Raw genomic sequence first — 115,343 nt, 5'->3', positions numbered from 1 at the left:
TTGAAAAACGCTGGATATTTAGAATAATCAAACTTCCTTAAATCAACAAAGTCAAAAGATTGTTCTAGAGATAAATGTTCTTCTTCTGTTAGCCCTAAATCAAAAACTACAGTTTTAGTATTATTTTCAAAAGTTTTAATACTATTTAGAAGCTGGCATAAACTTTTATAGTGCGAGCTATCAGAACCTGTGACTAGAACTAAATCTTGTTTGTTATCAAAAGACTTTAATTTAAGTTCTAAAATAGCTGTGGAAATAAAGTTTGAAACTTTTTGCATAGATCTTAAATCATTTTCTTTTTAACCCTAAATCTAATCCTTTTTGAATCATAAAATCATATGAAGGCTGATGTTCATTAGGTATCTCTCCTTCTAAAATTGCCTCTTTTATAGCCTCTTTTATTTGACCAATTTCTCTACATGGCTCTAAATTAAAGGCAGTCATAATTTCTTCTCCAGTAATTGGTGGCTGAAAATTTCTTATTCGGTCTCTTTCTTCTACTTCTTTAATTTTCTTTCGAACAAGCTCAAAATTCTTATGATATTTCTTGAATTTTCTAGGATTTTTAGTGGTGATATCTGCTTCACAAAGAGTCATTAAATCGTTAATTTCTTCACCAGCATCAAACACCAAACGTCTAACTGCAGAATCTGTAACATCTGAAGCTAAAACTATTGGCCTAGAACTTAATAACACCATTTTTTGAACAAATTTCATTTTTGCATTTAAGGGCATTTTTAATCTCTTAAAAATTTTATAAACCATTTTAGATCCTACAAACTCATGGCCATGAAATGTCCAACCCACTTTTTTACTAAAACGCTTTGTAGGCGCTTTTCCAACATCATGCAACAAAGCAGCCCACCTTAACCATACATCTTCTGTATTTTTAGCAATATTATCTACTACTTCTAATGTGTGATAAAAATTGTCTTTATGTTTTTGGCCTTCTACTTCTTCTACTCCTTTTAACGCAATTAGCTCAGGTAGAATCTGAGGTAGCAATTTTGTTTTTTCTAATAACAGAAAACCTATAGAAGGTTTTTTAGCAGCTAAAATTTTATTCAATTCAACTACAATTCTTTCTTTTGTAATTATTTTTAAACGATGTGCATTTTTAGAAATTGCAGCCAAAGAAGATGCTTCAATCTCAAAATTTAATTGAGTTGCAAATCGAATTGCACGCATCATTCTAAGTGGGTCATCAGAATAGGTAATATCTGGGTTTAATGGAGTTCTTATAATTTTATCCTCTAAATCCTGCATTCCATTAAAAGGATCTAATAAATCACCAAAATTGGCGTCATTTAAACTTAAAGCTAATGCATTAATTGTAAAATCTCTTCTATTTTGATCATCTACTAACGTTCCAGAAGAAACTTGCGGATTTCTACTATTTTCTGTGTATGATTCTTTTCTAGCACCAACAAACTCGATTTCTATATCTTTATAACGTAACATGGCTGTACCATATGTTTTAAAAACTTGAACCTTTGGTTTATTAGGCAACAACTTAGAAACTTGTAAAGCCAAATCAATTCCACTACCAACAGCAACAACATCAATATCTTTAGCTGTGCCTCTATCTAAAAAGAAATCACGCACATAACCTCCAATCACATAGGCATCTATTTCTAGATTTTTTGCAGCTTGTGAAATAAAAGTAAAAATTTCTGAGGTTAAGGCTTCTTTGTAATTCATGTGTTTTTGAAAAAATGCAAATTTATTGTTTTCAGATGTTTTAAGCGCCAATTGGCAAAAGAATTTGTGATAACATTCGTACTTTTGTACGCACTCAATTTTAAATTTAGAAAATTTTAATGGTTGTTGTTAGAATTCTTGGTGGACTAGGAAACCAAATGTTTCAATATGCGTATGCAAAATCCTTGGCTGAAAAAGGATATGAAGTACAAATTGACATTTCTAAATTTAAAAGCTATAAACTTCATGGAGGCTATCATTTAGATAAGTTTAATATTGATTTAGAGACTTCAAATAATTCTACAGCATTTTTATCTAAAATTGGTTTAAAGAAAACCATAAAAGAGCCTAATTTGTTATTTCATAAAGATCTTTTGAAGGTTAATAACAATGCCTTTATAAAGGGATATTTTCAGACAGAGCAATATTTTGGTGATATTAGAGAAATTCTAATAGATCAATTTAAAATTAAAAAAGAATTAGCTAAATCTACTTTAGCCATTAAAAATCAAATAAAATTATTAAAAAACACTTGCTCTCTGCATGTGAGAAGAGGAGATTATATTTCCGATAAAAAAGCTAACAAAGTTCATGGTACTTGTGATTTAGATTATTATAGCAACGCTATTGAGCACATTTCAAAACAAAATTCAAATGTTCATTTTTTTGTTTTTTCCGATGATATTGCTTGGGTAAAACACAACTTAAACATAACTAATGCCACTTATATTGATCATAATGTAATTCCACATGAGGATATGCATTTAATGACTTTGTGCGATCATAACATTACAGCCAACAGCAGTTTTTCTTGGTGGGGTGCTTGGCTAAACCAAAATCTCGATAAAATTGTGATAGCTCCTAAAAATTGGTTTGTGGATAAAGAAAATGAAGTTGCTTGCAAATCATGGATAACATTATGATATCTTACAAATTCTATTATATAAATCTAGATAAAAGTACTGAAAGACGTGCTTTTATGGAAGAACAGTTTAACAAATTAAATATACCAATAACAAGGATTTCAGCTACTTATGGGAAAGATTTAGATCCTAAAATATTAAAAGAAGAAAAAAGAAAACATAATATTTTAGCACACTACCCTTTACCCAATGATGGTGAAATTGGTATTTGCTTAACTCATTTTAAATTATGGGAGTTTTTATCAAAACAACCTGAAGATTTTTCGATTGTTTTAGAAGATGATGCGTTAATTCAGAATAATTTTATTGAAGATTTAGAACAACTTTTATCGCAAATTACAATTAACGATTTTATTGATATTTCAGGAAAAAAAGGGTTTTATTCTTTAGAAAGATACACTTTATTAACTAAGTTTTTAATGCCTCCTGTTTTAATGATAGGTCAAGTCATAGGTAAAAATGCAGCAAAGAAACTAACTGATAATTTAAATGATTATTATGCACCTATTGATGTGATGAAGCAAGATGTCTACAAACATAAAGTTCCATTATTTTCTACCAACAAACAATATGTAAAAAGTATTGATAAACAAATGGGGGGCAGTACTATTCAGCAAAACAACATGATTGCTTGGAAAAAAGTGATTCGAGAAATTTTTAGGCCTTTTTGGCAAGTTATTTCTTTAGTTACGTATAAATTCCAAAGATGTGTTAGAAATTATATATTTTATAATTCTAATAAATAACAATTAGTTGACTTTTCTATTTAATAGCCATAATTTAATATATTTTGCATAAACACCATAAGCTTGGGCCTTGGCAAAAATATAACCTGGATAATAATCTAAGAAACCTAATCTTATAACATAATGTATAAAAAATCTGGCTATTGGTTTTATTACAATGTGATAAACATTAGCTTTTCTGCCCTCTTTAAAAAATTGCTTGGCTCTTAATGCACCATAATAATTCATTTTAGAAATATAATGGTCATAACTTTTATATGAGAAGTGTTCTATTCTATTTTTGAAAAATCCTAATTTTCCTTCTGTCTGAATTGTTTCATGAACTACACCAAAATAATTGCAATATTGCTTTAAAAATAAACGAACAACTTTATCTCTTTGACATCCACCATATTTAATATTCTTTCCTGCAAAATAAAAGCTTCTTCTAACATAAAAACCAACATTTCCTTTTGGTTTTTTTACAGCCTCTAAAATTTCCTTTTTTACTTGTGGAGTTACTCTTTCATCTGCATCTAAAATATAGATCCAAGGATGCTTTGCCTGTTCAATTGCAAAGTTTTTTTGAGAAGAAAAATCATCAAACTTACGTTTGATGATTTTTACTTTATGTTTTTCTGCCAACAAAACAGTATCATCTGTACTATAAGAATCAATTACTATAATTTCATCAGCAAAACTAACTGTCTTAATAGCTGCTTCAATATGAATTTCTTCATTTAAAGTCGGAATTATAGCAGTGATTTTAGTCATATAAAATAATCTTTAAACAGCTACATCATACTCACGTAAAGCATCGTTTAAAGATGTTTTTTTGTTGGTACTTTCTTTTCTTTTTCCAATAATTAATGCACAAGGCACATTGTATTCACCAGCTGCAAATTTTTTAGTATAACTTCCAGGAATTACCACAGATCTTGCAGGCACTACACCTCTCATTTCCAATGGCTCATCACCTGTTACATCTATAATTTTAGTACTCATTGTTAACACAACATTTGCACCTAAAACCGCTTCTTTTTCTACTCTTACACCTTCTACTACTATACATCTAGACCCTATAAAAGCACCATCTTCTATAATAACTGGAGCAGCTTGTAATGGTTCTAAAACACCGCCAATACCAACACCACCAGATAAATGTACATTTTTACCAATTTGAGCACAAGAACCAACAGTAGCCCAAGTATCAACCATGGTACCTTCATCTACATACGCACCAATATTTACATAACTTGGCATTAAAATAGTTCCAGCAGAAATATAGGCTCCATGTCTTGCAACAGCATTTGGTACAACTCTTATACCTCTGTCAGCAAAGTTTTTCTTTAAAGGAATTTTATCATGATATTCAAAAATACCAGCTTCTAAAGTTTCCATTTTTTGAATAGGGAAATACAAAACAACTGCTTTTTTAACCCACTCGTTTACTTGCCAACCATTCTCTATAGGTTCAGCAACTCTTAATTCACCTTTATCCAATAAATCAACTACTTCTCTTATTGTGTTAATCGTTTTTTCTTCTTTTAATAAATCACGATTTTCCCAAGCTGACTCTATAATTTCTCTAATTTCTTCCATTTTAATATATTGATTTCTGCAAATATAAATCGATTGTTAAAATACAGAGCGAATATACATTTTTTAAACATATTAGTTATGATTGTTTAAAATATTGAATGCATTTTATTAAACTCTACAATATTATAAACTGTATTTTATTCTTTGTTAGAATTTAAGGTTTATTTTTGCACAAAATAATTTTAATTTGGGAAGAATTTTAGCCTTAGATTTTGGAAAAGTACGAACAGGAATTGCTGTAACTGATGAGTTACAAATTATTGCCTCTGGTTTAAAAACAGTTGCCACAAATGAATTGCTGCCTTTTCTAAAAAACTACCTTAAACAAGAAAAAGTAGAACTTATCTTATTGGGTAAACCTAAACAAATGGATAATTCTGATAGTGAAAGTGAAGTTTTAATTAAACCTTTTCTAGAAAAACTCGAAAAAACGTTTCCTAAAATTCCTTTAAAAAGAGTTGATGAACGATTTACTTCTAAAATGGCTTTTCAAACTATGATAGACAGTGGTTTAAAGAAAAAGCAACGTAGAAACAAGGCTTTAGTAGACGAAATAAGTGCCACAATTATCTTACAATCTTATTTATACAACCAATAATATTAAGAAGATTTTTTGAATTCAAAATTCGTAATTCGTAATTCTAAATTGTACTTTTGCAATCTTTAAAATTAAAAAAATGATTTTACCTATAGTTGCTTATGGAGATCCTGTTTTAAGAAAAATGGGAGTAGAAATAGATAAAGACTACCCTAATTTAAAGGAGCTAATTGCAAACATGAAAGAAACCATGTACAATGCTTCTGGAGTTGGGTTAGCTGCACCACAAATTGGTAAAGCAATTCGTCTTTTTGTTATTGATGCCTCACCTTTTGCAGAAGATGACGATTTAGATGATGAAGAAAGAGCAACTTTAAAAGATTTTAATAGAGTATATATTAATCCAAAAATCATCGATGAAGAAGGTGAAGAATGGACATTTAATGAAGGTTGCTTAAGTATACCAGATGTTAGAGAAGATGTTACTCGTAAATCTAAGGTAACCTTAGAATATCAAGATGAAGACTTTAATACACATACTGAGGTTTTAGACGGCTTAGCTGCTAGGGTTTTTCAGCATGAATACGATCATATAGAGGGTGTGTTATTTACAGACAAAGTGTCTTCACTTAAAAAGAGATTAATTAAAAGAAAATTAGAAAATATATCTAAAGGAAAAATAAGAGCAGATTATAGAATGCGTTTTCCTAATTTAAAGAAGAAAAAATAAAGTCTATTCTAGACAAAAAAATATTAATATGGAATTTAGTAAAATTATTTCAGTAGCTGGTAAACCAGGCTTATTTCAAGTAATATCACAATCTAAAAACGCTATTATTGTTCAAGGTTTAAATGACAATAAAAGAGTGGCAATTAACGCAACACAAAACGTAAGTTTATTAGAAAATATAGCCATCTATACTTACGAAGAAGATTTACCATTGTTAGAAGTATTTAAAGCAATGTCTGAAAAAACTAATGGTGAAAAAGCAATTTCTCATAAAGAAAGTGGCGCAAAACTAACTAGCTTTTTTGCAGAAGTTTTACCTAATTATGATGATGAAAGAGTGTACACTTCTAACATTAAAAAAGTAATTCAGTGGTACAATCTTTTAGTTGATGCAGGCATGGACTTCACTGCTGTTTCTGAAGAAAATACTGCAGAAGAAACTGAGTAGTTTCATCATAATAATTATCAGTTTATAGATCTAATAAAGTTTATAATGAATTCTAGGAAAGAACAACTTGCTGCATTTAATCGTCTGTTAGATATTATGGATGATTTGCGTGAGAAATGTCCTTGGGATAAAAAACAAACTTTAGAAAGCCTTAGACATTTAACCATTGAGGAAACTTACGAATTAGCAGATGCAATTCTTGACAATGATTTACAAGAAATCAAAAAAGAATTGGGTGATGTTTTGTTACATATCATTTTTTATGCAAAAATTGGAAGTGAAAAAAATGCTTTTGATATTGCAGATGTTGCCAATAGTATTTCTGATAAATTAATTGATAGGCATCCTCATATTTATGGTGATGTTAAAGTTGAAAATGAAGAAGATGTAAAACGAAATTGGGAACAACTAAAATTAAAGGAAGGTAATAAGTCTGTTCTGGAAGGTGTTCCTAAAAGTTTACCTGCGGTTGTAAAAGCCAATCGTATTCAAGATAAAGTAGCTGGAGTTGGTTTTGACTGGGAAAAACCAGAGCAAGTTTGGGAAAAAGTACAAGAAGAACTTTCAGAATTGAATGATGAAATAAAAGCTGGCAACACAAAAAACATAGAAAAAGAGTTTGGTGATGTTTTGTTTTCAATGATTAACTATGCTCGTTTTATAAATGTGAATCCAGAAAACGCATTAGAAAAAACCAATAAAAAATTTATTAATCGATTTCAGTTTTTAGAAAAGGCAGCTAAAAAAGAAGGTAAAAACCTATCTGATATGTCTTTAACTGAGATGGACGTTTATTGGGAAGCTTCAAAAAAACACTTTTCTTAGCATCCTAATTTCAAATAATTATTTGGCTATTTTGCTTATCTTTAGCAAGATAAAACATCTAATTATTATGAAATTAGCCAAAACTACCTTATTCATTAGTCTTCTTTTTATTTTTTCACTTACCACATCTTGTATTGTTAGCAATAGCAAAGAGAATACTTTTGTAGAAAAAACATTCAATCAAGAAGATTATGACAATGTAAGAGGTGCTATTTTAGATTATGTAGAAGCTCTTTATTTGGTAGATTCTACCAGAATTATAAAAAGTGTAGATCCTAAATTAAGAAAAGTTGGTTATTACTTTAATCCTGAGAAAAAAGAATACATAGATAATTTAGAAATGACACATCAACAATTGGTAAGATTGGCTGCAAGATGGAACTCAGATTTTGATCAAGCTGATGAAAACTCACCTAAAGAAATAGAAATTTTTGATGTTAATTCAAAAACTGCGTCAGCAAAATTAACTGCAGTTTGGGGTATTGATTTATTTCATTTAGCTAAAGTTGATAATACTTGGAAAATTGTAAATGTAATTTGGCAAAGCCAGCCAGAACTTGAATACTAAATTGTTATTCTTGTTCTAGACCATATTCTCCAGAAAGAGACCTTATAGATCTTTTACTAGGAATCAATTTTGATAGAAAGACTATAAAATCCATCACAAAATTATTTTGAGAATATTTAAAAAAGCGTTCTTGACTTCTTTTAGATCTTTTATAATTTTCAGAAAATCGGTTTCTCCAAAGCACTTCATAGTCTTTTAACTTTGTTAAATCATTAGATTCTAATGCTAAAATTATGGCCTTACTTGCCATTATTGCAGACTCAAAAATAAATTTATAACCCTCACCAACTATAGGGTTTACCTGAGATACACTATCGCCTACACATACTAAATTATTCAGCACAAATTCTTCTATAACAGGTGTAATTGGTATGCTCCCTCCTTCTACTTTATCATTATCTTTTTCTACCAACTTTTTAATCATTGGTATTTCTAATATTTGATGTAATCTATTCTTTAAATCCTTTACAATAGCTTCATCAAAAGTGCCAAAGCCAATAATGGCTCTATTATTTTTTAAGGGAAAAATCCAACCATAACCTCCTTGATAAATTTCTCCTATCAGCAAAAAGATTTCTTTAGTATTTCCTTTATATTTTACATTATACTCAACACCTGTAGCCAATTGCGTTTTCTTTGGTAGCAAACCAACTTTTTTACTCAATACACCATTTGTACCAGAAGCATCTACAAAAATAGTAGCTGAATATTCTTTTTTGTTCTGATCTATTACTGAAGTAAAGTGATGGTTATCATCAGTAAAAATCGATTTAATATTAGTATTTAATTGAATGGTTACAAATTTACTATCAATAGTTTCTAGCAATTCTTCATGTACCTTTTTCTTATCTAAGGTATATAAATCTGCCTTTAATGAACTCTTTACTGAATTAGAATGAAAGGTAATTTTATTAATTTTTTGAGCAACTACCTTGTTCGATAAATTAAATTCATCAAGGTTAATGAAACTAGCAAGGGTATTGAATGAAAATTCTAAAAGCTGTTTTTTTCGATCTAAAACAAGTACTTGCTTTTTAGATTTACTTAATTCTCTAGCTAACATCAATCCTGCAGTACCTGCACCAACAATAATTACATCAAAATTTTTCATAGCATTTAAAAGTGCTGCAAATTAAATTTAAATGCATAATAAACAAAATTAGCAGGCGCTTTTTATTACCAAAAATATACTCAGTTTTAGGTATTTCATCAAACATTAAATTCTACTAGTTTTGAGTATTAACTAAAAATAAATTTTTATGAAAAAGAGGAATCGATTTTTACTACTGTTGTTAACAGTATTTACAATCAGCTTTTATAGCTGTGAAGAACTATTTGGAATTGAAGAAGAGGAAGATGCAATAATCAACTCTACTGTTTGTGATGGTTATGTAGGACCTAGCAATATAGACCAGCAATATGATTACCAATGTCAAGCAGCTTATGCTTACAAGTGTAATGGTCAAGATGATGCTTTGAGAAAGCAATGTGCTTATTACAAAGAGTTACAGAGGCAATTAGATTTACCTGATTGTGATTATTGTGATTAAAAAAAGCCTCCAAATTGGAGGCTTTTTTTATACTAATTTCTTAGCGTTTTTAACTTTTTGCTTTGTAAGTGCAATATCTAAGACCTGCTTCATTTCTGTAACATAATGAAATGTTAAGCCTTTTAAATAGCTTTCTTTGATCTCTAAAATATCTTTTCTATTGTCTTCACATAGAATAATTTCTTTGATATTTGCTCTTTTTGCTGCTAGTATTTTTTCTTTAATTCCGCCAACTGGTAATACTTTACCTCTTAAAGTTATTTCACCAGTCATTGCAAGCTTATTTTTTACTTTTCTTTGGGTATAGGTAGAAACTAAAGAAGTTAACATTGTAATACCTGCACTTGGCCCATCTTTAGGAGTTGCTCCTTCAGGCACGTGAATATGTACATTGTATTTTTCTATGATTTCTGGTTTTATACCAAATTCTTCTGCATTAGATTTAATGTATTGCAAGGCTATAGTTGCAGACTCTTTCATTACTGTACCTAAATTTCCAGTAATAGAAAGCGTTCCTTTTCCTTTAGACAGAATAGATTCAATAAAAAGAATATCTCCACCAACAGAAGTCCAAGCTAAACCAGTAACTACACCAGCAACATCGTTATTTTCGTACTTACCTCTGTTTCTTGGTGTTCCTAAAATTTCTTCAACTTTTTCAGTAGATAAATTAACATCATACTCTTCTTCTAAAGCAATAGACTTTGCTGCAAAACGTACAACCTTAGCCACTTGTTTTTCTAAACCACGTACACCAGATTCTCGAGTATAACCCTCTACAATTTGCTCAATTTGCTTTTTACCTAATTTTAAATCTTTGGTTGTTAACCCATGTTCCTTTAATTGTTTAGGTAATAAATGTCTTTTAGCAATTTCTACTTTTTCTTCGATGGTATAACCAGTAACATTTATAATTTCCATTCTATCACGTAAGGCCCAAGGAATTTGTCCTAAATTATTGGCTGTTGCAATAAAAAGTACTTTAGACAAATCGTAACCCACTTCTAAATAATTGTCATAGAAAGCTGTATTTTGCTCAGGATCTAAAACCTCTAACATTGCAGAAGATGGATCTCCTTGATGACTTTGCCCCAATTTATCAATTTCATCTAATACAAAAACTGGGTTAGATGTACCTGCCTTTTTAAGATTTTGAATTAATCTTCCTGGCATTGCACCTATATATGTTTTTCTATGTCCTCTAATTTCGGCTTCATCTCTTAAACCTCCTAAAGACATTCTTACATACTTACGCCCTAAAGATTCTGCAACAGATTTACCTAAAGATGTTTTACCAACTCCTGGAGGCCCATATAAACAGATTATTGGAGATTTCATATCGTTTCTAAGCTTTAAAACTGCTAAATACTCTATAATTCTCTCTTTTACTTTCTCTAGTCCAAAGTGATCTCTATCTAAAACTTTGGTTGCATGCTTAAGGTCAAATTTATCTTCAGAGAAAACTCCCCAAGGTAATTCTAACATTAACTCTAAGTAGCTTCTTTGCACTCCATATTCTGCTGCTTGAGGATTCATTCTTTTTAAACGTGCTATTTCTTTATCGAAGGTTTGAGCTACTTCTTTGCTCCACTTTTTCTTTTTAGCTTGTTTGCGCATTTCTTCTAATTCTTGATCATTAGAAACGCCTCCCAATTCTTCTTGAATTGTTTTTAATTGCTGATTTAAATAGTATTCACGCTGTTGTTGGTCTAAATCTTCTCTTGTTTTAGACTGAATATCATTACGTAATTGTAATTTCTGAAGTTCTTTATTTAAGTTTTTAAGTGTTAATAATGCGCGCTCTTTTAAGTTATCTTTTTCTAGAATAACTTGTTTTTGCATTACACTTAAATCCATATTAGAAGCAATAAAATTGACTAAAAATGAATTCGATTTAATGTTTTTTATTGCAAAAGAAGCTTCACTAGGCAACATTGGGTTTTCCTTAATTACCTCTAAAGCCTGTTCTTTTATAGAATCTATAATTGCATCAAACTCTTTTTTATCTTCAATTTCTCTATCTTCTAAAGCCTCTTTAACAGTAGCTTTTAAATAAGGCTCAGTTTGTACTAACTCGTCTATTTCAAAACGTTTTTTACCTTGAATGATTACTGTTGTATTACCATCAGGCATTTTTAAAACTCTTAAAATCTGAGCTACAACTCCTGTTGTATGAATATCTTTTAATGTTGGCACTTCCTCTTCTTCATTACGTTGTGCAACAACACCAATTATTTTATCACCTTTGTTGGCTTCTTTTATCAATTGAATAGATTTATCTCTACCTGCTGTAATAGGTATTACAACTCCTGGAAATAAAACTGTATTTCTTAAAGGTAAAATTGGCAAAACTTCTGGCACGCTTTCTTTATTGATGATTTCTTCATCTTCAGGCGTCATTAAAGGAATCAACTCAGAATCTTCATTCATAATATTCTGAAAAGACAAACTGTCTAATTTTATTACTTTTGATTTGCTCATATGCTTTATATATGTCATTCTGACATTATTGAAAATACTTATCAAACATCAGAATTCTATTTTAAAAATTAAAATATTCATTATCAATTATTTACATAAAACAGATTGATAATTCATCTAAATAAAACAATTAATATGCCATTTCATAATTATTACTAAAGTTGACTTATATTTATATCGTTTGTAAATAATAGTGAATGTCATCAATTACAGTAAAAAATATTGAATATAAAGGTTGGAAAGAGGCCATAGAAATTTCAAATTCTGATATTCAGCTAATTGTAGTTCCTGAAGTTGGTAGAATTTTACACTATAGCCTAATAGATGGCGAAAATATATTCTATGAAAATTCAGATTTTAAAGGTAATTTATTTAAAAATGGAACCTTTTATAATAACAAAACTGAAGCTCCAAACGTGGGTGGAAATAGAGTTTTACCTTGTTCTGAAGATTATTTTCATGAAATTTCTGGGTATAGACACATCCCTGATCCTTTTATAAACGCGAGTTCTTATTCTATTTCTTATTTGACTAATGGTATTGTTTTAAAAAGTCCTGTTAGTGATTATATTGGGATTCAAATAGAAAGAAAAATCACTGTAAATGATACTGGAAGTAAAGTTTCAATACGTCAAAAACTTACCAAAGTAAAATCCGCAAAAAATACGCTACTATCAAAAATACCTTTAACCATTTGGAGTTTATCTAAAATTAAAACACCGAACACTGCTTATGTAAAATTAGCAAATAAAAGTATTTTTAAAAATGGTTATACCATTTCTAAATGGCCAGATGCAAAAAATCATGCAGCTAAAAACATTTCTGTAGAAAATGGAATTTTAAAGTTAAAATCATCAAATAAGTTACCTCAGAAAATTGGAGCAGATGCAAAACATTGGATTGCTGGTTATGTAGAAAATCATTTATTTATAGAAAGTTTTACGTTTGATGAAACTTCAAAATACCCAGATTTTGGAACATCAATTACCATTTTTGGAAATGATTTATTTAGTGAATTAGAAGTTTTGAGCCCTGAGAAACATTTGGAATTAGGAGAGTGCATTGAATATCAACTACAGTGGAATCTTCACAAAATGCCTACAAACAAAGAGGCTGAAGAATATTTACATCAATTGCCTTAATCAAAATTTAATTTTTTTTAAAAAGAAGTACATTTATTTTGAGAAACTGTCACAAGTTAAAAACAGTTTAGTCTTTAGTATAGAAGTTTTTAATTGGAAGCTAATCAACCACATATAACCAACCTATTAGAACGCTGCAAATCATCAGATAAAAATGCGCAGCTGAAGATTTACAATGCCTATTACAAAGCAATGTACAATTCAGCCCACAGAATTTTAAAAGATAGTTTTGAAGCTGAAGATATTATGCAAGAAGCCTTTTTAACGGCTTTTACAAAATTGCATTCGTATAAAGGTGAAGTTGCATTTGGTGCTTGGTTAAAACGAATTGTAATTAATAAGAGTTTAACTCAATTAAAAAAGAATAGTAGGTATCAAGAAGTAAAATTAGAAGTGATACCAAATAGTGAAATTGAAGATGAAGCCATAGATTATAGAGGATTAAATCCTAAAATGGTGTTAGATACACTTCAAAACTTAAAAGAAAATTACAGAGTTGTGCTCACTCTTAATTTAATTGAAGGATTTGATTATGAAGAAATTGCTCAAATTCTAAATTACACTAATGAAAATGTAAGAACTACAGTTTCTAGAGCAAAAAAGAAATTAAAGCAAGTGTTACTTGCAGAAAATATACAAGCGCAAGCATATGGAAGATAAATTTGAACATTTTTTTTCTGAAAATAATTTTGATTTTCAAGAACCACATTCAGGACACTTAGAACGTTTTGAGCGTAAATTGAATCAACCTAAAAAAGTGAATAGAACTTCTTGGAAATGGTTATCTGTTGCAGCATCTGTAGTATTGGTGCTTGGTTTTTGGTTAGGTAATAATCATCAGAAAAATAAAATTGATATTGCTAAAGCAAATCCAAGTGTAGAAGAAATACAGAACTATTTTATAGCTACAATAAATGATGAGCTAAAAACAATAGAAAGTAATAGAAGTTTAGAAACAGAAACAATTATTGAAGAAGCTTTGAATGATTTAGAAGATTTGGAGGAAAGCTACATTATACTAACTACAAAGCTTTCTCTAGCAACTGATAGAAAGAAAATTATTAAAGCGATGATTAAAAACTACGAGGAGCGTTTGAAAATTTTAGACAATTTATTATTAGAAATTGATCAGATAAAAAATCCAAAAATTATTGAAGACGAAATCTATATTTAAAAGTAAAATCAACATAAAAACCCATAAAACATGTTAAAAAAAATTACAATTGCCCTATTTATTGCTGCCTTTAGTTTTACGACAAACGCACAAAACTGGTGGGGAAACAGTAAAAAAGTGAAAGGAAATGGAAATGTAATTACTGTAGACAGAACTACATCTAATTATGATGGAATTGCTATTGGAGGCTCATTTGATGTAATTTTAGTGAAAGGAAAAGAAGGCAACATTAGTATTGAAGGAGAAGAAAACTTAATACCCTATATACAAACAGAAGTAAAAAGAGGTACACTACAAATTAAATTTGATAAAAACATTAATGTTAGAACAACAAGAAGATTAACTGTTACTGTAACTTATGATGATATAGAAATGGTTTCTTTAGGTGGTTCAGGTAATATTAAGAGCAAAGGAACTATTAAAACCAATGAATTTAAAGTTTCTATAGGTGGCTCAGGTAATATTTCTTTAGATATTGAAGCAGATGAAATAAGTTCTAATATAGGTGGCTCAGGTAATATTAAATTATCTGGTTATGCAAATGAATTAAATTGCTCTATTGCAGGTTCTGGAAGCATAAAAGCCTATGATTTAAAAGTTGATGTTTTAAATGCCTCTATAGCAGGTTCTGGAAGTATAACTACTACAGTTGCCAATAAAATAAAAGCAAATGTAGTTGGTTCAGGAAGTATTTATTACAAAGGTAATCCTTCTGATATTAGTAAAAAATCTGTAGGTTCTGGAAGTGTAATTAACAAAAATTAATTATTTGAAATCAAATAAAAAAGCAGTCATGAAAATGACTGCTTTTTTTATATATAGAATTAATACTATTTAATAATTTCTGTATTTCTTAGTTTCTTCAAAAACGTTCTCTAAAATTCTCTGTTCTACAGCATCAAAAGTTAAATTTCTACGCTTCATAACAACATCTGCTACTTCAAAAACTTTGTTGGTTTTGTATTCTGTAAATCCAGATGCTCCACCCCAACTAAAACTTGGCACAAAATTTCTTGGAAAACCACTTCCAAAAATATTAGAAGAAACACCAATTACTGTACCTGTATTAAACATGGTATTTATTCCGCATTTCGAATGATCTCCCATCATTAAACCACAAAATTGTAAGCCAGTTTTGGCAAATCTACCTGTTTCATAATCCCATAATTTTACTTCTGCATAATTATTTTTAAGATTAGAATTGTTTGTATCTGCACCTAAATTACACCATTCACCTAAAACCGAATTTCCTAAAAACCCATCATGACCTTTATTTGAATATCCCATTAAAACTGAGTTATTCACTTCACCACCAACTTTACAATAAGGGCCAAGTGTTGTTGCTCCGTAAATCTTAGCCGATAATTTTAAAACCGAATTTTCGCACATAGCTAAAGCACCTCTCACTACACAACCCTCCATTATTTCAGCATTTTTACCAATGTAAATTGGGCCATTTGTAGCATTTAACGTAGCAAAAGTCAATTTTGCACCTTCTTCTATAAAAATGTTTTCTTTGTTGATATATTGAACACCTTCAGGAATTGGTTGAGATGTTCTATCTTTTGTTACAAGCTCAAAATCTTGGGCTATTGCTTTATCATTTAGCGAGAAGATATCCCAAGTATTCTTAATTTGTAAAACATCTTCATTAAAATCAATTTGCTTATAATCATTAAAATCAACCTCTTCTTGTTTGTCTGAAGTATGAAACGCAATTACATCATCTCCTTTAAAAATAGCTTCGTTTTTACCAAGATTCTGAATTTGATTTACCAAACTTTCTGTTGGACAAAAAGAGGCGTTAATCAAAATATTTTCCTCTAACTCAACCATTGGGTATTTTTCTTCTAAATACTCTTCTGTAATGGTGGTAGTTGTTAAGCCTAAGTATTTTTCCCATTTTTCTCTAATGGTTAAAATACCAATTCTTAAATCTGCCACTGGTTTTGTAAAGGTAAATGGCAGTAAAGCATTTCTTACACTACCATCGAATAAGATGTAATTCATTTTTTTGGTTTTAAAGCATCACAAATTTACTTTAATTAAGGCATATAAAAAACCGATTGTAAAAATACAATCGGTTCATTTTGTAAATTAAGTAATTTTATTGCTTGATAAATTTTTGAGTACCAATTTTATTATCTGAAGAAATTGTTAGAAAATAGATTCCTTTAGATAAATCACTTATGTTTAATTTTGTATCATCAATATTTATTTGCTGTGATTTAACTAATCTACCAGAAACGTCAAAAACCATAACATCTGCTTCAATTATATCACTTGAAAGCTGAACGTTAACGAAATCAATAGCTGGATTAGGGTAGGTTTCAAAACTCAATAATTCCTCTTGTTTTGAGCTTAAGACCCCAATTGTAGTAAAACCTCTAGTTCCTCCATGGTAACCATAACTAGTTGATGTACCATGTGCATATATTATAGGTATTGAACCTTCTTGAGGACTAAAAACAAAATCATCAGAATCTCCTGTATCATTATCCCTAGTTGCTACAATAGTTCTCACATTTCCATCTACGGTATTAGATTCTAAGCTCCAATCTTGACTGGTATCTGCAGGTGGATTAACTCTTGAACTTGATTTAGCATCAATAATGGTTGTACCATCAGTTCTCAAAACATCAGCTCCTGAACTCATGTTTAATGCTCCAAAACCAATCGCAAACCAAGCATTTGATGGTCCTTTTAATGTTAAAGTAGTTTTATTGGTATTCCCATCAATTCTAATATTAAAAGATAAATTTGTTAATAATGTCTGTTCTCCACTAGAGAAAACTTGAGACATCATGCTTGATGCAGAAATTAAAAAAATAAGAAGTAATGATTTTTTCATAATTAGTTTGGATTTAAGATTTGAATAATGGTTTTATTTTGAGTGACTTGCGCATAATCTAAGGCTGTTTTACCTCTATTATCTTTTAAATCAAATTTAGCATTATAATTCACTAACAACTTTACGATATCTGTGTAATTGAATATAACAGAAAAATGCAACGCAGTAGAACCGTTTTGGTCTGTTATATTAGGGTTTGCACCATTCTCTAGTAATAATTTAATTAATTCAACATTTTTCTTAACTGTTGCAGCCATTAAAGGTGTACCATAACCGCTTTTAGAGTCAATATCATCAACATAATTAATCAAATGTTTAGCTACTTCATTGTTACTATAATAACAAGCTAAAGTTAGAGGTGAATAACCTTCTTTACTAACCTTATTAACAATTTCAGGATCATTTTTCATTACTGCCTTAAGCTCCTCTAAACTACCCTTTCTTGCAATGTTAAAAATTGATTTTTCTTGTGAGGATATATTAGTACTTAAAATAAAGAAAAAAAATATTGGAACTATATTTTTAAGAATCGATATATATTTAAACTTCATTTAATATTACTTTATAGTTTATCAAAAAGACAATTATGTATTTTTGATAAAGTTAAATTATTAATTTTAAATTTCTTACAAATCAAAAGAATTAAATTGGTTTTAAATAATTAACATTGATAAAAAGGAAAATTTACCCCTAAAAAGGAAAAAATAGACTTAAAATTTAACCACAAATCTCAATTTTATAAAATACAAAAGAGTTGTACTTTTGATTTATGGCAGAACTAAAAAAAGATTTTAAGCAAATTGGCGAATCTCAAATAACCATAACTGAATTGATGTTACCATCACATTCTAACTTTAGTGGTAAAATTCATGGGGGTCATATTTTAAATTTAATGGATCAAATTGCATTTGCTTGCGCATCAAAACATTCAGGTAATTATTGTGTAACAGCTTCTGTTAATAAAGTAGACTTTTTGAACCCTATTGAGGTTGGTGAATTATTAACTATGAAAGCTTCTATAAACTTTACAGGCAGAACTTCTATGGTAGTTGGTGTACGCGTAATTTCTGAAAATATTAGAACAGGAGAAACTAAGCATTGCAACTCTTCTTACTTTACAATGGTTGCTAAAGATGATGAAGGAAAAAGTGTACCTGTACCTGGCATAATTTTAACTACAAAAAAGGAAATAAGACGTTTTGCTAGGAGTATTATTAGACAACAAGAAGGCAGAAATAGAACCTCTAGATTCAATACAAAAACATTTAAAATAGACGATTATTTACCTTTGTTTGAAAACAGTAATTCAAAAATTGAATTAAAAAACAAATAAAAAAAGCTTAGAAATTAATCTAAGCTTTTTATAAAATCAAATAATTACAGATTTAGAAATCTTGATTTACATCCCAAGCTTCTAAAGTTTCTTTTAATGTTTTAATAAACATACCACCAAGTGCACCGTTTACAACTCTGTGATCGTAAGAATGAGAGACAAACATTTTTTGTCTAATTCCAATAAAATCACCTTCTGGAGTTTCGATAACTGCAGGTACTTTACGAATTGCACCTAAAGCTAAAATAGCAACTTGTGGCTGATTAATAATTGGTGTACCCATTACAGAACCAAAACTACCTACATTAGTAACTGTGTAAGTTCCTCCTTGAATTTCATCTGGCTTTAAAGCGTTATTTCTTGCTCTATTTGCTAAATCATTTACAGATTTGGTCATGCCCACCAAATTCAATTGATCTGCGTTTTTAATTACCGGTACAATTAAATTTCCATCAGGTAAAGCAGCAGCCATACCTAAATTTATATTTTTCTTTTTGATAATCTTATCACCATCAACAGCAATGTTTATCAAAGGATATTTTTTTATTGTAGAAGCAACAGCTTGCATTAAAATTGGTGTAAACGTTAACTTTTCACCTTCTCTTTTAAAATAAGCATCTTTTACCTTACTTCTCCACTTAACAATATTGGTAACATCAATTTCTATAAAAGATTGCACATGTGCAGAAGTTTGAACAGAATCTACCATATGTTTAGAAATAAGTTTACCCATTCTAGACATTTCGATAATTTCATCTTCTCCATTTACAGAAACTGGTGCAGCTTTAGTAACAGGCTTATCAGAAGGATTTGAAGCAACCTTTGGCTTAGCTACTTCTTGCTTTTGTGGAGCATTGTCTTTATTTTCTATATAAGATAAAATATCATCTTTAGTAACTCTACCATCCTTACCTGTTCCTGAAATATTCTCTAACTCATCCATAGAAATACCTTCTGTTTGAGCAATATTTCTTACCAATGGAGAGTAAAATTTTCCAGAATCTGAAGTTTTAGCAATTGGTGCAGCTACAATTTCTGTAGCTTTTTCTATAGTTTTTTCAACTTCAGCAACTTCTTGAGGCTTTATCTCTTCTTTATTTGGTGCAGATGCAGAAGTATTGGCACTAGCATTGTTATTTGTATCTCCTCCTTCTGTTTCTATAACTGCAATAGTTTCACCTACTGCAACAACCTCATCTTTCTCAAATAAAATTTCAACTAAAGTTCCTTCAACTTCAGAAGGCACTTCAGAATCTACTTTATCTGTAGCAATTTCAACAACAGCTTCATCCAATTCAATAGTATCTCCCACCTCTTTTAACCAAGAAGTAATTGTTGCTTCTGCAACACTTTCTCCCATTTTTGGTAACTTTAATTCAAATCTTGCCATTCCTGTTTATTTTTTGGATTGCAAAAATACGAAAAAAGGAACAGAAATTCACAAAAATTCGGATTGAAAATAATTTACAATAATCAGTTTTTATTAAATTATTAACAAAATAACGTTAAATCATTAAACTATCTTTAGTGTAAGCGTATAAAACAGCCTATTAATTACAGAATAATCAATGAAACTAAATCCAATCTTTAGGATTTGCTAAAACTTTTAGTAGTTTTTCTTCTGGTGAATTTTCTTCTGGATGATGATTGTATTTCCATTGTACAACAGGTGGCAAACTCATTAAAATACTTTCTATTCGTCCATTTGTTTTTAAACCGAATAAAGTTCCTCGATCATGAACAAGATTAAATTCTACATACCTACCTCTTCTCACCTCCTGCCAATCTTTGTGTTCTTGAGTATATGTTAAGTTTTTTCTTTTTTCTACTATTGGAACATAACTATCCAAAAAACTATCACCTATTTCTGTAACAAAATTATATCTGTCTTCGATTGTAAATTGTTCTGTATGCTTTAAATAATCAAAAAACAAACCTCCAATACCTCTAGCTTCATTTCTATGCGTATTCCAAAAATATTCATCACATGTTTTCTTAAACTTCAGATAAAATTCAGAATGATGTTTGTCACAAGCATTTTTACATACATTATGAAAATGGGCAGCATCTTCATCAAATAGATAATAAGGAGTTAAATCTTGACCACCACCAAACCATTGGGTAACAATACCTCCAGTTGAATTATACATTTCAAAATAACGCCAATTTGCATGCACAGTTGGCACAAAAGGATTTTTAGGATGCAAAACCAAACTTAAACCGCAAGCAAAAAAATTACCTTCTTTGACTTTAAATTGATTTCTTAGCACTTCTGGTAATTCGCCATGCACTGCAGAAATGTTTACACCCCCTTTTTCAAAAACAGCTCCATTTTCTATAACTCTGGTTCTTCCTCCTCCACCTTCTTTGCGATCCCAAAGGTCTTCTTTAAACTTTGCAGAACCATCCACCTCTTCTAACTTAGAGGTAATTGAATCTTGTAAATTCTCTATATAAGCATAAAACTTATCTTTCATAAACCAAGTTATTTTTTTCGTGCATTAATTGCACCGTTTTTTTCGAAGCTGCTGTTACAGAAAGTGGTAAAACAATGATTATACCAACAATTGGTATTAATAAAAATAGCATAAACACTATTCCATTACCTATAGCAAAACCTTTATTTCTGCTTACAAATTGTACACTTTCTTTATAGTTTAAATGGCGTTCTAAGGTATAATCCATATTTCCAAAACCAGCATAGTAAGCCTGAATTATAAAAAGTAAAATGGTTGAAAAAATATTAACAACAGGAATAAATTTTAGAACCAAAATAGGAACTGTTATAATTAATTCTTTGAATAGGTTTCTAATGTTTATTCGAATTCCCCTTAGTAACTGTTCTGTATTTGAAGTTTTTCTATGCAAATGGGAAGCATCCCCATAAAAATGTATCTCAATTTTTTCTGAAACAGGACTCATAAATGGCGCAGACAAAGCCATTATAATGTGTTTGTATAAAATTAAACCTATGATTAAAACAATTAAGCCACCAATAAAATTACTGATAGAAGAAAAAACTTCTTTTCCCCAATCCCAAATCCAGACTTTGGAAATATGAACACCAACATTATCTGACAAAACATAAGCCTCTACACCAATTAGGATCGCTGTGCAAAAGCTAATCAACATAGGAATTATAAAATATTTCCAAAGTTTTAAATCTGACATCAGTTTAAAAACTCCTGCATATTCTTTAATTCCTAATATGATGTTTTGAATCATTATTCTTAACCTGCTTTGTATTCTTTTACAGCATCTACAAATGCTTTTGCATTTTCAACAGGAATGTTTGGTAAAATTCCATGTCCTAAATTTACAATGTATTTGTCTTTCCCAAATTCATTAATCATTTGGGTTACCATTTTTTTAATTTCTGATGGTGAAGAAAATAATCTTGAAGGGTCAAAATTACCTTGTAATGTAATTTGACCTCCAGATAAATACCTTGCATTTCTTGCAGAACATGTCCAATCTACACCTAAAGCTGAAGCTCCTGATTTAGCCATATCACTTAAAGCAAACCAACAACCTTTACCAAAAGCAATTACTGGTGCATCATCTTTTAAGGCATCAATAATTTGTTGCATGTATTGCCAAGAAAATTCTTGATAGTCTACAGGTGATAACATACCACCCCAAGAATCAAATACTTGCAAAGCATTTACACCTGCTTTAACTTTTTCTTTTAAATAAGCAATAGTAGTATCTGTAATTTTTTGTAATAAAGTATGTGCCACAATTGGGTTTGTAAAACACAATTCTTTGGCTTTATCAAAGTTTTTAGAACCTTGACCTTGTACACAATAACACAAAATTGTCCAAGGTGAGCCTGCAAAACCAATTAACGGAATTTCATCATTCAGTTTTTCTTTGGTTGCTTTAATGGCATCCATTACATAACCCAAAGAATCTTGAATATCAGGAATAATTACTGAATCTAAATCTTTTTGTGAACGAATTGGATTTGGTAAATAAGGCCCAAAATTTGGCTTCATTTCCACTTCTATATTCATAGCTTGCGGAATTACCAAAATATCTGAGAATAAAATGGCAGCATCCATACCATATCTTCTGATAGGTTGTACTGTTATTTCTGAGGCTAATTCTGGAGTTTGGCATCTTGTAAAGAAATCGTATTTCTTTTTGATTTCCATAAACTCAGGCAAATATCTTCCTGCTTGTCTCATCATCCAAACTGGAGGTCTATCTACAGTTTCACCTTTTAACGCTCTTAAAAATAAATCGTTCTTAATCATACTTACATTTTTGAAACTGCTAACATTGCTTTGTCAGTAGCATTCGCTATTATTTTAATATCCTTATCTGAGATTGCTGAATTTAAAAACCAAGCTTCAAATTGACTTGGAGGTAAAAAGACTCCGTTTTTAATCATTTCCCAAAAGAAAACTGCAAACTCCTGGGTGTCTGAAGTTTGAGCTTCTTTAAAATTAGTGACTTTACTTTTTGTGAAGAAAGGGTTCATCATTGAACCAAATCTATTCACAACTAAATCTACATTATACTTTTTAGCAGATTCTAAAAGAATAACCTCTAAAATAGCACCTATTTCTTCGAATTTATCATAAGGATTTTGCTTTTTCAATTCGGTTAATGTTGATATTCCACCAGCCATTGCTATCGGGTTTCCAGACAAAGTACCTGCTTGATACATGCCTCCTAAAGGTGCAACATTTTCCATAATTTCGTTTCTTGCACCATAAGCCCCCACAGGAAATCCACCACCAATTACTTTACCTAAACAGGTGATATCTGCAGTTACTCCTAATTTTTCTTGAGCTCCTCCAAAAGTAGATCTAAAACCAGTCATTACTTCATCAGCAATTAAAACAGCTCCGTTTTTATTGGCTAATTCTTTTAAATCTTTTAAGAAATCGTTTTGCGGAATTACAACTCCCATATTACCACCAATAGGCTCTATGATTACACCCGCAATATTATCATCATTCTCAAAGTGCTTTTTTACACTCTCTAAATTATTATATTCTGCAATTAACGTGTTTTTTACAGCTCCTTCAGGCACACCTTTTGAACCAGGTAAACTTAATGTTGCTAAACCAGAACCAGCAGCTACCAATAACGCATCTTGATGCCCATGATAACAACCAGAAAATTTGATAATTTTATCTTTACCTGTATATGCTCTTGCTAAACGAATTCCGCTTAAAACAGCTTCCGTACCAGAATTCACAAAACGAACTTTATCCATTTCTGGAAACGCATCACAAACTATTTTTGCTAATTTAATTTCCGCTTCTGTAGATGCCCCAAAAGAATATCCTTTTTTTAAGGCTTTTTTAGCCGCTTTTTCTACAGCTTTGTGTCTGTGACCTAAAATCATTGGTCCGTAAGAAACTACTAAATCTACATATTCATTTCCATCAACATCTACAATCTTACTTCCTTTTGCTTTTTTTATAAACAAAGGATTTCCACCAACTGAAGAAAACGCTCTTACAGGTGAATTTACTGCACCTACAAGATGTTTTAATCCTTTTTGATATAACTCTTCTGATTTACTAAATTTCATCTTTAAGCTTTTAACTTTTTAATAATAATCTTGCTGCCTCTTTTGCAAAATAGGTGATGATAATATCTGCACCTGCTCTTTTCATAGACAACAAACTTTCCATCATTACTTTTTCTCCATCAATCCAACCTTTTTCTGCAGCAGCTTTAACCATTGCATATTCTCCACTTACATTATAACATGCAATAGGTCTATCAAAATTATTTTTTAAATCTCTAATGATATCCAAATAAGATAAAGCTGGTTTTACCATTAAAATATCAGCACCTTCTTGATCATCGAAAGTGGCTTCTCTTAAACCTTCATCTCTATTAGAAGGATCCATTTGATAGGTTCTTCTATCACCAAAAGTTGGTGCAGAATCTGCAGCATCTCTAAATGGCCCATAAAATGCTGATGCATATTTTACTGAATAGGCCATAATTGGCAAGTTTGAATACCCAGAATTATCTAAAGATTGTCGAATCATATCTATAGTACCATCCATCATACCTGAAGGTGCAACCATATTTACCCCCGCTTTTGCATGTGATATAACTTGCTTGGCAATATTTACCAAAGTTGCATCATTATCTACATCATTGTCATGAATAATTCCACAATGACCATGAGAAGTATACTCACAAAAACATACATCTGTAATTACGTACAAACTTGGATAATTGGTTTTGATAAAACGAATTGCTTGTTGCATAATTCCATTATCATTCCATGTCTCTGTACCTTCATCATCTTTTTCTGATGGAATACCAAATAATAAAACTGCTGGTATATTTAAAGAAACTACCTCATCTAACTCTTTAGAAATAGTATCTAAAGAATAACGTTTTATACCTGGCATAGAAACAATTTCTGTTTCTATATTTTCACCTTCTTCTATAAATAATGGATAAATAAAATCATCTACAGAAAGTTTGGTTTCTTTAACTAACCTTCTAATACCCTCTGTTTTTCTTAATCTTCTTGTTCTAAACATTTTCTTAGTTTGATGTAAAATGACTGTTCACCAATTCTAAAACCGAATCTACGCTAGGTAAATTAGCTACTTGAACATTTTCGAAATGTTTTCTTGCTTCTTTTGCAGTGGTTTCACCAATACAAAATGCAATCTTATCTGCACTGTTTTTAGTTAAGTAACTCTCTATGCCTGAAGGACTATAAAATAATACTCCAGTTATTGAATCATCTAATTTTTCTGGACTTAACATTGTTTTGTAAGCTTCAACTTCGTTTACAACAATATCATGAGATTGTAAATAAGCAGGCAAAATATCTAAACGAACATCACTACAGAAATAAGTTACTTTCTTATTTTCTAACTCATTAGATAAATATTCTGCAAGTACTTTTGCATTTTTAGCAGCTTTAGTAACCTTACCAATTCTGTTTTCTATTAATTTTTTAGTTCGTCTACCAACACAATAAATGTTTTTAAACTTCATTTCATCTTTGGTAAATGAATTTAAAAGCGCTTCTACTCCATTCTGACTTGTAATAACAACGTTTTCGATTTCGTTTTTCATCACCTTAGGAGAAATTCTATTAAATCGAATTTTTATAAAATCGCTATCTTCTATACCTATTGCAGAAGACAAAACTTCTTTTTGCAATTCTGATAATTTTTTGGTTGAGTAAACAGAAGCTATTCTTTCACCTACTTCTTCATCTTCTGCCATTAACTCTTTACCACCTCTATTGATTACATAATCTGCGCAATCTTTGGCCAAATACCTATGGCTACCCAATTTAGCAGTTTTTGTTACTGTAATTTTCTTAGAACCATCTCTTTTTAATAAAATTCCTTTAAAATTGATTTCTTGAGTTTTCTCATCAACATAAGCTAAAGCACCAATTGGAGCTGTACATCCACCCTCTAACAACCTAAGAAATTCACGTTCTATACCCACACAAACTTTGGTTTCATAATGGTTTAATTGTTCACAGGCATCAATTACAAATTGATCTTTTTCTAAACAAGCAACCATAATTGCACCTTGTGCAGGTGCAGGAATCATCCATGTTAAAGGTATTGCTCCTTTTTCTCTTAAACCTAACCTTTCTAAACCAGCAGCAGCAAAAATAGCTCCATTCCAAGTTTCGCTATTTTCTAACTTGCTTAAACGAGTATTTACGTTTCCTCTTAAATCTTCTACTTTATGAGTTGGATACCTATTTAACCACATTGCTTTTCTTCGTAAACTACCAGTAGCAATAATTCCTCCTGGTTGACCGAAAAACTCTTCTGTATCTTTTAAAACTAGCAAATCTGAATAATTAGCTCTCTTTAAAACTGCACCTTGCATAATACCTTCTGGCAATGCAGTTGGTACATCTTTTAATGAATGAACAGCAATATCTATATCTTCATTTAATAAGGCAATGTCTAAATTTTTAGTGAAAATTCCTGTAATACCTAACTCGTACAAAGGCTTATCTAAAATAATATCTCCTGTAGATTTTATAGGAACAATTTCGGTTACGTAACCTAATTCTTCTAATTGTTTGCGTACTTTATTTGCTTGCCAAAGAGCCAATTGACTTTCGCGAGTTCCTATTCTAATCGTTTTTTGCATTAAGTAGTTTTTAAGATTGAAAAACCTTATTGATGACCTCTAAACTTTGTGCAACAGATGTTTCTTCATCTTTTAAATGTTTCACAAATTGAGTTGTTATTTTTTGTATGAATCGTGAAGTTACTATTTCTGCTTGACTTTCATCAAAATCTGCTATTTTTTTCCTTTGAAAGTTAATTTCATCGTTTTTAATAGTTTCTAATGATTGTTTTAAAGCTGCAATGGCTGGCGTAAATCTTCTATGATTTAACCAATCATTAAATTCAGATTTATGTTTTTCTATAATTGCCTCTGCTTTTGGTATTTCTTGTTTTCGAGCTGCCAAAGTTTCATCTGTAATTTTAGATAGTTCATCTACATTTACCAAAGAAATATTGTCGAAATCAGTAACATCTTTCGCTACATTTTCTGGCATTGATAAATCTAAAATTAATAATTCTTTATCCCCTGAAATATGTTGCTTTGTAATAGTTGGTTTATCTGCACCAGTAGAAACAATCAACACATCTGCATTATTCACTTCTTCTGTTAAATTTTCTATAACCGATTTTCTTATAGAATGATGTTCTTTTACAAACTCAGCGGCTTTTTCTTCTGTTCTATTCACCAAACAAACAGATTTGTTTTGTGTATACTCTGCTAAATTTTTACAAGTATGTTTACCCATTTTTCCCAATCCAAAAACTAATATATTTTTCGAATTGTAATCTGGTAAATTTTTAATGATATACTGCACAGCTGCATAAGAAACAGATGTAGTTCCAGAACTTAAACGAGTATCGTTCTTTACTTTTTTACTTGCCTGAAGCACACTATTTACCAATCTTTCTAAGTATGCATTAGTAGTTTTATGCAATTTGGCCATTTTAAAAGCTTGCCTTAATTGCCCTACAATTTCATAATCTCCTAAAATTTGACTTTCTAAACCTGTACCTATTCTAAATAAGTGATGCACTGCATCTTGATTTTTATAAACATTAGAAATAGAAGCAAATTCTTCTACTGTACCTTCAGAGAAGTGACACAATAATTGAATTAATTGGTAAGGATGTTCTGCGAAACCAGAAATTTCGGTTCTGTTACAGGTAGATAAAATGAAAACACCTTCAAAGTTTTTAGCCTTAGCTAATTCTAATAACGCAGCCTGATTATCTTTAGATAAAGAGAACTTACCACGAGTATTTGCATCTGCTTTTTTGTAACTGACGCCAATATTATAAAAATGTGTTTTCGCTGTTTCTAACATAAACCTTAAAAGTGGTACAAAAGTAAAAAGAGTTCTTAAAAAAAAATATCGCTAAAAGTACTTTAAATAACGTTCTATGTTTTTTAGATGCCAAATGATATAAAAACATTCAAAATTCCTTATTTTTGTTGACAGTAAAGGATTTGCGGTAATTTTATATAGAACCATTCTAAATAAAAGCAGATTGAAATAAATATTGGATTATGTTTAAAAATGTCGGAGAAAGTACTTTAGACGAAATTAACCTAGAAAAAGGTTTTTATGTTCTTCATTTTCAGAACGAAAGCAAAGAAGTAGAGAGCTTTGAACGCGAAATAGATAGCACTTTTATTCAAATTCATTTTTGTTTACGAGGTAAATCTAAATTCTTATTCAATAACAGTTCTTATTCGTTTGATGTTTTAGACAACAGATCAATATTACTTTACAATCCTCAAAGGACTTTACCAATCAACTTAGAGATACAGCCAAAAACAACGCTTATTTCTTTATTAATATCTATAGAAAAATTTCACTCCTTGTTTTCTAAGGAATCTGGTTACATTCCTTTTTTGAGTGATGAAAATAGCAACAAAAAATATTATGATGATGCAGAAATAAAACCAACTGTTGCTATAGTATTGCAGCAAATCATCAACTCTAACATCAATAGCTCTATAAGAGACTTGTATGTAAAAGGTAAAGTTTACGAATTACTAAGTTTACATTTTCAAAAAGATGAAACTGCAGAAGGTGAATACTGTCCTTTTTTAGTAGACGAGCAGAATGTTTTAAAAATTAGACAAGCCAAAGAGATTATTATTTCTAGAATGGCAGAACCACCTAGTTTGCAAGAATTAGCTAATGAAATAGGCTTAAATATAAAAAAACTAAAAGAAGGGTTTAAACAAATTTATGGTGATACCGTTTACAGTTTTCTATTCGATTATAAAATGGAGCATTCTAGACGACTTTTAGAAACCAACCAATACAATGTTAATGAAGTGGGCACACAAGTTGGTTACAGCACTGCTAGCCATTTTATAGCTGCTTTTAAAAAGAAGTTTGGCACCACACCAAAGAAATATGTAATGAGTTTAAATCAATAGCACCTAATTATAGTGAAACAGTTAACGCATAATGATGTAGAAAACCAACAGCAAAAGTTTCCAATAACTATTGTTTGTGATGCTATTCGAACTCCAGAAAATATAGGCATGTGTTTTCGAATTTCTGAAAGTTTTGGAGTAGAAAAAATCTATTTTCATGAGAACTCCCCTTCTATAGAAAACAGAAAAGTAATTAATACTGCCAGAAATACCATCAACCAAATTGAATACCAAACTTATTCTGAGTTTGACCAACTCATTCAAGAATTAAAACAAAAAGGAAACACCATTATAGGCATAGAAATTACTGATAAAAGTATCGATATTCAAGATTTTGATTTTAAAAAATATGAAAAAATCGTACTACTTTTGGGTAGTGAAAGAAATGGAATTGAGAATATAAATTTGGTAGATGAAACTATTGCTATACCTATGTATGGTAGAAATTCATCTATGAATGTAATTCACAGTTTAGCCATTACACTTTACGAAATAACAAATCAACTAAAAATAAAGAACAATTATTAGTTGTCATTATAAAATAAGTTCTGCAAATGAAATCAGAACAGCATAAAAAATGAACTAAATTCAGCAAACATGAAAGGAGTTTTATTAGTAAATTTGGGATCACCAGCAAGCACATCAACCAAAGATGTTAGAAACTATTTGGAAGAGTTTTTAATGGATGAGAGAGTAATAGATGCCCCAAAATGGTTAAGAACCATATTGGTAAAGGGTATTATTTTAAATACAAGACCAAAAAAATCTGCAAAAGCATATAAAAAGATATGGTGGGATGAAGGTTCTCCATTAATTGTTTTATCGGAAAGACTATTGGATAAAGTTCAAGAAAAAACTGAACTGCCTGTAGCTTTAGCAATGCGTTATGGAACGCCATCTATAAAAATGGGGCTTCAAGAATTACATGATAAAGACGTTACAGATGTTTTAATTGTTCCTTTATATCCACAGCATGCTATGGCTACTACTGATACAATTTTAGTATTAGCAGAAGAATTAAGACAGGAGTTTTTTCCTCAAATGAAATTTAGTCATATACCTGCTTTTTACCATAAAAAAGACTATATAAAAGTGTTGGGAGACAGTATAAAAAATCATTTAGAGGGCAAAGAATGGGATAAAATCTTGTTTTCTTATCATGGAATTCCTGAAAGACATGTACGTAAATCAGATATTACAAAAAGCCATTGCAACCCTTCAGATAGCAAAAATTTTACATGTTGTAAAACAGAATCTCCAGCACACGAATTTTGTTATAAACATCAATGTTATGAAACCACATGGCAAGTTGTTGAATATTTGGGCTTAGAACCACATCAATATTTTGTTTCATTTCAATCAAGATTAGCAGGAGATCCATGGTTACAGCCTTACACAGACAAAATGTTAGAAAAATACCCAGAAGAAGGTGTTAAAAAACTAGCAGTTGTAACTCCGGCTTTTGTATCAGACTGTTTAGAAACTCTAGAAGAAATTGCTATGGAAGGTAAAGAAGACTTTTTAGAGGCAGGTGGAGAAGCTTTTTATGCAATACCTTGTATAAATGATAATGATGATTGGGTTAATGTTTTAGTAAATTGGATTGAAGCTTAAAATTAAAAGTCATTCCTTATATTGCATTTCACTTAAATGTCATTTAAAACTGATTTTATGACTTTAAGTATTAAAAATCTAAAATATATTTAGAACATGGATTTTCTATACATAAAAGCTTTACACATTATTTTTGTAGTAACCTGGTTTGCAGGTTTATTCTACATTGTACGTTTATTTATTTATCATACAGAAGCAGAAACCAAATTAGAACCTGCAAAAACAATTTTGCAAACTCAGTATAAATTAATGAGTAAAAGGCTTTGGTATATTATAACCTGGCCTTCTGCTATTTTAGCAAGTATTTTTGCTTTTTGGATGTTGTATACAAATCCATATTATTTATCTGAACCTTGGATGCATGTGAAACTTACGTTTGTTTTAGGCTTGTATTTCTACCATGGTTTTTGCCAAAATATTTACAATAAACTTCAAAAAGATATTATAACATATTCTGCGTTTAGATTACGTATTTTTAATGAAATTGCCACTTTAATATTATTTGCAGTCGTTTTTCTTGTTACTATAAAAAGTGCTATTAATTGGATTTGGGGTGTAGTTGGAATTATATTATTTGGTGTACTTTTAATGCTAAGCATTCGTATTTACAAAAAAATTAAAGAAAAAAAGTCTTGGGATAAAGCAGAAAAAGAAGTCTTAGAACAAGAAAATACTACCTCAGAAAGTGGAGAACAATTATAAGGAGCAACTAGTAGCAATGCAAAAAGAGCACGATGAATTACTTGCCATAAACAAGCATTTATCTGAACAAAATAAGGAACTGAAACAGTTTTCTCATTTAGCTTCGCATGACATGCAACAACCCTTAAATAACATTATCTCCTACTTAAGCTTGTTAGACAGCAGTAAAGACAAGTTAGATGATATTGGCAAATTAAGCCTAAAAGTAATTAGCAAGTCTACTGCCAAAATGAAAAGCTATATTACTTCTCTGTTAGATTTGTCTTTAATTGGTACTTCTAAGAAATCTGAAAAGGTTTTTCTAAAAGAGGTTTTAACTGATGTTAAAGATGCCATATACCAACAAATTGTAACTTCAAATGCTGACTTATCCTTTAATTTAATAGATCATGAAATTGAAGGAATTAAAAATGATTTTTATTTGCTCTTTTTAAACATCATAGAAAACGCAGTAAAGTATCATAAGGAAGGTAGCTTACCGAAAATTATAGTTACATCAGAAATTAAAGACAACAATTATTTGTACACCATTGCTGATAATGGAATTGGAATTGCAAAGGACCAATTTGACACTATTTTTGAAATTTTTAAAACACTACACCCAGATGAAGAATTTGATGGTGTAGGTATTGGTTTGGCGCAAGCAAAAAAAATAACCAAACTTTACAATGGTAAAATTTGGTTAGATTCTGCACCCAATAAAGGCACTACATTTTATATAAGTTTTCCTAAAGGATAGTTTACTGCCAGAAATTAGTCATTAAATTGGCAATCCTTTTCTTCGTTAATGGTTTGTTTAAAAACATATCAATTTCGTCATTAGATTCTATTTTTTCTTTTTCTTCATCTATTAACGAGGTTGATAAAACCACAATTTTAGGTCTTTTTTCTTTAAAATTTTTAGTTCCTGTATACAGCTCTATAAAACGAAAACCATCCATCACTGGCATATTTAAATCTAAAAAAATTAGATCAGGCTCAATGCTGTTTTTAGGATTTGTTAAAACATCTAATGCACCTTTGCCATTTTTAGCTTTAACAACTGTATCTGTAAGATTAATTTGTTTTATAATAATTTCATGAAATCTATTAGTTGATTCATCATCATCTATCAATAATATACAATTCAGCTTTTTCAAAACTTTCTATTTTTTAAAATACAACTTAAATGTACTTCCCTCTCCTAAAATAGAATCCACTTCAATTTTACCTCCTGATTTCTCCAGCACTTTTCTTATAATATACAAGGCCAAACCACTACCTTTTACATCAGCATTTGCTCTTCTAAATAAACCAAAAACTTGGTCTTTGTGTTCATCTAAATCGATACCTATACCATTGTCTGAAATACAAATACAATAAAAACTATCGTTATCTATACATGATTGAATATGAATTTCTGGCGTTCTATCAGTATGCCTATATTTTATAGCATTTTCAATAACGTTTTGAAGCATACTAATTAAATGTGCTTTAGAAAAATCTATTGTTTTACATTTATTAAAATCGTAGGTAATTTTAGCCCCACTATTTTCTATGGATGAGCTTAAAACTACTAAAATTTCTTTTGTAGACTCTTCTAAATTAATAGTTGTTATATTCTCCAATACCAAAGTTCTGGCTTTTGTAACAGACACTAAGTTTTTAAGAGTTCTTTCTGCATTATCAACATTTTGATCTATCCAATTTATTGCTTCTTTAGATATTGAATCTGTTATAGTATCATCCTCTTTTAAAAGAGATACATAAGAACTAATGTTTGAAATTGGTGCCTTTAAATCGTGACTAGTAACATAAGTAAGTTCTTCTAAATCTTTAACTACTCTATTTAACTGAGTCACATCTCTAAGTGAAGAATAACTATTAATGATTTCACCATTTTCATCTCTCATAGCGCTTGCATTTAACACAACATCTAATGGGTTACCATCTTTACATTTCATTCTTAAACTAAATTCTTTTACAAAACCATATTTTTTAAAACTTTTAAAAGTCTCTTTCGCCTTATCAATAAATTCTTCCGATATAAAATTGAAAACTTTATGACCAATTATATCTTGTTTCTTATATCCAAATTTTACGAGAAAAGTATTGTTACATTCAATAATATTTGCAGTTTTTGCACTAACAGAAAGAAACATATCAGGAGCATAATTGTATAAATTATGAAATTTATCTAGTGCTTTTTCTAACTCTATGGTTCGCTCTTTTACCTTAACTTCAAGTTTTTGGTTCGAATTTTTTAATTGTTTTTCAGACTTTTTTAATGAAGTGATATCTATATGACAACCAGTCATTCTTTGAGGATTACCATCCTCATCCCAATCAATTACATTACCAATACAATTTACCCAAATAATAGATCCATCTTTATGAAAATATCGAATATCATTATTATAAGGCATTTTACCTCTAGATTCGATATGTTTATTAAGACTTTTTAAGGCTATTGGAAAATCTTCAGGATGCATTACACTTGTTACCCATTCATATGTATTGGGAGCCTCATTTTCTTCATATCCAAACATTTTTTTGAAAGTGGGACTCATAAAAAATATTTCGTTTTTTAGATCCCAATCCCAATAACCTGCCATAGATGCCTCAACTACTGTATTATACGTTAAGTTAGCTTCTTTTAATTCCTCTTCACTTTGTTTAATATTGGTAATATCCATTGCAATACCAATATGTCTAACTTTATCGGTATTCGGTACTCTATCATAAATAGTATCTCTGGCCAATAACCAAACATAATGACCTTTTTTATGTTTCATTCTATATTCTAGCTCATGAACCACCCCTTCTTTTGAATTATTAATTTGATCCAAATACGGATTTAACTTAGGTAAGTCTTCAGGATGAAAAACAGAACTTAAGAAATTTTCTCCCATTTCTTGAACCTCTTTTGGAGAATAACCTATAATTCTCTCTAAAACACCATTAGCATATTCGTTTGCAGAAGTATGCTGATTATATATATAAAGTGCCACAGGTATTACACTGTTTACGTTATTCAAAAATTTTACATTTTCGGTCAATCTATTTTCTAACACTTTTTGACTTGTAATGTCTATAAATGAAATAACACAACCTTCAATTTGTTTAAGTACATTAAAATAAGGTGTTTTTCTTTTGATGTACCACTTATTATTTATTTCAATTTCTTTTTCTAATATAACTCCATCAATAATTACTTTCTGAATTCTATCTTGTAATTGTTCATTATCATCCTCGCCTAAAAATGAATTATAATTTTCTATTGGTTTACCGATATCATTTTCTGTAATGCTAAAAAACTCCTTAATAGTTGGAGAAAATCTTCTAATTTTAAAATCTAGGTCCAAAAATATAGTACCTAATTTTGTACTGTTCATCAAATTATCAAGATCTGTATTCAGTCTTTCTACCTTGTCTAATCTGCTTTGATATTTACCATTTACAATTTCAAATCTTTTATTGACCTCTTGTAATTCTTCATTTTTGTTAAACAGTTCTTCTTTAAATAATTTTAGATCTTCATTAGTTAACTGCAGTTGTGCTCTTGTATCAGCAAGTTCTTTTTCTAGACTCTCAATTTTGCTTCCTAAAATAATTTTTTCGTCTGCCACTGTTTCATTTTCTGTCTTCATAATAGTAAAGTTACTGAGGTTAAGATAATTAAAAATGTTGATACATTCTGCAATTTAATAAATTCATTATTTTACATGGAGTTAAAATCATATAGCATGGTTAAAATCGCTTGGTAAATTATCAAAGAAAAGCTTTAACGCTTCTAAACCTCCTGCAGATGTACCTATACCTACAATAAAAGAATCTTTATTTACAATACTTTTACCCTCTTTTTTGACCTTTGGTTTCTTCGCTATCCATGAGTTGTTGATTAATTATGCTAAAGATAATTTTTTAAAAATAGTTTCGAAAATATTTGAAAAATAAAATATTTTTTCTAAATTGTAACGAATTAAGACAATAAACGACCAAAAAAGACACTCAACCTTCCTCCAACAAATAAATGTTTTTTTAAATTTGCAGAAATCTTAATTAGAAAGAGCTGGATGTAACCAGCTCTTTTTTTATTGCTTAAAAAAAGAACCAACGTTTTAAAAAACGTTAGCTCTTATGTGATAGCCTTCCCCACAAAGGTTATGATTCAAAATTAAAAGACAATTTCATTATATTCAAAATAATTTAATAACTATTTTCGACAACTCTTTCACTATTTTCGACATAAAGTTAATCTAATTGAAGAACATTTAAAGCACAAGAATTTTTTTTAGATTATACAAATTAGCGCTACTTTTAAATATATTCATACAGTAAACAGCTTTCTTATTTTGTATCTAAAATACTTTTCCATAAAAAAAAGAACCAACATAAACGTCAGTTCTTTTATTTGATAGCCTTCCCCACAAAGGTTATGATTCAAATTTATTAGACATCTTTAACATATGTTAATAAATCATTTAACAATTGAAGACTTAAAAACAACCATTTCAGACACATAGAAATTAAAACATAATTTAAATTACTAACTTTCTAGTAATAGAACCAACTATGTATCAGTTTAAATTTATACTCAAATCACTTGATAACTGATTGTATAATTATTTTATATTCATATAGTTCCGAATTAATAATTGATCTTTTTCCAATAAAAATTACTATTTTAGATTTATAAACCTTCTGTTTAGCCTTAAAAATTTATGAAAACTAAAATTTTAGTCGTTGATGATTCTATAGATTCTAGGATCTATGTTTTTAGTATCTTATCTGATTATGAAGTTTTAGAAGCAAAAAGTGGCGAAGAAGCTTTAGATACCATTTCTAAGGTTAATATTGATTTGCTAATTACTGATTACAACATGCCAGAAATGGATGGTTTTGAGTTAGTTTCTAAAATTAAGCAGAAGAAATACGAGTTTCCTATTATCATAATAACATCACTTACTTCTTTAGATAAGAAGAAAAAAATGCTAAGGTTGGGTATAGATAATTATGTTTACAAGCCTTTTTTCAAAGAAGAACTAGTTAACATTATTTCAAGGGCAATTGTATATCACAAAACAGTACTTTCTTCTAAAAGTAAATTAGACTTAGACACTAATGATCAATTTGAAGATTTTAAAACCAAAACAGAACGAATTCTTTTTGAAAACGTAGATAATTTTAATTTTTCCATAGAATCATTGGCAGAAGAATTTGAAATTTCTACAAAAACATTAACTAGAAGAACCAAGGCTATTTTTGGGCAAACCCCAAATCAGTTAATGATTGAGTGCAGGTTAAATGTGGCTCAAGAAATCATATCACAAAATCCGAGAATTAGTTTAAAAGAAACTGCCAAAAAAGTCGGACTCAAAAATACAACCTACCTAAAAAGTAGATTAAAAGAAAAATTTAAATAGAAAAATCTAAAAACTAAAAAATCCCGTAATTTCTTACGGGATTTTTTTTTGCGGAGAAAGAGGGATTCGAACCCCCGGACCTGTTACAGTCAACAGTTTTCAAGACTGCCGCATTCGACCACTCTGCCATTTCTCCAAGTGTCTCATCAGGTATTTCCTGAATGCGGATGCAAATATAGAAAGCTTTTTTATTTTGTGAAACAAAAATTCCAATAATTTTTATTTTTTTTGAATATGGCTATTTTATTTTTTTAACACACTAAATAACAGAACTTTAAAAATATTCCAGAAAATTAGAAATCGTATTTACAATAAGAAGAATAGTGATTAGTTCTAGTCTTTATTATATTTGTTGCTTAATCTTAATTAATACTGATGTCTTTTAATTCTTTTGGTAATTTATTAAAGCTAACTACGTTTGGAGAATCTCATGGAACAGCTATTGGAGGTGTAATTGATGGTTTTCCAGCAGGTGTAGAAATCGATCTAGATGCAATTCAAAAAGATTTGGACAGACGTAAGCCTGGACAATCAAAAATAGTTACACAAAGAAAAGAGCCAGATACTGTAGAGTTTTTATCTGGTATTTTTGAAGGTAAATCAACTGGTACTTCTATTGGTTTTATTATTAAAAATACAAATCAAAAAAGCAAAGACTACAATCACAATACTAACGTTTACAGACCCTCCCATGCTGATTATACTTATGATCAGAAATATGGATTACGCGATTTTAGAGGTGGAGGAAGAAGTTCTGCACGTGAAACTGCAAATTGGGTTGTTGCTGGAGCTTTGGCTAAACAACTAATTTCATCAATTAAAATTAATGCATTTACATCATCAGTAGGAGACATCTTTATGGAAAAACCATATCAAGATGTTGATTTTTCGAAAACAGAACAAAATATTGTTCGTTGTCCTGATGAAGAAAGTGCAGAGAAGATGATTACAAAAATTAAAGAAATACGCAAGGCTGGTGATACTATTGGTGGCACAATTACTTGCGTTGCTCAAAATATGCCAATTGGTTTAGGAGAGCCTATTTTTAATAAGCTTCATGCAGAACTAGGTAAAGCAATGTTGTCTATTAATGCTGTTAAAGGTTTTGAGTTTGGAAGTGGATTTTGTGGAGCAAAAATGAGAGGTTCTGAACATAATGACATTTTTAATGCAGATGGTTCTACACAATCTAATTTATCTGGTGGTGTACAAGGTGGAATTTCTAATGGTATGGATGTGTATTTTAGGGTTGCTTTTAAACCAGTAGCGACTATTATGAGTGCTCAACAAACTATTAATTCTGAAAATGAAGTTACAGAAATTACAGGAAAAGGAAGACACGATCCTTGTGTTGTACCAAGAGCTGTACCTATCGTAGAAGCATTGACAGCTTTAGTTTTAGCAGATTTTTACTTACTTAACAAAACTCGTAAAATCTAAATTCTCTCAATTTTAAGTATCTTCCCCTAAAAATCTTATCTTTTTGAGAAACAGTAGATTATATTTTATTGATATTGTTAGAGCATTTGCTATTTTAATGATGCTTCAAGGTCATTTTATTGATGCTTTAATTGATCCTGTTTTTAGAAATCCTGAATTTACTACTTATAAAATTTGGTCTTATTTTAGAGGAATAACAGCACCCACTTTTTTTACAATTTCTGGTCTAATATTTACCTACCTTCTTCTTAGAGCGAAAGAAAAAAATGAAGATAAAAAAAGGATGCGTAAAGGAATTACAAGAGGACTTTTTTTAATAGGTGTAGGTTATTTGCTAAGAATCCCTTTTTTAGCTTGGCTCACAGGGCACTTTAATACCTATTTTTTGGTGATTGATGTTCTACAAATTATTGGACTTAGCCTTATTTTAATTATATCTATTTATTTCTTTTCACTAAAGAAAACCTATCTTTTTTCAGCAGTAACCCTAGTTTTAGCAATAAGTATTTTTGTGTGCGAACCCTTATACAGAGGTATTTCAGTTGACAGCCTTCCTATATTTTTAAACAATTATATTTCTAAGACAAATGGTTCTGTTTTTACCATAATTCCATGGTTTGGTTATGTCGCATTTGGCGCATTTGTTGCAACTATTTATTATAAAAATGTACACAAGCAATATTTCAAGGAAATAATGATTTCGATTTTTACGATTGTAGGAATTATTTTGATTAGCTACTCATCTGCCATTTTAGTTTATTTATCAAAATTATTTGATATTCAATTATTTATGGATTCAGCAAGCTATAATTATTTGTTTACAAGATTAGGTAATGTTTTGCTTTACTTTGCCTTTTTCTATGCATTCGAAAACTTTTTAAAAATTCCGATTCTTTTAAAAATTGGCCAAAAAACGCTATCCATTTATGTTATTCACTTTATCATAATTTATGGTAGTTTTACTGGACTTGGTTTTAAACATATATTTGGAAAAAGTTTAAACCCAACAGAAGCAATTTTTGGTGCAGCTCTTTTTTTAGTGATTGTTTGTTTTATCTCTTTTTATTATGCAAAAACAAATGCTTTTTTGTATGTACAGCTTAGAAAATTGATTGATAAAAGAAAAAGAAAAAACGAATAATGGCATCAAAATTTAAACTTCTTGTAATAATTTCTGTACTAAGTTTTGGTCAATTATCGGCTCAAAAACTTTATCTTACAGATAGTTTTAAAGTTAAAAAAAGAACATTTACCTATCATAAATTAAAATTAGAAAAGAATCTAAAGCTAGATTTATACAGACCAAAAAAACTCAAAACTATAAGACCACTAATTATTTATGTTCATGGAGGTGGATTTTCTGGAGGAAAAAGGAATGATGACGTTTCTAAAACATTCTCTACTGAATTTGCAAAATTTGGCTACAATGTTGCATCAATTTCTTACAGATTAACCATGAAAGGAATTGGTTTTGGGTGCAGTACAAAAGCCGATTTAAAAATAAAAGCTTTTGATGAAGCTTCTAAAGATCTTAGTTATGCCATTCAATATTTATTAAAAAAACAAAAACGTTTTAAAATAGATACAAACAAAATTATATTAGTTGGTTCAAGTGCTGGTGCAGAAGCCATTTTACATTTTGCCTATGCTTACAACAACACTATTTTAAATGATGATGTAAAAATTGTAGGTTTAGTATCTATGGCAGGTGCCTTAACTACCTTAAAAAACATTAATTCAAAAACTGCTATTCCTACTCAATTATTTCACGGCACTAAAGATGAGCTTGTACCTTACAACATAGCTCCTCATCATTATTGTAAGACTACAGATGAAGGTTATTTGGAATTATTTGGCTCAAGAGCGATTGCAGATCATTTAAAGAAAATAGATAAATCGTACTATTTATATACTGTAAAAAATGGAGACCATAGTTGGAACTCCAGACCCATTTTTGAGGCAAAAGAACATATTTTAGACTTTTTATATTTTGATGTTTTACAGAACAAACAAAGAAAAACAGAAGTTAATACATCTATCTAAAACGTATAGCATAAGAAACTCCTAAAGTAGGATATAGAAAGTAATCTCCTTTCGAAAATGGTTTTTCCTCTCTAAACATACTAGCATTGAATCCCCATAAATTTTTCTTGTTTTTGGTGGAAAAATAATAGCCTAAAACTAAGGCTTGAGAATCTAATTGAAAAATTTCATCACCAGAGAAACCTGGTGCAAATCGATCTAATGCAGGTGATGCTCCAAAGCCTGCCTCTACTGTCAAATAATTATCTGCATCACTTGTGTATTTTCTATAAATTAATCGACCAGATTTACTTGTTCCTGGTTCTCCAGGCGTAACATAAGTTCTAAATGCCCAGTAACTATTACCTGTATACCAACCAACAGAACCAGTATAAATAATAGTTTCTGTAGAGAACTTTAACCATCTAAAACCTAATGAAGCTTCGAAACTTTTTGGTAAGGATTTAAACAATTCAAAACCATAACGTTGTGTAGGATTTAAAGGACTATTAGAAAAAGCTCCACTAACATAAGCATACAAACCTTTGGCAATTCTCGGATATAAGTCTATTTCTAATTGATAATTATCTGTTTCGAATCTATTAGAATAATTTATTCTTGCATTGATACTTCCAAATTTTGTTTGTCTTGCATAAGAAAATGAGCTGTAATACATATTTGCTCTACCATTATCACCGTCAAAATCGTAATAATCTGTGGAAACACTAATACCAATTGTATTAAAGCTTAAAGAGGTTTCCAAAGAATTTTTATAATTTAAAACTTCTTGGTTATCAGGATTCAGTTTTATAGCCTCTGTAATTGTTATTAAAGCTTCATCTTTATTACCTCTATTAAACTCAGATTTGGCTTTTAATTGCATTAACTCTGCATCTCCAGGAAATACTTCTAAGGCTTTGTTTGAAAGCTCTAATGCCTTATAATATTTTTCTGCATATTGTTCGTTTTTAATATAAGCTATCCAATCTGTTTTTCTTTCTTTATCTCTATCTAACACATATTTAAACTCTTTTCTTGCTTTGGCATAGCTACCATCCCAAGAATAAGTACTTGCCAAGAAAGCACGAATACCCAAATAGTTTGGATACTTCGTTAAAATAAATTTTAAAGAATCTTGTGCTTGCTTTCTTTTACCATTAAAAGCTAGTTCTCTGGCTGTTTTAAAGGCAGTATCAGGATTACCATTAAATACTTTTTTCTGCGCCACTAATTTATCCGTAGAAAAAATCATTACACTAAACAGCACTATTAAGGGTATTATTTTTTTTATCATTTTAATGATTCTTTAAATTTGATATATGCATCATTCTTAGGTTGCTTCTTTAAAATACTGTCCATTACTATTTCAGCATCTTTAATATTTCCCATTGTTTTATAAGCTCTAGCCAATTTAAAGGCAATATCATCGTTCAAAATTTTATTTTCTTTTGCCTTTTTTGCTATTACTTTGGCTTTGTCGTTTTGAGAAGACCACCAATACATATCTAATAATGCTAAATAGGCATCATCATAATAAGGCGCTCTATCTAAAGCATTTAACAATTCTTCTTCTGCTTCTGTATATTTACCATCCCAAGCAAATGTTCTTCCTTTTAAAATTCTTACATCGATATAATTTGAGTTTTTTCTAAGAATATAATTACAAATTAAACGCGCCAAATCTCTTTCTTCATTAAAGGCTTTTTCTCTAGCTAGCATAAACATTTCATTTAATTTAAGATTAGCCGTTAATTGTTCTACTTTCTTTAACTCTTCAGGCTTAAACTTATACACTTCTTTAATAACATCGTTTTTATTAAAAGGATAAATTTTATCATTCTGTGTAACATAAGCATTTAGACTTTTAAACTCGTTCAATTGCTTTTTTATTTCAGCTTCAATGGTATTGTCTTCTAATTTATAAGTGTTAAAATTGTCTTTTATTTTAAACAAGTTTCCACTAGAATACATATAATCTTTGTAAACAAAATCATTTAAACTGCCTTTGTAACGCATTAAGGGTATTTTATGAATGTTTCTAAAGGTTTGTGCAGTATCTATCCCTGTGCCAATCCATGGTGCTTTTTGAGGTATGGTAATATTATAGTTCTTTGATAAGAAAGCCAACAAACTTGGTGTAACATCTAAATGTGAGGATACTGAATTCATTTTTGAAGTTTGTTTTAACATTGGGCTATAGATGAACAATGGCACATTAAACCTACATAATTGATCTTTCTGTGCAATTGGAATTAACCTATGATCTCCACTAATAACGAATATAGTATTGTTGTAATCTGCTCTTTTCTTGTAAGATTCTATAAACATTTCTATACTTTTATCAGCATATAAAATACTAGCAAAAATTTCTTTGTTGGCTGTTATTTGTTTATCAGTTACCTCTAAATCTGTATCTGAATTAATTATACTATCAACTTTTTTTAAGTAGGTTTCTTTAACAGGAAAATCGAATGGCTCATGTATGGTTTGCGTTGTAATTAAATCTAACCTTGGGCCTTTAGTATTTTTTAATTCGACCAATGTTCTTTTAAAAATTTCATAATCTGAATATCCCCAGCTAAAACCTGTATCTCCATTTGTAGATTTAGGATAAGAGCTGTCGTATTTATTTTCATCGATGACATTATCTAAACCATTATAATCTAAAAAGTTTATTTTTTTGTCAAAACTAGATTGGTCTCCAGAGAAAAAAGAAGTTGTATATCCATTTTTCTTTAAAACACTAAATAATGATAAATGTGTTGGTGTATCTTCTATTTCTAGAAAACCTTTATTGCCAAAAGGTACAGAAGCCATGAGCGAAGGCAAAGCCCCAAATGTTCTACCTGTGTTACTTAAAAAGTTAGGCCAGAATAAAGATTTCGGAATTAACGAATTTAAATAAGGTGTAAAACCACTATAGTATTTATCCCCAACAAACTCGGAACCTAAACCTTCTACAAGTATAACTACAACATTAGGTTTTTCTTCTTTAATGGTAAAAAACGGACCTAAAACATCCTTTATTTCTGATGACTCTCTTAAAAACGGATATTCATTACTACCATCTAATTTTACAGCTTGCACATCCTTTTTTCCAATTTCATAATTGATAACATCTGTAACAAAATAGTACATCTTATTTTGATACTTAGCATTAGAAAAATCACTGATCGTTAATTTTATTGCAACAACAATTATCGTTGTTATAATAAATATTCTTCCATAATGCTTGTAATAAGGAGATTTTTTAAGAAAAACACTGCTCACTATAAACAACAATGGAAAAATAATAAATGGTAGAAAATAAAATACAGAAGTGCTTTCTGATGAAGTTACAGTTAAATAAATATCATCTAAAGAATAGCCTAATAAATCTGCACCCAAATTTAAAAGCGTGGTAAGGCTATACTTGGTTAAAGAAAACTCTATAAGAGTTAAAATCACAAACACCACCTTAATAAATACTGCCCCATATTTATATTTCTTACTGGCTAACAAATGATAAAAAGGTAAGAAAATAAGAAAGATGAATAATACTGTGTATAAATGATTTAATAGTTTAAAAACAATGAGTTCAAATAAATTTGGTAATTCTTTACCACTGAAATACGTAGATGTAATTTCGAAAACACTTATCATCCAAAAGGTGAGCATTAATGCAAAACACAGTAGAATATAAGCTCTATTTTTTTCTCTTATTGTTTTAATTTTCATAGTGATTGTTTAAAATATCATTATTTACTAGAAAGACCTTTTCTAACCATTACACCCCATTTTTTATTTTTATTAAAATAATAATCTATGTTTCCTTTTATAGCTGCATACAATACTAAAGGATGCAATATAAAAGGCTCTAAAAATATGGTAAGCACCAGTTTTAAACCAATACCTTTCTTCTTATATTGATGGTAAGTAAACTCTTCTGTAAAGACAGCTATGAAAGAAAATAGAAGCGAAAATAGATAAGCTAATAAAAAAAGCCCCACCACAAAACTCCAATTTAAAGGTTGATAAACCACCAAAAACAAAAAATATAGCATACCCAAAACTTCTACAATTGGCGCTATTCTTTCAAATATAAACCAGTAAGGAAAACTTAAAAGACCTAACAATCTATATTTATAATTCAAACCTATATTTCTATGCGTTTTTAAAGTTTCTATGGTTCCTCTTGTCCATCTATTTCTTTGAGATATTAAGATTTTTCGATCATTAGGAGCTTCTGTCCAACACAAAGGATCTGGAATGTAAGCTACTTTATATTTCAGATTTTGCTCTTCCATATACTTCCTCATTCGTACAATGATCTCCATATCTTCACCTACAGTAGTAATATCATAACCACCCACTTTTATAGCTATTTCCCTATCAAACATGCCAAACGCACCAGAAATAACAAGTAAACCATTAAGTTTTGCCCAAGCCATTCTACCCAATAAAAAAGATCTTAAATATTCTAAAATCTGAACTCTTTCTAGCCATTTATCAGGAAAATTGACCTCTATTAATTTTCCGTTTTCTATTTTACAGGAGTTTGCAATACGAATTACACCTCCAGAAGCAATTACTTTTCTATCTGTATATTCTAAAAATGGTTTTACCATTCTTTGCAGTGAATCTGCCATTAATAAACAATCTACATCTATGCACGCTAAGTATTTGCTGTTGCTAATATTAATTCCAAAATTTAGTGCATCAGACTTACCCCCATTTTCTTTATCAACAATAATTAATTTTTCGAATGCAGGATTTTTTGATTTAAATACCCCAGCTCTTAATGGTTTTGTGGGTATTTTCTGATTGATTAAATATTCTACCTTTTCTAAATCATAAGCCTTAATTAGTCTTTCTAAACTATCATCACTGCTACCATCGTTAATAATAATAACATCATAATTTACATAATGCGTAGACAATAACGATCGTACATTTTCTACAATATTTAAACTTTCGTTGTACGCAGGTGCAATTATGGAAATGGATGGAGCTATTGAGGAGTTTAAGAGATCTTTATGGTAAACAAAGCTGTTTTTCTTTAAATAATCTACTGTTTCTTTAGATGAAAATATAGCCAAAAGTATATAAGAGCCTATAATTAGCAGCGTAAACACTAAAAAGAAGTAGTGAAAAAAAAGTAAGGTATTTCTTAAAACTTCATTAAAATCCATAACTATAATCTAAATACTCTATTATTCTATTATAAGATTCATCTTCAGAGCTTTTATCTAATTTATTATACAACTCTTTATCATGCTTCTTTAAAATTGTTAATGCCTTGCTCTTAATTTCAAAATCTGAATCTTTTATATGTTCTAAAACGAATAAACTATCGTTTTTAGTGGCTACCTTTTCTAAAAACTCAAAGAGCGCTTTTTGCTCTTTAATAGTTAAGCTTTCAAATTTTTCTACCAATATTTCTTTGGCTTCTGTAATTTCGAAATAAGTAACAACTTCTATAGTTTTTAGCCTAATATCTAAATTTTCATGATGCAATAATTCTAACAAAAGCTTTTTAGTTTCTAATCGATTAAAAATCTTTACAATATTTAAAATGAAAAGAATTACATAATCATTTTCTGACTTTAGCCATTTCTTTACATCTAATAAGTGCTGATTATCAAATTTTTCGATTTCAATTAATAATTCTATTTGATCCCATTCAGACAGTGGTAATTCTAGCGTATCTAAAAATTGTAAACCCTCAAACTCAAATAATTCTAAAAAGTAAAGATGTGCCTCTCTCCTCACTTCTTCTTTTTTATGATTTACAAACTTTTTAATTATTGGTGCAAATTTTTTAACCTCAAACTGTCTTAAATCGCGAATACCTAAAGCAATAATATTCCACTTTTTGCTTTTTATTTTTTGTTTTGCAAAATAAATTAGACCAATTTCTTCATATAAATTATGCATAATATCTATAACATTTCCAGACACCTGCTGACTTAACTTTAAAAAAGTACTAGTAATAATTCTTCTTTTTCTGCGATTTTTTACCCCTTTCTTAAATTCTGAAATTATTTTTTTTTGCGTTTTTAAAAAATTTTCTGATGATTGATCTAGATGTAAATATTCAATTAATAAACCCTCAATATAGTTGGTGTATTTTTGGCTTCTAGACTCAACAACTCTAATATTACGTCTTAAAATTTTTAGATAAATAATTAAAACTATAACTGCCACAATTAGTACTACTACTAATGTCCAAATTATATTTTCTATTAAAGGAAATCTCATCAAATCTTCATTAACATACGCTTAACTCTAATCGTTAATTCATTAGGGCTTAATGGTTTACTCATAAAATCATTAGCACCTAAATTAAAGGCATTTAAAACCATTTCTTCCTGTCCAGAAGAAGAAAACACCAAAATAGGCGTCTTGCTTTCAAGCTTATTTCTTACATGGCTAATGATCTCTAAACCACTATAATAATCCATCATAACGTCTGTTAAAATTAAATCTGGATTTTCAGTTTCTATAAATTCTATGGCTTCTTTACCATCCTTAGCTATAAAGAGTATATAACCTTCTTTTTCTAATCGAAATTTTAAAAGGAGAGATAAAACAGAATTGTCTTCTGCTAGAACTATTTTACTATTTTGACTCATATTTTTTGTAGGGGTATGTAGGTTATCACAATTAAATTGCATCCTTAAAAAACCAAGATAATCAAATAAAAAGATAAATAGCAGTTTTTATCTATCTTTGCTCTAAAATTAGACTTCTAAAAGAGCCCCTAAATAAAATACATTATGCAAATTGAAAACATATTAACCAGCGAAGTTGTAGACTTAACTTCTTTAAAAAGTTTTTTTTCTTCGGATAAAGATTCTTTAATACAGCTAGTTACAGTTTATTTATCTGACACTAAACCAAGATTAGCTTTGCTAAAAAAAAGTATGGATAATGTAAATTATGAAGAAGTACGTAGTATATGCCATTTCCTAAAATCATCTTTAGGTTTAATGGGTGTAAGTTGTTTAGAAGAAATTACATCATTAGAAAAAAGAGCTCAGAATTTAGATCCAGAACCAATTATTAAAGAACGTCTACAGCCTATTACTAAGGTTTTAGATGAGAGTATTGTAGAGTATCAACGAATTTTAGATCAGCTTCAAGCGCTATAATTTATTACCTTAAATGATAAAAGAAATACAATTACGTGTAAATTTAATTGAAGAACGTAAAGAAGACATTCTCATTCATAAAGCCTCAAAATTTTTAAAAATACCTCGTACAGAAATTACAGCGGTTAAAATTCTTAGAAAATCTATAGATGCTCGTAAAAAAGAAACCATTTTTAACTACAAAGTTGCTGTATACATTAATCAAGAAATTCCAGAAAAATCAGATTATATTTTTGATTATAAAGATGTTTCTAAAGCCAAAGAAATTCATATAATAGGTTTTGGTCCTGCAGGCATGTATGCTGCCTTAAGATGTATTGAGCTAGGTTTCAAACCCATTGTTTTAGAGCGTGGTAAAAATGTTCAAGAACGCAGAAGAGATTTAAAAGCCATTAATCAAGATCATAAAGTAAATAGTAACTCTAATTATTGTTTTGGCGAAGGTGGTGCAGGTACTTATTCTGATGGTAAATTATATACTCGAAGTTTAAAAAGAGGTGATGTTAGAAGAATCTTTGAAAACCTAGTTTTTCATGGAGCTACAGAGCAAATTTTAATAGATGCTCATCCTCATATTGGCACGAACAAATTGCCTAAAATTATTCAAACGATTCGTGAAACCATTTTAAACTTTGGTGGTGAAATTCATTTTAATAGTACTGTTACCGATTTTATTATTAAAAAAAATAAAATCAAAGCATTACAATTAAACAATGATAAAGAAATGGCTGTAAACTCTGTAATATTAGCTACAGGTCATTCAGCAAGAGATATTTACGAATTATTACACACAAAAAAAATAGCCATAAAAGCAAAATCTTTTGCAATGGGTGTTCGTGTTGAGCATCCCCAAGAAATTATAGATCAAATTCAATACAGTTGTTCTGGAGAAAGAGATGAATTACTCCCTGCAGCAGCCTATAGTTTGGTACATCAAGTAAATAATAGAGGAGTTTATTCTTTTTGTATGTGTCCAGGAGGATTTATTGTACCAGCAGCAACTGCAGATGATGAAGTGGTTGTAAATGGGATGTCTCCAAGTAGAAGAAACAACAAATTTGCGAATTCAGGTATTGTAGTTGAACTAGATATTGATAAAGATTTTAAGAAATACGAACATTTAGGCCCTTTAAAAGGATTACAATTCCAGAAAGATTTAGAAAAAATAGCTTTTTATGCTGGTGGAAGAACACAAACTGCTCCAGCCCAAAGGTTGGTAGATTTTGTAGATGGAAAATTATCTACAGACTTGAATGATACTTCTTATCAACCAGGATTAAATTCGGCACCTTTGCATTCTTTGCTCCCAAAAATTATTGGTGGTAGATTACGAAAAGGATTCCCAGCATTTGGTAGTAAAATGCATGGCTACTTTACAAATGAAGCTAATATTGTAGGTGTAGAATCTAGAACATCATCTCCCATTAACATCCCTAGAAAAGAAAATTTAGAACACCCAGAAATAGAAGGTTTATTTCCTTGTGGCGAAGGTGGTGGCTACGCAGGTGGTATTATTTCTGCAGCTATGGATGGTGAAAGGTGTGCAGAAGCTGCAATAGCAAGTCTCTAATTATTGTAGTATTTTATTCTAATTATTGCAGTATTTTAAATAGACAAACTCATTAAGAATTTGTAGTTTTACTATCTTTAAAATTCATACATGAAATTAACGATTGGAAGAGTTGACAAGGCTGATTTTCCAGAACTTTCTCTTTTAGACATAGATATCAAAATAGACTCAGGTGCATACACCTCTTCTATTCATTGCTCTAACATTAAGGAGGTAAATCTAGAAAATGAACAATACCTAAAATTTACGCTTCTAGATCCTGAACATGAATTTTATAATCATAAAGAGTTTACATTTAAGAACTACACTTCTAAAATTGTAAAAAGTTCTAATGGAATAGCTGAGCAAAGATTCATGATTCAAACATCCATTTTTATTTTTAACCAATCTTTTCCAATTTATTTGACTTTAAGTGAACGAAAAGACATGAAATTCCCTATTTTAATTGGCAGAAAGTTTTTGAATAAAAAGTTTATCATAGACACCGCAAAAAAGAATATATCACACAAATTAAAAAACAAATAAATGAGAATTGTTATTCTATCTAGAAATCCAAAATTGTACTCTACAAAAAGATTAGTTGAGGCTGCAGTTAAACGAAAGCACGAAGTAATAGTTGTAGATCATTTAAAGTGTGATATAGTTATCGAAAAAAAATCTCCTAAAATTTATTATAAAGGGGAATATATAGAAAACGTAGATGCAATTATACCAAGAATTGGAGCTTCTGTAACTTTTTATGGCACTGCAGTTATTCGTCAGTTTGAAATGATGAAAGTTTTTACTTCTGTAAGTTCTATTGCTTTAACCAGATCTAGAGATAAACTGAGTAGTTTACAAATTTTAGCCAGAGCTGGAGTTGGCTTACCAAAAACCGTTTTTACCAATTACACTAAAGATGTAGAGCATGTTGTAGATTCTGTTGGTGGTGCTCCATTAGTTTTAAAATTGTTAGAAGGTACTCAAGGTTTAGGTGTAGTCTTGGCTGAAACGAAAAATGCAGCAACCTCAGTATTAGAAGCCTTTAATGGTTTAGGTGCAAGAGTTATTGCGCAACAATTTATTAAAGAAGCAGGTGGTGCAGATATTAGAGCTTTTGTGGTTGATGGTAAAGTTGTTGGTGCTATGAAACGTCAAGGAAAAGAGGGTGAATTTAGATCAAATTTACACAGAGGTGGAAACGCAACTGTAATTGAATTAACAGATGAAGAAGAAAAAACGGCTTTAAAAGCAACTAAAGCCCTAGGCTTAGGTGTAGCTGGTGTAGATATGCTTCAATCTTCTAAAGGTCCTTTAGTGTTAGAAGTAAATTCATCTCCAGGCTTAGAGGGTATAGAAATTGCAACTGGTAAAAATATTGCCAAAGAAATTATACGTTATTTAGAAATACATGTCGAATAATCCTTTTACTCTTTTAGGCAAAGTTATTCCTGAAGGAAAACGTACTGTAATCGACCTAAAAATTGCCAAATTACATACTAGAACTACAGTTAATGTACCTGTAATTATAGAACATTCTAAAAATCCAGGACCAGTTGTTTTACTGCTTGCAGGTATTCATGGAGATGAAACTAATGGAGTTGGTATTGTAAGAGAAATTATTGATCTTAAATTGAATAAACCCAAAAATGGAACTATTATATGTATTCCTGTTTTTAATATTTTTGGTTATTTAATTCAGACTAGAGAATTTCCTGATGGTAGAGATTTAAATAGAATGTTTCCAGGCAGCAAAAGCGGTTCATTAGCTGGTCAATTTGCTTATCAGTTTTCAGAAAAAATTGCTCCTTATGTAGATTATGTAATTGATTTTCATACGGGAGGAGGAGAAAGAGATAATATTGCTCAAATTAGATGTAATAAAGACGATGCTAAAGGTTTAGAACTGGCTAAAATATTCAATCCACCAATGATTGTGCATTCGAATACAATCATAAAATCTTTACGAGAAACATTGCATAAAATGGGTAAAACCGTTTTACTTTTTGAAGGAGGAAAATCAAAAGAACTTAGTCCAACAATTATAAATGAAGGGGTAAATGGTACACGAAATGTATTGATACATTTAGGTTTAATTGAAGGTGAAATTAATGTTAGAGCCACACCAATATTTATTAAAAAAGCAAAATGGATTAGAGCATCAGATTCTGGTATGTTTAAAGTAAGGGTTCAAAATGGTGCTTTAGTAAAGAAAAAAGAAGTACTTGGGGTAATTCAAGATCCTTTTGGAGAATTTAAGAAGAAGGTTTACGCACCATTCAATGGGTATGTTTTTTGCATAAATAAAACTCCGATTGTGAATAAAGGTGATGCTTTGTTTCACATGAGTATTAACGATTAAGATTTATCTTAAAATTATACTGCTATTTTATTTTTAAAAATTAATTTTGCCACATGCGAATAGATATTATTTCAGTAGCTCCAGGTTTATTAGAAAGTCCTTTTAATCATTCTATCATAAAACGTGCTAAAGAAAAAGGGCTTGCAGAAATTGTAATTCACGACTTGCGTAAATATGGTTTAGGCAATTACAAACAAATAGATGACACTCAATTTGGTGGTGGTGCAGGTATGGTTTTAATGATAGAACCAATTTCTAATTGCATCAAAAAATTACAGGCAGAAAGAACATATGATGAAATAATTTATATGACTCCAGATGCAAAAACACTAAATCAATCTACTGCAAATACATTATCATTAAAAGAAAATATTCTTATTTTAACAGGGCATTATAAAGGTGTAGACCAAAGAATAAGAGATAAATTTATTACAAAAGAAATTTCTATTGGCGATTATGTTTTAACTGGCGGTGAATTGGCTTCTGCAGTTTTAGTGGATGCCATTGTAAGATTAATTCCAAGAGTTATTGGTGATGAACAATCTGCACTTACAGATTCTTTTCAAGACAATTTATTATCTCCTCCTGTTTACACAAGGCCTGCAGATTTTGAAGGTTTAAAGGTTCCTGAAATTTTATTGTCGGGTAATTTTCCGAAAATTGAAGATTGGAGAAGCAATGAAGCTTATAAAAGAACAAAAGAAATAAGGCCAGATTTACTAGATGATTAGTCGTTAAAATCAAAATTTCAGATTGTATCTCACTAATTATCAGCCTAAAAAATAAACGAATTAAATTTCCTCAATTAAAAATAATTACTAAATTTGCACTCGCTAAAATAACCTCTGACGAGATACGTGAATGTTGTTTAAGTAAAACTATAAACTATTATAAGATATGGAATCTTTAATAAAATTTGTACAAGACGAATTCGTAACAAAAAAAGAATTTGCAGAATTTGCAGCAGGTGATACTATCACTGTTTATTATGAAATTAAAGAGGGTGAAAAAGTTAGAACTCAGTTTTTTAGAGGGGTTGTAATTCAAAAAAGAGGATCAGGATCTTCTGAAACATTTACAATCAGAAAAATGTCTGGTACTGTAGGTGTAGAGCGTATTTTCCCTGTAAACTTACCATCTATTCAAAAAATTGAAGTTAACAAAAGAGGTAAAGTACGTAGAGCTCGTATTTTCTACTTTAGAGGTCTTACTGGTAAAAAAGCTAGAATTACTGAAAAAAGAAGATAATCTTTTTCAATACTATATATTTAAGAGCACTGTATTTAATACAGTGCTTTTTTAGTTAACAAATGTTTATAAGTCTAGTTCATAGTTTGTTAACTAAATAATTTGAAAATATTTTAAATTACGATTGGTTCAAATTATCTTTATTTCAGAATTTACAAAACATTAAACTTAGAGTCTTCAACAACCTTAAAATGAAATTGTAAATTTTAAAGAATAAAGTTCTTTATAATTAAATTTTTAGTATTAAAATTTAAGTGATATTTATCAAATAGTTATGGCTATGCCCTTACTAAATTTTAAATATCGTTGAAACCATAAATAAGGATGTGATATTCATTCATCTAATTTATGAGTTTCAAGAAAGCCATATTTTGCAAGTAATTGTTAAATATGGCTTTTATGTTTAAATAAATTGTTCCAAACTTACTTCCTTTTACAGATTTCACACAAAAACCTCTGAACTATTAAGTATTTAATAACAAAAAATACATCTGTAATTCTTAAATTTGCCTCGCTCAAATATTGAGCATATTTTTTATATAATAAATTCAATTTTAAGATACTTTAAACTTATCATAAATGGCTAAAATAATTTATACAAAAACGGATGAAGCACCAGCTTTAGCAACACGTTCTTTCTTACCAATAGTAAAAGCCTTTACAAAATCTTCTAATATAGAAATTGAAGTTAAAGACATTTCTTTAGCGGCTAGAATTCTAGCTAATTTTTCTCACTACTTAACAGAGAATCAAAAAGTAGAAGATGCTTTATCAATTTTAGGAGATTTAGCAAAACAACCAGAAGCTAACATTATTAAATTACCAAATATTAGTGCATCTGTTTCTCAACTTACAGAAGCAATTTCTGAACTACAAAAATTAGGATATAATATTCCAGATTATCCAGAAAATGCAACTACAGAAGAAGAAAAAAGTATTTTAGCATTATACAATAAAGTAAAAGGTTCTGCTGTAAACCCTGTATTACGTGAAGGAAATTCAGACAGAAGAGCACCTAAAGCTATCAAAAATTATGCACGTAAAAATCCTCATTCTATGGGTGCTTGGAGTTCAGACTCTAAAACTCATGTTGCTTCAATGAAAAGTGGCGATTTTGCAAACAGCGAAAAATCTGTTACTGTAGCAAAGGCAACTGATGTTTCTATCAAACATATTTCAAATTCAGGTGAAGAAACTGTATTAAAAGCAAAAGTTTCTCTTTTAGATGGTGAAATTATAGATGCAACTGCCATGAGCAAGAAAGCTTTATTAGCTTTTTTAGAGGAACAAGTGGCTGATGCAAAAGAAAAAGGTTTACTTCTTTCTTTACACATGAAAGCAACTATGATGAAGGTTTCTGACCCAATTATTTTCGGTCATGCAGTAAAAATATTTTTCAAAGATTTGTTTGAAAAGCATGCTGAAACTTTTAATGAAATTGGTGTTGATGCAAATGTTGGTTTCGCAAATGTAATTAGTAACTTAGAAGAAGTTTCTTTAGAAAAAAAGGCAGAAATTTTAGCTGATATCGCAGAAATATATAAAAACGGACCTGCTTTAGCAATGGTAAATTCAGACAAAGGTATTACCAACTTACACGTACCTTCTGATGTTATTATAGATGCTTCTATGCCAGCAATGATTAGAAATTCTGGTAAAATGTGGAATGCAGATGGTGAGTTACAAGATACGAAAGCTATAATTCCTGATAGTTCTTATGCTGGTATTTATGAAGCTACAATAGAGTTTTGTAAAAAGAATGGTGCTTTTGATCCTACAACTATGGGTACAGTACCTAATGTTGGATTAATGGCACAAAAAGCAGAGGAATATGGTTCTCATGACAAGACTTTTGAGATAGCTACTGATGGTAAAGTGCAAGTAATTGATGCAGATGGTCAAATTTTGATTGAGCATAATGTTGAAAAAGGTGATATTTGGAGAATGTGTCAAACTAAAGATTTACCAATTCAAGATTGGGTAAAACTAGCAGTTACAAGAGCAAGAGCTTCTGACACACCTGCAGTTTTCTGGTTAGATGAAAGTAGAGCTCATGATGCAGAAATTATTGCAAAAGTAAATACATATCTTAAAAATCATGATACATCTGGTTTAGACATCAGAATTTTATCACCTGTAAAAGCTACAGAATTTACTTTAGAAAGAATTGCGAAAGGTGAAGATACAATCTCTGTATCTGGTAACGTTTTACGTGATTATTTAACAGATTTATTCCCAATTTTAGAGGTTGGTACTTCTGCAAAAATGTTATCTATTGTACCATTAATGAATGGTGGTGGATTGTTTGAAACAGGTGCAGGTGGTTCTGCTCCTAAGCATGTAGAGCAGTTCTTAGAAGAAAATCATTTAAGATGGGATTCTTTAGGAGAATTCTTAGCATTAGCTGTTTCTTTAGAGCATTTAGGTACAACTACTAACAATGAAAAGGCATTAATTTTAGCTGAAACATTAGATGAAGCTACAGACACTTTCTTAGACCAAAACAGATCTCCTTCTAGAAAAGTGGGTGAATTAGACAATAGAGGTAGTCATTTCTATTTGGCTAAATATTGGGCAGATGGCTTAGCAAATCAAGATAAAAATGCTGAACTTAAAGAAGAGTTCACAAAAATTGCAGAAGCGTTAAGTAATAATGAATCTCAAATTGTTAAAGAGTTAAATGATATACAAGGTAAATCTGTAAATATTGGTGGCTACTACTTACCAAATGAAGATTTAGTTGTAGATGCAATGAGACCAAATGAGGTTTTAAATGCAATCTTGAGTTAGATTTAACATTTTTTTAAACAAAACATTAACAGAAGGAGTGCTTTAAAGCACTCCTTTTTTGGTTAGATTTGATTCTCCAATTCAAACCAATCAACATGTCTAAAAAGAAAATAGCAATAATCTCAGTTATTTCCTTAATATCTATCTACCTTATTTATAGCTATTTTTTGCCTTCTAATGATGGCGAAGTTTACTTAACTACAAAGGTTCAAAAAGGAAATTTTGTGAGTGAAGTAATTACCTCTGGTGAAGCACAATCTACAAGTCTAAAGAAAATAAATGGACCAGAAAATCTAAGAAAATTTAAACTAAGAGATATAAAAATTCAAGATTTAGTTCCTGAAGGTTCAATAGTTAAAGTAGGTGATTATGTAGCAAGATTAGATCCTACAGGGGTTAATGAACAAATTATTGATGCCAGATTAAACCTAGAAACGGCTCAATCTAAGTACACACAACAACAATTAGACACTACCCTATCTTTAAAACAAGAAAGGAATGCCATAAAAGATTTAAGTTTTAGCATGGAGCAAACTAGATTAGAATTAAAACAATCTATTTATGAGCCACCAGCAACTATCAAAAAACTAGAAATTGATTTAGAAAAATCAGAAAGAGATTTAAGAGAAAAGCAAGAAAACTACAGAATTAAAAAGAGACAAGCCAATGCAAAAATGGTTGAAGTTGGCACAGAGGTTTCTAAAATTAGAAAAGAATTGAACGATTTATTAGAGTTGTTAAAATCGTTTACCATTTATTCAGATGGAAATGGAATGATAACTTACTTCAAAAATTGGGACGGTTCTAAGAAAAAAGTAGGTTCTACTATAAGTCCATGGAATCCTACAGTTGCTAGTTTACCAGATTTAACCAAAATGGAATCTAAAACTTATGCGAATGAGGTAGATATTAGAAAAATTAAAAAAGGTTTACCTGTTAAGGTAGGTTTTGATGCTTTTCCTGATGTTGAAATACCTGGTATCGTTACTGATGTTGCCAATGTTGGTGAAAACAAAAGAGGTTCTGACATTAAAGTTTTTCAAGTAATGATAAAACTTAATGAAACTAATGACAATATTAGACCAGGAATGACAACTTCAAACAAAATATTGACTTTCGAAAAGAAAGATGTATTAAGCATTCCTTTAGAAGCTATTTTCTCTAAAGATTCAATTACCTACGTTTATAAAAAATCTGGTTTTTCAGTGGTAAAGAAACAAGTTAAAATTGGAGATTCGAATAACGATTCTGTTATTATCACAGAAGGCTTAGCAGAAAATGATGTAGTTTATTTGAACAAGCCTGAGGGTTATGAGAATGATCAAATAGCTCAACTAAACTAGTTTTATGTTTAACAAAATCTATATTGAGAAACTAAAATCTAATTTTAGTGAAGCTGTTCGTGTAATTTTAGCCAATAAGGTTAGAACCCTTTTAACCTCTTTAGGAATTATTTTTGGTGTTGCAGCTGTAATTACCATGCTTGCTATTGGTAATGGTGCAGAAAAAGAAATACTTGCCCAACTAGAGTTAGTTGGTGTTAATAATATTGTAATTACTCCTATTCCTGATGAAAAGGATGATAATGAGAATGAAGAAGGCTCAGAAGGTGATGCCTTAGAAGCCATACGTTTTTCTAAAGGATTAGATATGCTAGATGTAAATAGCATCAAAAAAAATGTACCTTCAGTAAAATCTGTTAGCCCAGAGGTTGTTTTAGAAACATATGTAATTAAAAAAGGAAGACAAAATCCTGTAAAACTAATTGGTGTTGCTCCTAACTATTTCGAAACTTCTAACATTGCTATAGAAAGTGGTAAAAACTTTTCATACAACCAAGTAGAAAACTCTTTACCTGTCTGCATCATTGGTAAAAAAATTGAGAAAAAACTATTTACAGGAGAAAGTGCCATTGGTAAACAAATTAAAGTTAAAGATGTTTGGCTTCAGGTAATTGGAGTTATTGAAGAAAAATTTATATCTGATAATGCACAAGAAAATTTAGGTATTCGAGATATGAATTTAGATATTTATATACCTATTAAAACCTTTCTAGTTCGCTACAAAGACCGTAAAACAATTATGGATAAACCCATAGAAACAGGTGGAGGCATGATTTTTATTAGCGGGCAACAACAAGGGCCAAAACAAAGAATACCTAGAGGTAATTATCATCAATTAGATAAATTAGTAGTTCAAGTAGAGAATTCTTCGCAATTAAATGCTACAGCAGATGTTTTAAGCAGAATGCTTAAAAGAAGGCATAATGATATGTTAGATTTTGAAATTTCTATTCCTATTCAATTGTTAAAACAACAGCAAAAAACAAAGCAAATTTTTAATATTGTTTTAAGCATCATTGCTGGTATTTCGCTTTTAATTGGTGGAATTGGTATTATGAATATTATGCTAGCCTCAGTTTTAGAAAGAACTAAAGAAATTGGTATTATAAGAGCTATTGGTGCTACTCAAGAAGATGTAATTCTACAATTCTTAACAGAATCTGTTTTGGTTAGTATTGGTGGTGGTATTATAGGCATTGCTTTAGGCGTTTTAGCCTCCTACATTTTAGAATTAAGTACAGGAATTGAAACCATTTTATCTGTAAGTTCTATTTTATTATCCTTTTTTGTTGCAACATTAATAGGTTTAATTTTTGGTATAGCACCAGCAAGATCTGCTGCTAACAAAAGCCCTATTGAAGCTATTAGACACGAATAACTATGAAAAAACTAATATTTCCATTTCTTTTTGCGCTATCGATTGCTGCATATGGTCAGCAAGAAATTACACTAGAACAAGCCATTTCCATAGCACAGAAAAATTCTCCAGACTACAAAGCATTGCTTAATCAAAATCAGGCAAGTTATTGGAGATACAGAAACTATCAAGCAGGTTTTTTACCTCAATTAAGGTTAGATGCTACGCTACCTAGATATTCTAATTCTGTAAACAGATTAACGAACGATAATGGTCAGGATATTTTTGTAAGATCTAACCAAGCTAGTTTTGATGGTGCTTTATCTCTTAATCAGAATATTGCCTTAACTGGGGGTACAATTTCTGTAAGTTCCCAATTGGAAAGAGTAGATGTTTTTGGTGATAATGCATCAACAGGATTTTCAGTAATTCCGTTTTCATTAAACTACAGCCAAAATTCACTTTTTTACAATCCTTTTAAATGGCAAAAAAGAATAGAGCCTTTAATTTACGAGGAAGCAAAAAGAGAGTTTATCGAAAGAATGGAAGAAATTTCTTCTAATACTAGTAGAAGATATTTTGCTTTATTAAAGGCACAAATTCAATCTAGAATTGCAAAATCTAACCTATCAAATCAAGATACATTATTTCAAATATCTAAAGGGCGATTTAAAATGGGTAAAATTGCCGAAAATGATTTATTACAAATAGAATTATCTGTGCTAAATTCAGAAAATGAAGTAATTACTAATGAAATCAATTTTAAAAGATCTTCTCAAAACTTATCTAGATATTTAGTTTTAGATACAGAAAACATCATACTTTCAACACCCAAAGAATTAACAACATTTACGGTAAGCGTAGAAAAAGCGTTAGAAGAAGCAAGAGCAAATAGAAAAGCTGTAATTGAATTTAGAAGAAGAAGATTGCAAGCAGAACAAGATGTTGCAGAAATTAAAGGAAATAACAGATTACAAATGAGCTTTAGAGCCAATTTTGGTATTTCTCAACAAGGAGCTGTTTTTAATGATTTGTTTCAAGACTTTAACCAACAGCAAAATGTGGTTTTATCTATTGGAGTGCCAATTTTAGATTGGGGCGTTTCTAAATCTCGAAGAAAGTTGGTAGAAGCAAATCAAGATTTGGTAAACACTAATATAGAGATAGAAGAACAAGAATTTGAGCAAGAGATTTACCTTCATGTTTTAAACTGGCAGAATCAACGTAACTTTTTAAAAACTGCTAAAAAAGCACAAGAAATTGCTTTAAAAAGATATGAAATTGCTAAAAAAAGATTTGTTCTTGGTAAAATAGGAATTACAGATTTAAACATTGCCTTGCAAGAACAAGACAGGTCTGTACTTCAATACTTAAATTCATTAGAAAAGTTTTGGACAGACTATTACACCTTAAGAAGATTAACACTTTACGATTTCATAAAAAATGAAAAAATAAAAGTAGATGATATCATTTATGATTAAATTATTTTAACATTTTCTTTAAGAAAACTATACCTTTTAATAGTACTTTTGTTTAATAATAGTTAATATTAATCAAACAAAAAAATATCATTGAAAAAGTTCCTAATTCTATTTTTCTTAGGCACTATAGCACTCTATAGTCAAGAAAAAGTTACAGTAAGTGGTACTGTTTACGATAATGCTAATAACGAAACTTTAATTGGTGTTTCTATATATTTTCCAGAATTAAACGCGGGTACAAGCACAAATGAGTATGGCTTTTATTCTTTAACGATTCCTAAAGGAAATTATAAAATTCAGATTAGTTATTTAGGCTTTACAAGTATCACTGAGCAAATTACCTTATCAGATAATATTACTAAAAACTTTAAACTGAATGAAGAAGCAGAAAGTTTAAACGAAATTGTTATTGAATCTGATATTGAAAAATTGAATGTTAGAACTCCGCAAATGAGTGTTAACAAGCTAACTTCTTCTACCATTAAGAAAATTCCTGTAGTGCTTGGTGAGGCAGATATTATAAAGTCTCTAATTCTTTTGCCTGGAGTTACTAGTGCAGGTGAAGGAGCTTCTGGTTTTAATGTTAGAGGTGGTGCTGCAGATCAAAATTTAATTCTGTTAGATGAAGCAATCGTATTCAACTCTTCTCACCTTTTTGGATTTTTCTCAGTATTTAATCCAGATATTATTAAAGATGTTAAATTATATAAAGGTGGTATTCCTGCAAGATTTGGTGGTAGATTATCATCTGTATTAGATATCTATCAAAAGGAAGGAAACAGTAAAGAATTTAATTTAACAGGTGGTATTGGCCTTGTATCTTCTAGACTTTTGGCAGAAGGCCCAATAGAAAAGGAAAAAAGTTCATTCGTTGTTGCAGGTAGAGCTTCTTACGCTCACTTATTTCTACCACTTTTTGACAATGATAACAAGGCGTATTTCTACGATTTAAACAGTAAAATTAACTATAGATTTAATGATAGAAACAACGTATTCTTATCTACCTATTTTGGAAAAGACGTTTTTGGTATAAATGATAGTTTTGTAAATGATTATGGAAATACAGTTTTAAACTTAAGATGGAATCATCTTTTTTCTGATAAAATATTTTCTAATTTATCACTAATCTACTCAGATTATTTTTATGGCTTAACACTTGATTTTGTTGGCTTTGAATGGGATTCTGGAATTACCAACTTTAATTTAAAGTACGATTTTAAGCATTACTTAAACGAAAAGTTTAAACTTACTTATGGTATCAATAACATTTATATCAAATTTAATCCAGGAGAAATAATTCCAAATAGAGAAGATTCTGGTATTCAAGCAGACAAATTAATCGACAAATATGCCAATGAATTTGCGGCTTACATAGCTGCTGAGCAAAAAGTAAATGACAAACTTACAGTGCAATATGGGGTGCGCTTTAGCAACTTTACACGTTTAGGACAAGATGAAATAAATGTTTACGCAGATGATAACCCTGTAATTTATAACGAAGAATTTAAAAGATATGAATCTGCTGAAGCCATAGGCACAGAATCTTATAAAAGAAGCGATGTTTTAGCCAGTTTTCAAAATTTTGAACCTAGAGTATCTTTATCTTATTTATTAAATAGCGACACTTCTATCAAAATGAGTTACAATAGAATGGCTCAATATTTACATTTGTTATCAAACACCTCATCTCCTACTCCATTAGATGTTTGGGCTCCTAGTGGTCAGTTTATCAAACCTCAGTTATTAGATCAATATGCATTAGGTTATTTTAGATCAATTAAAAATGGAGATTATTCTTTAGAAACAGAAGTGTTTTACAAAGATATTCAGAATAGAATCGATTACATAAATGGTGCAAATTTAATTGCAAATAATGAAATAGAGACTGTAATTTTAAACGGTCAAGCAAGAGCCTATGGTTTAGAGGTGCTACTAAAAAAGAATGAAGGAAACTTTAAAGGTTGGTTAGCCTACACCTTATCTAGATCAGAACAACAAACTTTAGGTAGAACAGCAAATGAACCTGGTATTAATTCTGGAGAATGGTACAGCACACCCTTTGACAAAACTCATGATATTTCTTTAAATGGAAGTTATGAGTTATCTAAAAAATGGACCTTCAATGCAAACTTTTTGTTCCAAACTGGGCAACCTACAAATTATCCTGTGGGTCAATATGAAATATCTGGCCTAAATGTTCCAATCTATGATGATAATAGAAGAAATGCAGACAGACTTCCTGCTTATCATAGATTAGATATTTCTGCAACATTAACACCAGAAAAGAACAAAAACAGACGCTGGCAAAGTGAGTGGGTTTTTGGAATTTACAATTTGTATGGAAGACAAAATGCGGCTTCTATCAATTTTAGTCAAAACAGAGAAACCTTTAGAAATGAAGCTGTACAAACCTCAATTTTTGGTTTAGTGCCTTCTGTAACCTATAATTTTAAATTTTAGTAAAGTGATGAAAAATAAATATATACTACCAATTTTATTACTTTTCATTTTTACAAAATGCGAAAAAGTAGTTGATGTAGAAGTGCCATCAATAGCACCCAAATTAATAGTTGATGCATCTTTTCAAGTATTCTTTGATGAAAGTCCTGTTACAGCAGAAACCATTGTAAAACTAAGGTTATCTGCAGATTATTTTGATGATACTATACCTACTGTTACTAATGCTACTGTATTTTTAACCAACTTAACCAATGGTACAATTATCAATTTTTCTGATGCGAATGCTGATGGTGATTACGAGCCAAGTAATGCTTTTATTCCTGAAGAAAACACTGAATATGAGCTTACAGTTATTTATGATAATGAAACCTATAAAGCTACAGCTACTAGAGTTAAATCTACACCATTAACAAATGTTATTCAAGGAGATGAAACACTATTTACAGGAGAAGAAACCGAAATTAAAATCTTTTTTACAGATGATGGTGCAGTAGATAATTATTATGTTTTCGATTTTTCAAACGCTTTATTTCTGGCATTAGAAGATCGATTTTTTAATGGTGCAGAATACAGTTTTTCTAACTTTTATCAAGAAGATGAAATTGATTTACCAACCACAGTAACCATTAAAATGTCTGGTGTTTCTAAAGAATATTATACCTATTTTAATATTTTGATAGATCAGAGTGGTCAAAATGCAGGTGGTCCTTTTGAATCTGTACCTTCTTCTTTATTAGGTAATGTTATCAACACTACAAACGAAGAAAATTTTCCTTTAGGTTATTTTCAAATTTCAGAAACAGATACGTTTACCTTAAGTTTAGTAGAAAAAGATTAAATATTGTCTTGTAAATTATCAGTATCAAAAATATAAAATCGCTATTTTTGATTAATGGATTTTACAAAAACTACAGAGCAAGATTCGAAATACAATCATTTAGAGGAAATGTCGGTTTCTGAATTGCTTACTAATATTAATAATGAAGATCAACTGGTTGCTTTAGCTGTAAAAAAAGCTTTACCTCAAATAGAAAGTTTAACCCATCAAATAATTGATAAATTAAAAATTGGTGGTAGGCTTTTTTATATGGGTGCAGGTACCTCTGGAAGATTGGGTATTTTAGATGCCTCAGAATGCCCACCAACTTTTGGTGTTCCTCATGAGTTGGTAGTTGGTTTAATTGCTGGTGGAGATACTGCCATTAGAAAAGCAGTTGAGTTTGCAGAAGATTCTACAAATCAAGGTTGGTTAGACTTACAAGAACATAACATCAACGATAAGGATGTAGTTGTAGGTATTGCTGCATCAGGTACAACTCCTTATGTAATTGCAGCTTTAGAGGCATGTAATACTCATAATATTATTACTGGTTGTATTACTTGTAATGCAAAAAGTCCGTTAGCTTTAACAGCTCAATTTCCTGTAGAAGTAATTGTTGGACCTGAGTTTGTAACAGGTAGTTCTAGAATGAAAGCAGGTACAGCTCAAAAGTTAGTTTTGAATATGTTATCTACTGCAACCATGATTCAGTTAGGCAAAGTAAAAGGGAATAAAATGATTGACATGCAATTGTCTAACAAAAAATTGGTGGATAGAGGAGAACGAATGTTAGTTGCAGAACTAAACATAAATAAAGAAGAAGCTAGCCATCTGTTACAAAAATTTGGTAGCGTTAGAAATGCTGTAAAAAATTATAAGAAATGAGTACAGATTTAAATTTACTAAGCAAAGGTTTAGTTCGATTAGGCATTGTTATTTTACTATTTATAGCTGCTCCTATCATTATCACAATGGGTTTTAAGGCTATTGATAAATTTACAGAAAGTCCGCAAAATATATTTGCTTACCTATTTTTAGGTGTAGGCTGTTTGTTAATTATTTATGCAATGTATTTTGCTTTTAAAACTTTTGGTGTTTTAAGCAAAGCCATTTTTAACAACAAATAAGCTGAAGAGTAAAAGACTACATAAACTATTGAATTGGGAGTATTGGCCATCTTCCTTTTTCTATTTACCAAATTTACCTTACGCCTTTTACCTAGCAACAAAAGCAAAACATCCTGCGTTTTTTAGTGTTGCAAATCCTTCTATAAAAAGTTCTGGAAATGGAACAGAAAGTAAATTTGAGACCTTAAACTTAATACCTACTAATTACAAACCGAAAACTATTCTCCATAAAAGTACTGATGGTATTCTTGATACTTTAAAGCAATTGGTGGAAGAAAAAATTGAGTATCCTTTAATTGCTAAACCAGATATTGGCTTCAGAGGTTTATTGGTAAAGAAAATTGAGAACGAATTTGAACTGAAAAGTTATATTCAAAAGTACGATATCAATATAATTATTCAAGAATACATCAATTACAAAAACGAATGTGGTATTTTTTATCACAGGCATCCTAATGAAGAAAAAGGCGCTATTACCTCAATTACTCTTAAAAAATTTCTAAACATAACAGGTGATGGTTCTTCTACTCTACTATCATTAATATTAAAAAATCAAAGAGCGAGTTTGTATTTAGATATCCTAAAAAACAAAGCTCACCTTAATTTAAATCGTGTTTTAGATAAGAATGAAGAATTGGTACTTTCTGTTATTGGCAATCATTCTAAAGGTACTCAGTTTGTTAATGGCAACCATTTAATTACAAAGCAACTAGAAGCTACTTTTGATGATTTAAGTAAATCTATAAAAGGATGGTTTTATGGCAGAATTGATTTAAAATACAATGATTTTTCTGAAGTAGAAAATGGAGAAAATTTTAAAATTTTAGAAATTAACGGAATTATTTCAGAGCCTACTCACATTTATGATGCGCAAAACTCTACTTACTTTAAAGCATTAAAATCCATCAGAAATCATTGGAAATATTTATATAATATATCAATGATTAATCATCAAGAAAATAAAATACCTTATAAAAGTTCTAGAGAATTTATCAATGAAATTGTAGAGCTAAGAACCTATACAAAAAAGGTTAAAAGCTATTCAGATTTATAAACGCAAATATTATTTTTTTCTAATGAGATATGATTTTTAACTCATTTAGAAATTATTCTAACTCAATAGGTTTTTGACCTTCTATTATTAAATAATAAAAGCTAAATTTGTGTAAATCAATGACACAAATGACTAAATCAATAATCACTTCCTTCATTTTATTTTTCTTAATTATCTCAAATTCAATTGGTCAAGAAAAATCTACTTCTCAAGTTAAGCAACTTATAGAATCTTATAAAAACGATATTAGAGGTCCTTATTACAGAATTAAATGGTTCTGTGAAGATGGCAGTATTAGAGATGCAAAAGATCCTTGTCCTGATGATATGGAAGGCATACAACATGCAAGTTTTAAGCAATCTGCATTAGAGCTAAGAAAAACGAATCAACTGTTTTTTGGTGAAATTTTAGCAGCTACTAAAACAAATGAATTTTTAGACGAAAATCATAACTATAGTAGATTAAAACAATATCAAATTGGTGAATATTTAGCGAGTATAGATAATGGTTGGATTTTAAGAAAAGGGCAATATTATAGAGGAGCTAAGCAATCTGAAGATGAAGAAGCTTGGGGAAAAGAGTTTTTTGAAGAAGTTTTAAAAAACGATGATTTCCTAAAAACCAATTACTATTTAGTGAGACAAACTTTAAAAGACATACCTCATAATGGAGATACCAATATTGGTCAGTTAATGAGAAGCAAGTCTAAAATTTTAGCTGAAGATATTCCTAGTTTTATGGATATTAGAATTAAAATTCATGGAAATCCTCAAAAGACAGATATTGATTTAGTAAAGAACTATATTCAAAAAAATGATAAAAAATTATCTCTGCAAGAAAAGAAAGATTTAAAAAATCTGATTGTAACTATGGAGCAATTTTATGCTCCTTTAGATTTTAACAAAATTGATAAAGAAATAGCTAGTTTAAAGGGTAATGCAATGGTTGTAGAAGAAATTAAAAACTTCTCTAACTACTATAAAAACAACAAATCGTCAAAGAAAATAGTAGAAAACTCTGCAAGTATTTTAGCCAATATAAGAGGTAATATCTTAGACTTTACATCTTCTAAAGATCGTTTGAAGCTTTTAGATATTAGCAACCAATTAGAAAATATACTTTTAATAGAGACTCAAAATTGGCAAACAGAAAATTTAGCAGAAACCATTCGAAAAATTGAGGTATTAACTTGTGCTTCTTTGGGTTCTGGTTTACTTGAATTTTGGGAATATGACAGAATAGAAAAAAACTTTAAATCTGTAACCGAAAATAAAGATGTTACCATTAAAGAATTAAATAATTTACTTAATACTTCAAGAAGTATTGTAGAATGGAGTGCCTCTTTAATAAAAGCCAATTACAACGAAGATGTTATTAAATATACCAGTTTTGAGCCTATGGCTTATGGCTTTATAGATGATAGAGTTAGAAATAGTATTGCTCTTAGCTTAGGAGAAACTGTTAGTAAACTAGGAACATTTGTTGCCAAAGTTTCTAAAATTAACAACAAAGTTATGTCTATAGACAACCAAAGTGCTATTAGGGGTTTAAATCCTGGTTATGCTTATGGTGAGTTAGTTGTGGTAGATGGAGATCCAAATGCGATTGAAGTAAATACCAATAAAATATATATTTTTCAAAACCCACCTTCTGAACTAAAACCAGTTGCAGGTATTATGACAGTTTCTGAGGGTAATTTAGTTTCTCATGTGCAATTATTAGCAAGAAATTTAGGTATACCTAATGCTGCTTTATCTAACGAAAATTTACTTGACTTAAAAAAGTTTGATGGAAAAAAGGTTTTCTATGCAGTATCTAATAAAGGTAATGTTATTCTTAAGCCAGAGAGTGATATGAGTAATGAAGAAGAAAAGTTATTTGAGAAAGTAGAGCGTAGCAAAAATATGATAGAAGTGCCAGTAGCAGACATTCGTTTAGATGTTTCTAAGGTTATTAATATGAGAGAGGTGGAAGCTACTGACTCTGGTAAATTATGTGGACCAAAAGCCGCAAATTTGGGTGAATTGAAGCAGCTATTTCCTAACCAAGTAGTAGAAGGAATAATCATTCCTTTTGGTGTATTTAAATCGCACATGAATTTAGAAATGCCTAACGAAAACAAAACATATTGGGAGTACTTAAGTAATGCTTTTAAACAGGCTGATGCCAAAAAGAAAAGTGGCGTTTCTGATGAAATGGTAGAAAAATACTTGCTAACCTCTTTAGCAAAACTGCATAAATCAATTTTAAATATAGAATTAGATAAATCATTTGTAAAAGATTTAAAAACCAATTTTCAATCTGCTTTTAAAGATGACATGGGCAATGTACCTGTATTTTTAAGAAGTGATACTAACATGGAAGACCTCAAAGAATTTACAGGCGCAGGTTTAAATCTTACTCTATTTAACATTAAGAATGAAGCCAAAATCTTGGCAGGAATCAAACGTGTTTGGGCCTCTGCTTATACTGAAAGAAGTTTTAAATGGAGACAGAAATACTTATTGAATCCTGAAAATGTGTATCCATCAATCTTAATTATACCAAGTGTAGATGTAGATTATTCTGGTGTAATGATTACCAAAGGTATCAATGCTGGTGCAGAAGAAGATTTAACTGTGGCATTCTCTAGAGGTGCAGGTGGTGCTGTAGATGGGCAATCTGCAGAAACAAGATTAATCACTAAAACAGATAATTATTTATTGGCACCTGCAAGACAAGCAGATTATATTAGATTACCAAATTATGGTGGTACTAAAAAGTATTATACTTCATTTAATAAAGAGATTTTAAACGAGGATAATATTGAGAAAATAAGAGAATTCGCAACTCAAGTACGTAAAAAGATAGGCGCAAAAACTGGGAATAAAAAGCAAGCTTATGATGTTGAGTTCGGCTTTAAAGACGATAAATTATGGTTGTTTCAAATAAGACCTTTTGTAGAGAATAAACAAGCAAAAAGTTCTGATTACTTGAATTCGATAACACCAAAAATATCAAGTTCAACAAAAGTTAACATCAACGAAAAAATATAACTATGAAAAAGAAATACCTATTAATCATAGCAGCAATTGCCATTTCATTTGGTTTTGTGAGCTATTATCCTATTGATGGATATGAGTATACAGGAATTAAAAGATTGTATCCAATAAGACAATTCCAAAAAGATAGTGTGAGATACACTAGAATTCCTAAGGGTGCTTATAAAAAATGGTCAGATATCAAGCTTAATTTAACCAATAAAACTACAGATAGTGTAGAAGAATTATTTACGGTTGATAAAGATTTTGACCGAAAAATAAGAAGAATTACGCCTGGAGGTGCTTATTCCTTGGCTATAATGGACATGAGTGATACTGACAATTTGAGGTATGCAGAGCATAGAGAAAATGTTGGTTATCAACCAGGAAGTGTAGGTAAAATTGCAGTTTTATTGGCTGTATTTGATCAATTGGCTAAACTTTGTCCAGATTCTCATGCAGAACGTATTGAGTATTTGAAAAAAATAAAAGTTACAAGTAGATATTGGGGATTAGGAGATCATCATACCATACCAATTTATGATATAGAAAAAGATAGATTAACCAAAAGAAAAGTTGTGGCTAGTGATGAATTTACCCTTTTTGAGTGGTTAGACCATATGGTTTCTGTAAGTAATAATGGCGCTGCAAGTATCATGTACAGAGAAGCAATGTTAATGGCAGCATTTGGCCAAGATTATTTCTTTTTGGATGAAGAAAAAGCAGAAAAATATTTTAAAGAAACTTCTAGAGATTCTTTAACTAACTTAGCGAATACAGTAGTGAATCAACCTTTACGAGATTTAGGTATTACTGAAAATGAATGGAGATTAGGAGGATTATTTACAAGACCTCCTGGAAGATATGTAGGAAGAAAAGGTGGTAGTATTGGTACACCAAAAGGCTTAATGAAATTTTTAGTAAAATTAGAACAAGGTAAAGTTATTGATGAAGCTTCTAGTTTAGAAATGAAACGTTTATTGTATTTAACAGACAGAAGAATTCGCTACGCAAAATCACCAAGATTAGACGAAGCTGCTGTGTATTTTAAATCTGGTAGTTACTATAAATGTGATCGTGAAAAAGACCCAAATTGTGGTAGTTATGCAGGTAATGTATTTAACTACATGAACTCTGTAATAATTGTAGAACATGATAATGGAGTGAAATATATTGTATGTTTAATGACCAATGTTCTTAACAAAAACTCTGCAGGTGCACATATGTATTTAGCCAGTAAAATAGATGATGTAATTAATGAAACTGCCAATATTAGTAAGCCAGAGGTTAAAGAAGAAAAATATATAGAAGATAAAGACGAATCTTCAGACAATTAAATTATTTACTATTTTAAACTGATATAAGTATCGTTTGCAAGTTGTTTTACAATTTTGTTACGATACTTTTTTATTGGCAATAATGCAGGAATAAGCGCTTTATTTTCTGCAACTCGTATGTAATTTACAGCTGAATGTCTAACCCTACTTCCACTTACCTTCATTAAAGTATTTAGCAACTCTAATTCTGTTAAAATAGTAATGTGAATAGTTGTGGTATTATAATGATCTTCATCTAAAACTTCATGCTCTAAAATTGAGAAAACCATAGCTCTAATACTATTGTCTAAAAGATTTTCTAACAATTCTAATGAGTTTATTTTAGCTTCCTTATTTTTACTTTTAAAAGCATCAAAAGTAATTCGTATGTCTTCTTCTGTATATAAAAGACTTAACAAATTAAAGATGATAGAAAAAGACTTTTTAAGTTCTAACTCTAAAGCATCACTTAAAGTTTTTCGAGCTTCGTACAGGGTTTGGTTCTCTTCATTAATTTCATCAACCAAATCTTTATTAATTAAATGCTGAATTGAAATAATGCATTCTAAAATTCGCTTATAATAATTACTTTCCTTTAAAATTTGCTTTCTTATAATACGTTTAGATAATGTAAGATCTTCGTTTTTACGATGAATTTTACGAAGTGCTTTTGTGGCCTCTAATCTACTTGTAGAATTTATACTTCGTAAAATTTTCTCTAAAATAGATAATGATTTCTCATTTTGAAACGCCCCAACTATCTTTGGAATGTGCCTCTTAATGTTAGATTTTAAATCATCGTGTTTTTCTAACTCTTGCAAAACATCAATAATTTTAGGTCCGTAACTTTTTAAGGCTCTAACTGCACGTTTTCTATGTTTTTTATTGTCTAAAAGATTCAATAAATCTTTAATAAAAATCTCATTAGAAGTAATACCTGCAGCTATAGTTGCAAATTTGGTTATGTAAGGTTTTTGATTGTGCAAGTGCTCTGTAATAAAATCGTAATGATTCGTCATTCTAGAATAAGCAATACTCAATAATAAACCTGCCACAATTTCTTTACGAACAGAATCTCTGTTAACTATATACTCATTTATTTTTTGCTCTAACCTTTCTTTTAAATGATAATATCTACCAATAGAAATGTTACTCATACTTTGCTTGGCAAGTGCTAATAATGCCCCATTTGCAATGTACTCTTCTTCATGATCTAAATAGGTATTAAAGAATGTTTTTTCTTTTTGCCTTGAATGTTCTAACAGATAATCTAAAGCAACATACACCAAAGTTTCATCATCATTATGAATTAAAGTAGCAACTTCAGATAATATATTGTTATCATTAAAAGCATCTAAATAATCAATAGCAGCAACTTTAACTTTAGCTGATGGATGTTTCAGCAAATGAATTACTGGTTTCTGTAAAACTTTAAAATTATAGCCTTTTAAACGATCGAACATGTTTAGAATTTCATCTTCATCTCCTTTTTCGAATACGTTTTTAATATCTAAAAGATTGTTTTCCTTTTTAGATTTGTCTTTTTTAGCATTGATAAAAGATAGATTCTTTTGAATATTCTTCTTAAAAGATTCGAAATAAGCCTCTCTCAGCTTGTAAATTAGAATTATCCAGATGAAAACAAAAAACAATACAATTACAGTAATGTAAGAAGTACTTAAATTCAAGTTTCGAACTAAAAAGATAAGCATAAAACCGGATAAACCTGTTGCAATACTATCTACAGCAACGTCTATGTATGATTTAGCCTGATTTTTAATTTGCAATGGAATTGGCATTATAGATAATTCTACAGCAGCTTTATTTAAACTTTGCTTGAAACTACCATCAATACCTTTTATAATAATTAAAACCCATAATTCAGGAAAGGTTAAAAATAATAAACCACCTAAACCAATGGTTAATGGGAGTACCAACATAGAAGAAGATACACCTAATTTATGTAGAATCTTATTTGTAAAAAACAACTGAATTGTTAAGGCAACTACATTAAAAGTTGAGAACCAAAAACCAAAAAATGAAGCCAATTCATCTGAATTTGGTATAGCTTTATGTGCAAAATCACTAAATTGAAAATCAATTAATTTGGCTACAACTACTCCAATTCCAGTAATAATTGCTAAATACGTTAAATGCTTAGATTTAGAAATTAATTTTAAAGATGAGCTTTCTAAACGATCTTGATTTGCAATAACCTGTTTACGTTTAAATGTATTTAGGTATCGAATTTTTAGTTTATAAACTTGCCTTAAAATAGGTATACAGCACAATAGTAAAACTGAAGCCACAAAAATGGTGTATTCTTTACCAAAACTACCAGCAATAAAACTGGTTAAGTATCCTCCAAAAATTCCTCCAGCAATGGCACCTGCACCAATAAAACCAAAAATTCTTTTAGCTTCTCTTGCATTAAAAACCATATTTGCAAAAATCCAAAATTGTGATGTTGCAACTACTGCAAATAGCGATACAAAGATGTAGTAGAAATAAAGTATGTAGTGATTTATGTAATCAAAATTTAAAAGAAAACCTAAGATGGTAAATACAATACTGAATATTACTAAAGAGAGTACTGTTATTTTAACTAAAGAGTATTTTCTTATAGCTATACTATAAAAATACGTAGTTATTACAGCAGTTAAAGCCACTAACAGATAACCATAAGGTAAATTATCTGCCCCCAATTCAGATACAAATAATGCATTTACTGTAGGCTTCACTATCAGTAAAACTGTAATAATTAAAAAGATATACAACTGCATTAAAAAAGAGATGAAGATCTCTCCATCCCTTAATCCAAATGTTCTGTAAATTAACTTTTTCAATTTTCTTTAGTTCTTTTTAAGATTATAAAGAACGTGAATTTTTTAATACTTTTTCTAATGGAATAACCAAATCTCTAATGGTTTGTTCTCCATAATCGTAATCTATTAAAGCTACAATAATATATTTTCTATCTGGCCCCCAAACTAAAGCTGAATCTGAGTGATAATTTCTCCAAGAGCCAGACTTTCTGTAGACATCTGCTTTTGGTGCAACTTTATCTAAAGTATTTACAAATTTGTGGTGCAAAGCAGGCTTTTTCATAATCTGAAGCATTTCTCTAGAACGCTCAGTACTAATTAAATTACCTAATGCCAATTGATAATAGAAACTACAAACTTGTCTTGTGGTTGCAGCATGACTTAATCCTTTAATAGGATCTGGATATCTTTTACCTGCAGATGCATATCTTTTACCAACCCATAAACCTCCACCAAGTTCTTCATCATACAATTTGTGTTTCGGTGCTCTTAAAACTTGTTCAATTTTTTTATAACCTACTCTATCAATATTTCTGGTAGATGCTCTATTATTAGATTTACTAATCATTAAACGTAAATCTTTTTTAAGTTCATTGGTGTATTCTAGTTCGCCTTTATCAATGGCATCCATTACAGCTAAAAGTATTGCAATTTTTGGCAGACTTGCTGCGTACATCATATGATTATCATTCACACCTGCATACCTAAAGGCAGTACTATCACTTAAATCTACAATAGCAACAGACATTTGCTTACCTTTCACCAAACGTCTCCATGTTTTATTTTTATTAATTTCTTTTTCTAAGGTTACCTGTAAATTTAAATCATGAATTTCATGAATAGGCTTAATTTCTTTATTCAGCGAAATTGGTAAATCTACTTTTGTATTGCTATAATCCTTTTCTAAATAGACATAAGTATTATCTAAATCAACTCCTGTACTTTGTGCCTGAAAACTGAGGGTACAGCAAATTGCTAATAGTAATAATAAACTTGTTTTATATTTTAAATATTTCATTTTAATATCAATTTTAATCTATCTATATAAGATACAAAACAAATGCCAATATCTAAATAATAAGTGTTAAGGTTTTCTAAAAAGCCTTAATTTATAACCTTTTTGGGCGTTGTTGGATTAAAACCAAAGTCAGCATCTGGTAATGCTATACCTAGTTGATATATTAAATAACCAATACTTGCATAGTGATGTGTAGTATGACTTTGTACTTGCATTAAAACTGCCTTTAAAGTGGTTTTTGCAGTTACATTTCCTAAACCCAAATTATCTGTTAGAAGCACTTCTTTTAACAAGTCATCTTCTGATAAACTACTGAGTTTAGTTCTTGTTTCTGTAAAATAATTTAAACCTTCAGAAGTATAAGATTCTACAAGCTCATTCCTATCTCGAACTGTAAAATCTATATGATTGGATTCTAATCCTTTAAAAACACAAGAAAAAATATCTAAAATATGCCTTATATGACAGCCAATAGTAGAATTATAAGGAGGTATAGAATTATTCGTGTATTCTTCATTAGAAACGGTTTGTAATAACTTTATACCTTTCTGTAAATTCTTATCAATTGCTAAAATCATTAATGCTATTTCTTATTCATCCGTAAAGTAATAAAAATTAAAAGAGTAAAATCTATAATTGAACACTAATTTAAATTGATAAAATAATCAACTTACAATCAACAAATTAACTTACTAGTATTATGTAAGAAATTGGTGTTTTTAAATTTTGGCACGCTCTTTGAAATTATACTTATCAAATGCGGAAGTCGAAAAGCAGTTAGAGTAGACAAAACCCTTTAAACCATATATTATGAAAAAAGGTATACTTATATTATTAGGAATGTTCATGATGGTTTCCTCTGTTGAAGCCAAAACTGGCGAAAACTTACCAAACAGATACAGGGTGTTTAACTACTCTTATGAAAATTCGGTAAACTTCTTTGAAAACGGAATTGAGTTTTTCATTTTTACGAATGGGGATTTTGATTTTGATGCAAGTTTAAGAAATAGAAACGTTAGCATAAATAGAGATTTTAACGGACGTATTAGAACAATTGGAAATGTTTTTATCAGATATGATCGATTTGGAAATGTTACTAGAATTGGTGATGTTTTCATGAGATACAACAGAAACAGATTAGTAAGAGTTGGTGATTTACGTGTAAACTATGATAGATGGGGTTATCCTGTTTTTTATGGAAACGTAAGAGATTTTTATTACAACAATGGTGTTAGAATAAATGTAAATTTTGGAGATGTATTTGTGTACAATGATCCTTATTTCTTTAGAAATGATTTTAGAAGAAACTACATTCAGTTTAGAGAAGATAGAAACTTTTATTATTACAAGGCAAGACCTAATGCTAGATTAGGTAAAAGAAGTAGCATAATTAAAAGAAGAAAGTCTAATGCTACTATTGGAAGAAGAAATACTATTAATAGAAATAGAAATAACTCTTACAGAAAAGCTAGAGAAGTAAACACAACTAGAAGAAATACAAACGTTAGGAATAGAAAAGCAAATGTTAAACGTAATACTTCTAAAGTAAATACTAGAACTGGTAATAATGCTAACGTAAAACGTGATAACAAAAGAGTAATTAAAAATACTCGAAATACAAGTAACGTTAACAACAAGAGAGTAAATACCAGAAGTTCTAAGAAAGTAGTAAAAACGAAAACTACAAATACTTCTAAGAGAGGCACAAATAATAGTAATGCTAAAAGAAGAAGAAGAAGTTAGGTTAAGTTAAAGTTTATTATAGATTACTATTATTAAAAAACCCCATTATTTATAATGGGGTTTGTTTTTTTGTATTAAGGGTGATTTTCCTGTTTTGGAAAGTTCAATGGTTTCTTAACTTTGTAATCCCCCAACTTTCCTAAAAATCACTATGAATTGATTTCCTCATTTAATATCAAATTTAAATGAGGTTTTTTTTATCTAATTAATTTCTTGTATTTGATACGTTTAGGCATTAAATCGCCTCCTAAACGTTTCTTCTTATTCTCTTCGTAATCAGAGAATGAACCTTCAAAGAAATACACTTGGCTATCTCCTTCAAAAGCTAAAATATGGGTACAAATTCTATCTAGAAACCATCTATCGTGACTAATTACTACTGCACAACCAGCAAAATTTTCTAAACCTTCTTCTAAGGCTCTTAATGTATTTACATCTAAATCATTAGTAGGCTCATCTAATAGTAAAACGTTACCTTCTTCTTTTAACGTCATTGCTAAATGTAATCTGTTTCTTTCTCCTCCAGAAAGTGTAGATACTTTTTTATTTTGCTCACTTCCAGAAAAATTAAAGCGACTTAAATAGGCTCTAGAGTTTACTTGCTTACCCCCCATCATTACTAAATCTTGCCCATCAGAAAAGTTTTCCCAAATTGTTTTCTCAGGATTAATATTTGAATGTGCTTGATCTACATAAGCGATTTTAGCTGTTTCTCCAACTTTGAAAGTTCCTTTATCAGGATTTTCTTCTCCCATAATCATTTTGAAAATGGTTGTTTTACCTGCTCCATTTGGCCCAATAATACCCACAATACCAGCTTGAGGTAAATTAAATGCTAAATCTTCATATAATAATTTATCTCCAAAAGCTTTAGAAACACCTTCTGCCTCAATTACATTGGTTCCTAAACGTGGTCCATTAGGAATGTAGATTTCTAATTTTGCATCAACTTGTTTCTGGTCTTGATTCATTAATTTGTCATAGTTCTTTAAACGCGCTTTTTGCTTTGTTTGACGACCTTTTGCTCCTTGACGAACCCACTCTAATTCTCGCTCTAAAGTTTTTTGACGTTTAGAAGCTGTTTTGCTTTCTTGCGCCATTCTTTGTGATTTTTGATCTAACCAAGAAGAATAATTTCCTTTCCAAGGTATACCTTCTCCTCTATCTAATTCTAAAATCCAACCAGCAACATTGTCTAAGAAATATCTATCGTGAGTTACTGCAATTACAGTTCCTTTATATTGTGCTAAATGATGCTCTAACCAATGTACAGATTCTGCATCTAAGTGGTTAGTTGGCTCATCTAATAATAAAATTTCTGGTTCTTGTAATAATAATCTACATAAAGCAACACGTCTTTTTTCTCCTCCAGAAAGTACTCCTATTTTTTTATCAGAATCAGGAGTTCTTAAAGCATCCATTGCTATCTCTAACTTAGTATCTAATTCCCAAGCATTTGCAGCATCAATTTTGTCTTGTAATTCTGCTTGTTGGTTCATAAGTTTTTCCATCTTATCTGCATCAGAATAGACTTCTTCTAAACCAAACATATCGTTTATTTTGTTGTATTCATCTAGAATAGCCACAGTTTCTGCAACGCCTTCTTTTACAACTTCTAAAACTGTTTTCTCAGGATCTAATTGTGGTTCTTGCTCTAAATAACCAACCTTATAACCAGGCGAAAATGTTACATCTCCTTGAAAGTTTTTTTCAACCCCCGCAATTATTTTTAGTAAAGTAGACTTACCTGAACCATTTAAACCAAGAATACCAATCTTAGCTCCGTAAAAAAAGCTTAAATAAATATCTTTTAAAACTTGTTTTCCTGTTGATTGATAGGTTTTTGAAACCTTATTCATAGAAAAGATTACCTTCTTATCATCACTCATTATTGTACTTTTTTAAAATTGTGTAATATTTTTTTGACGGAAAAAGTCTTAAACTCTTCCCTTTAACGCATTAAAAACCCAAGCTATACAGAAAAAACCGATACCAACTGTAGCAAAACCCCAACCAGCAACATCTTCATATCTATAAGCTCCCATTAAAATTAAAATAACTCCCATTAAAATCATTAAAATAGTAGCCCAACCAAGAACTGTATTTTTGTTCATCGACATAAATCTTTAATTTTTTTGTTAGTTGGCAAATATCGATAATTTATTTCGTTTATTTTAACGTTTTAGTGTCATCAACTAAACATTTTTCTAATAGGTAACGTAAAACTGATGTCAATATATTATTAACATATGTTAAGATTGATATCGATTATTAACTAAAAAAGAGAGCTATTATAGCTCTCTTAATCTTATATTAAAAATTAAATCTTAATTAGAAACCTCTTCTTTGGCCTCCTCTTCTCTGATTTTGGTTATTACTATTCTGATTTCTATTTGGTCGTTTTGGCTTCATATCTTCTTTAATACTTTCTTGATATTTAATCCATTTTTTATCTTGCTTTTCCGATAATACAGCAGCTAATTCTGCATTAAGTGTTTCTTCAAGTACACTAATTTTAGCTCTAATAGGCCTAATAATTTCCCCTACTTTCTCTCTAATATTAGGATTGTTGTTTTGGTTATTGTTCTCAATAGTAACATCTGGTCTGTTGGCTTTTCTAGCAGTTTTCATAATTGCATTCAAATCATCAAAATTTTCTTTGTTGATTAACGCAATTTCTTTAACCTTAAAGTTGTAATTTCTTAGAGACTTTCTGACTTGAGTAGCTACAGCATCATCTTTAATCTTAAGCTTTTTAACAACCTTAGAAATATCATAATAAAAAATACCTGCAACTTCAGAAGCGTCAAAAGCCTTAATTGCTCTAGCCTGTGGTTGACCTGTATTGTTTTGGAGAGATCTACCACCCATTCCTCCTCTTTGTGGGGCTGCTAAACAAATAGATGAAAATAAGATTAGCGTAATAAAAAGTATTTTGTTCATATATCTAAATTAAAATATTATCTATTTAGATGAAAAGAACAACAAAAACTTGCGTCAAAAATTAAACTTATTACAATTTTGCTGCCAATCTTGCTCCTTGGTTAATAGCTCTTTTTGCATCTAATTCACTTGCAAAATCTGCACCACCAATAACATGAATGCTTTTACCCAAATCTAAAAGGGGCTGATATAATTCTTTAAATGGAGTTTGACCTGCACAAATGATAACATTATCTACATTTAAAACTTTTTGCTCTTCATTTTGAGTATAGTGCAAACCTTCATCATCTATTTTATTATAAGCCACTTCACCTATAAATTGAACCTTTTTTTTCTTTAAAGTAGATCTATGAATCCAACCAGTTGTTTTGCCTAAATTACCACCAAATTTACCTTTACTTCTTTTAAACATAAATATTTCTCTTGGTGATTCTTCAAAATCTGGTTTTATTCCTTCTATTCCACTTCTAGATTTTAAGGTTTTGTCTATTCCCCACTCTTTTAACCAAGCATCCACATTTACTGCTGTAGATTCACCTTCATGAGATAAGTATTCAGAAACATCAAAACCAATACCACCAGCGCCTATAACGGCAACTCGTTTACCAACAGGTTTTTTGTGCTTTAACACATCAATATAACTTAAAACTTTAGCATGATTACTTCCTTCAATTTTAAGTTCTCTAGGTTTAATACCTGTTGCTACAACAATCTCATCAAAATCAGATTTTGATAAATCCTCTACAGATACTTTAGTTTCTAATTTCACAGTAACATTATGCAATTCTATTTGCTTTTTAAAATATCTTAAGGTTTCATAAAACTCCTCTTTACCAGGAATTTGTTTTGCCATATTAAATTGACCTCCAATTTCTGAAGCAGCATCAAACAAAATTACATTATGCCCTCTTTCTGCAGCAATAGTTGCAGCAGCCAAACCTGCTGGTCCAGCTCCAATAACAGCAATTTTCTTTTTATTTTCTGTAGGTAAATAATTTAATTCTGTTTCATGACAAGCTCTTGGATTTACCAAACAACTAGCCACTTTTCTTTGAAACACATGATCTAAACAAGCCTGATTACAGCCAATACAAGTATTAATTTCATCGCTCTTTTCTGCTTTTGCCTTGTTAACCCATTCAGGATCTGCTAAAAAAGGCCTTGCCATAGAAATCATATCTGCATGACCTTCTGCCAAAACTTTTTCGGCAGTTTCTGGCATGTTAATTCTATTAGAAGTAATTAAAGGTATTTTAATTTCTTGCTTCATTTTTTTAGTTACCCAAGTAAATGCAGCTCTAGGTACAGAAGTTGCAATGGTTGGAATTCTAGACTCGTGCCAACCAATTCCTGTATTTATAATAGTAGCTCCTGCTGCTTCTATGGCTTTACCTAGTTTTACAATCTCTTCCCAAGAACTTCCTCCTTCTACTAAGTCTAACATAGAAAGTCTGTAAATAATGATGAAGTCTTTACCAACAGCTTCTCTAGTTTGTTTTACTATTTCAACTGGTAATTTCATCCTATTCTCATAATCTCCTCCCCAATCATCAGTTCGTTTATTAGTTCTTTTCGCTATGAATTGATTAATCAAATAGCCTTCAGAGCCCATTATTTCAATACCATCATAGCCAGCTGATTTTGATAGTTTTGCTGAGTTTACAAAATCGTTAATAGTTCTTTTAATGCCAGATTCCCATAATTTAAAAGGTGTAAATGGGGTAATTGGCGATTTTTTAGCTGATGGTGCTACATTAAATGGATGATATCCATACCTACCTGCATGTAAAATCTGCATGCAAATTTTACCTCCTTCTTTATGAACCGCTTTTGTAATTTTCTGATGATGTTTAGCATGTTTCTTGCTAGACATTCTAGCAGAAAACGGACCTGTCCAACCTTGAATATTAGGTGCTATACCTCCTGTTACAATTAATCCTACTCCTCCTCTTGCACGTTCTGCATAATAAGCTGCAATTTTATCTATTCCGTTTTTTTCTTCCTCAAGCCCTGTGTGCATTGACCCCATTAAAACTCTATTCTTTAATGTGGTAAATCCTAAATCTAAAGGTTCAAATATGTGTTTGTACTTCATAGTTTCAAGTTTAATTTTATTATGCATGCATAATACTTTGCAAGATAAGTTTTATTTATGAAAATCAATAATCAGAAAATAAAGATAATTACGAAATGTCAATTTTGTTTAAACTACACTTTTTCATTTCAGCTAAAATCTAAATGGATAACAAACAAGAAATCTTCGAAATTAAATGAAATTTGTAAAGAACAATAAAAATATAATTATGAATTTAAAAGATAAAGTAGCCATTATTACAGGCGCATCAAGTGGAATTGGAGAAGCAACTGCATTAAAACTAGCCAAAGAAGGAGTAAAAGTTGTTTTAACTGCAAGAAGTGAAGACAAATTAAAAGAGCTAGCTCAGAAAATTGAAAATGAAAATGGAACAGCCTTAGTAGTAACTGCTGATGTTACTAAAAGTGACGAGTTTAAAAATGTAGTGAAAAAAACGAAAAGCGAATTTGGAACTGTAAATATTCTTGTGAACAATGCTGGTTTAATGCCTTTGTCTTACATCGAAAAATTTAAAACAGAAGAATGGAACACAATGGTTGATGTAAATATTAAGGGAGTTCTAAATGGTGTGCAAGCTGTTTTACCTACTTTAATTGATAATAAAGGTGGGCATATAATTAACATATCATCTACTGCAGCCTACAAATACTTTCCTGGAGGTGCTGTGTATTGTGCAACCAAAGCAGCTGTGCAAATGTTTTCTGAAGGATTAAGGAAAGAAATCTCAGCAAAACATGGTATTAATGTAACCTCAATAGAACCTGGTGCTGTAGATACTGCATTGTTTGAAACCATTACAGACGAAGACATTAAAGAGGAACTTAAAGACATGAAGAAAATGACAACATTGCAAGCAGAAGACATTGCAAATGCTATTTTCTATGCTGTAAACCAACCAAGTAGAGCTAATATTAATAACATTCACATTTTACCTAGTGAACAACAATAAAAAAACGATGACTAAAGAAAAAACAATAACAACAACAAATCCTGCAACAGGAGAACAACTAGAAACCTATAATTATATTACTGATTCTGAAATGAATACGACAATTGAAAATTGCCATAAAGCATTTTCTGAGTGGAAATTAGAATCTTTAAAAAATAGGGCATCTATAATAGCTGCAATTGGTGAAAAACTAAAAGAACATAAAGATGAATTGGCTGAATTAATGACGAAAGAAATGGGGAAACCATTATCTCAAAGTAATGATGAAGTAGATTTATGTGCAGGTATTTGCAAGTATACAGCAGAAAACGGTCCTGATTCTTTAAAAGAAGAAGAAAGAGAATTATCTAAAGGTGGTAAAGGCATTGTAACGTATTCTCCAATTGGAATTGTTTACGGAATTCAACCTTGGAATTATCCTTCTTATCAAGTAATTAGATATGCAATAGTAAATTTAATGGCAGGTAATGGAGTGTTACTAAAACATGCTTCTAACGTTACAGGTACAGGAGTATTACTAGAAAAAATCTTTGTAGAGGCTGGTTTACCTGAAAATTTATTTAAAACATTACTAATTACTCATGATCAATCAGATGAAGTTATTAAACACAAAGCTGTTAGAGGGGTAACTTTAACTGGTAGTTCTGGTGCAGGTAGAAAAGTTGGGCAAAAAGCAACTGCAGAATTAAAGAAAGTTGTTTTAGAGCTTGGTAGTAATGATGCTTATATAGTTTTAGAGGATGCAGATTTAGAGCTTGCTGTAGAAAAATGTGTTAGAGGTAGAATCTACAATAATGGAGAAACCTGTATTGCTGCAAAACGTTTTGTTGTTGTAGATGCAGTTTATGACGAATTTAAAAATGCTTTTGTTAAGGCAATGAAAGAAGTAAAAGTAGGTAACCCAATGGATGATACTTATGATATGGGACCAATGGCTAGAGAAGATTTAAGAGAAACTTTACACGAACAAGTAGAAGAAAGTGTACAAAAAGGTGCTGAGATTTTATGTGGAGGAAAAATAACAAAAGGTAAAGGTTATTACTATCCTGTTACAGTTTTAGGTAATGTAAAGCCTGGACAGCCTGCATATGATGATGAGCTTTTTGGACCTGTTGCTTCTTTAATAAAGGCAAAAGATACAGAAGATGCTATGAGGATTGCTAATGATAGTAGATTTGGTTTAGGTGGAGGAATCTTTACAAAAGATACTGATAAAGCAAAAAGATTGGCTCAAGACCATTTTGATACTGGAATGATTTTCATCAATTCATTCGGAATTGCAGACCCTGCAATGCCATTTGGAGGTGTTAAAGATTCAGGTTTTGGTAGAGAACATGGAGGATTTGGAATCAAAGAATTTGTAAATGTAAAAGCATTAAACTTTAGTGAATAACATAGGCAAACCAAAAAAAAACGTCTTGAAATTCAAGACGTTTTTTTATTGGATTAAATATCACTTTAATTCATAGGAACATCTATAACTAATAATTTACTAGCTTTAGAAGCAGTTAGTTTTACTTTATCTACACCCTCTATTCCAACAGCATCTCTGCTTGCTAATTTTTCATCTGCTACCTCTACTTCACCATCAATCAAAAAGAAATATGCACCGTTTTTTAAACCGTATTCTGTTGTATAATTTTCGTCCATATCAATCATGTAAATATATCCTTGTTGATTAATTGGTAAAGAACCTTCTATTTGTTTATCTCTAGGTGATACTAAAACTTGAAAACGATTATTACGTTCTTGAATATCAAAAAACTTTTGATTGTAATATGGTTCTACTTCCTGCTTTTCTGGAATAATCCATAATTGAAGAAAATTAGTTTCTTCGGTTTTACTATCGTTAAATTCTGAATGTGTTAAACCAGTTCCTGCACTCATTACCTGTACTTCACCTACTTCTATAGAACGTTGATTGTTCATACTATCTTTATGAGATAAAGCCCCTGAAATTGGTATAGAAATAATCTCCATATTTTTATGAGGATGTGTACCAAAACCCATTTTAGGCTGCACAACATCATCATTTAAAACCCTAAGCATTCCAAAATTCATTCTTTCTGGATTTTGATAACTTGAGAAACTAAATGTATGATGTGATTTTAACCAACCATGATTAGCAAATCCTCTTGTGTTTGCTTTGTGAACTGTTTTTTTCATTTTATTGTAATTTTTGGATTCTTAAAAAATTAGATTTAAAGCATGCTGTAAACCTCTTTTTCTAAAATTCTATATTAATATAAATAGCCCATTTTACCTTGCTGAAAATCACGCATTGCCTCTAAAATTTCGGTTTGTGTATTCATTACATAAGGGCCATATTGTGTTACTTTTTCTTGTATTGGTGCACCTGATAGAACTAATAAATTACTCTTGTCATTTGCCTTTATTGAAACTAAATTACCATCTGTATTAAAGACTACCATTTGCTCTTCTCCTTTTTTCAAGAGGTCTGAATTATTAATTAAAACCTCACCATCTAAAAGGTAAATTAAAGATTGATGATTCTCTGGCAATTCAATTTCAATTTCACCATTTAAATCTGCATTTGCCGTAAAAACATTTACTGATGTTTGTGTTTTTATAGAACCATATTTATCTGCTTGCTTACCAGCAATAATGTTTAATTGTATTTTACCATCCTTAGAAAACACCTTCGGAATTTGATAATCTTCTAGGTGCTGATAATTTGGTGGAATCATTTTATCTTTTGCTGGTAGGTTTAACCATAACTGAATTCCTTCTAAATCCCCACCCTTTTTTACAAATTCTTTGGTAGGTGCTTCAGCATGAATTATCCCTCTACCAGCTGTTGTCCATTGTACACCACCTGCTTTTACAACCATTTCATTTCCTAAAGAATCTCTATGCAATTGTTCTCCTTTAAACAATAAAGTTATCGGCTCAAAACCTCTATGAGGATGAGGACCTAAATCAAATGGATTATTAAATTCAGATATTGCATAAGGTCCATAATGATGCAACAACAAAAAAGGATCAACATTTTCTAAACCATTAGTTGGTAAAGGTTGACGTAATTTTATTGGCCCCATATTTACTAAAGGACTCTCTACTTTTTGTTGGATGCTTTTATAATTTTTCATCGTATTTTATCTAACAGATTGCTAAGCATTTCTGCTTCTTCATCTGATAATTTATCTAAAAAGGATAAATTTTTGTTCTCATCTATTGTTGTTAAAAGTGCTAAACCTTGTTGCGTAATTTTTACATAAACCACTCTTCTATCACTATCACACCTTTCTCTTTCAATCAAATTTTTATCACACAACTTGTCCATTAAACGAGTTGCATTAGGTGCTCTTTCTATCATTCTGTCTTTTACAATTTGCACCTTCATTTTTGCCTTTGCTCCTCTTAAAATTCGCAAAATATTATATTGCTGAGGAGAAATTCCATAAGGTTTAAAAAACTCATTTTCTTGACTATTTAACCAATTAGAGGTATATTTTATATTGATTAGTGCCTTTAATTTGTTGCTTTTAAATGCAGATTTTATGTCTTTAGAAATATCTCCCATAATTAAGCTCTTAATTTTAGATCTTGCATAATCTTATTGAATTCTTCTGTTGTTGGAGTTAAATACACGTTATCATCAACAAATAATGTTGGATATTTTACTACTCCACCATACAACTCCTTGCTATGTTCTCTTGCCTCTGCATCTTTGGCTACATCTTTATAAACATACTTTTCGTCTGTAGAGTTTAAGAAATTTTTAAACGCTACTGTGTAGGAATGTCCTTGTCTGCCATACAATACTATCTTCATATTCTTTTCTTTGGGTTACGCAAAAGCGGATTTTAATCTGTTCTAAATAAATTAAAATAAGCCTTAGCTTAACGATTCTTCAAAATTCTTAACTGCAGTCTGCAATTGTTCTAATAAATCTTCGTCAATGATTTTACCTTCTTTAAAGTTTTCTCCAAAACTTGGTAAAGAAAAAGACACAATACTTTCTGCACCTAAATGAGGAAACTTACTCATACCATCTTGTAAAACTGATTGACCTCCTCTAGCTCCTGGAGATGTTGCCATCAATAAAAGCGGTTTGTTTCTAAATACTTTTACATTAATTCTAGAGCTCCAGTCAAAAATATTTTTAAAGGCTGCAGCATAAGAACCATTATGTTCTGCTAACGAAAGAATAAAACCATCATACTTATCTAACAAACTAGAAAACTTTTCTGCATTGCCAGGAAAACCATTCTCATTTTCTTCATCTTCACTATAGATTGGCATATCATAATCTCTTAAATCTGCCACATCAAATTCTGTTTCTGATAAATTTTCTGCTGCAAAAGTTGCCAATTTCTTATTTATTGAGGTAGAACTTGTACTACCTGCAAATGCTAATATTCTTTTTTTCATAATTATTTTTTTTTAAGCTAATGTTGCTATTTGTTTGTTTGCACTTTCTAATTTGGCTTCACTACTGAACATCAATTGATCTAGTTTTACAAATTCCACATCTGTGATACCTATAAATCCTAAAAAATGCTCAATGTATTTACCTGCAAAATCTATTTCACTTCCCACTTCTGTTCCTCCACTTGAAATTACTATATAGGCCTTCTTATTTTCTAAAAGACCTACAGGCCCTTTATCTCCGTATTTAAAGGTTAATCCTGCTCTTGCAATTAAATCGAAATATGCTTTTAAAGATGCAGGTACAGAGAAATTATAAATTGGTGCGCCTATAACAAGAACGTCTGCCTCTTGCACTTCCTGAACTAGCTCATTCGAAATTGCTAAAGCTTTATTTTGATCTTCTGTTCTTTCTCCTTGTGGAAATAATGCTCCTAAGATAACCTCATCTATAAATGGCAAATCTGAATAGGTAGTATGTCTTGTAACTACAGAAGAACCTTCGTTTTCAGATACTAATTGCTTAACTAACTTCTCTGCAAACATTGAAGATGTTGATGAAGTTTTGTTGCTACTTGAGTTTATATTTAAAATTTTCATAATTGTATAATTTAATTTCTTGTCAAAGATACAATTTATTAATTTATTTTCCAAGGAATATATTTACAAGGGAATTAACTATTTTATTTGAGTATCAATATTCGTTGAACCTTTTACCATTTTTGCAACAGGACATTTACCTGCAATTTCTAATAACCTCGCTCTTTGTTCTTGTGTAACCTCTTTCTCAAAGCTAATTTCTTCCATTAAAGATTTTTTGATTCCTTCTTTGGTAAGCTCTTCTTTTTGAGAAACTACTACATCTATTTTACCTAAATCCCAGCCTTTTCTTTCTGCATACATTCTTAAAGTGATAGATACACAGCCACCTATTGCCGTTAATAAATATTCTACAGGGGTTGGTCCTGTATCTCCTCCACCAGCTTTTATTGGTTCGTCAATAACAGCGAAATGATTTCTCATTTTAGCTTCGGCAAAATATTTCTTTTCTGATAAGGTTACTTTAGATTCTTGTTTCATTAGGCCTTGATTTTTTTCCAACTGAAGTAAGAAGTTAATAAAAGTATAGTGGCTACAAGTGCTCCCATTTGTTCACCATCACCAATCATAAAATGTGCAAAAAATGCAAGTATAAATGCGAAGAAAAAGCCAGAATAAGCCCATTCTTTAATAGCTTTAGAATTAATAAACCAAATTGCAATTAAACCTAAAAGCTTAATCACTCCATAAGGATAAATGATGTAAGTAGGATACCCAAAGTTGGTGAATGCTTCTGCAATTACTTCATGATTAAAAAAGTATTGACTTACTGAGAAAAGCATAAGTAGCGTAAGTAAACCTGTAGCAACGTAATAAATAATTTTTGTGGTTTTCATAATGATTGATTTAAAATTTCATTACAAAATTACAAAAATTAAATTTTATTTACCAAGGAAAATAAATCCAAGGAAATATTTGGAAGTAAAATGATATTTAATTCATTTTTATAGAGTCTATTTGTTTTTGCAAACGTTCTATCTCTTCTAATTTCTTTTGCTGTTTTGACAACAATTGAATTGAGTCTAAAATTTGACGATTTTTTTCTAAAATAGTTTTCTCTTTTTCGAAATATAAATTTTCGTTTTCACTAGTTCTCCAAGCCTCATTCAATTGCATATACAATTCTTCGTTCCATGTACTTGGTTTCTTTGCATTAATCCAAACAACATCTCTATACTCACTATCTACTAGAGCCAAATCTGGAGTGGCTGCACCATCAAATTGTTCTGGGTTATCACTACTGATAGTAGATACTGTACCTAAGAAAAACATGCGTTTCTTTCCTGCAATATTTTTAATATAAGGTCTAAATTCTACAGGTGCATTTGAGTTCCAATCATACTCTTTTTTAGATTCTTTCACTTTTAAAGGCATTGCAGACACACCTGCATAACCTTGTTTTTTAGATGCATGATCGTAAAAATAAAATTGATTTGAACCATCTGCAGGTATAAATACACTGTAACTCAAACTCGTTCTTTCTGCACCAATTGGTTCTAAACCAAACCAATGATACAAACCACTGTAAGCACCCACATTTGTGTCTGTAAAATCAAAATCGGTTACATATGGTTGTTGATTTTGATCTTTTGGAGCAACTGGTATTTTTACAGCACTTTTCATATTCCAAGGCAAAGGATCTGAAAAACCTGCCAAGAATTTTAAACTCTCTGCTTGTAAACGTGATACCTTTTCTGATAATGTATTTTGCTTCGTTAAAAACTGGTAGTCTTTCATTTTTTCTGGAGCTATGAAAGTACCTTTACCAATGGTAATTCTCTCTAAATAATCAGTGAAATTATGTTCTCCATTTTCTACAATCATTACTCCACCAAAAGTTGGATAAGGAAAGAAAAAACCATTCCATTTAATTAAACTTACCACTTGCACCCAAGCTCCTTTATCATTTTTCATATAAAAGGTATCACTTGGTTCGTAGTTAAAAAGCATCCAGGGATTAAATCTTTGCACTACTGCATTGTAGGTATTTCTGCTAAATCTTAATGATTCTCCAATTGAAAAAGTTACAGGGATTCTATTTTCTGAAGAAAATCTTGGAAAAGGTGTTGTACTTGAAACTGAGAATATTTCTTCTGTATTGTCTTTAATTCCTTGCCAATAATACTTTTCTGTTGGTTGAATAGCCATTGTCCATTGATTAGAATCATCTACTCGAACCAAATGAGGTAAAGAAACATCTTTTGTTTCACCTACAGATTCATTGGCCATCGAAAAAATGTTTCTTAAAGGTTGAATTCTTTCGTTCTGCGTTAATGGTAATTCTACAATTTCTATCCTGTTTAAATCGTTAAAAACATTGTAAGTTTTGATGTAATTATACATACCTAAAGAAATACCTACATAATACAAAGCCCCAAAAAACACTATCATTAAACCTAAAATACCTAACCTAGAACCTGTGCTTGCTGTCTTTCTGAATTTTCTAATTCCTAAAAAAAGCACTGAACCACAAAGTATTATAATGAATATAAATTTTCTGAAGAATAATAAAGCTGGTTGATAATCATCTCTCAAAAAAAACAATAAACCTAAAATAATAACTAGTAAGAGAATTATATTTCTCTTTTGTTTTGAACCTTTGTTCCAATATGATTTTATCATGTGTATGTGTATATGTATGAAGTTGAATTGCCGAAATTCTTAGTTTCTTAATCCAATTTATATTTTATCTTTTCTAGTTCTATTTACATAAATAATACTACCTGCATTTGAGATAAGGATACAAAGTAATATAAAATGAGGGGTAAGATTTTTCCATGTAAAAAATTCATTAAAATTTGTAAACGGAATTAAACCTAACAAACCAATGATTGAAAATACTACAAGTATGTACCTAACTTTCTGCATAATCTTATTTTAAATATCCTTTATCTTTTAAACGTTCTCTGGCAGATTTACTTTCCTCTTTTGGCCCTTTAATTTCTTCTTGTGCTTTTTCTATAGCTACTGGTTCTTTAGCTTGAATATCATCAATAAAATCTTTACCTTTTTCAATAACATCTTGAAATTTATCTTCTAAAGAATCTGATTGTTCGTCTATAATTGCTGATGACTTAAAAATAAAACCTGCTAAATAAGTACCTACTAATGTGCCAAAAATCATAGAAACGAATAATGAAATGGTGGCTAAATCTATTGGTATTAAAATACGTGTAATTAATATACCTATTAGGAATAATGACACAATAAAAACCAATCTTAACAAAAATGATTGTTGATACACAAATCCTTTAGTGTCTGTAGATTTCATTTGCAACTCCTTAGAATTCATCATTTTATTAAAAAATCGATAGACCCCATTTCCTTGAGATTCTCTCCAATAAACAATGGCCCCAAATAAAATGGATGCAATAAAAATGATTAGTTCTAGTGTCATAATACTATCTGTTACTTATAAAATTAGTCTATTTTTTCTAAAAATTGTTACGAATTGTTTCAATTACCCAATCTTTTTTAGATTCTTGCCAAGTTTTAAAATTCTCGTAAAAATTCTCTTTATCATACCAATACCAAAACAAAACATCTTTTGGAGCTATATTTACCAATAACTTCCAGATTAAATCTTGATGTTGTGCTCTCAAAGAAGAGTGTGGTTTGTGCAAAGCAAAGTACAATTGCTCATCTACAAAATCTGCAATTTTAAGATTGTTATTTACTTTCTTTTTATCTAAATAACGCTCTGCACTCATAACTTTCTTGCGCGTTTTTACATCTATTTTATTTAAATAACTTTTAAATAAGGTTTTATCTTTTAAGATATCATTTACAGGATGTTGTGTTTCTTTTAAAGCTTCTCCAAAAATAAACTTCTTAATTCTTTTATATCTTTTAGAACCAACTTCTGCTTCTAAATCGCACTCAATAATTACATGATCTTTAAGCTGATTCATTAGTTCTGGCTGTGCAATATGGAACATTAAAACATCGTAGGTTGTATCATTTATTGCCTCTTTATAAGCTTCTTTGCTTTCAAAAATTAGAATAGGTTTTATAAAATTTCTTAACAAATAAACACCTCCAAATGCTCTCGTAAAAAAAGAATCTGAAGTATACACAATAGGTTCTAAATTAATATCTCGCTCACGTAAATCACCATATTTTTTTGCTGATGAAATTAATTGCTGATGCAAATTTTCATCAATAAAGTTATAATCTTGATTAAATGTTTCAATTAACTTTAACTGCTCTTCTTTTGCCTTTTTTAAATCATCTATTAAATGAAAATGAATAGTAATTTCTTTATAATTTAGTACATCTAAAGGTTCGTAAAAAACGTCTATATTCTGATCAAAATCTAAATACAAAGCAGAATCTCTAGTAATATTTTGAATTTTTTTTGAATAGGTTTTAAAAACCAACTTCATTAATTCTGCATCATAAGAATGAAAAGGATTGTAAATTGGCAAGCCTTTTTGCAAAGGTGTTATAATAATTGCGTGCGAATTTGCTTCTCCATTATTTAAATAAAATACTTGCTCTTTTTCTTCTGCAATTTCAGGACTCCAACCAATACCATCTATAGAAAAAGAGGTTAGTTTGGTTGCAGTAAAGCCCAATTTTACTAAACATTTATTGTAACGTTCTACTAATTTTCCACTTATGGGTATTAGTTCGTTTCTAAATAAATTGGCGTCTTTTAGCTTTTGCATTTTACCTAATCATCTTTTTTAATTGCACATATTGCAATAACATAATTGTTCTTGCATCAATAATTTCTTGTGTTTCTATCATTTTAAAAGCGTCTAAAAAATCTACCTCTAAGATTTCTATCTCTTCATCTTCTGCAGAAACTCCTCCTCCATTTTTATGGTTATCATTCTCTGAATACTCTCCAATAAATAAATGCACTTTTTCGTTTACAATACCTGGTGATAAAAAAACTGTACTTACTTTTTGTACACTTTTAATTTTATAACCAACCTCTTCTTCTGTTTCACGAATTGCAGCTTTTTCTGGTGATTCATTCTCATCTATGGCACCTCCAACAACCTCTATTAAAAATCCATTTTGAATGCCATGATTATAAACTGGAGCTCTAAATTGTTTCGATAAAACTACTTTATTTGTTTTAGGGTTGTATAACAAAACAGCAATACCATCACTTTTTCCATACATTTCAAAAGACAATCTTTTTGAAGTGCCATTATTAAAATGATAGTCAAAATTTAAATCTTCTAATTTTCCCCAATTGTCAGATTTTACTGTTTTTGATACATTACTTATTTTCGATTTAGTTTCCATTATCAAAACTTTTTCTCGCTTCTAAATCTATATTCAATTGGTTTACTCTTGCATCTACTTTTCGTTTAAAATCAGTATCTGCAATAGTGGCAACATTATCTAAATAACGAACAACTTCTTGCCTTCTAATTTCTGAAAAATCCAATCCTTTCATATTGGCTTTCATTAATTCTTGCAACATATTAAATTTGGTTTGGTAATCTTTTTTGAAATAAACTTCAGGATTTTTAAACCAATCTTGTTCTAAATCAAAATCTGTTAATCGTAACGAAATAGCAGACTGAATGTTTCTAACATCTCTAGATGAAAAGAATGGAAATATTTTCTGAATTTCTTTATACAAACTAGAAAAGAACTCATGTTCATTTGTGTTAAATTTCTTGCTTGCTATATCATAGGCTTCTAAAACTCTTGCTTCTGTTGGTTTTTCGATTGCATTTAGAATTTCGCCCATGCTTTTCGTTAACCCTTGATCTTTTAAAAACTGGTAACTCTTAGGATTTTGCATGTTCACAAAATCTGGAATTGTTTTTTCAAAATTCTTCCACCAAATGTAATCTTGATCTAGAAAATCGTGCTCAGTTCTTGCACCATCGATCTTAAATCTACCTTGAATTCTAGATATTACTGCCTTATCTAACATTTCTGGTAAATTGGTGAATAAACCCACAGAGGAATTACCGTAATTTACAGCATACGCTCCTTCTGTATATCTTAAAAATACTCCTATAACTTCTTTTACACCAGCAGAAACACCTTGTGCAGTTCTTTCTTGTAAATTATTCTCTGCATCATCAATTGGTGCAAAAATAATTTTTGTGGGGTCTTGCATTGGCTTCATCCATTCCACCATTTTTTCTGCAGAACCTCCTTGAAAAGTAGAGATTAACGTATCTGGCATTGGGTGAAACAAAAACGGAATGTCTAAATTATCACAATGTTCTTTTAATCGAGTGGCAATGGCTGCAATTAACATTGATTTACCTGTTCCTGGAATTCCATAACCCATAAAAACTGGCATAAAACCACCTAATTCTTGAAACGGATTTTTTTGTGCTTCAAAATCATAACTCAGCATTCTTTCTGTTAACCTTCTTGCAAAATGCTTGGCATCTTTATTACCTACAATCTGCTCAAACTGAATTTTATTGAATTCGACACTTTTAGCAGTGCCTGCAAAAACGTTTTCCCAACCTGAAACTGCAAAATCAGAATTTTCTAGTTTGTAAGTTCTATCTGTAATTGTTTCTGTGTACTCCAAACTACTTTTACGTAACTGAATTTCATCAATTAAAGCTTCAAAATAAACCACTGTAAAATCGACAACATCTTTGTCTGACTTTATAATTTCTGGATGCCCCAAATATTTATCAAAATAAAATAAAGAACACGCAATACCTTTTAAAGGAGACATGAATGAAACCTCAGGAATACCTGCAAACTTTTGCTTCATTACAGATAAATCATCTGAAGCTAAAGGTTTTAAATCGTGCAAAATTTTATACGATGTTGCAAATAATTGAAAAGCGGTAGCTGTTTGCAATTTGCTTTCATATGCTCTCTTACCTGAAGTATCTAACACTGACTTGCGCTCATTTAGAGATGATAATCCAGAGGCATCATAGTAAGCGTCTTTAATCCAAATACCCAAGGTTAAACCCTCTTGTAAGGCGAATAAAGTTTGATTTAAATGCACAGGAATTGCAATTGAATCTGGTAACAAGCGCTTTTTTAATGCTAAAATCGTTTTAGAAATTGAAGTAACTTCTACATTGCTACCATTATTGGCTCTAGACAAATACAGCAAAATAGAATCTTCTTTGGTATCTTTTTCTCTACTTTTTGCTTTATTACCTTGCTCCCATTGAATGGATTTAATATAACCTGTAGCTTCATCACGAAGTACATCTAATTCATTTTGTTTTATTGGAAAGGTTGAGTTGTGTTCCATCTTTTAACTTTTTAGCAATTTGATTTTTATGGCTAGGCAAAGAATCAAATTCTTTCTTTTTCGTTCTTATTTCAATTTTAAGTCAGCCATTTGAATTGGCTCTTGAGCTAATACATCTAAAGCTCTTGGTGTTTGGTTGTGCAACAACTGAATAATTCTATGAGGAGCAAACAGATATTTTTGACTGATGACTTCACTCCATTTTTGCATTGTTTGCTTAGAGAAAAAACCACCTTCTGTAAACGTTTCACCTGCAAAAACCTCATCTATAGTTAAAGAAACTGCATAAGATTCTAAAGAAACTGTTTTATTAGAAATTCCGCTTAAAATTGCATGCGTAATTTGGTTTTCATCTTTTGCAAAGACATTATGTAAAGGTCCTAAATCTATCCTTTTAATATGTTTTGGCTGAATAGCCGTTAATTTTCTATCAATATTATAAGCCATGGTATCTAATGCCATTTCTCTATCTGCACTTTCCTTTAAAGTTTGATAAATTTTTTCTTTATCCTTTAAGGCATTATTTCCATCATAATTAAAATAAATAAAACAGATGAATGGCCTGTTATGACTTACATCATAAAAACTCCAGCTTGTAACATAATCGTAATTGGCATCTTTAGGTGCATCTAATATTTTACCTTGCACGAATCGATTAAAAATAAACTGTTTTTCGACTGATGTATAATAGATGATAGATGATGCCTTAAATAAATCTGTTTTTTTGATAGGTTGCTTCTTTCTTAAAAGCGTATCTAAAAATTGTTCTTTTAAAAGAGAGGTATCTACGAGTTTATCTAAATACTGTTTTCTTAACTCTAAATCATTATACAAATACCTAAATTCTAAATAATTAGGAAACCCAGAGTCTGTTAAATCAACTTTCATATTATCCTCTTCATCATACATATATTTAATACGCATGGCTTCTATAGAGTATAAAAGCAAATCTGAATATTGTTTAAAGAAAATAATTTCTTGTTGACTACACAGTTGATTTTGTTGAATTCTAACAATGATTTCTTTTAAAACAAAATCTACCATTTTATGATAAAAAACATATTGTTCTTTAGAGTTTAAAACTGCAGAATCTAAGGGAGTTGATATCATGGTTTAGCTAAAAGTTTGCAGTTATCAGCTTACAGTTAAATATGAACTGAATACTGTAAACTGATTTACTGAATACTTATTTTAAGATAACATATCATCATCATTAGAAACCTCTTTTTTAGGAGCTTCAGCAGAAGGTTCGTCTTCTAAAACTGGTGTTTCTTTATCTGCTTTATAAAAGTCTTCGAAAATTTCTTTCATATCAATACCATATCTATCAGCAAAATTCTTTTGTATATCACCATCCTTCTCTCTAATTTCTTGTAACGCCTCTGCATATGTGCTATAAACACCATTCATTACCTTTTCATGAACTGGAATATTATCCATCATTTCTTGACGAGCTCTTGCGCTTGCAGAATGCATAGAAGCCAAAGTAGCACCAATATGTTCATCGGTTTTTACACCTAAATGTTCTAAAATTGCAGCAAATTCTTGGTCTGTTCTTGCCTTTAAAGCAACTACATAACCATCATAATACTTTAATCTTTCTTCAGTATCTGATTTTAATTTTGCTCTATGTGTCTGTAAATTAGAACGTAAAGATGTTAACACTTTAATGGTTAAATTGTGTTTGTGTACAAAACTATCTTTAGAAGCAGCTAATGTTGTGTAAGCGTTTTTAAGACCTTCTAACTCTTCTACTTTTTGTTCTATTGCAGTTACTTTACCAATAGCTTCTGAATATTCTGTAGATTGTTTGTCTGCAATTTCATCTAATTCTTGACGCGCTTGTTTTAGCAAGGCATATTGCTCTTCTAACTTACCTTCTACTTCTTTTTTCTTTTCTAAAGCTTTGGTATGATTTTTAGAAGCTTCTACAATAGCGGTTTTCAATTTCTCCTCAACCTCTTTAATCTCTATTTCTCTATTTTTAAGTCGACTAACAGCAGCTTGAGATTTGTAAGAAAGTTCGCTTAACAAAGTTTGAATATCTGCACTTTCTATACGTTCTTGAAACATTGCTTTGGCTTTATTATCTGCACCAGCTCTTACCTTTTCTGCTTCAGCAAATTCCTGCTCTTCTTTCTTTATCTTAGATTTTCTTCCCCAAAGATTATTCCACCAAGTATCTGGTTTATTTTGTGCATCTTCTAATTCAATTCTAGCTCTTTCTAATTCTTTCTGAGCATCATCGATTACCTTTTGTTCAGTTTCATTTAATGCAGAAAACTTTTCGAACATAATACCAACCTCATCTTGATAATCGGTTAAATCTTTTATAGCATCTAAAAGCGTAGTTCTGTCTTTTTCTGCCATATGAACCACATCATCTAAAGTAGCATTAAGTATTTTTTGACGTTTCTGAGGATCATCTTCTTGAGCCAATTTAGACTTCATAGTGTCTACAGCTTTGCCCCAATTAACATCTACTTTTTCTGTTTTTTCATTTGAACTAGTTTCTAATAAATCAAATTCGTCTGCCATTTAATTAAGTTTTTTAGTTGAACAATTTTTGGATAAGCAATTTCGTTATTTTTTTTAATTATAAGAAATTTAAGTTTAATTATATGTAGCTAAAATGAACATGTTGTTACACATAATTTATGATTTCTTCAAAATTGTTACGAAAACTCTATAAATCACTCATATTTATCAATGTTAAAAAAAGTTAGTTTCGCTAGTTTTTAAATATATTTGACAATTGATATTCAAAATTCATTAAATGAAGAAATTTCTATCGTTTCTAGTATTTTTATTTTGTGCTTCTTCAGCATTTAGCCAGTTAAGTAAAAAACACTTTATACCACCACTAACTTCGGACGATGGTTTTACAGATCAATACATCTACATTTCAACACCGAAAGTGAATAATGTTTCCTATAAAATCACTCCTATTGGAAATCCTGATTTAACAGCTTACAGTGGAGTAGTCTCTAATGCAAATCCAGTTGAACAACCAATCTTAAATTCTGCGGAAGAAAATGATTTTAATCAGTTTAGTCAATTACATATTAACTTAGGAAATATAAATGGTGTAATTAATAACAAGGGATTTATTATTGAGGCAAGTGACGTGATTTATGTATCTATAAGGGTTAGATCTTCAGTTGCCAATAATGGAAATAAATTTCATGGTGGTGCTTTAGTAAGTAAAGGTAGTTCAGCTTTAGGAAACTCTTTTAGAATAGGGGGTATGGTTAGAGGAGTAGCAACCAATTATGGAGCAACTTTTGCCTCAATTATGGCTACAACTAATTCTACTACCATTAATATAACGAATATCCCTGCTGGCTTCACTCAACCAAATGGGACCTCTATACCTAATAACATAATTTTAAATGAAGGTGAAAGTTTTATGATAGCCTCAGCAGGAAGCAATGTTAACGATATCATTGGAGGTCTAATTTCAAGTGATAAGCCAATTGTAGTTAATTCAGGATCAGCAAGAGGAAGTTTTGGAACCAGTCCTAATACAACAGACTATGGTTTTGATCAAATTGTGGGTGCAGATAAAATTGGCTCTGAATACATTCTAGTAAGAGGAGCAGGGAATGATGATTGGGAAAATGCTTTAGTAATTGCTCATGATAATAATACTGAAGTTTCAGTTAATGGCGGAAGTATCGCAACTTTAAATGCAGGAGAATATGTTGTAGTTGAAGGGAATAGTTATAATACCAATGGTAACATGTATATCAATTCTACAAAACCAGTATTTGTTTATCAAGGAATTGGAGGCCTAAATGGGTCTGAAGCAAACCAAGGGATGTTTTTTGTACCACCCCTGAGTTGCGAAAACAAAGGAAATGTAGATAATATTGCTTCTATTGACAAAGTAGGAATGCAAGATTTTAATGGTGGAATTACCATTGTTACAAATAAAGGAGCTACTGTAACCATTAACGATGCAGATATTTCTACTTTTGCTCCCCAAGGACCATTAGATGTAACAGGCAATGCCAATTACGTTACTTATAAGGTGTCTGGTTTAACTGGAAATATTAAGGTAGAAAGTGATCAAGAACTATATTGTGCTTATTTCAATTTTGACGGTTCTGCTGCTACAGGAGCATTTTATTCTGGTTTTCCTTCTGCTCCCGAAATAAATTTTAATACCACAGTTGCCTCTTTAGGAAGTTGTATACCAAACGTTACCTTACAAGCAGCTAATACAGATTTGTTTGATAGTTTTGAATGGCAGTTTTTTAATCCTGCTACCAGTAATTGGGAACAAAGAAGTACAACAGCCGATTATAAACCTTTAGAAAGTGAACCTGGTAGATATCGATTAATTGGTACTATAAATTGTACAGGTGCTACTTTTAATTCAGTAGAAATACCTGTAAGTATTTGTCCTGATGACTATGATAGCGATTTAATAATTGACAACTTAGATGTCGATTTAGATAATGATGGTATTTTAAATAGTGATGAATCCTTAGGTGATGGAACTATTAATTTGACAAATTTAAGTAACCCAACAGTTGAAGCTGATGGTGCAATTATACCAAACCTTTTAACAGGTAATTTAACAAGCGATGGTAATGTTAGTTTTGTTGGAAGTACAAATGGAAACTTTACATCAACAATAAACGATAACAGTACATCTAATGCTGCTAATATATATGTTCTAAATAGCTCTGAAACTTTTAATTTCGAGTTTACACAAGATGCAAGTCAACCACATACTTCAATATCTGGTGTAGAATATGAAGTTGGAATAGGACCAGCTGCAAAAAATGTTACATTAATAGACCCTGATAATATATTACTAGTCGACACCAATTTTGATGGTGAATTCGAAGCAGGTGTTGATAATTATTCGAGTTCTCTTATTAGATTTACTTATAACCCAGCTCCTAATGGAAATACACCATTTAAATTTGTGGCTAATGATGTTGATGAAGTTATATTTTTACATACAGCAACCTCAAATGTTACAAATTCAATATTTAATGGAAACATAAAATTAACAAATGTAAGAATGGATTCTGATGGTGATGGAATCGAGGATGCATTGGATTTGGATTCTGATAATGATGGTGTTCCAGATATTTTTGAAGCAGCCAACGAAAGTATTTCACTACTAAATACTGATACTAATTTAGATGGGTTGGATGATGTTTTTGATTCAGTAACCTTAGTGAATGATACAGATGGAGATGGCGTTCCAAATCATTTAGACTTAGATTCTGATAATGATGGAATTTATGATTTAATAGAATCTGGTTTTACACTTACTGATGCCAATAATGACGGAATTATCGATAATGCAAACGCGGCTAATGTTGGTATTAACGGATTATTAGATGCTCTAGAAAGCACACCAGATTCAGGGGTTTTAGCAAACGCTTTAAGAAATTCTGATGCAACTTCTGTTATCACAGCAAATCAAGATAATATTTATGATTTTGCAGATTTAGATGCTGATGGAGATGATTGTTTTGATGTTATTGAAGCTGGTTTTACAGGAAACGGTTCTGGTATTTTATTTGCAAATCCTTTTGCAACAGATGCAAATGGTTTGGTTATTAACAATACAGATGGCTACACAACACCAAATGCAGATTACATTACAAGTGCACCAATAATCGTTAATTCTTTTGTAGACCCTATTTTCTGTGAATTAAATACAGAAGTAATGACGATTGATTCTAATGCAGATGCTTTTCAATGGCAAGTATCTACAGATGGTACAAATTGGACAAGCTTAACAGATGATGCAACGTATAATGGAGTAACCACTAAAGATTTACAAATTACGGATACACCTTTAAGCTTTAACAATAATCAATATAGAGTATTGTTAAGCAGAACAGGAAACTCATGTACAGAAGAAGAATCGAGCCCTGTAACCTTAACTGTAAACCCTTTACCGATTATCAAAAATAATCCATCAGAAATTAATCAATGTATTGATGCAAATGATACTAATCCTACAGTTAATTTAACTACTTCTGAGGATAATATTTCTGATACGCCAAACATCACTTTCGAGTATTTTACAGATATCAATGGTACAAATCAAATTACCAATCCTACTTCTTATCCTGTTACTGTTAATACAATAAAAGTTGTTTACGTAAGCGTTATATCTGATGAAGGTTGTTCTAATGGTTTAGTAGAATTAAGAATTAATGTCGGTCAGACTCCAGATAATCCTTATAATGATGTACAACCACCTGTTTGTGATGATCTTTTAGACGCAGATGGTAATGATACGCCTGGTGCTAATGACGATACTGATTTTATCACAAATTTTTCATTAGATAGAGATGCTATTGTAAATAGTATAAATCCACCAGCAAATACAGAAGTATTCTTTTACGAAAACTCATCTGATAGAAATAACTCTTTAAATGAGATTGATATTACTAATTATAGAAACGATATCAATAAAATAGATATTACTACAATTCCTGAAGGAATCCAGTTTCCTATTTACTATAAAATAATTAGTACTATTAATAACGACTGTCAAGGTTTAGGAGAATTTTTCTTACAAATACATGCAGTTCCTCAAGCAGCAACAGTCTCTGACATAGAAGAATGTGATGATGCTTTATCTGGAAACACTACTGATGGTAGAAATGCTGCCATAAACTTAAGAGATAAAGTTGCTGAAATTTTAGGAACAGGACAAACTGAAGCAGATTACGAAGTTACTTTTCATACCACAGAAGAAGGTGCTATGAATAACTCAGATGTAATTACAAACGATACAAATTACACAAATCAAGCACCAAGTGGATTTACAGCTGGCACAACTAGTGAGCAAACTATTTATGTTAGGGTACAAAACAGAACAGGTAGCATGTGTTATAATGCAAACACATCGTTTAAAATCATCATTCAACCAATTCCTACAGTTCCTGCAAACGTGCCAGATTTAATGGTTTGCGATGTGGTTACACCTTCTGATGCAGATCCTAGAAATAGAATCGCCCAAAATATAAACTTAACAGAAAGAGAAGCAGATATTTTAGATGGTAGAACTGGTTTAGTTGTAGAATATTACATTTCTCAGCAAGATGCAGAAAACAGAACAAATACTATTGCAGATCCAAGTAATTTTCAAAATACAACAGCAGAAACATCATTTCCTGCAGATTTTAATTCAGATGATCCAGGTGTACAAACCATCTTTTTTATTATTGTAGATGAAAATGGCTTACAATGTCCTTCTGTATTTTCTACATTTCAATTACTAGTTTATCCAGAACCATCTGTAAATCCTGTAAGTGTATTATCTGAATGTGACAATGATGATGATGGAGATGATGCAAACGGAATTATTCAAACAATAGATTTAAATAGTAAAATTCCTGAGGTTTTAGGAGCAAGCAGAAATGTAAGCGATTTTAACGTAACTTTTCATATCTCTCAAGCAGATGCAACATCTGGTAATAACTCTTTAGCTTCACCATATACCAACTCAAATAATATAGAAACTATTTATATTAGAGTGCAGAACAAACAAACTATGTGTGTAAATGACGATGCTAGTTTTGAGTTAATCGTAAATCCATTACCAAACTTTACTGTAACTACTCCACAGATTCTATGTTTAAATGATTTACCTTACAACATTAGTGTAGAAAATCCGAGTGACAATTACACCTATGTTTGGACAGATGAAAATGGAAATACATTAAATCCAAATGCATCTGTAGATAATATTGATATTTCATCTGGAGGAAACTATAAAGTTACAGCAACCACAACAGATGGTACAATGTGTTCTAGAGAAGAGACTATAGAAGTTATAGAATCTAACATTGCAACTTTAGAATCTAGCTTTATAACCATTGTAGATGAATCGAATAATTTAGGAAGCACTAATAATTTATCTATCTCTATTGATACTATAAATAATGATTTAGGTCCTGGAGATTATCAATTTGCGATTGTAAATACAGATAATAATACTAGAATTCCTTTTATAGGTTATCAAGATGAACCACTTTTCGAAAATTTAGAAGGTGGAATTTATCAAGTTATTGTAAATGATAAAAACGGATGTTCTCCAGATACAACTTTACTAGTATCTGTAATACAGTTTCCAAAATTCTTTACACCAAATGGTGATAACATAAATGATACTTGGGTGGTAAAAGGTGCAAATCAAACTTTTTATCCTAATGCAAGTATTAATATCTTTAATAGATTTGGAAATCTAGTAGCTCAAGTTCCTATTGATAGCAATGGTTGGAATGGTATGTATAATGGTAAATTATTACCTTCTGATGATTATTGGTACAATGTAACATTAGTACCTGCAGACACAACAAAACCTACAATAAATAAAAAAGGAAACTTTTCTTTATTGAGAAAATAAGGTTATGAAAACCTATTTAACTCTTTTATGTCTTTGTCTAAGTTTAAGCATTACAGCTCAAAACGAAACCATTTATTGGTATTTTGGAAATAGAGCTGCTTTAAATTTCGACAAAGGCGAACTAGAGGTTCTAGCAGACAGTGCAATGGATGCACCTGCTGGTTCTGCATCTATTGCCAATGAAGATGGCTTATTAATGTTTTATTCTGATGGAGCAACTGTATGGAATAGAAATCATGAAATTATGGAAAATGGTAGTGGTCTTGCAGGAGATCCTAACAATTTTCAATCATCAATCATAATACCTAAACCAGGTACAAATAATACTTATTACCTGTTTTATGCTCGTTCAGAAAACTCAACAAACCCTTTAGTAACTGCTGGTGCATTTTATTCTGAGATAGAATTTTCAAATGATTTTCCTTTAGGTAAAGTAGTCGCTAAAAATGCTTTTTTAGATTCTAATGCTCCTTCAGAGAAATTCACGGCTGTGCATCATAAAAGTGGCGAATCTTTTTGGTTATTAACACTTACTGCTGCAAACTCAGACCCTGATGAATTAAAAACAGTTTTTAAGGCATATCCAATAACAGATTCTGGGATTGATTTTAATGCAAAAGTTACCAATTTAGACTTTGGAATAGAGTCTTTAGGTGCCATGAAGTTTTCTGTTGATGGCAAAAAATTGATAGTTGCTAGCCAAACCGAAAGTGATAGAACTAGATACGTTCATTATTTTAATTTTGATAATGAAACAGGAGATATTACCTTTAATAGAAATCTTATAATTGATCCTCCTTTTGCAGTTTGGCCACCAAAAGGAATCGAAATTTCGCCTAATGGACAATTTGTATATGTTAGTTTTGATGCGGGTGACAATAATGGAATATTTCAATATGAAATAGAGGGCCCTACAGCCCAAGAGGATCCTAGAGCTCTTTTGTATTTTAGGCCAAATATTAAAGTAGAAAGCTTACAGTTGGCCAATGACCAAAAAATTTATGTTGCATTAACTTTTGAGAATGATGATAGCTTAATTTTAGGTGTTATTAATGAACCAAATGGAAAAAGCTTATTGTCTAATTACACTCCTCTATCTCCAGAGTTAAATCCTGGTAAATCTAAGAGAGGCTTACCAAACTTTATACAATCTTATTTCGCGTCAAAAATTGTTACAGAAAACCAATGTTTTGTAGATCCTTTTACATTTTCTAGCACCTCCTATGCTCCCATTTCTGATGCCATTTGGGATTTTGGCGATGGTAATTCTGGAACAGGAATTACTACTACTCATACTTATAGTGCACCAGGAACCTATACTGTTAAAGGTGTTTTAACTGTAGGGTCTAAAAAGGTGACTGTTTATAAAGTAGTTGAAGCTTTTGAATTACCAGTATTAAATGCCAATCAAGAGTTGATAGAATGTGATGAAGATTCTGATGGACTATCTACATTTAATCTCTTTTCGATTACCTCTAAAATTACTGACCCTACCTTAAACGAACAATTAATATTTTACTTATCTCAAGATGATTTGAATAATGATGTTCCTATTGCAAATCCTGAAAACTTTCAAAATACGGTTCAAAATCAAGAGATTTTTGTAAAAGTAATTAATGACAATGGATGTTTCGAAACAACATCATTCATAATTACTGCTAGGTTTGTAGATCTTGCAAATATTGAAAATTTTTATGTCTGTGAAGATTCTGATGGAATTGTTGGTGATGCCAAAGGTCTTTTTGATAGTGAATTCTTAGCGAATTCTATTCGAAATCAATTAAGCATTCCAAATAGTACATTATTATCATTTTATCCTACCTATTTGGATGCCCAAACCAATTTAAATGAATTTGAATCTAACTTTACATATACATCAGGAACAATATATGTTAAAGCGCAAGAAGCTGATTTATCTTGTGGAGGAATTCAAGATTTTAATATTATTGTAAATGCTACACCACCAATTAATCTGCTAGATAGTTACACCATTTGTTTTGATCCTAGTACTAAACCACCTGTTATTGTTTCTGCCAACAATTTTAATGATAGTTTTGAATGGAAAAATGCAAACGGAACTATATTAAGTACAGATCAAGATTTTGTACTAAATCAAGTAGGGCAGTTTTCTTTAACTGTTTATAAAATTGAAAATGGAATAGAATGTTCAAACACGAAAGAGTTTGAAGTAGTGAATCCTCCTATTCCTACTTTTAGTGAAATTATAGTGGATACTGAGGATGAAAAAAATAACACAATTTCAGTTACAATAGATGGGAATAGTAGTTATGAATTTTCTTTAGATAATATTGACTATTTTGGAAATGCCAACAATTATTTCTTCAACAATGTTGATGCTGGCTTGCAAACGATTTACGTTAGAGATTTAAACAATTGCGAACAAGCTATACAAATTACAGTTTCTGTAATTGGCTTTAAAAAGTACTTTACGCCAAATGGAGATGGAGAAAATGACTTTTGGAATATTAAAGGGCTAGATAAAGCATCCTTTAAATCTATTGATGTAAAAATCTTTGATAGATTTGGAAAGCTGATATATTCAATTACAGATTTTGATTCCATAGGCTGGAATGGATCTTACAATGGTAAAAACCTAAATTCTAACAACTTTTGGTTCAAAGCCAAAATAGTAGACAAAGATGATAATGAAATTAATGAATCTGGAAACTTTAGTCTAATTAAAGATTAAATTTACAAGTATAAAAAAACACCAAAACAAATTTATGTTTTGGTGTTTTATTTTTATAAAATAAATAAGAAATTTATTTCAATTTCTTCTTAACTGCTACTTCTTTGTAAGCTTCAATTGCATCACCTTCTTGAATATCATTATAGTTCTTAATTTGTAAACCACAATCATAACCTTTAGCTACTTCTCTAACATCGTCTTTAAAACGTTTTAATGAAGTTAAAACACCATCATGAACTACAATTCCATCTCTAATAACTCTAATTTGAGAATCTCTAAAGATTTTACCAGACATTACCATACAACCTGCAATGTTACCTACTTTAGAAATTTTATATACTTCTCTAATTTCAACATTACCAGTAACCTCTTCTTTCATTTCTGGAGATAACATTCCTTCCATGGCATCTTTAAGGTCATTAATTGCATCATAAATAATAGAGTATGTTCTAATATCAACTTCTTCTCTATCTGCTACAGCTCTTGCATTTCCTTGTGGTCTTACATTAAACCCAACAATAATAGCGTCTGAAGCTGTTGCAAGTAACACATCACTTTCTGTAATGGCACCAACACCTTTATGTAAAATATTAACCTGAATTTCTTCTGTAGATAATTTTTGGAAAGAGTTTGTTAATGCTTCTACTGAACCATCCACGTCTCCTTTTAATATAATATTTAATTCTTTGAAATCTCCAAGAGCAATACGTCTTCCAATTTCATCTAACGTTAAAGTTTTCTGTGTTCTTACAGACTGTTCTCTTTGTAATTGTGAACGTTTTGTAGCTATCTGTTTTGCTTCTCTTTCGTCATCAAATACTAAGAACTTGTCTCCTGCTTGTGGAGCACCATCTAAACCTAATATAGAAACTGGTGTTGAAGGTCCTGCTTTTTTAAGTTTCTTACCTTTATCGTTAAACATAGCTTTTACTTTACCACTATGTTTACCTGCAAGAATATAATCACCTACTTTTAAAGTACCTGCTTGTACTAAAATAGTTGTTACATAACCTCTACCTTTATCTAATTGTGCTTCTACTACAGTACCAACTGCATTTTTATTAGGATTAGCTTTTAATTCTAATACCTCTGCTTCTAATAATACTTTTTCTAAAAGTTCATCAACACCTTGACCTGTTTTTGCTGAAATGTCTTGAGACTGGATATTTCCACCCCATTCTTCTATCAACAAATTCATTTGAGATAATTGTGTTTTTACATTATCTGGATTTGCGTTTGGTTTATCAATCTTATTAATTGCAAATATGATTGGAACACCTGCTGCTTGAGCGTGAGAAATAGCCTCTTTTGTTTGTGGCATTACATCATCATCTGCTGCTGCTACAATAATTACTAAATCTGTTACTTGAGCTCCTCTAGCACGCATTGCAGTAAAGGCTTCGTGACCTGGAGTATCTAAAAAGGCAATTTTTTGATCACCTACATTTACAGAATACGCTCCAATATGTTGCGTTATTCCTCCACTTTCTCCTTCAATTACATTTGCATTTCTAATATAATCTAATAAAGATGTTTTACCATGATCTACGTGACCCATTACTGTAATAATAGGCGCTCTAGTTTCTAAATCTTCTGGTTTATCTTCTACTTCTTCAATAGACTCTTCTACTTCTGCACCAACAAATTCTACTTTATAATTGAATTCTTCTGCAACAATTACTAAGGTCTCTGCATCTAAACGTTGGTTCATTGTAACCATCATTCCTAATGACATACATGCAGAAATAATATTGGTTACTGGCACATCCATCATAGTTGCAACTTCACTTACAGTAACAAACTCTGTTACTTTTAAGATTTTGTTGTCTAATTCTTGTGCTTCTAGTTCTGCTTCAGATTGTTCTCTTCTGGCATCACGTTTATTTCTACGATATTTAGCTCCTTTTCCTTTAGAAGATTTCCCTTGTAATTTCTCAAGAGTTTCTCTTACTTGTTTTTGGATTTCTGCTTCTGTTGGCTCTTCCTTTTTAACAGGAGTTCTTGTATTTGATCTACCTCTTGGCCCAGTTCCTCTTGGTCTGTTATTGTTAGAACCTCTGTTTCCTGTAGGTCTTCCTACTCCACCTCCACCAGGTTTGCTAATACGCTTACGCTTCTTTTTAGCATCAGTACCTGTTTTCTTAACCTCGGTTTTCTTCTTTTTAGGTTTTTCGAATTGTTTTAAATCAATCTTTTTACCTGTAAAGTTAGGACCATCTAATTTTTTGTATTGAGTTTTAATAGCCTCAGCATTTTCAGGAGTAACTTCACCTGATTTTTCTTCTGCTTTTGTAGCATCTGATTTGCCTTCTATTTTACTCTCTACTTTAGAAGCCACTTTTTCTATAGCAGAAATAGGCTTGGCCTTTTCTACTTTTTTAGTTTCTTTTGGAGCTTCTACTTTATCCTCAACAACTTTTTCTGCTTCTACTTTTTTCTCAGGAGTAGCTTCTACTTGTTTTGGTGCTTCTTTCTTAGGCGCTTCTTTAACTGGCTCAGGCTTTTCTGTAGGCTTTTTACCTGCATTATCGATATCGATTTTACCAACTGTTTTAAGCTCTAACTTTTCTGCTTTGGCTTTAAGAATTTCTTCTTTCTTCTCTTCTTCTGCTCTTTTCTTTTCTAACTTAGCTTCAAGTTCTAAACGAATTGCTTCTTTCTCTTTACGCTTTTCTTCGCCAACTTCTTTAGATGCAGCTTTTTTGTTTGCATCTGTTTCAAAGCCATCTTGCAACACTTGATAGATATCAGCAGAAATTTTAGTAGTTGGTCTTGCTTCTATTTCATGACCATTCTTTGCTAAATATTCAACTGCTCTATCAAGAGAAATGTTTAATTCTCTTAAAACTTTATTAAGCCTCATTGTTTTGCCTACAGACATATAATTCTTTTAACTTTATAATTGTAAAAATATAATTTTTACTTTGTTTCTACGCTATAATTAGTCCTCGAATTCCTCTTTTAAAATTCTTTGAACATCTATAATTGTTTCTTCCTCTAAATCAGTTCGTTTCACCAATTCTGCAACGCTTGTTTCTAACACACTTCTTGCAGTATCTAAACCAATTTTCTTGAATTCTGTAATAACCCAGTCTTCAATTTCGTCAATAAATTCTGTTAACTCTACGTCTTCCTCTTCTAAACCTTCTCTTTGAACGTCTATTTCGTAACCTGTTAACTCACTTGCTAATCTAATATTAACACCACCTCTACCAATTGCTTTAGAAACTTCTTCTGGTTTTAAAAGAACGCTTACACGACCTTTCTTACCATTTTTCTCTTCTTCATACATGGTAATTTCCATTGATGTTACTTTTGCTGGGCTAAGTGCTCTAGAGATAAATAATTGTTCGTTTTTAGTGTAATTGATAACATCTATGTTTTCATTACCTAATTCACGAACAATACCATGAATTCTTGAACCTTTTACACCAACACAAGCTCCTACAGGATCAATTCTATCATCATAAGAATCTACAGCTACTTTTGCTTTTTCACCTGGAATTCTTGCAACACCTTCAACAGTAATTAAACCATCAAAAACTTCTGGAATTTCTTGTTCGAATAATTTATTTAAAAATGCTGGAGATGTTCTAGATAGAATTATAGCAGGTTTGTTACCTCTTAATTCTACAGTTTTAATTACACCTCTTACATTATCTCCTTTTCTAAAAAAGTCTGAACGTATTTGCTCACTTTTTGGTAACACAATTTCATTACCTTCATCATCTAACAAAATAATTGCGTTATGACGTATGTGATGCACTTCTGCACTAAATAATTCACCTTCTAAATCTTTAAATTGCTTAAAGATATTAGTACTATCGTGCTCGTAAATTTTCGAAATTAAGTTTTGACGTAAAGCTAAAATTGCTCTTCTTCCTAAATCAATTAATTTAACCTCCTCAGATACATCTTCTCCGATTTCAAAATCTGGCTCAATTTTTCTAGCTTCAGAAAGTTCTATCTCTTCATTATCATCTTCAGAAAAACCATCTGCAACAACAACTCTATTTCTCCAAATTTCTAAATCTCCTTTATCTGGGTTAATAATAATATCAAAATTATCATCTGAACCAAACTTACGCTTTAAAGCAGCTCTAAAAACTTCTTCTAAAATAGACATTAATGTTACTCTGTCTATACTCTTATTATCTTTAAATTCTGAAAACGAATCAATTAATGCTATATTTTCCATTACATATTTACTTAAAATACAATCTTCACTTTTGCTTCTTTAATTTCTGTGTAAGTTAAAGTTGCCGATTTTTTTACGGTAACTTTACCCTTACCTATTGGTTTTGGTTCTCTTGCTTTCCAGTTTAGCACAATCTTTTCATCATCTGCCTCTACAAGAGTACCTTCTAATTCTTCTTCTGCAGTTTTTACTTTTAATATTCTATTGATATTTTTTATGTACTGCCTTTTTTCTTTCAATGGATGAGAAATGTCTGGAGTAGTTACTTCTAAAGAAAAATCTTCTTCTTCTCTATCTAAATTATGCTCTACATTCCTACTAATTCTAATGCATTCGCTTAAAGGGACTCCATTATCGCCATCTACTGTAACTTGAATTTTATTGTTCTCAGAAATTGTTAAATCAATTAAAAATAGACTTTCATTTAAGGCTAAAGCTTCGTCTACTAAATCTTTAATTTTCTTTTGATCCATATAAAAACTTGATAATCGCTTAAAATATTCTTTTTGAGTATAAAAAGAGGGGACTTTAAGTCCCCTCATTTATCAAATTACTGCTAAATTCTGTGCAAATATACGAATTGTTTACTATTTAACAAACGTAATTATATTCTATTTTTTTCGTAACTTTAATTTATACAATTAAATAAATCAACCAAATCTATTATGGATAAAATATTAGTTCCTATCGATTTTTCTAAGAGATCTGAATTTGCCTGTAAAATGGCATCTAGAATTGCAAAGAAATCTAACAGTACAGTGTACTTATTGCATATGATAGAATTGCCATCTGGAATTGTAGACATGGGTGCAGGAAGCAACTTTAGTATTCCTGAAAGCATGTTGTATTTAAGAAAAATTAGAGATCGAATTTTAGAATTTAAAACCGATTTTTTTGATGAAAGCTATGAAGTGCATCATGCCATTCGTTTTCAAAAACCATATGAGGGTATTTTGCAATATGCTGAAAAAATTGAAGCAGATTTAATTGTTATGGGTTCTAAGGGACATTCTGAATTTGAAGAAATTCTTATTGGTTCTAATACAGAAAAAGTAGTAAGAAGAGCTCATGTACCTGTTATTGTTGTTAAAAAAGATTCAAAGAAGTTTAGAATTAAAAACATTGTTTTTGCTTCTAACTTTAAAGACGATAGTAAAAAATTGGTTTTTAGAAAGTTTCTAGACTTTGCTAATCATTTTAAAAGTGAAATTCATTTATTAAAGGTTACAACACCTACTAAATTTGAAAGCACTCACGATGCTACCGAAAAAATAGAAAACTTTATTAGGGAATTCGATTTACCAAAATTCTCTATTAATATTTACAATGATGCTTCTATTGAAAAAGGAATTCTAAATTTTTCTAGAGATTTAAATGCAGATTTAATTGCCTTAAGCACAAGTGGAAGAAGTGGACTATCTCACTTATTTTCTGCAAGTGTAACCAAATCACTTTCTAAAAAAGCATTAAAGCCCATTTTAACAATTAAAGCGTAACCTTTAATTTTTTATAGATTGAGAAAAAGGAATTCTATTAATGATAGATCTTCCTAAAGTAACTTCATCTGCATACTCTAATTCGTCTCCTACAGAAATTCCACGAGCTATGGTAGATGTTGTAATGTTGTATTTTTCTATCTGTTTATAAATATAGAAATTGGTAGTATCACCTTCCATTGTTGAGCTCAAAGCAAATATCAACTCTTTAATAATACCTTTTTCTACCTTATTTACTAAAGATTCTATTTGTAAATTTTGTGGCCCTATGCCTTCTATTGGAGAAATTTTACCTCCTAAAACATGGTACAACCCCTTAAATTGAGATGTACTTTCTATAGCCATAACATCTCTAATATCTTCCACAACACAAACAATTTCCTCATTTCTTTTAGGATTATTACAAATATCACACAAAACCGTATCTGAGATATTATGACAATTTTCACAAGATTTTACATCGTTTCTTAAATGCAACAAGGCTTCTGACAAATAACTTGTATTTTCTTTAGGCTGCTTTAATAAATGTAAAACCAAACGTAATGCTGTACGTTTACCAATACCTGGTAATCTTGAAACTTCGTTTACAGCATTCTCTAAAATTTTTGACGAAAAATCCATAGTTGCAAATTTAAATCATTCAAAAGAAAAGAATGAAGAAAAAATAAAAAAGACTGTTAAATAACATATATTCGTGCTTACAAAATTGAAATTTATACATATGCAGCCACTTCATATTTTACTTTTAATAATTGGTTATTTCTCTGTATTAATTCTTATTTCTTACGTTACTGGTAAATCTGCCAATAATGCTACGTTTTTTAAGGCAAACAATTCATCACCTTGGTATTTGGTTGCTTTTGGTATGATAGGCGCTTCACTTTCGGGAGTTACATTTATTTCTGTTCCTGGTTGGGTAGAAGCACAAAGCATGAGTTACATGCAAATGGTTTTGGGCTATATAGTAGGTTATGCAGTAATTGGCTTAGTACTTTTACCTCTTTACTACAAACTGAATTTAACATCAATTTACACCTATCTTCAAGATCGATTTGGAAATTATTCCTACAAAACTGGTGCTAGCTATTTTTTATTGTCAAGAATTATTGGTGCTTCTTTTCGACTGTTTCTTGTAGCTAATGTTTTACAACTCTTATTGTTTGATGAATTTGGAATACCCTTTTGGATTACAGTAACCATAACAATATTATTAATTTGGTTGTATACATTTAAAGGCGGAATTAAAACTATTGTTTGGACAGACACCCTACAAACACTATTCATGCTCATTGCAGTTGGCGTTTGTATTTACACCATTTCTAGTGAAATGGAAATTAGCAATTTATTTACTTATGTTGCAGATAGTGAACTCTCTAAAACTTTCTTTTTTGATGATTTTAAATCTGGAGATTATTTTTGGAAACGATTTCTTGCAGGTGCATTTGTGGCTATAGTAATGACAGGATTAGACCAAGATATGATGCAAAAAAATCTTACTTGTAGAAATCTAAAGGATGCGCAAAAAAACATGTTTTGGTTTACAATAGTTTTAGTAATTGTAAACTTCTTCTTTTTAGCCTTAGGAGTGTTACTAACAGATTACGCTCAAAAAAACGGAATTGACGCACACAAAGACCAACTTTTTCCTATAATAGCAACCAAAGGTACTTTAGGTTTAGCTACAGCTATTTTCTTTCTACTAGGTTTAATAGCAGCAGCCTACTCTAGTGCAGATTCTGCATTAACTTCTTTAACCACATCTTTTAGTATTGACATATTAGAAATAGACAAAAAAGAAAGCGCTGTAAATCAAGAGAAAATTAGAAAAAAAATACACATAATTTTCTCACTAATTTTAATTGTTACCATCTTAATTTTTAAATATTTTATTGCTGACGAAAGTGTGATTGCTAAGATTTTTACATTTGCAAATTACACCTATGGTCCATTATTAGGTTTGTACGCTTTTGGTCTTTTTACGAAGTTCAAATTAAAAGACAAATGGGTGCCATTCGTCTGTTTAATATCTCCAATTATAACTTATTTATTAAACTACTATAGCTTAGAATTATACAATTTTAGCTTTGGTTTTGCATTGCTTATTGTTAACGGACTCGTCACTTTCATAGGTCTTTACACCGTAAAAAGCAGCCAAAAAAAGGTAATTATTAGCTGATAATCAGCCATTTAATAAAAAGTTATTAACAGTTGAAATAACTTAATTATCTGATTTTTAAGTATTTACACTCTAAACCCTAACTAAATGTTAATTTTTTAGTTTTAGAGTTAAGAAGAAATCATTATTTTTTTTACATTTGCATACTTATAAGAAGTACTCTTAAATTACTTGAATAACCCCAAATTCAGCAATTTACCCCTCATTGAACTTTTCATAAGCGAGTAAAATTCGTTTATTGTTCAGTTATCGAAATAATACTGTCCTTTAACGAAAAAATCACACCCCTAAGACCAAAATAAGATAATTTTGTTCTTGATAGTAAAGTATTAACCCTAAATTAAAACTTTTTCGATGAAGAAAAATTTACACCCTAATCCGCAAAACTCTCTGAGATCTTCAGTGAGCCAAAATTCAATTATTAACATAATTAAATCCGAATTAGATTTAGGCCAATTACTTTACTAAAGTAAAAGTATAGATTTTTAATGCTTTTTAATTAGCATACGAAATCAACGTCTAACTAACGATTCTACCCTACGTTCGAAACCTCTAAAGTCTTGTTCATAAAGGAGAATAAAAGTTGTAACCCTATTTTATAACCTTTTTCACGCCATGAAAAAAATTACACAACCCCAAACGAAACAATTCGTTTTCTCTACCCTAGTAAAGAAATTGAATTCGAAAGTCTTATTAACATTTTTGCTTGCTACATTTTTAGGAACATCAGGAGTTTTAGCACAAAATACTGCTAATCCTACTGGTAAGGAAAGCATCAGACAATCTAGCAACACAACTGCTAAGTCTGGCTCTAAAACTAATTATGAAGATTTTTCTAGCCTAAACAATTTTTCTACAAGTAGTAGAACAAATGTTTGTTCTCCAGAAAGTTCTTTATTAATTACTGAAGCAAGTTCTTGGGGTATTTCTAGGTCTACTATTAATAATAGTGGAATTCCTTCATTTTGTTTAAGTTTATATGATACTGCACCAAAGGATGATGATGTCTTTAATACTACATTGAATCCTGCAGCTGATATTAGCTTTAACAATAACAATTTATCTACAAGTTCAATTATAAACAAGGTTCAAAGAGTAATGAGTTTAATGAAGCATAATTCTTATGCTCCTAGCTCTGCTCCATCTAGCTTAACAGATAATTTCTATAGAGCAATTGCTGTAGCAGTTTGGCACTATACAGATAATTTAGACACATCAAATTATAACTATCAATGGACAGGTGCAGATGGCAACACCTATTCTGTTAGCAATATTAAAACTTGGGTTAGTAATGGTACATTAAGTGCTTCAGATGCAATTTGGTTAGTTCCTGAAGATAATGATAGACAACCAGAGGTGATGTTAAATGAAAATACATCATCAAACTGTTGCCCAACTTCACCTACATTAAGTTTAAGCGCAGTTACACCAACGAATAATGACGGTTCTGTAAAAATCAACTCATCAAATACAACACAATTTTATGGCATTAGTACATTAAACGCTGGCACATATGATGGGCCAACAACAATTGCTACTGCTACTGCTTTACCAAATTCTTTACCAACAACAATAATTTCTAATGTATTGAATAATGGTGGAACTTATATAGTAAGAGCCTTTTCTAATTTCGATGATTGTTTCACTGACTATACAATTACGGTTCCTGCAGGTACAGGATCTACTTGTACTAGCACTTATGCCTCATATCAAAGAGATGTAAATAATGTAAATGGAAAAAACAATGTAGCTGGTGCTCCAGATGGAAGCTTTGCCGAAATTCATAATAGCAACCAAACATTAGTTGTAGACTTTAATCAAACTTTTCCAGCAGGTACAGAATACAGAATAACTTGGAAAGTAAGAAGTGGAGTTAGTGGAACTGCTTATATAGATTTGTCTGAATCAACTTCATCGAACTCAAACTTTGTAAATCATCCTACTAGACCTCAAACTAACTCTAATAATTTTATCACTACAACTGTAACTTCAAACTCTAGTTTTAGATATGTTGCCTTTGATAAAGGAGATATTAACGATGTAGACTATGATATAGATGCTGTAGAAGTTATAGTATGTGTACCTTGTGAAGTAGCTGACAATACTACAACTACTACTACAATTACAGAAAATGAAACTAAAACTTTAAGTGGTACTCCTGCTGGAGGAACATTTTCTATTGTTTCTGGTGGTGGTTCTATCAACGGATCTACTTATACTCCAGATGATATTAATACAAATACAAATGTAGTAATTCGTTATTCTGTTGCAGCTAACGGAACTTGTTCAGCTACATCAGATGACATCACTTTTACAGTAACTCCTGTTTGTGATGTTTTTGCAGATAACACAACTACAACAGCCTCTATTACTGAAGCTGAAACAAAAACATTAAGTGGTTCTCCAGCAGGAGGAACATTCTCTATCGTTTCTGGTGGTGGTTCTATCAATGGAAACACATACACTCCAGCAGACGTAAATGGCGACACTAGCGTAACAATTAGGTATACTATTGCTGCAGATGGTGATTGTGCTGCTACAACTGACGATGTTACTTTTTCTGTAAAAGTTTTACAATCTGTAACTGTTAGCAGTACAAATGTAACTTGTTATGGTTTAAATGACGGATCAATAACTTTTAACTTTGAAGATGCTACTACAAGAACTCATATTGAATTTAGTTTAGATGGTGGTTCTAATTTCTTTACCAAAGTTGCAGACGATTCTGGTAGTGTAACATACTCTAATCTTAGCCCTGGAACTTACGATGTTTGGGTTAGATGGGGTAATGGTGAATATAAAAGAGACTTAGGTGCAAACGTAACTATTTCTCAACCAGTAGAAATTGTTGTTAACAATACAACTTCTACTGCTTCAATAACTGAAGGACAAACAAAAACATTAACAGGAACTCCTGCTGGTGGTACTTGGTCTATCGTTTCTGGTGGTGGATCAATCAATGGAAATTCTTATTCTCCAGCTGATATTAATACAAACACAACTGTAAAACTAAGATATACTGTTGCAGGTTCTGGGTCTTGTTCAGATATTTCTGATGATGTTACTTTTACAGTAACTCCTGTATGTGATGTAGTTGCTGACAATACAACGTCTACTGCTTCTATTAACGAAGGTGAGGCTAAAACATTAACAGGAACTCCTGCTGGTGGTACTTGGTCTATCGTTTCTGGTGGTGGTTCAATCAATGGAAATACTTATTCTCCAGCTGACATCAACACAAACACAACTGTAGTGATTCGTTATACAATTGCTGCTGATGGTGACTGTGCTGCTACAACTG

Annotated in this window: 100 protein-coding genes and 1 tRNA gene (1 of these 101 running past the window's edge); 48 read left to right on the top strand and 53 right to left on the bottom strand. The window is 30.5% G+C overall.

What is annotated here, in order from left to right:
* Both V7R38_RS07795 and V7R38_RS07790 read right to left on the bottom strand, forming a co-directional pair.
* Positions 1-278, bottom strand: the 5' end (the start) of a protein-coding gene (locus tag V7R38_RS07795) for a DUF1647 domain-containing protein (RefSeq protein ID WP_334057321.1). It extends 493 nt beyond the left edge of the window; 278 of the gene's 771 nt are visible here — the first part of the coding sequence; it begins with the start codon at positions 276-278; its stop codon lies off the left edge, out of view.
* A gap of 10 nt (positions 279-288) precedes the next feature.
* Complete coding sequence (locus tag V7R38_RS07790; protein WP_334057319.1) at positions 289-1,701, bottom strand: CCA tRNA nucleotidyltransferase; 1,413 nt, start codon at positions 1,699-1,701, stop codon at positions 289-291.
* Positions 1,702-1,820: 119 nt separating this feature from the next.
* Here V7R38_RS07790 and V7R38_RS07785 point away from each other — a divergent pair, with 119 nt between their 5' ends.
* Both V7R38_RS07785 and V7R38_RS07780 read left to right on the top strand, forming a co-directional pair.
* On the top strand, positions 1,821-2,624 hold the full coding sequence (locus V7R38_RS07785; protein ID WP_334057317.1) for an alpha-1,2-fucosyltransferase: 804 nt from the start codon (positions 1,821-1,823) through the stop codon (positions 2,622-2,624).
* Complete coding sequence (locus tag V7R38_RS07780; RefSeq protein WP_334057315.1) at positions 2,621-3,370, top strand: glycosyltransferase family 25 protein; 750 nt, start codon at positions 2,621-2,623, stop codon at positions 3,368-3,370. Before V7R38_RS07785 ends, V7R38_RS07780 begins: the two co-directional genes overlap by 4 nt.
* Before the next feature lie 3 nt (positions 3,371-3,373).
* Here V7R38_RS07780 and V7R38_RS07775 read toward each other — a convergent pair whose 3' ends face one another.
* Both V7R38_RS07775 and V7R38_RS07770 read right to left on the bottom strand, forming a co-directional pair.
* Positions 3,374-4,123: a glycosyltransferase family 2 protein gene (locus V7R38_RS07775; RefSeq protein WP_334057313.1), complete on the bottom strand. Its 750-nt coding sequence runs from the start codon at positions 4,121-4,123 to the stop codon at positions 3,374-3,376.
* Positions 4,124-4,135: 12 nt separating this feature from the next.
* Positions 4,136-4,951, bottom strand: a complete 816-nt coding sequence (locus V7R38_RS07770) for a 2,3,4,5-tetrahydropyridine-2,6-dicarboxylate N-succinyltransferase (RefSeq protein WP_334057311.1) — start codon at positions 4,949-4,951, stop codon at positions 4,136-4,138.
* Between the two features lie 187 nt (positions 4,952-5,138).
* Between V7R38_RS07770 and ruvX the strand changes: the two genes are divergently transcribed.
* From ruvX to V7R38_RS07745, 5 genes are all read left to right on the top strand, one after another.
* Positions 5,139-5,549 carry a Holliday junction resolvase RuvX gene (gene ruvX / locus V7R38_RS07765; RefSeq protein ID WP_015480589.1) on the top strand — a complete coding sequence of 137 codons (411 nt, stop codon included), beginning with the start codon at positions 5,139-5,141 and terminating at the stop codon, positions 5,547-5,549.
* Between the two features lie 79 nt (positions 5,550-5,628).
* Positions 5,629-6,219, top strand: coding sequence for a peptide deformylase (gene def / locus V7R38_RS07760; protein WP_015480590.1), 591 nt, complete (start codon positions 5,629-5,631; stop codon positions 6,217-6,219).
* 28 nt (positions 6,220-6,247) lie between these two features.
* Complete coding sequence (locus V7R38_RS07755) at positions 6,248-6,667, top strand: DUF5606 family protein (RefSeq protein ID WP_015480591.1); 420 nt, start codon at positions 6,248-6,250, stop codon at positions 6,665-6,667.
* Between the two features lie 45 nt (positions 6,668-6,712).
* On the top strand, positions 6,713-7,492 hold the full coding sequence (gene mazG / locus V7R38_RS07750) for a nucleoside triphosphate pyrophosphohydrolase (RefSeq protein ID WP_334057306.1): 780 nt from the start codon (positions 6,713-6,715) through the stop codon (positions 7,490-7,492).
* A gap of 67 nt (positions 7,493-7,559) precedes the next feature.
* Positions 7,560-8,060, top strand: a complete 501-nt coding sequence (locus V7R38_RS07745; RefSeq protein WP_334057304.1) for a nuclear transport factor 2 family protein — start codon at positions 7,560-7,562, stop codon at positions 8,058-8,060.
* A gap of 4 nt (positions 8,061-8,064) precedes the next feature.
* On the opposite strand, the gene V7R38_RS07740 is transcribed toward V7R38_RS07745, so the two are convergent.
* Positions 8,065-9,171 (bottom strand): NAD(P)/FAD-dependent oxidoreductase, encoded by a 1,107-nt coding sequence (locus tag V7R38_RS07740; protein ID WP_334057301.1) that lies wholly within the window; start codon positions 9,169-9,171, stop codon positions 8,065-8,067.
* 148 nt (positions 9,172-9,319) lie between these two features.
* Between V7R38_RS07740 and V7R38_RS07735 the strand changes: the two genes are divergently transcribed.
* Positions 9,320-9,610 (top strand): hypothetical protein, encoded by a 291-nt coding sequence (locus tag V7R38_RS07735; RefSeq protein WP_015480595.1) that lies wholly within the window; start codon positions 9,320-9,322, stop codon positions 9,608-9,610.
* A 27-nt stretch (positions 9,611-9,637) separates the two neighbouring features.
* Here the strand turns inward: V7R38_RS07735 and lon are convergent, their stop codons facing one another.
* A complete protein-coding gene (lon, locus tag V7R38_RS07730) occupies positions 9,638-12,091 on the bottom strand; it encodes an endopeptidase La (protein WP_041383375.1) in 2,454 nt (817 codons plus the stop codon).
* 197 nt (positions 12,092-12,288) lie between these two features.
* On the opposite strand from lon, the gene V7R38_RS07725 reads away from it, so the two are divergent.
* The 4 genes from V7R38_RS07725 (at position 12,289) to V7R38_RS07710 (ending at position 15,172) form a co-directional block, all read left to right on the top strand.
* Complete coding sequence (locus V7R38_RS07725; protein WP_334057297.1) at positions 12,289-13,233, top strand: hypothetical protein; 945 nt, start codon at positions 12,289-12,291, stop codon at positions 13,231-13,233.
* Positions 13,234-13,326: 93 nt separating this feature from the next.
* Positions 13,327-13,893 carry an RNA polymerase sigma factor gene (locus V7R38_RS07720; RefSeq protein WP_334057296.1) on the top strand — a complete coding sequence of 189 codons (567 nt, stop codon included), beginning with the start codon at positions 13,327-13,329 and terminating at the stop codon, positions 13,891-13,893.
* Positions 13,883-14,407 (top strand): hypothetical protein, encoded by a 525-nt coding sequence (locus tag V7R38_RS07715; RefSeq protein ID WP_334057295.1) that lies wholly within the window; start codon positions 13,883-13,885, stop codon positions 14,405-14,407. Before V7R38_RS07720 ends, V7R38_RS07715 begins: the two co-directional genes overlap by 11 nt.
* A 30-nt stretch (positions 14,408-14,437) precedes the next feature.
* Positions 14,438-15,172, top strand: coding sequence for a head GIN domain-containing protein (locus V7R38_RS07710; protein WP_334057294.1), 735 nt, complete (start codon positions 14,438-14,440; stop codon positions 15,170-15,172).
* A 69-nt stretch (positions 15,173-15,241) separates the two neighbouring features.
* Here the strand turns inward: V7R38_RS07710 and V7R38_RS07705 are convergent, their stop codons facing one another.
* The 3 genes from V7R38_RS07705 to V7R38_RS07695 form a co-directional block, all read right to left on the bottom strand.
* A complete protein-coding gene (locus tag V7R38_RS07705) occupies positions 15,242-16,417 on the bottom strand; it encodes a GlmU family protein (protein WP_015480601.1) in 1,176 nt (391 codons plus the stop codon).
* Positions 16,418-16,514: 97 nt separating this feature from the next.
* The gene (locus V7R38_RS07700; RefSeq protein WP_334057291.1) at positions 16,515-17,258 is read right to left on the bottom strand and encodes a T9SS type A sorting domain-containing protein; all 744 of its coding nucleotides are present in this window, start codon (positions 17,256-17,258) and stop codon (positions 16,515-16,517) included.
* Positions 17,259-17,260: 2 nt separating this feature from the next.
* On the bottom strand, positions 17,261-17,809 hold the full coding sequence (locus V7R38_RS07695) for an ankyrin repeat domain-containing protein (protein ID WP_334057290.1): 549 nt from the start codon (positions 17,807-17,809) through the stop codon (positions 17,261-17,263).
* 218 nt (positions 17,810-18,027) lie between these two features.
* Between V7R38_RS07695 and V7R38_RS07690 the strand changes: the two genes are divergently transcribed.
* Positions 18,028-18,591 (top strand): acyl-CoA thioesterase, encoded by a 564-nt coding sequence (locus tag V7R38_RS07690; protein WP_334057289.1) that lies wholly within the window; start codon positions 18,028-18,030, stop codon positions 18,589-18,591.
* Positions 18,592-18,643: 52 nt separating this feature from the next.
* On the opposite strand, the gene V7R38_RS07685 is transcribed toward V7R38_RS07690, so the two are convergent.
* From V7R38_RS07685 to hemA, 8 genes are all read right to left on the bottom strand, one after another.
* Positions 18,644-19,981 carry a dihydrolipoamide acetyltransferase family protein gene (locus V7R38_RS07685; protein ID WP_334057288.1) on the bottom strand — a complete coding sequence of 446 codons (1,338 nt, stop codon included), beginning with the start codon at positions 19,979-19,981 and terminating at the stop codon, positions 18,644-18,646.
* Positions 19,982-20,165: 184 nt separating this feature from the next.
* Positions 20,166-21,068 carry an oxygen-dependent coproporphyrinogen oxidase gene (gene hemF / locus V7R38_RS07680; protein WP_334057286.1) on the bottom strand — a complete coding sequence of 301 codons (903 nt, stop codon included), beginning with the start codon at positions 21,066-21,068 and terminating at the stop codon, positions 20,166-20,168.
* A complete protein-coding gene (locus V7R38_RS07675) occupies positions 21,058-21,816 on the bottom strand; it encodes an EI24 domain-containing protein (RefSeq protein WP_334057284.1) in 759 nt (252 codons plus the stop codon). Before V7R38_RS07675 ends, hemF begins: the two co-directional genes overlap by 11 nt.
* Positions 21,817-21,821: 5 nt before the next feature.
* Positions 21,822-22,850 carry a uroporphyrinogen decarboxylase gene (hemE, locus tag V7R38_RS07670; protein WP_334057283.1) on the bottom strand — a complete coding sequence of 343 codons (1,029 nt, stop codon included), beginning with the start codon at positions 22,848-22,850 and terminating at the stop codon, positions 21,822-21,824.
* A gap of 2 nt (positions 22,851-22,852) precedes the next feature.
* Positions 22,853-24,142 (bottom strand): glutamate-1-semialdehyde 2,1-aminomutase, encoded by a 1,290-nt coding sequence (gene hemL / locus V7R38_RS07665; protein WP_334057281.1) that lies wholly within the window; start codon positions 24,140-24,142, stop codon positions 22,853-22,855.
* A gap of 10 nt (positions 24,143-24,152) precedes the next feature.
* Entirely contained in the window at positions 24,153-25,118 is a 966-nt protein-coding gene (gene hemB / locus V7R38_RS07660; protein WP_334057279.1) for a porphobilinogen synthase, read from the bottom strand.
* 4 nt (positions 25,119-25,122) lie between these two features.
* Entirely contained in the window at positions 25,123-26,715 is a 1,593-nt protein-coding gene (gene hemC, locus V7R38_RS07655; protein ID WP_334057277.1) for a hydroxymethylbilane synthase, read from the bottom strand.
* Positions 26,716-26,725: 10 nt separating this feature from the next.
* Positions 26,726-27,961: a glutamyl-tRNA reductase gene (gene hemA / locus V7R38_RS07650; RefSeq protein ID WP_334057275.1), complete on the bottom strand. Its 1,236-nt coding sequence runs from the start codon at positions 27,959-27,961 to the stop codon at positions 26,726-26,728.
* Positions 27,962-28,164: 203 nt separating this feature from the next.
* On the opposite strand from hemA, the gene V7R38_RS07645 reads away from it, so the two are divergent.
* The 5 genes from V7R38_RS07645 (at position 28,165) to V7R38_RS07625 (ending at position 32,104) form a co-directional block, all read left to right on the top strand.
* The gene (locus V7R38_RS07645) at positions 28,165-29,049 is read left to right on the top strand and encodes a helix-turn-helix transcriptional regulator (protein ID WP_015480613.1); all 885 of its coding nucleotides are present in this window, start codon (positions 28,165-28,167) and stop codon (positions 29,047-29,049) included.
* Between the two features lie 12 nt (positions 29,050-29,061).
* Positions 29,062-29,577 carry a TrmH family RNA methyltransferase gene (locus tag V7R38_RS07640; protein WP_334057273.1) on the top strand — a complete coding sequence of 172 codons (516 nt, stop codon included), beginning with the start codon at positions 29,062-29,064 and terminating at the stop codon, positions 29,575-29,577.
* Between the two features lie 69 nt (positions 29,578-29,646).
* The gene (gene hemH / locus V7R38_RS07635) at positions 29,647-30,663 is read left to right on the top strand and encodes a ferrochelatase (RefSeq protein WP_334057271.1); all 1,017 of its coding nucleotides are present in this window, start codon (positions 29,647-29,649) and stop codon (positions 30,661-30,663) included.
* 96 nt (positions 30,664-30,759) lie between these two features.
* Positions 30,760-31,365 (top strand): CopD family protein, encoded by a 606-nt coding sequence (locus V7R38_RS07630; protein WP_334057269.1) that lies wholly within the window; start codon positions 30,760-30,762, stop codon positions 31,363-31,365.
* Between the two features lie 16 nt (positions 31,366-31,381).
* Positions 31,382-32,104 (top strand): sensor histidine kinase, encoded by a 723-nt coding sequence (locus V7R38_RS07625; protein WP_334057267.1) that lies wholly within the window; start codon positions 31,382-31,384, stop codon positions 32,102-32,104.
* A 1-nt stretch (position 32,105) separates the two neighbouring features.
* Here the strand turns inward: V7R38_RS07625 and V7R38_RS07620 are convergent, their stop codons facing one another.
* The 3 genes from V7R38_RS07620 to V7R38_RS13145 all read right to left on the bottom strand — a co-directional run bounded on the left by V7R38_RS07620 (position 32,106) and on the right by V7R38_RS13145 (position 35,162).
* A complete protein-coding gene (locus V7R38_RS07620) occupies positions 32,106-32,504 on the bottom strand; it encodes a response regulator (protein WP_334057264.1) in 399 nt (132 codons plus the stop codon).
* Between the two features lie 6 nt (positions 32,505-32,510).
* A complete protein-coding gene (locus V7R38_RS07615; protein ID WP_334057262.1) occupies positions 32,511-34,994 on the bottom strand; it encodes a PAS domain S-box protein in 2,484 nt (827 codons plus the stop codon).
* Positions 34,995-35,081: 87 nt separating this feature from the next.
* Positions 35,082-35,162 (bottom strand): hypothetical protein, encoded by an 81-nt coding sequence (locus V7R38_RS13145; protein ID WP_438825599.1) that lies wholly within the window; start codon positions 35,160-35,162, stop codon positions 35,082-35,084.
* Between the two features lie 906 nt (positions 35,163-36,068).
* Between V7R38_RS13145 and V7R38_RS07610 the strand changes: the two genes are divergently transcribed.
* Positions 36,069-36,770, top strand: a complete 702-nt coding sequence (locus tag V7R38_RS07610; RefSeq protein WP_334057260.1) for a response regulator — start codon at positions 36,069-36,071, stop codon at positions 36,768-36,770.
* Between the two features lie 51 nt (positions 36,771-36,821).
* Here the strand turns inward: V7R38_RS07610 and V7R38_RS07605 are convergent.
* Positions 36,822-36,906 (bottom strand) — tRNA-Ser (locus V7R38_RS07605).
* A 239-nt stretch (positions 36,907-37,145) separates the two neighbouring features.
* Here V7R38_RS07605 and aroC point away from each other — a divergent pair.
* The 3 genes from aroC to V7R38_RS07590 are packed head-to-tail and all read left to right on the top strand — an operon-like array spanning position 37,146 to position 40,253.
* A complete protein-coding gene (gene aroC, locus V7R38_RS07600) occupies positions 37,146-38,210 on the top strand; it encodes a chorismate synthase (protein WP_334057258.1) in 1,065 nt (354 codons plus the stop codon).
* Between the two features lie 43 nt (positions 38,211-38,253).
* A complete protein-coding gene (locus V7R38_RS07595) occupies positions 38,254-39,351 on the top strand; it encodes a heparan-alpha-glucosaminide N-acetyltransferase domain-containing protein (RefSeq protein WP_334057256.1) in 1,098 nt (365 codons plus the stop codon).
* Positions 39,351-40,253: a carboxylesterase family protein gene (locus V7R38_RS07590; protein WP_334057254.1), complete on the top strand. Its 903-nt coding sequence runs from the start codon at positions 39,351-39,353 to the stop codon at positions 40,251-40,253. The genes V7R38_RS07595 and V7R38_RS07590 overlap by 1 nt, the downstream gene beginning before the upstream one ends.
* Here the strand turns inward: V7R38_RS07590 and V7R38_RS07585 are convergent.
* From V7R38_RS07585 to V7R38_RS07565, 5 genes are read right to left on the bottom strand one after another with little or no spacing between them, the layout of a single operon-like run.
* Entirely contained in the window at positions 40,246-41,526 is a 1,281-nt protein-coding gene (locus V7R38_RS07585) for a YaiO family outer membrane beta-barrel protein (protein WP_334057252.1), read from the bottom strand. The two genes, V7R38_RS07590 and V7R38_RS07585, sit on opposite strands and share 8 nt — an antisense overlap.
* Complete coding sequence (locus V7R38_RS07580) at positions 41,523-43,949, bottom strand: sulfatase-like hydrolase/transferase (protein ID WP_334057250.1); 2,427 nt, start codon at positions 43,947-43,949, stop codon at positions 41,523-41,525. Before V7R38_RS07580 ends, V7R38_RS07585 begins: the two co-directional genes overlap by 4 nt.
* Positions 43,950-43,969: 20 nt before the next feature.
* Positions 43,970-45,403, bottom strand: coding sequence for a glycosyltransferase family 2 protein (locus V7R38_RS07575; protein WP_334057248.1), 1,434 nt, complete (start codon positions 45,401-45,403; stop codon positions 43,970-43,972).
* The gene (locus V7R38_RS07570) at positions 45,393-46,472 is read right to left on the bottom strand and encodes a hypothetical protein (RefSeq protein ID WP_334057246.1); all 1,080 of its coding nucleotides are present in this window, start codon (positions 46,470-46,472) and stop codon (positions 45,393-45,395) included. Before V7R38_RS07570 ends, V7R38_RS07575 begins: the two co-directional genes overlap by 11 nt.
* Positions 46,472-46,846, bottom strand: coding sequence for a response regulator transcription factor (locus V7R38_RS07565; protein WP_015480628.1), 375 nt, complete (start codon positions 46,844-46,846; stop codon positions 46,472-46,474). Before V7R38_RS07565 ends, V7R38_RS07570 begins: the two co-directional genes overlap by 1 nt.
* A 144-nt stretch (positions 46,847-46,990) precedes the next feature.
* Between V7R38_RS07565 and V7R38_RS07560 the strand changes: the two genes are divergently transcribed.
* The 18 genes from V7R38_RS07560 to V7R38_RS07475 all read left to right on the top strand — a co-directional run bounded on the left by V7R38_RS07560 (position 46,991) and on the right by V7R38_RS07475 (position 69,313).
* Positions 46,991-47,365: an Hpt domain-containing protein gene (locus V7R38_RS07560; protein WP_334057243.1), complete on the top strand. Its 375-nt coding sequence runs from the start codon at positions 46,991-46,993 to the stop codon at positions 47,363-47,365.
* Positions 47,366-47,378: 13 nt separating this feature from the next.
* Positions 47,379-48,935 carry an NAD(P)/FAD-dependent oxidoreductase gene (locus tag V7R38_RS07555; protein WP_334057241.1) on the top strand — a complete coding sequence of 519 codons (1,557 nt, stop codon included), beginning with the start codon at positions 47,379-47,381 and terminating at the stop codon, positions 48,933-48,935.
* A gap of 90 nt (positions 48,936-49,025) precedes the next feature.
* Entirely contained in the window at positions 49,026-49,460 is a 435-nt protein-coding gene (locus tag V7R38_RS07550; protein ID WP_334057239.1) for an ATP-dependent zinc protease family protein, read from the top strand.
* Positions 49,461-50,336: a 30S ribosomal protein S6--L-glutamate ligase gene (gene rimK, locus V7R38_RS07545; protein WP_015480632.1), complete on the top strand. Its 876-nt coding sequence runs from the start codon at positions 49,461-49,463 to the stop codon at positions 50,334-50,336.
* Positions 50,326-51,276 carry a succinylglutamate desuccinylase/aspartoacylase family protein gene (locus V7R38_RS07540; protein WP_334057236.1) on the top strand — a complete coding sequence of 317 codons (951 nt, stop codon included), beginning with the start codon at positions 50,326-50,328 and terminating at the stop codon, positions 51,274-51,276. Before rimK ends, V7R38_RS07540 begins: the two co-directional genes overlap by 11 nt.
* A 53-nt stretch (positions 51,277-51,329) precedes the next feature.
* On the top strand, positions 51,330-52,007 hold the full coding sequence (trmD, locus tag V7R38_RS07535; protein ID WP_334057234.1) for a tRNA (guanosine(37)-N1)-methyltransferase TrmD: 678 nt from the start codon (positions 51,330-51,332) through the stop codon (positions 52,005-52,007).
* A 166-nt stretch (positions 52,008-52,173) separates the two neighbouring features.
* On the top strand, positions 52,174-52,524 hold the full coding sequence (gene rplS / locus V7R38_RS07530) for a 50S ribosomal protein L19 (protein ID WP_015480635.1): 351 nt from the start codon (positions 52,174-52,176) through the stop codon (positions 52,522-52,524).
* A 579-nt stretch (positions 52,525-53,103) separates the two neighbouring features.
* Entirely contained in the window at positions 53,104-55,314 is a 2,211-nt protein-coding gene (locus V7R38_RS07525; RefSeq protein ID WP_334057231.1) for an NADP-dependent isocitrate dehydrogenase, read from the top strand.
* A 95-nt stretch (positions 55,315-55,409) separates the two neighbouring features.
* Positions 55,410-56,657, top strand: coding sequence for an efflux RND transporter periplasmic adaptor subunit (locus V7R38_RS07520; protein ID WP_334057229.1), 1,248 nt, complete (start codon positions 55,410-55,412; stop codon positions 56,655-56,657).
* Positions 56,658-56,661: 4 nt separating this feature from the next.
* Positions 56,662-58,035 (top strand): ABC transporter permease, encoded by a 1,374-nt coding sequence (locus V7R38_RS07515; protein ID WP_334057227.1) that lies wholly within the window; start codon positions 56,662-56,664, stop codon positions 58,033-58,035.
* 2 nt (positions 58,036-58,037) lie between these two features.
* Positions 58,038-59,495, top strand: a complete 1,458-nt coding sequence (locus V7R38_RS07510) for a TolC family protein (RefSeq protein WP_334057226.1) — start codon at positions 58,038-58,040, stop codon at positions 59,493-59,495.
* Positions 59,496-59,585: 90 nt separating this feature from the next.
* Positions 59,586-61,955, top strand: a complete 2,370-nt coding sequence (locus tag V7R38_RS07505) for a TonB-dependent receptor (RefSeq protein ID WP_334057224.1) — start codon at positions 59,586-59,588, stop codon at positions 61,953-61,955.
* 7 nt (positions 61,956-61,962) lie between these two features.
* A complete protein-coding gene (locus V7R38_RS07500) occupies positions 61,963-62,793 on the top strand; it encodes a DUF4249 family protein (protein WP_334057222.1) in 831 nt (276 codons plus the stop codon).
* 54 nt (positions 62,794-62,847) lie between these two features.
* Entirely contained in the window at positions 62,848-63,660 is an 813-nt protein-coding gene (murQ, locus tag V7R38_RS07495) for an N-acetylmuramic acid 6-phosphate etherase (RefSeq protein WP_015480642.1), read from the top strand.
* Entirely contained in the window at positions 63,657-63,902 is a 246-nt protein-coding gene (locus tag V7R38_RS07490) for a DUF6095 family protein (RefSeq protein WP_015480643.1), read from the top strand. Before murQ ends, V7R38_RS07490 begins: the two co-directional genes overlap by 4 nt.
* Positions 63,903-63,930: 28 nt before the next feature.
* Entirely contained in the window at positions 63,931-64,956 is a 1,026-nt protein-coding gene (locus V7R38_RS07485) for a D-alanine--D-alanine ligase (protein WP_334057218.1), read from the top strand.
* A gap of 128 nt (positions 64,957-65,084) precedes the next feature.
* The gene (locus V7R38_RS07480) at positions 65,085-67,991 is read left to right on the top strand and encodes a PEP/pyruvate-binding domain-containing protein (protein WP_334057216.1); all 2,907 of its coding nucleotides are present in this window, start codon (positions 65,085-65,087) and stop codon (positions 67,989-67,991) included.
* Positions 67,992-67,993: 2 nt separating this feature from the next.
* The gene (locus V7R38_RS07475) at positions 67,994-69,313 is read left to right on the top strand and encodes a hypothetical protein (protein ID WP_334057215.1); all 1,320 of its coding nucleotides are present in this window, start codon (positions 67,994-67,996) and stop codon (positions 69,311-69,313) included.
* An 8-nt stretch (positions 69,314-69,321) separates the two neighbouring features.
* On the opposite strand, the gene V7R38_RS07470 is transcribed toward V7R38_RS07475, so the two are convergent.
* The 3 genes from V7R38_RS07470 to V7R38_RS07460 form a co-directional block, all read right to left on the bottom strand.
* On the bottom strand, positions 69,322-72,138 hold the full coding sequence (locus V7R38_RS07470) for an Npt1/Npt2 family nucleotide transporter (RefSeq protein WP_334057213.1): 2,817 nt from the start codon (positions 72,136-72,138) through the stop codon (positions 69,322-69,324).
* Positions 72,139-72,160: 22 nt separating this feature from the next.
* Positions 72,161-73,135, bottom strand: a complete 975-nt coding sequence (locus V7R38_RS07465; protein WP_334057211.1) for a serine hydrolase — start codon at positions 73,133-73,135, stop codon at positions 72,161-72,163.
* A gap of 86 nt (positions 73,136-73,221) precedes the next feature.
* Positions 73,222-73,713: a DinB family protein gene (locus tag V7R38_RS07460; RefSeq protein WP_334057209.1), complete on the bottom strand. Its 492-nt coding sequence runs from the start codon at positions 73,711-73,713 to the stop codon at positions 73,222-73,224.
* 232 nt (positions 73,714-73,945) lie between these two features.
* Here V7R38_RS07460 and V7R38_RS07455 point away from each other — a divergent pair, with 232 nt between their 5' ends.
* The gene (locus V7R38_RS07455; protein WP_334057207.1) at positions 73,946-74,878 is read left to right on the top strand and encodes a hypothetical protein; all 933 of its coding nucleotides are present in this window, start codon (positions 73,946-73,948) and stop codon (positions 74,876-74,878) included.
* Positions 74,879-75,075: 197 nt separating this feature from the next.
* Here V7R38_RS07455 and ettA read toward each other — a convergent pair whose 3' ends face one another.
* The 4 genes from ettA to V7R38_RS07435 form a co-directional block, all read right to left on the bottom strand.
* Positions 75,076-76,767, bottom strand: coding sequence for an energy-dependent translational throttle protein EttA (gene ettA, locus V7R38_RS07450; RefSeq protein WP_334057205.1), 1,692 nt, complete (start codon positions 76,765-76,767; stop codon positions 75,076-75,078).
* Positions 76,768-76,815: 48 nt separating this feature from the next.
* Positions 76,816-76,998: a CAL67264 family membrane protein gene (locus tag V7R38_RS07445; RefSeq protein WP_015480653.1), complete on the bottom strand. Its 183-nt coding sequence runs from the start codon at positions 76,996-76,998 to the stop codon at positions 76,816-76,818.
* A gap of 211 nt (positions 76,999-77,209) precedes the next feature.
* A complete protein-coding gene (locus V7R38_RS07440; protein ID WP_334057201.1) occupies positions 77,210-77,821 on the bottom strand; it encodes a hypothetical protein in 612 nt (203 codons plus the stop codon).
* 70 nt (positions 77,822-77,891) lie between these two features.
* Positions 77,892-79,916 (bottom strand): NADPH-dependent 2,4-dienoyl-CoA reductase, encoded by a 2,025-nt coding sequence (locus V7R38_RS07435; RefSeq protein WP_334057199.1) that lies wholly within the window; start codon positions 79,914-79,916, stop codon positions 77,892-77,894.
* A 208-nt stretch (positions 79,917-80,124) separates the two neighbouring features.
* On the opposite strand from V7R38_RS07435, the gene V7R38_RS07430 reads away from it, so the two are divergent.
* Positions 80,125-80,865, top strand: a complete 741-nt coding sequence (locus V7R38_RS07430) for an SDR family oxidoreductase (RefSeq protein WP_334057196.1) — start codon at positions 80,125-80,127, stop codon at positions 80,863-80,865.
* Positions 80,866-80,872: 7 nt separating this feature from the next.
* Positions 80,873-82,258 carry an NAD-dependent succinate-semialdehyde dehydrogenase gene (locus V7R38_RS07425; protein WP_334057194.1) on the top strand — a complete coding sequence of 462 codons (1,386 nt, stop codon included), beginning with the start codon at positions 80,873-80,875 and terminating at the stop codon, positions 82,256-82,258.
* A gap of 65 nt (positions 82,259-82,323) precedes the next feature.
* Here V7R38_RS07425 and V7R38_RS07420 read toward each other — a convergent pair whose 3' ends face one another.
* The 16 genes from V7R38_RS07420 to V7R38_RS07345 all read right to left on the bottom strand — a co-directional run bounded on the left by V7R38_RS07420 (position 82,324) and on the right by V7R38_RS07345 (position 95,608).
* A complete protein-coding gene (locus V7R38_RS07420) occupies positions 82,324-83,031 on the bottom strand; it encodes a pirin family protein (RefSeq protein ID WP_015480658.1) in 708 nt (235 codons plus the stop codon).
* 74 nt (positions 83,032-83,105) lie between these two features.
* The gene (locus V7R38_RS07415) at positions 83,106-83,975 is read right to left on the bottom strand and encodes a pirin family protein (protein WP_334057191.1); all 870 of its coding nucleotides are present in this window, start codon (positions 83,973-83,975) and stop codon (positions 83,106-83,108) included.
* The gene (locus V7R38_RS07410) at positions 83,972-84,409 is read right to left on the bottom strand and encodes a MarR family winged helix-turn-helix transcriptional regulator (RefSeq protein ID WP_334057189.1); all 438 of its coding nucleotides are present in this window, start codon (positions 84,407-84,409) and stop codon (positions 83,972-83,974) included. The genes V7R38_RS07415 and V7R38_RS07410 overlap by 4 nt, the downstream gene beginning before the upstream one ends.
* Before the next feature lie 2 nt (positions 84,410-84,411).
* Positions 84,412-84,660, bottom strand: a complete 249-nt coding sequence (locus tag V7R38_RS07405) for a glutaredoxin family protein (RefSeq protein WP_334057188.1) — start codon at positions 84,658-84,660, stop codon at positions 84,412-84,414.
* A 63-nt stretch (positions 84,661-84,723) separates the two neighbouring features.
* Entirely contained in the window at positions 84,724-85,260 is a 537-nt protein-coding gene (locus V7R38_RS07400) for an NADPH-dependent FMN reductase (protein WP_334057186.1), read from the bottom strand.
* A gap of 12 nt (positions 85,261-85,272) precedes the next feature.
* Positions 85,273-85,857, bottom strand: coding sequence for an FMN-dependent NADH-azoreductase (locus V7R38_RS07395; protein ID WP_334057184.1), 585 nt, complete (start codon positions 85,855-85,857; stop codon positions 85,273-85,275).
* Between the two features lie 78 nt (positions 85,858-85,935).
* On the bottom strand, positions 85,936-86,337 hold the full coding sequence (locus V7R38_RS07390) for an OsmC family protein (protein ID WP_334057182.1): 402 nt from the start codon (positions 86,335-86,337) through the stop codon (positions 85,936-85,938).
* Complete coding sequence (locus tag V7R38_RS07385; RefSeq protein ID WP_015480665.1) at positions 86,337-86,693, bottom strand: DoxX family protein; 357 nt, start codon at positions 86,691-86,693, stop codon at positions 86,337-86,339. The genes V7R38_RS07390 and V7R38_RS07385 overlap by 1 nt, the downstream gene beginning before the upstream one ends.
* A gap of 97 nt (positions 86,694-86,790) precedes the next feature.
* Positions 86,791-88,479, bottom strand: coding sequence for a hypothetical protein (locus V7R38_RS07380; protein WP_334057179.1), 1,689 nt, complete (start codon positions 88,477-88,479; stop codon positions 86,791-86,793).
* Between the two features lie 57 nt (positions 88,480-88,536).
* Entirely contained in the window at positions 88,537-88,725 is a 189-nt protein-coding gene (locus tag V7R38_RS07375; RefSeq protein ID WP_334057177.1) for a hypothetical protein, read from the bottom strand.
* A 4-nt stretch (positions 88,726-88,729) separates the two neighbouring features.
* Positions 88,730-89,254, bottom strand: a complete 525-nt coding sequence (locus V7R38_RS07370; protein ID WP_334057175.1) for a hypothetical protein — start codon at positions 89,252-89,254, stop codon at positions 88,730-88,732.
* A 37-nt stretch (positions 89,255-89,291) separates the two neighbouring features.
* Positions 89,292-90,527, bottom strand: a complete 1,236-nt coding sequence (locus tag V7R38_RS07365) for a DUF6638 family protein (RefSeq protein ID WP_334057173.1) — start codon at positions 90,525-90,527, stop codon at positions 89,292-89,294.
* A 1-nt stretch (position 90,528) separates the two neighbouring features.
* Entirely contained in the window at positions 90,529-91,119 is a 591-nt protein-coding gene (locus V7R38_RS07360) for an NUDIX domain-containing protein (protein ID WP_334057171.1), read from the bottom strand.
* The gene (locus tag V7R38_RS07355; protein WP_334057169.1) at positions 91,109-93,070 is read right to left on the bottom strand and encodes an AAA family ATPase; all 1,962 of its coding nucleotides are present in this window, start codon (positions 93,068-93,070) and stop codon (positions 91,109-91,111) included. Before V7R38_RS07355 ends, V7R38_RS07360 begins: the two co-directional genes overlap by 11 nt.
* A gap of 66 nt (positions 93,071-93,136) precedes the next feature.
* The gene (locus V7R38_RS07350) at positions 93,137-94,180 is read right to left on the bottom strand and encodes a hypothetical protein (protein WP_334057166.1); all 1,044 of its coding nucleotides are present in this window, start codon (positions 94,178-94,180) and stop codon (positions 93,137-93,139) included.
* An 81-nt stretch (positions 94,181-94,261) separates the two neighbouring features.
* A complete protein-coding gene (locus V7R38_RS07345; protein ID WP_334057164.1) occupies positions 94,262-95,608 on the bottom strand; it encodes a microtubule-binding protein in 1,347 nt (448 codons plus the stop codon).
* Between the two features lie 238 nt (positions 95,609-95,846).
* Here V7R38_RS07345 and V7R38_RS07340 point away from each other — a divergent pair, with 238 nt between their 5' ends.
* Positions 95,847-101,462 carry a T9SS type B sorting domain-containing protein gene (locus V7R38_RS07340; RefSeq protein WP_334057163.1) on the top strand — a complete coding sequence of 1,872 codons (5,616 nt, stop codon included), beginning with the start codon at positions 95,847-95,849 and terminating at the stop codon, positions 101,460-101,462.
* Positions 101,463-101,466: 4 nt separating this feature from the next.
* Positions 101,467-104,172, top strand: coding sequence for a T9SS type B sorting domain-containing protein (locus tag V7R38_RS07335; protein ID WP_334057161.1), 2,706 nt, complete (start codon positions 101,467-101,469; stop codon positions 104,170-104,172).
* Positions 104,173-104,245: 73 nt separating this feature from the next.
* On the opposite strand, the gene infB is transcribed toward V7R38_RS07335, so the two are convergent.
* The 3 genes from infB to rimP are packed head-to-tail and all read right to left on the bottom strand — an operon-like array spanning position 104,246 to position 108,843.
* Positions 104,246-107,053, bottom strand: coding sequence for a translation initiation factor IF-2 (infB, locus tag V7R38_RS07330; protein WP_334057159.1), 2,808 nt, complete (start codon positions 107,051-107,053; stop codon positions 104,246-104,248).
* 60 nt (positions 107,054-107,113) lie between these two features.
* On the bottom strand, positions 107,114-108,370 hold the full coding sequence (gene nusA / locus V7R38_RS07325) for a transcription termination factor NusA (RefSeq protein WP_015480677.1): 1,257 nt from the start codon (positions 108,368-108,370) through the stop codon (positions 107,114-107,116).
* Positions 108,371-108,381: 11 nt separating this feature from the next.
* Positions 108,382-108,843 (bottom strand): ribosome assembly cofactor RimP, encoded by a 462-nt coding sequence (gene rimP, locus V7R38_RS07320; protein WP_334057149.1) that lies wholly within the window; start codon positions 108,841-108,843, stop codon positions 108,382-108,384.
* Between the two features lie 192 nt (positions 108,844-109,035).
* On the opposite strand from rimP, the gene V7R38_RS07315 reads away from it, so the two are divergent.
* Positions 109,036-109,866: a universal stress protein gene (locus V7R38_RS07315; RefSeq protein ID WP_334057147.1), complete on the top strand. Its 831-nt coding sequence runs from the start codon at positions 109,036-109,038 to the stop codon at positions 109,864-109,866.
* A gap of 3 nt (positions 109,867-109,869) precedes the next feature.
* Here the strand turns inward: V7R38_RS07315 and recR are convergent, their stop codons facing one another.
* Positions 109,870-110,487: a recombination mediator RecR gene (gene recR / locus V7R38_RS07310; RefSeq protein WP_334057145.1), complete on the bottom strand. Its 618-nt coding sequence runs from the start codon at positions 110,485-110,487 to the stop codon at positions 109,870-109,872.
* Positions 110,488-110,587: 100 nt separating this feature from the next.
* Between recR and V7R38_RS07305 the strand changes: the two genes are divergently transcribed.
* Together V7R38_RS07305 and V7R38_RS07300 are read left to right on the top strand one after the other, a co-directional pair.
* Entirely contained in the window at positions 110,588-112,042 is a 1,455-nt protein-coding gene (locus V7R38_RS07305) for a sodium:solute symporter (protein WP_334057143.1), read from the top strand.
* Positions 112,043-112,657: 615 nt separating this feature from the next.
* A partial coding sequence (locus V7R38_RS07300; RefSeq protein WP_334057141.1) for a hypothetical protein occupies positions 112,658-115,343 on the top strand: 2,686 nt, incomplete at its 3' end.

Source organism: Polaribacter sp. P097, assembly GCF_036864555.1.
Classification (GTDB): domain Bacteria; phylum Bacteroidota; class Bacteroidia; order Flavobacteriales; family Flavobacteriaceae; genus Polaribacter.
Note: the sequence above shows the minus strand (reverse complement) of the source record. Positions and strands in the feature narration are given on the sequence as shown.

Excerpts from the sequence above, each read along its gene's own strand:
- V7R38_RS07475 (WP_334057215.1), top strand. The coding sequence starts at position 67,994 with ATGAAAAAGAAATACCTATTAATCATAGCAGCAATTGCCATTTCATTT.
- V7R38_RS07415 (WP_334057191.1), bottom strand. The coding sequence starts at position 83,975 with ATGAAAAATTATAAAAGCATCCAACAAAAAGTAGAGAGTCCTTTAGTA.
- hemF (WP_334057286.1), bottom strand. The coding sequence starts at position 21,068 with ATGAAAGATAAGTTTTATGCTTATATAGAGAATTTACAAGATTCAATT.
- V7R38_RS07465 (WP_334057211.1), bottom strand. The coding sequence starts at position 73,135 with ATGAAATATTTAAAATATAAAACAAGTTTATTATTACTATTAGCAATT.
- V7R38_RS07630 (WP_334057269.1), top strand. The coding sequence starts at position 30,760 with ATGGATTTTCTATACATAAAAGCTTTACACATTATTTTTGTAGTAACC.
- V7R38_RS07780 (WP_334057315.1), top strand. The coding sequence starts at position 2,621 with ATGATATCTTACAAATTCTATTATATAAATCTAGATAAAAGTACTGAA.
- V7R38_RS07540 (WP_334057236.1), top strand. The coding sequence starts at position 50,326 with ATGTCGAATAATCCTTTTACTCTTTTAGGCAAAGTTATTCCTGAAGGA.
- mazG (WP_334057306.1), top strand. The coding sequence starts at position 6,713 with ATGAATTCTAGGAAAGAACAACTTGCTGCATTTAATCGTCTGTTAGAT.
- V7R38_RS07770 (WP_334057311.1), bottom strand. The coding sequence starts at position 4,951 with ATGGAAGAAATTAGAGAAATTATAGAGTCAGCTTGGGAAAATCGTGAT.
- V7R38_RS07375 (WP_334057177.1), bottom strand. The coding sequence starts at position 88,725 with ATGCAGAAAGTTAGGTACATACTTGTAGTATTTTCAATCATTGGTTTG.
- V7R38_RS07615 (WP_334057262.1), bottom strand. The coding sequence starts at position 34,994 with ATGAAGACAGAAAATGAAACAGTGGCAGACGAAAAAATTATTTTAGGA.
- V7R38_RS07390 (WP_334057182.1), bottom strand. The coding sequence starts at position 86,337 with ATGAAACAAGAATCTAAAGTAACCTTATCAGAAAAGAAATATTTTGCC.
- V7R38_RS07525 (WP_334057231.1), top strand. The coding sequence starts at position 53,104 with ATGGCTAAAATAATTTATACAAAAACGGATGAAGCACCAGCTTTAGCA.
- hemE (WP_334057283.1), bottom strand. The coding sequence starts at position 22,850 with ATGATTAAGAACGATTTATTTTTAAGAGCGTTAAAAGGTGAAACTGTA.
- V7R38_RS07775 (WP_334057313.1), bottom strand. The coding sequence starts at position 4,123 with ATGACTAAAATCACTGCTATAATTCCGACTTTAAATGAAGAAATTCAT.
- aroC (WP_334057258.1), top strand. The coding sequence starts at position 37,146 with ATGTCTTTTAATTCTTTTGGTAATTTATTAAAGCTAACTACGTTTGGA.
- V7R38_RS07715 (WP_334057295.1), top strand. The coding sequence starts at position 13,883 with ATGGAAGATAAATTTGAACATTTTTTTTCTGAAAATAATTTTGATTTT.
- recR (WP_334057145.1), bottom strand. The coding sequence starts at position 110,487 with ATGGATTTTTCGTCAAAAATTTTAGAGAATGCTGTAAACGAAGTTTCA.
- V7R38_RS07445 (WP_015480653.1), bottom strand. The coding sequence starts at position 76,998 with ATGTCGATGAACAAAAATACAGTTCTTGGTTGGGCTACTATTTTAATG.
- V7R38_RS07340 (WP_334057163.1), top strand. The coding sequence starts at position 95,847 with ATGAAGAAATTTCTATCGTTTCTAGTATTTTTATTTTGTGCTTCTTCA.
- def (WP_015480590.1), top strand. The coding sequence starts at position 5,629 with ATGATTTTACCTATAGTTGCTTATGGAGATCCTGTTTTAAGAAAAATG.
- V7R38_RS07555 (WP_334057241.1), top strand. The coding sequence starts at position 47,379 with ATGATAAAAGAAATACAATTACGTGTAAATTTAATTGAAGAACGTAAA.
- rplS (WP_015480635.1), top strand. The coding sequence starts at position 52,174 with ATGGAATCTTTAATAAAATTTGTACAAGACGAATTCGTAACAAAAAAA.
- lon (WP_041383375.1), bottom strand. The coding sequence starts at position 12,091 with ATGAGCAAATCAAAAGTAATAAAATTAGACAGTTTGTCTTTTCAGAAT.
- V7R38_RS07585 (WP_334057252.1), bottom strand. The coding sequence starts at position 41,526 with ATGATAAAAAAAATAATACCCTTAATAGTGCTGTTTAGTGTAATGATT.
- V7R38_RS07345 (WP_334057164.1), bottom strand. The coding sequence starts at position 95,608 with ATGGCAGACGAATTTGATTTATTAGAAACTAGTTCAAATGAAAAAACA.
- V7R38_RS07590 (WP_334057254.1), top strand. The coding sequence starts at position 39,351 with ATGGCATCAAAATTTAAACTTCTTGTAATAATTTCTGTACTAAGTTTT.
- V7R38_RS07690 (WP_334057289.1), top strand. The coding sequence starts at position 18,028 with ATGGCAGAACTAAAAAAAGATTTTAAGCAAATTGGCGAATCTCAAATA.
- murQ (WP_015480642.1), top strand. The coding sequence starts at position 62,848 with ATGGATTTTACAAAAACTACAGAGCAAGATTCGAAATACAATCATTTA.
- hemC (WP_334057277.1), bottom strand. The coding sequence starts at position 26,715 with ATGCAAAAAACGATTAGAATAGGAACTCGCGAAAGTCAATTGGCTCTT.
- V7R38_RS07575 (WP_334057248.1), bottom strand. The coding sequence starts at position 45,403 with ATGGATTTTAATGAAGTTTTAAGAAATACCTTACTTTTTTTTCACTAC.
- V7R38_RS07420 (WP_015480658.1), bottom strand. The coding sequence starts at position 83,031 with ATGAAAAAAACAGTTCACAAAGCAAACACAAGAGGATTTGCTAATCAT.
- V7R38_RS07500 (WP_334057222.1), top strand. The coding sequence starts at position 61,963 with ATGAAAAATAAATATATACTACCAATTTTATTACTTTTCATTTTTACA.
- V7R38_RS07625 (WP_334057267.1), top strand. The coding sequence starts at position 31,382 with ATGCAAAAAGAGCACGATGAATTACTTGCCATAAACAAGCATTTATCT.
- V7R38_RS07510 (WP_334057226.1), top strand. The coding sequence starts at position 58,038 with ATGAAAAAACTAATATTTCCATTTCTTTTTGCGCTATCGATTGCTGCA.
- V7R38_RS07645 (WP_015480613.1), top strand. The coding sequence starts at position 28,165 with ATGTTTAAAAATGTCGGAGAAAGTACTTTAGACGAAATTAACCTAGAA.
- V7R38_RS07335 (WP_334057161.1), top strand. The coding sequence starts at position 101,467 with ATGAAAACCTATTTAACTCTTTTATGTCTTTGTCTAAGTTTAAGCATT.
- V7R38_RS07490 (WP_015480643.1), top strand. The coding sequence starts at position 63,657 with ATGAGTACAGATTTAAATTTACTAAGCAAAGGTTTAGTTCGATTAGGC.
- V7R38_RS07410 (WP_334057189.1), bottom strand. The coding sequence starts at position 84,409 with ATGGGAGATATTTCTAAAGACATAAAATCTGCATTTAAAAGCAACAAA.
- V7R38_RS07565 (WP_015480628.1), bottom strand. The coding sequence starts at position 46,846 with ATGAGTCAAAATAGTAAAATAGTTCTAGCAGAAGACAATTCTGTTTTA.
- V7R38_RS07515 (WP_334057227.1), top strand. The coding sequence starts at position 56,662 with ATGTTTAACAAAATCTATATTGAGAAACTAAAATCTAATTTTAGTGAA.
- V7R38_RS07430 (WP_334057196.1), top strand. The coding sequence starts at position 80,125 with ATGAATTTAAAAGATAAAGTAGCCATTATTACAGGCGCATCAAGTGGA.
- V7R38_RS07435 (WP_334057199.1), bottom strand. The coding sequence starts at position 79,916 with ATGAAGTACAAACACATATTTGAACCTTTAGATTTAGGATTTACCACA.
- V7R38_RS07740 (WP_334057301.1), bottom strand. The coding sequence starts at position 9,171 with ATGAAAAATTTTGATGTAATTATTGTTGGTGCAGGTACTGCAGGATTG.
- V7R38_RS07400 (WP_334057186.1), bottom strand. The coding sequence starts at position 85,260 with ATGAAAAAAAGAATATTAGCATTTGCAGGTAGTACAAGTTCTACCTCA.
- V7R38_RS07685 (WP_334057288.1), bottom strand. The coding sequence starts at position 19,981 with ATGGCAAGATTTGAATTAAAGTTACCAAAAATGGGAGAAAGTGTTGCA.
- V7R38_RS07675 (WP_334057284.1), bottom strand. The coding sequence starts at position 21,816 with ATGATTCAAAACATCATATTAGGAATTAAAGAATATGCAGGAGTTTTT.
- V7R38_RS07695 (WP_334057290.1), bottom strand. The coding sequence starts at position 17,809 with ATGAAGTTTAAATATATATCGATTCTTAAAAATATAGTTCCAATATTT.
- V7R38_RS07755 (WP_015480591.1), top strand. The coding sequence starts at position 6,248 with ATGGAATTTAGTAAAATTATTTCAGTAGCTGGTAAACCAGGCTTATTT.
- V7R38_RS07455 (WP_334057207.1), top strand. The coding sequence starts at position 73,946 with ATGAAAAAAGGTATACTTATATTATTAGGAATGTTCATGATGGTTTCC.
- V7R38_RS07460 (WP_334057209.1), bottom strand. The coding sequence starts at position 73,713 with ATGATTTTAGCAATTGATAAGAATTTACAGAAAGGTATAAAGTTATTA.
- V7R38_RS07560 (WP_334057243.1), top strand. The coding sequence starts at position 46,991 with ATGCAAATTGAAAACATATTAACCAGCGAAGTTGTAGACTTAACTTCT.
- infB (WP_334057159.1), bottom strand. The coding sequence starts at position 107,053 with ATGTCTGTAGGCAAAACAATGAGGCTTAATAAAGTTTTAAGAGAATTA.
- hemA (WP_334057275.1), bottom strand. The coding sequence starts at position 27,961 with ATGTTAGAAACAGCGAAAACACATTTTTATAATATTGGCGTCAGTTAC.
- V7R38_RS07580 (WP_334057250.1), bottom strand. The coding sequence starts at position 43,949 with ATGAAAATTAAAACAATAAGAGAAAAAAATAGAGCTTATATTCTACTG.
- V7R38_RS07785 (WP_334057317.1), top strand. The coding sequence starts at position 1,821 with ATGGTTGTTGTTAGAATTCTTGGTGGACTAGGAAACCAAATGTTTCAA.
- V7R38_RS07355 (WP_334057169.1), bottom strand. The coding sequence starts at position 93,070 with ATGGAACACAACTCAACCTTTCCAATAAAACAAAATGAATTAGATGTA.
- V7R38_RS07480 (WP_334057216.1), top strand. The coding sequence starts at position 65,085 with ATGACTAAATCAATAATCACTTCCTTCATTTTATTTTTCTTAATTATC.
- V7R38_RS07385 (WP_015480665.1), bottom strand. The coding sequence starts at position 86,693 with ATGAAAACCACAAAAATTATTTATTACGTTGCTACAGGTTTACTTACG.
- V7R38_RS07395 (WP_334057184.1), bottom strand. The coding sequence starts at position 85,857 with ATGAAAATTTTAAATATAAACTCAAGTAGCAACAAAACTTCATCAACA.
- V7R38_RS07365 (WP_334057173.1), bottom strand. The coding sequence starts at position 90,527 with ATGCAAAAGCTAAAAGACGCCAATTTATTTAGAAACGAACTAATACCC.
- V7R38_RS07745 (WP_334057304.1), top strand. The coding sequence starts at position 7,560 with ATGAAATTAGCCAAAACTACCTTATTCATTAGTCTTCTTTTTATTTTT.
- V7R38_RS07550 (WP_334057239.1), top strand. The coding sequence starts at position 49,026 with ATGAAATTAACGATTGGAAGAGTTGACAAGGCTGATTTTCCAGAACTT.
- V7R38_RS07725 (WP_334057297.1), top strand. The coding sequence starts at position 12,289 with ATGTCATCAATTACAGTAAAAAATATTGAATATAAAGGTTGGAAAGAG.
- hemB (WP_334057279.1), bottom strand. The coding sequence starts at position 25,118 with ATGTTTAGAACAAGAAGATTAAGAAAAACAGAGGGTATTAGAAGGTTA.
- hemL (WP_334057281.1), bottom strand. The coding sequence starts at position 24,142 with ATGAAATTTAGTAAATCAGAAGAGTTATATCAAAAAGGATTAAAACAT.
- V7R38_RS07570 (WP_334057246.1), bottom strand. The coding sequence starts at position 46,472 with ATGAGATTTCCTTTAATAGAAAATATAATTTGGACATTAGTAGTAGTA.
- V7R38_RS07705 (WP_015480601.1), bottom strand. The coding sequence starts at position 16,417 with ATGAATTACATCTTATTCGATGGTAGTGTAAGAAATGCTTTACTGCCA.
- ettA (WP_334057205.1), bottom strand. The coding sequence starts at position 76,767 with ATGAGTGATGATAAGAAGGTAATCTTTTCTATGAATAAGGTTTCAAAA.
- V7R38_RS07305 (WP_334057143.1), top strand. The coding sequence starts at position 110,588 with ATGCAGCCACTTCATATTTTACTTTTAATAATTGGTTATTTCTCTGTA.
- V7R38_RS07735 (WP_015480595.1), top strand. The coding sequence starts at position 9,320 with ATGAAAAAGAGGAATCGATTTTTACTACTGTTGTTAACAGTATTTACA.
- V7R38_RS07315 (WP_334057147.1), top strand. The coding sequence starts at position 109,036 with ATGGATAAAATATTAGTTCCTATCGATTTTTCTAAGAGATCTGAATTT.
- V7R38_RS07440 (WP_334057201.1), bottom strand. The coding sequence starts at position 77,821 with ATGAACAAAATACTTTTTATTACGCTAATCTTATTTTCATCTATTTGT.
- V7R38_RS07790 (WP_334057319.1), bottom strand. The coding sequence starts at position 1,701 with ATGAATTACAAAGAAGCCTTAACCTCAGAAATTTTTACTTTTATTTCA.
- V7R38_RS07520 (WP_334057229.1), top strand. The coding sequence starts at position 55,410 with ATGTCTAAAAAGAAAATAGCAATAATCTCAGTTATTTCCTTAATATCT.
- rimK (WP_015480632.1), top strand. The coding sequence starts at position 49,461 with ATGAGAATTGTTATTCTATCTAGAAATCCAAAATTGTACTCTACAAAA.
- V7R38_RS07350 (WP_334057166.1), bottom strand. The coding sequence starts at position 94,180 with ATGATATCAACTCCCTTAGATTCTGCAGTTTTAAACTCTAAAGAACAA.
- rimP (WP_334057149.1), bottom strand. The coding sequence starts at position 108,843 with ATGGATCAAAAGAAAATTAAAGATTTAGTAGACGAAGCTTTAGCCTTA.
- V7R38_RS07425 (WP_334057194.1), top strand. The coding sequence starts at position 80,873 with ATGACTAAAGAAAAAACAATAACAACAACAAATCCTGCAACAGGAGAA.
- V7R38_RS07700 (WP_334057291.1), bottom strand. The coding sequence starts at position 17,258 with ATGAAAAAATCATTACTTCTTATTTTTTTAATTTCTGCATCAAGCATG.
- V7R38_RS07380 (WP_334057179.1), bottom strand. The coding sequence starts at position 88,479 with ATGATAAAATCATATTGGAACAAAGGTTCAAAACAAAAGAGAAATATA.
- V7R38_RS07370 (WP_334057175.1), bottom strand. The coding sequence starts at position 89,254 with ATGACACTAGAACTAATCATTTTTATTGCATCCATTTTATTTGGGGCC.
- V7R38_RS07710 (WP_334057294.1), top strand. The coding sequence starts at position 14,438 with ATGTTAAAAAAAATTACAATTGCCCTATTTATTGCTGCCTTTAGTTTT.
- V7R38_RS07360 (WP_334057171.1), bottom strand. The coding sequence starts at position 91,119 with ATGGAAACTAAATCGAAAATAAGTAATGTATCAAAAACAGTAAAATCT.
- V7R38_RS07405 (WP_334057188.1), bottom strand. The coding sequence starts at position 84,660 with ATGAAGATAGTATTGTATGGCAGACAAGGACATTCCTACACAGTAGCG.
- V7R38_RS07610 (WP_334057260.1), top strand. The coding sequence starts at position 36,069 with ATGAAAACTAAAATTTTAGTCGTTGATGATTCTATAGATTCTAGGATC.
- nusA (WP_015480677.1), bottom strand. The coding sequence starts at position 108,370 with ATGGAAAATATAGCATTAATTGATTCGTTTTCAGAATTTAAAGATAAT.
- trmD (WP_334057234.1), top strand. The coding sequence starts at position 51,330 with ATGCGAATAGATATTATTTCAGTAGCTCCAGGTTTATTAGAAAGTCCT.
- hemH (WP_334057271.1), top strand. The coding sequence starts at position 29,647 with ATGAAAGGAGTTTTATTAGTAAATTTGGGATCACCAGCAAGCACATCA.